This is a genomic window from Saccharothrix violaceirubra (assembly GCF_014203755.1).
GTDB lineage: Bacteria > Actinomycetota > Actinomycetes > Mycobacteriales > Pseudonocardiaceae > Actinosynnema > Actinosynnema violaceirubrum.
The window spans coordinates 5717794-5833136 of the sequence record NZ_JACHJS010000001.1; the positions used below are offsets into that span (position 1 = coordinate 5717794).

Genomic DNA, 115343 nt, shown 5'->3' on the forward strand with positions numbered 1-115343 from the left:
TACCCGACCGGACCACCCGTGCACGCGGTCGCGCACGCCTCCCGTTCGGCAGCGGCCACCATGCCGGCGATCATGGGCAGCAACGAACACGCGGCGGCCAGGAGCACGAGGATCCCGTTCGGGCCCGGATCGGCGGCGGGCCTGGGCACCGGTCGGCCGACGTCGTGCACCACCAGCACTTCGCGCCCGGACACCCGGCGGACCGTCGCGGACCGGCGCACGGCCTCCAGCGCGGCGGTCGTGGTGACCGCGTCGGGACGGCACAGCAGCAGCCGGTCGGGCACGGTCTCGTAGCGGTCGCCGAGGTGGTCGACCAGCGCGGTCGCGTCACGCAGCAGGGCGCCCACCGTGTCCGGGTCGGCGTGGCACAGCGCGATCGACCAGTGGTCGACGCGCAGCCCGTCGTCCATGCGCCGGCGGCGGTGGACCGGGCGCGGGCTCACCATGCGGACCAGGTCGGCGCCTTCACGGATCGCCATCAGCACCATGACGCCGGTGGCCCACAGCATGGTCACGACCACCAGCAGCAGGACAAGGACGTCAGGGGCACGGACAAGCGCGAGCGCCACCGCCGTCAGCCCGATCGCCAGCGGGGCGGTGAACCAGGAGACCAACGGCCACAACACGTTCACCACGTGCAGGCACGCGGTGACGACGTCGCGCCGGGTCCGCGCCGATCGCGGCGGACACACCATCAGCACCCGGTCCGGCGAGTGCCACAGCAGTCGGGCTTCCCGGTCGGCCACCAGCAGCTGCAACGTCAGCGGGCCGCGTCCCTCCAGGCCGCGCGGGCGCAACGCACGCCGGACGGCAGGCCCGTGTTCGGCCGACCGCACCGACCGCGTGGTGCGCCGTAACTCGGCCAACGAGGGCACGGTCAGCGTGGCGTCAGCGGAGTCCGGTCGTTGCGCACCCACTTGAGGACGGCGGGCCACGAGCCGTAGCCCGAGCCCACGTTCAGATGACCGCCACCGACGACCACGTCCACCTCGATCCGCACCGCCTCGGCCAGTGCCTTGCCCTGGGCGAGTGTGCAGTACGGGTCGCCCTCGCCGAGGACCAACCGCGTGGAAACGCCCGCTTGGCGCAACGCGGTCGGATCGAGCCGGGGGTGCAGGAACCCGGCGATGAGCGGCTCGCCGGCGAAGTCGGGCGCGGGCGGCGCGACCAGCAGCACGCGGTCCACCCGCAGCACCGGATCGACGCCGGACGCGGCGTGGTGCAGCCACAGCAGCCCGGCCAACGAATGTGCCACAACCACTCGTTCGAGTGACGTGGGCGCGGCGGCGAGGTGCCCGCGCAGCTCGTCGAGCCAGCGTTGCCGGTCGGGTGCGTCCGGCTCGCTGAACTCCGGCAGGTCGACCAGACCGCCGTGCCTGGCCAGCTCGCCGGCCAACCAGTTCTGCCAGTGCGTCGGACCGGACCCGTTCAGGCCGTGCAGCACGAGCACGTACGGCAGCGACAACCCGTCCACCTCCCCGGACACGCCACCGGCCGCCCCGCGGGTGCGGGACGGCCGGTGCGCGTGCGAAACCTCAGGCCGACTTCTCCCGGCGCTCCCGCCTCGAGGGCTGGCGCGCGACGATCGTCGGGTTCACGTTCTCCTTGACGGTCTGCTCGGTGATCACGACCTTGGCGACGTCCGTGCGGCTCGGGATGTCGTACATCACCGGCAGCAGGACCTCTTCCATGATCGCCCGCAGGCCGCGGGCACCGGTGCCGCGCAGGATCGCCTGGTCGGCGACGGCCTCCATGGCGGTCCGGGTGAACTCCAGCTCGACCCCGTCCATCTCGAACAGCTTCTGGTACTGCTTGACCAGGGCGTTCTTGGGCTCGGTCAGGATGCGGACGAGCGATTCCTTGTCCAGGTTCGTGACACTGGCCACCATGGGCAGACGACCGATGAACTCGGGGATCAGCCCGAACTTGATCAGGTCCTCGGGCATCGACTCGGCGAAGTAGTCCGCCGACTCGACCTCGGCGCGGGTGCGGACCTCGGCGCCGAAGCCGAGCCCGCGCTTGCCGATCCGGTCCTGGATGATCTTCTCCAGGCCGGCGAACGCGCCCGCCACGATGAACAGCACGTTCGTCGTGTCGATCTGGATGAACTCCTGGTGCGGGTGCTTGCGCCCACCCTGCGGCGGCACCGACGCGGTGGTGCCCTCCAGGATCTTCAGCAGCGCCTGCTGGACGCCCTCACCCGACACGTCCCGGGTGATCGACGGATTTTCACTCTTCCGGGCGATCTTGTCGACCTCGTCGATGTAGATGATCCCGGTCTCGGCCCGCTTGACGTCGTAGTCGGCGGCCTGGATGAGCTTGAGCAGTATGTTCTCGACGTCCTCGCCCACGTAGCCCGCCTCGGTCAGCGCCGTGGCGTCCGCGATCGCGAACGGCACGTTCAGCATCTTGGCGAGGGTCTGGGCCAGGTAGGTCTTGCCGCAGCCGGTCGGGCCGAGCATGAGGATGTTCGACTTGGCGAGTTCCACGCCGTCGTCGCGCCCCTCGCGCCCGCGGTCGCCCGCCTGGATGCGCTTGTAGTGGTTGTAGACCGCCACCGAGAGTGTCCGCTTGGCCTCGTTCTGGCCGATCACGTACTGGTCGAGGAACTCGTGGATCTCCGCGGGCTTGGGCAGCTCGTCGAGCTTGACGTCGCCCGCCTCCGCGAGTTCTTCCTCGATGATCTCGTTGCAGAGGTCGATGCACTCATCGCAGATGTAGACACCGGGGCCGGCGATGAGTTTTTTCACCTGCTTCTGGCTCTTCCCGCAGAAAGAGCACTTCAGCAGGTCGCCGCCGTCACCGATACGCGCCATGACCGCTGACCTCTGTTCCCCTCCGGCGCACGTCCTGGTGACATGTGCCTGACTGCTGACGTGGCGGGCGCCCGTGGAGTGCGACCCCGCCGGTGTTCCCCTCGACGGTACCTGGCCCACAGCCCTGTGTGGGAGGACCAGCGTGCCCCCGACACGTCGTGCCCCGCCTGAACCCCAGGTGGGCACGGCGTGTCGGGCGACACGCCGAGGTCACTTCGCCGACAGCTTCCTGTACGGCAGGACGCTGTCGACGATGCCGTAGTCCTTCGCCTCTTCGGCGGTGAGGATCTTGTCGCGCTCGATGTCGGCCCGGACCTGCTCCGGCGAGCGGGACGTGTGCCGGGCGAGCGTGGTCTCCAGCAGGCGCCGCACCCGCTGGATCTCGTCCGACTGGATCTGCAGGTCGGAGACCTGGCCGTACACGCCCTCGGTCGCCGGCTGGTGGATGAGCACCCGCGCGTTGGGCAGCGCGTGCCGCTTGCCGGGCGTGCCCGCCGCGAGCAGCACGGCCGCGGCCGAGGCGGCCTGGCCCAGGCAGTACGTCTGGATGTCGGGCCGCACGAACTGCATCGTGTCGTAGATGGCCATCAGCGAGGTGAACGAGCCACCCGGCGAGTTGATGTACATCAGGATGTCGCGGTCCGGGTCCTCGGACTCCAGCACGAGCAGCTGGGCCATGACGTCGTTCGCCGAGGCGTCGTCGACCTGCACCCCGAGGAAGATGATCCGTTCCTCGAAGAGCTTGTTGTACGGGTTGGTCTCCTTGATGCCCAGGCTCGTGCGCTCGATGAACGACGGGAGCACGTACCGGGACTGCGGCGCGTGGAACTGGCTCACTTGGCTTCTCCTGGTGGTGTGCTCGCCCGGTCAGTTGGTCGACACTTGACTGGCCCGCGTGACGACTTTGTCCACGAATCCGTATTCCAGCGCCTCCTGGGCGGTGAACCAGCGGTCGCGGTCCGAGTCGGCGACGATGCGCTCGACCGGCTGACCGGTGTGCTGGGCGATCAGCTCGGCCATCTCCTGCTTGGTCCGGGCGAGCATGTCGGCCTGGATCGCGATGTCGGCCGCGGTGCCGCCGACGCCCGCCGAGGGCTGGTGCATCAGGATGCGGGCGTGCGGGAGGGCGTGCCGCTTGCCGGGCGTGCCGGCGGAGAGCAGGAACTGACCCATCGAGGCCGCGAGACCCATGGCGTAGGTCGCCACGTCCGGCTCGATGAGCTGCATCGTGTCGAAGATCGCCATGCCCGCGGTCACCGAGCCGCCGGGGGAGTTGATGTAGAGCGTGATGTCCTTCTCGGGGTCTTCGGCCGCGAGGAGGAGCAGCTGGGCGGTGATCTGGTTGGCGATGCCCTCTTCGACCTGGGAGCCGAGCACGATGATCCGCTCGCGGAGCAGACGCTCGTAGACCGAGTCGTTGAGGTTCATCCCCGAACCCGAACGCATCTCGGGCGTCGGGAAGAAGTGCTGCGTCACGTCTGCCTGCCTTCTTACTTTGCCGAAAAGAGTCTCGTGTCGACGACCTTAACGAAGGCGGGCGGCGTCGCCTTCCCGACACCGCCCGCGTTCGCTCAGGGCTTCACTCTTCCGTCGCCGATTCCTCAGTGGACGACGCCTCGCCGAAAAGCTCGTCGAGGTCGAGCCGGGTGCCTGACTCGTCGGTGACGGTCGCCTGTCGGACAACGGTCGCCAGCGCCTTGCCGCGGCGCAAGTCGGCGAAGATCGCGCCGAGCTGGCCGGACTGCTGGGCGCGCTTGACGTACTCGTCCGGGCCGATGCCGAAGCGCTGGGCCTGGTAGATGATCTGGTTGGTCAGCTCCGCGTCGGAGACGGTGACCTTCTCGACGTCCGCGATCTGGTCGAGGACGAGCTGCGTCTTCACGGTCTGCTCGGCCGTGGTGCGCGTCTCGGCGTCGAACTCCTCGCGGGTCTTGCCCTGCTCCTCGAGCCACGCGGCGAAGCGCGTCTCGTCGTGGTCGAACGCGTGCACGGCGTCGTGCAGCCGGGCGTCGACCTCGAGCTGGACGACGGCGTCGGGCAGCGGCACCTCGATGCGCTCGAGCAGCGCCTCCAACACCTTGTCCCGGGCCTCGACGCCCTGCTGCATCTTCTTCACCTGGCCCAGGCGCGTGCGCAGGTCGGCCTCCAGCTCGGCGAGCGTGTCGAACTCACTGGCGAGCTGGGCGAACTCGTCGTCGAGCTCGGGGAGCTGCCGCTCCTTGACCGAGGTGAGCACGACGCTGACCTCGGCCTCGCGGCCGTCGTGCTCACCGGCGACGAGCGTGGTGGTGAAGGTCTTGGTCTCGCCCGTGGACGCGCCGATCAGGGCGTCGTCGATGCCCTCGACGAGCTGGCCGGAGCCGATCTCGTAGGACAGGCCGGCGGTCTTGGCGTCCTCGACCTCCTCGCCGTCCACCGTGGCGGACAGGTCGACGACGACGAAATCACCCTCTTGGGCGGCGCGCTGGACACCGGTCAGCGTGCCGAAGCGGGCGCGCAGTTCGTCGAGCTGGGTCGCCACGTCCTCGTCGGTCACCGGCTGGTCGGCCACGCCGACGGACAGCTCGTCGAACGCGGGCACGGTGATCTCGGGGCGGACGTCGACCTCGGCGGTGAACGCGAGCGCGTCGCCGTCGTCGATGCGGGTCACCTCGAACTCGGGGCGGCCCAGGGTGCGCAGCTCGCCGGAGTTCACCGCCTCCAGGTACTTCGCCGGCACGGCCTCCTGCACGACCTCGTCCAGGACGGGCGCGCGGCCGATGCGGCTCTCCAGCACGCGGGCCGGGGCCTTGCCGGGGCGGAAGCCGGGGATGCGGACCTGCTTGGCCAGCTTGCGGTACGCGCGGTCGAAGTCCGACTTGAGCTCGTCGAACGGCACCTCGACGTTGATCCGGACCCGCGTCGGGCTCAGGTGCTCGACGGTGCTCTTCAACGTGGTCTCCTCGTAACGGGCAGGACGTGCGGAACACCCCGGAGGACGCCTGGCACGTGCCTGGGCGGGCGTCCGGGATTCCGGACGAGTCTAGGCGGTCGGCACCCGGGTCGGGTCCGGCACCCCGGGGCCGGCGGGCGGGGCGCCGACCGACCGGGTGGCCGTCGCACGGCCGATCGCCGTCCGTGACGGGCGGTCGGGATTCGTCGCGGCGGAATCCCCGAACGGTCGCGCGGGGTGCGAACCGAAACATTCCGATGCATTTCCGTGAGGGTTCCCCCGCGAAAATTCCCCGTTCGGGTGACGCCGATCGTCGGGTACCGAACCGACCGGCGCAGCAGTCGACCCCTGCCCGTGGGAGGTTGGGATGTCCACACGTCACGTCGGGCGCGGAGTCGTTGGGCACGAAATCGTCGCGCGTCAACGGTGTCGCACCGATTCGGCGGCATTTACACGACCGTTCGGGCCAACATCGGGAGTCGCCGTTGGGCCTTTCGAGTGACACCACGGTGATGTGACAGTGCGCGATCGTCAGTCACTCACCGGAGTCGCGAAGTGAGTCGGTAACACGTCCGCCGTAGCAGCGACTTACGTTGCGCGACCAACATCCACCACGGATTAGACAGTAAGAGTGAAACGCGGCCGTTCGGAGCAGCGGTCGACCGAAAACTTTCACGTGCCGAGAAGACTCCAACCGCCGTAGTCCATTAGTGTGTGTTTCAGGTAGCGTGACGCCCGAACCCGCATCGTCGATCCGGGAAATAGTCGAAAAGTCGCCAGGCGCTCTGGGGGAAGTGCAGCGGACGCCGTGGCGACGAAGACCGAGGAACGAGCGAGACGATGTCATCGAGCTTCTTTCACCGCCGACCAGACAAGGTGCCGATGACCCGATGAGTGCCATTCCGCCGCCGCCGGACACCCACCGCCCGACGACCGCGCACGGCGACCGCCGGACGCGTCCTCCTTGGCGGACACCACCCAACGAGACCGCACGACGATGTTGACCACCGGACCAAGCGCCTTCACGTCGGCCGGGTAGTCGACGAGGCCGTCCGGGAACGGCCACTCGTGGATCACTTTCACGCACCGTTGGGGATTTCCATGGAGACACGACAGCTTTTGGCGTTCACCACCGTGGTTCAAACCGGTAGTTTCACCAAGGCCGCCGCCACACTGAATTGTTCGCAACCCACCATCACCACCCGGATCAAGGCGCTCGAGGAAACTCTGGGCGTACCGTTGTTCCGCCGACTGCCGCGCGGCATCCAGATGACCTCGGCCGGTGTCGAACTCCTCCCGTTCGCCCGGAACATCATCACCCTGACGGACAAGGCCAGGAAAGCGATCACGATGAACGGCGAGCCACACGGCAAGCTGGTCATCGGCAGCGCGCAAAGCCTGACCGACTACCGTCTGCTACCGCTGATCGAATACATGTGCTGGCGCTACCCGAGCGTCCAGATCTCGCTGCACTCGTGGAACACCAGGACCAACCTGACGTCGGTGCGCGACGGCCGGCTCGACTGCACGTTCTTCATCGGCTCCGTCGAACCCCACGAGGGTCTGGAGACGACCGTGCTGTGCCCGGAGCCGCTGGTCATGGTGGCCGGGCCGACGCACGCGCTGACCAGGCGTTCGGTGATCACCGAGGACGAGCTGCGCGGCAGCACCCTGATCCGCGCGGAGAACGGCGCGAGCTACTACGAGCAGTTCGAGCAGGCGTTGGGGCTGGGCGAGACGGAGACCAGGGCACCGGTGCTGGCGCTGGACTCGATCGACGCGGCGAAGCGCGCGGTGGCGTCGGGGCTCGGGATCTCGCTGGTGCCGGAGGTGACCGTGGCGGCGGAGCTGGCGGACGGCAGGCTGTGCCGGCTGCCGTGGGTGCCGCCGTTCCGGGTGTACACGCAGTTCGCGTGGCGTCAGGACAACGCCACGAACCCGTCCGTGACGGCACTCGTGTCGGCCGCGGCGCAGGTGGTGAGCGAACAGGTCGCGACGCCGGTGTGAGAGAGGACCAGGTGGCCCCGCCGAAGGGGCCACCCGAAGACCGTCGGGGCGACAGGATTTGAACCTGCGACCCCCCGCTCCCAAAGCGGGTGCGCTACCAAGCTGCGCCACGCCCCGGTCTCCACCACCCTACCGCGACCCGCTAAGCTGTTCCCGTGCCCACCCCAAGGGCGGCACACGCGGGTGTAGCTCAATGGTAGAGCCCCAGCCTTCCAAGCTGGTCATGCGGGTTCGATTCCCGTCACCCGCTCTCTCGCTTCCCTTGCAGGTCAACGGGGATGCAACCCCTCTGGGGACCACATCCCCGCTTCCCTGCCGGAACCCGTCGTGCGATTAACGTGCGATCAGGACTTCTTACGCTTTCGCACGGCTTTGACGCGCTTGCTCAACCGATCGGCGATCTCCCGATCCGCTCGCTCGTGGCGTGTTGGTAGATCAGCGCGGCCCGCATGCTCCCGTGCCCCATGCGATGCATCAGCTCCCGCGTACTCGCACCGGCCGCAGCGGCGAGGGGCAGGTTCAGGCGGTCGTAGCATCTGATCTTGATGTTCGGTGGGGAAGGATTCCCTGTCGTGCGCAGGATGTTGACCTTGGCCGAGCGGGAGGAGATCTGGCCGAGCGGGAGGAGATCTCTCGTGGTCCGGCCGAGTCGTTGGAGTACAAGGAGATCGCCGTTCTGATCGGGCATGGTCCCTCGGTCGTCTCGCGGGAGGTGGCCCGGCACGGCGGACGTGAGGGGTACCGGGCGGCGGTGGCCGAACGGGCGGCGGCGGAGTCGCGGGCCCGGCCGAAGGTCCTGGCGGTCGACCGGGACCCCGTGGTACGTGCGCGGATACTCGGGTTGTTGCGGATCGGCTGGTCACCGGCCTCGATCGCGGGCCGGTCGGCACGTGATCACGGTCGAGGGCAGGCTGGTCGGGTGAGCCACGAGGCCATCTACCGGTGGGTCTACGCCCAGCCGGTCGCGACGCTGCGCCGGGAGTTGGCGCGCTGCGGACCGGGCGCACCCGCAGGAGCGGGCCGCGTCCGGCACCGGCACCGCGCATCCGCGAGCCCCGCCACCTCGACCGACGCCCCGCCGAGGCGGACGGCAGGGCGGTGCCCGGTCATCGGGAGGGCGACATCGTCGTGGGCAAGGGCGGCAGGAGCGCCGTGGCCACCCTGGTCGAGCGGACCGGCCGGTTCCTCGTCCTGGTCCCGCCGACCGGGCGCGACTCCTCGACGGTGACCCAGGCGATCATCTCCGCGGTCGGCCCGCTGCCGGCCTCGATCAAACGCTCCCTGACCTGGGACTGCGGCTCGGAGATGGCCCTGCACAAGGATGTCGCCGCCACCGGGCCGCCGGTGTTCTTCGCCCACCCGCACTCCCCGTGGGAACGCGGCAGCAACGAGAACCTCAACCGGATCGTCCGCGAGTACCTGCCCAAGGGCGTCGGGATCACCAGCGACCCGCACTACCCGGCCGCCATCGCCGCCGAGATCAACGACCGACCCCGTAAGATCCACGACTGGCGCAAACCCGGCGAGGTATTCACCGAACTCCTCGAACCGGATGCTTCCACCGCCTGAACTCGCCGTTGCGGGTAAGACGCTTCGTCGCGTTACCGGCTCTCATCCAGGCCATGTTGTGCGCCCAAGTCCCACGGTCGTCCATCTGGGTGAGATCATCGATGGCGACCTGGAAGCAGTAACGGAAGCAGCTCAGCTGACGACATGATCACAAAGATTCATCTCTGAGCTATAATCGCTTCCAAAGGACGCACTGCGATGACACGATTCTCCAGCGCATATAGGCTCCTCGGTACTGAGTTCTCCGTTGCCGACGGGGACTTCAGCAACCTTGAGATTCGTCGCAGTGAAAACGATGACAACTTCCACTTCTTTTTCGACACTAGAGCGAACCGCCTGATTACCGACTTCGTTCTTGATGATCGACCGCGAGTAGCGACCCTGTGCCAGGTAACGCTCATCAAGAAAGATGGCACGTACTCACCTCGGCTGCGATTCTGGAAGAAGGATAAGTCAAGTCCCCAGAGGAGGGCGCTCGAATACACGGTAACCGAGGACGAAGTTACAAAGATAATCAAGGCGACGGTTGATACCAGCGACGGCCACCAAAACGTGTGGAAGTTGATCCACTTCCTGCAAAGCTTCACCGAGGTGGACATCCCTGACGATAACTTCCGAGCAGTAACGGAGGACAGCACGCAGCTTGCCGGACTGCTCGAATCGAGCGACAGGCAGACGGTGCTTGAAGCAGTCCGTATCGCACTGGGCGGAGGTCTGACCGAAGAGGACTTACTAATCGTCAGCAACCGCAAGGCCCAACTTGCTGTATTCAAGAGACTGTTGAACGACCCTGACTTTTTTGAAGCCGAGCGCGTACGGCGGGAGAAGAGAGGGCCGGAAGCAGTCTGGCAAGACTTCTTCGAGGAAAACACCTGGATATTTGGGTACGGCCTTAAGCTCGTAGCTTGCGAACCGCTCGACCCGGAGAAACTTGAGCGAATTACCACAGGTGCGAACATCTTCACGGGTGCGGGCAAGCGTGCGGATGCAGTCATGCGCTCGAAGGGGTACGTCAGCAGTCTGCTGTTCTGCGAGATTAAAACGCATCTAAAGCCGCTGCTGGAAAAGATTCCCTATCGACAGCCAGACGTATACCAAGTGTCGACAGAGGTCAGTGGTGGAGTATCGCAAGTCCAGAAGACTGCCAGCAAGGCCCTGATGGGCATCTCACAGGTGTTGCACGATTTGTACGAAGACGACGGCACACCGACAGGAATCCAGTTCTCAGCGATCCGGCCCCGACAAGCTCTGGTAATCGGCAGCCTTGACGAGTTCAAGACTGGCGGCGGCGTGAACCCGGAGAAACTGTCGTCGTTTGACCTATTTAGGCACTCTGTTCAGGACGTTGAGATTATCACCTTTGACGAGCTTTACGAACGGGCCAGCTTCATCGTCCACGACACGTAGGACAGGTCATCAGCTGTTACAAAGAGAAAGACCCCGCCCGGACGATACCGAGCGGGGCGATACTGGCCGATCTGATGATCAGTCGTGGTTGAGGGGTTGCCCCCAGCGGTTGCGGATAAGGCGCTTCGTCGCGTTACCAGCTCTCATCCAGGCCATGTGATGCGCCCGGTTCACAAAGGTACGACTTGGGCGGACAGGTTCACCGCAGCCACAAGCACAGATATTTTCAGGTTCATTTTCGGCCAGCGGCCGGACGTAGTGAAGCTTTTGCAGGAGCTTCTTAGCGCCACCCTCACGCTACCAATAGACCCGATGCTCTTGGTTGACGAACTTGCGATTGGGGGCGACGGGCGTAGCGCAGCCGCAGGCGCAGACTTTTTGATTTTGGTTCGCGCTGTCCGGGGCAACCGGGCGGGCCCGTAGGCTGGGGAGCCTGGTCAGCCGGGCGGCCTGCCGGGCGTTGTGAGGGTTGTGGAAAATTTGTCGAAGGCGTTCTTCTTCTCCCTCGCTGGTAGACCTCTCGACGACCGTCCCTTGTGGATGGTCGCCTTGCTTTCACGGATCTTCCGCGCCCTCCGCGTGCCCCATCGCCGCCGTGATCATGGCGCCCATGCCCCGCACATGGAACCGTGCAAACCCGGCCAGGGTGTTCCCGGTGCGATGGTCGCCCGGACGACGGCCCCGGATCGGACTTCGAGACTTTCATCCTTTGTGGACACCCAGACCGCCACCCCCGTCGTCGACCCGGATCCGGGCATCCATGTTGCGCGAACGCACAACTTGACGTGAGCACACCACAACCCGCTAGGCTGCGTCGCGTACTCCTGCGAACCGTACGAAGGAGAGGCATTACCCGGTGTGGCGAACGGGAAGGCGGGTCATGCCGCCAAACGCGGCCCGACTTCCCGTTCGCGTCCGGAGATCGTCCTTTATGTACAGTCAGCGCCCCACGGACGACACGGCACGCCACAGCGCCTCACCGAAGCGCACTGCCAGCAGGACCAGCAGCACACCCAGTCCGCAGGTCACCAGGCACCGCACGAGCGACCTCAGCTTCGTCACCGCACCAGTGTCCTGGCCTCGCCTCGGCTGTCGACCCCGATGACCCGTTCGCCGCAGCACGACACCGGATAGCGTGGATATTTCCCGGGGCGTAGGAATACACGCATGTCGTTCACCGTGCGCACCCTCACCGAAGACGAACTCCTCCCCCACGCGCGCCTGACGGTCGCCGCCTTCATGCTCGACACCCCCGAGGAACGGATCGGACGGTGGACCGGGCTCCACGAGCCGGACCGGACGCATGGCGTGTTCGAGGACGGTGCGCTGCTCGGCGCCGCCGGCGTCCAGACGCGCCACCTCACCCTGCCCGGCACCGGACCCCGACCGTTCGCCGCCGTGACGACCGTCGTCGTCGATCCCGGCCACCGGCGTCGCGGCGTGCTGCGGCGGCTCATGACCGAACAGCTCACCGCCCTGCACGACGGCGGCGAACCCGTCGCGGCGCTCTGGGCCTCCGAAGCCGCCATCTACGGCCGCTTCGGCTACGCCATGGCCTCCGAGGTCGTCCGACTGGAAATCCCGCAGCGGGCCGCCTTCCGCCCCCGCGTCGACATCGGCACCGACCGGGTGCGCCTTGTCGCACGCGACGAGGCGTTGCCGCTCGTCAAGGACCTCTACGAACGCGTCCGCCCCACCCGCACCGGCTGGATCAGCCGCAACGACGTGCAGTGGGCCTACTTCCTGTCCGACGACGAGTGGGACCGCCACGGCCAGAGCGCCTACCGCTACGCCCTGCACCCCGACGGCTACGTGGTCTACCGGCTCAAAGCAGACTGGCAGGACCGGGGACCACGCGGCGAACTCCACGTCCGCGAGTTCGTCGCCGCGACACCCGAGGCCACGGCCGCGCTCTACCGGCACGTGCTCGACGCCGACCTCATCGGGGAGATCAAGTACTCGGTGGCGGCCACCGACGACCCGATCGTGCACCTGCTCGCCGACTCCCGGCTGATCCGCCGCCGCCGGTCCGACTCGCTGTGGGTGCGGATCGTGGACGTCGACCGCGCGCTGGCATCGCGGACCTACTCGTCCGACGTGGACCTCGTGCTCGAGGTCGCCGACGACCTCTGCCCGTGGAACACCGACCGTTGGCGCCTGACCGTCCGCGACGGTGTCGCCGAGGTCACCCGCACGCCGGACGAGGCCGACGTGGTGCTCGACGTGCGGGCACTGGGGTCCGCCTTCCTCGGCGGCCAGCGGCTCACCTCGCTCACCGGCGCCCAACTCGTGGCCGAGGTCACGCCCGGCTCGCTGCGTGCCCTGTCATCCGCGTTCCTGGGCGACCACGACCCGCACTGCCACGAGATCTTCTAGGCCGATCGGGAACCGGTCGGACCCGTTTGGGCGTTGACCGGGCATCGAGGACGGGAGGGTCCCCATGGGCACCTTGGTCTGGCTCTTGCTGCTCGTCGTCGCCGCGGGCGGCCTCTGGTACTTCGCCACGACGCGTGCGGCGGCCCGACGTCGGGAGCTGGAGGACGCGCGGGCCGAGGCACGGCGCTGGGTCGAGCGCCTCGGCGGCCAGGTGATGAACCTGATCGGCACGGACGAAGCGTCCAAGCAGGCGCTCGCGGACGCGTCGGAACGGTTCACGGCCGCCGGCGGGCAGATGGAGTCCGCGCGCACGCTCGAGCAGTGCCGGCTGGTGACCCGGACCGCGATGGAGGGCCTGTACTACGTGCGCGCGGCCCGGACCGCGATGGGCCTCGACCCCGGTCCCGAGCTGCCGGACCTGAGCGGGCAGAGCCGGGCCGGTCGGGTGTCCGAGGACCGGGACGTCACGGTCGAGGGGCGCGGCTACGCGGCGTCCCCGCGTCCGGGTGCGCGCACGCCGCACTACTACCCCGGCGGCATGGTCGCCGGGCGGCCCGTGCCGCAGGGCTGGTACAGCGAGCCGTGGTGGAAGCCCGCGCTGGTCGCCGGCGCCTGGGGCGTGGGTACGTTCCTGCTGTTCGACGCCATGTTCTCGGGCATGGCCGGTGTCTCGCCGGACGCGTTGGACGCCGCCTACGCGGACGGGTTCGCCGACGGTTCGGCCGACGGGGGCGACTTCGGCGGTGACGCGGGCGGGGATGTCGGCGGTGACGTGGGCGGCGACTTCGGCGGGGATTTCGGGGGCGACTTCGGCGGTTTCGACTTCTGACGGCTCGCGTGCCGAAGGCCCGGACCCCCAGCTTGGGTTCTAGGAGTCGTTGCATCACTCCAGTTCAGGGGATGCGATGGACTTTCAGATCCGGGCGGTGCGGAAGCCTCAGGGGCCTCGGAAGTTGGCTGCGGAGCGGGCCGAATACTTGCGGCTCGTGCAGCGGGGAATGACCAACAAGCAGGCGTGCGGGCTCGTCGGGGTCAACCCGAAGACCGGCAGGCGCTGGCGTAACGGGCGTAACGCGTCTGGCAAGAACAAGGCGGCGTCACCGATCCAGTCGGTGGCGTCGCCTTCCGCACCGTCCCGCTATCCATGCGAGGACGACCGAATCCACATCGCCGACCGGCTGCGTGAGAGGGCCACGATCCGACAGATCGCTGCCGAGCCGGGCCGGAGCCCGTCCACGGTCAGCCGGGAGATCCGTCGTAACCGTCACCCCGGCAACGGTCAGTACCGGCCACATGCCGCGCAGGCCCGCGCCGACGCCCGGCGTCCCCGCCCGAAAGAGCGCAAGTTGGCGGCCAACGCCGAGCTGCACCGGGCTGTGCGGGACCATCTGGGTCGCAGGCTCAGCCCCGAGCAGATCGCCGCCGTGCTGCGACGGGACTTTCCCGACCGGCCGGAGATGCACGTGACCCACGAGACGATCTACCAGGCCCTCTACGTGCAAGGACGTGGCGAGCTGCGTCGCGAGCTGGCTCGGGCGCTGCGCACCGGCCGCACCGTGCGCAAACCCCGTCGCCGCCCCGGACAACGACAGCCGCGGTTCATCAACCCGATGATCATGATCAGTGGGCGTCCCGCCGAGGCCGAGGACCGGGCGGTGCCCGGCCACTGGGAAGGCGACCTGATCATCGGCAAGGACAACGCCTCCGCGATCGGCACCCTGGTCGAACGCGCCACCCGCTACGTGATGCTCGTTCATCTGCCTCACGGCCGCTCCGCCGAAGCCGTCCACGACGCTCTGATCGATACCCTCCAGGCCCTGCCCGCCCACCTCACCCGATCTCTGACCTGGGACCAAGGCGCCGAGATGGCCAACCACGCCGCGTTCAGCCTGGCCACCGACATCCCCGTCTACTTCTGCGACCCCGCCAGCCCCTGGCAACGCGGCTCCAACGAGAACACAAACGGTCTGTTGCGCCAGTACTTTCCCAAGGGCAGCGACCTATCGGGGCACACACCGGAGGACCTGGTCGCGGTCGCGGCCGAACTCAACGGCCGTCCACGCAAAACGCTCGGCTGGGACACCCCAGCCGAGCGCTTGGCTAAGCTCCTGGCCGAAGCCAGTTGATCACTTGTGTTGCTACGACCCCTGGAATCCGCCCCAGGGGTCCGGGCCTTCGGCACGGGGTGTCCGAGTGCGTGTTTCAGGGTGCCTGAATGCGTATCTCAGGGTGCCTGGGTGGAGGACTCGCGGGCGCGGCGGGCTAGGGCGTCGGACAGGGCGCAGCGGACCTCGTCGTTCGCGACGGACGCGAGGTAGTCGGCGTAGCGCAGGCTCACCGGGCCGGTGCCGCGGGCGACGATCGCGACCAGCCGCAGGAGCACGGACGGGGACGTGTCCACGCGCATCAGGTCACCGCCCAGGGCGACGGCGAGGCGTTCGTCGTACGGTGTCACGGCGGCGGCGAGGTCGGCCGACTGGGCGGCCAGGTCGAACGACGGGCGCGGGCCCTCGGTCAGGGTGTGGATGCCCTGCCGGACGGCGGACGCGACGTCGTCCGCCACGAAAGGCAGCACGCGGGCGTCCAGCGCGTGGGCCAACCGCCAGTCGAAGTACTCGGTGTCGCTCACGCGCAACAACGCCCGCAGCGCGGTCAGCCGCGCCGGTTCGGTGCCTTTCGCGACGGCGAAGTCCTCGGATGCCCCGACGGCGTGCGCGAGGTGCGCGAACGTCTCGTCGACCGAGTACTTGCGGTCGATCAGCTCGTCCCGCCACACGACCTCCCCCGGCGACGCGGCGGCGTCCACCACGGCCTGGTAGCCGGCGGGCTCGCCCCACGTCGTCAGCGCGCAGCACGCCAGGAAGCGGTCGTACGCCGACGCCTCGGGGGCGGCGAGCAGGTCGGTCAGCGGTGCGACCCGAGCCACGTAGCGTCCGTCGTCGAACGCCGCGTTGATCACCTCGTCCGGGTCGTCGACCGACTGCCCGTCGAAGTCCGTGTACAGCAACTCCCGCACGGAGTCCCCCCAGGGATCAGACATCGTAAGGACCGTGGACGTACTCGGCCGGCACCACGCCCTTGATCAACCACTCGCCGTCGCGGCGTGAGTTGAGGATGCCCTGGACGCGGCCCGTGAACGAGTCGAGCTTGCCCTTGGACAGGCCGAGTCCTTCCGCGAACGCGCGCACCTGGTCGGGCGTGGCGTCGTTCGGCAGGGTGATCTCGACCGGGCGACCGGCGATGCGGTCCACCTCGCCCTGCAACGACGCCTCGACCTTGGCCGGGGGCAGGATCTCCACGCCCTTCAGCTTGCCGGAGTCGATGTCGGCCTGGAGCCGCTCGTGGTCGAGGTGGATCTCCTTGTTGCCGTACAGCTTGGCGTCGGCACCTTGGACGCTGAACGACGTGTAAGGGCTGTTCTCCTTGGCCACCTTGTTCTTGCCGCCCAACACGTGCTGCCACGGCTTGGTGTCGCCCTTGGGGTTGGCGGGCACGAGGTTGCCGTGCTCGTCGAGGTGCGACTTGCGCAGGCCCTTGGGGCTGATGGGGTTCGGGAAGTCGTCGTCCCGCCGGATGATCTTGGGGCCGGAGCCGCCGCTCGACACGGGAGTGGTGGGCGGCGTGGTGGCGCCTGACGGGGTGGTGGTGCCGCTGTGCACGGTGGGAGGTGGGGTGACCGGCGTTCCGGACGGGGTGGTCGTGCCGGATGGAGTGGTCGTGCCGGACCCGTGCACTACGGGCGGTGTGGACACCGGCGACCCCGACGGGACGGTCGCACCGGACGGCGTGGTCGTGCCGGTGCCGTGCACGGTCGGCGGTGTGGACACTGGCGCACCGCCGGTGGGTGCGGCGGACGGCGTGGTGGTCGTGCCGCCGTGCGGCGTGACCGGAGTCGTCGACGGCGTGCGCACGGGGGCCGGCGGGGCGTGCGGCGTGGCGGACGAGGGGCGGCGCAGGTTCCGCACGCCCTGCTTGATCAGGTTCCACAGCTCGTCCAGGCGGCCGAGCAGCGGGCGCAGCTTCGCGATCGAGCGCAGCAGCAGCGTGATCTTGTCCGCGATCTTCGCGACCCACGACGAGATGATCGCCACGACCGACGCGACCACGTGCGGCGTCGCGAACCCGAGCGTGACCGCCTCCTCGGCCAGCCACTGCGGGATGCGTGCGACCAACGTGGCCACGCACGCGGCGATCAGGTCCCGCACCAGTCCGCGCACCATGCCGACCAACGCGCCGCTGGTCTGCACGATCGTCCCGACGATACCGGAGCACCGGGCGGCACCCGCCAGGTGCTCGGCCTGCGCGGACGCGGAGGCCCGGTACGCGTCCGCGGTCGACCCCGTCCAGCCCGCCGTGCCATTGGCGACCTCGGTGACGAAGTCCTGGCGGGCCCGGTCGACGGCCTGTGCCACGTTGCGCCACGTGCCCGCGTACGCCGCGATCTGGTCGGCGTCGCCCGCCAGCCAGTTCAACGCGTCCCGTAGCGGTGCGACGTGCTCGATGATCCACGAGATCGCGTACTGGACCAGCGTGCCCAACGGGTCCAGCGCGGCCGACAGCGTCTCCAGCCCGTAGGCCGCGCCGCCGATGGCCTGCTCGACCCACGTGCCGCCGTTGAGCGCGCGGTCGAGGTCGACGGCGGCCTCGACGATCCCGATGCCGGTGTAGTCGGTGGTGGAGTCCTGCCGGGCGACGACGAGCGGGTTGCTCATTCGGCACCGCCGCGGAAGACGGCCCGGTTGGCCTGCTCGACGCCTTCGTAGTCGGTCGCGGTGACGCGGACGCCGGTGACCGTGGCGTCGACCGCGTTCGCGCACTCGGCGATGGACGACACTCCCGCCGACCCGATCAAGGTCATCATCGGCGGCAGCATCATGCAGATCTTCCCGTACGCCGCACCGGACAGGCCCACCTGACCGGCGGCGTCCAGCGCCTGGTCGAGCGTGTCCTTGATGCCGCGCAGGCGGTCGGCGTGACCTCGTAATTCCTCGACGAGGACCTCGTACCCCTCGCTCATGGCACCTACCCCCTCACTCGGTGACCGACGGGCCGTCCCAGTCCTCGTCGTCGGGCGCGGTCCTCCGGGACGGCGGCGGCGCCGACGGGCGGACCTGGTCGGCCCACGGCGGCACGTCCGCCTTCGGTTCCGGAAAACGGCGCTCGTACGACGAGACCAGGGCCTGCGCGGTTCCCGGCTCGACGATGCCGGCCTCGGCCACCGCTTCGGCCACCGCGCCGGAGATCCGCGACTGGGCGCGGCGCATCGTGGCCATGATCGACGCGGCCAGCGAGGCGCCGCCCACCTCGCGGGACTTGTCGGAGATCTCCAACTCGCGCAACGCGCCCGTGGCGTCCACGGTCAGCCGGACGAGCCCGTCGCGCGACACCTCGCGGATCGTCACGTCCGCGACCCGGCGGTTGAGGTCCTGGTACCGCTCGGCCTTCTTCGCCACGCCTTCGGCCCAGCGTGCGATCTCCTGCTCAGTGCGCACCTCGTCGGTGCCGAACACCGGATCGGTCACGTGCCAACGCCCCCTATCGTCTTCACGAGCAGTCGTTCGACGGGCGCGTTCCGTTAGCCCGATTGGCAGGACGGGCACCAGAAGAGGTTGCGCCCGGCGAGTTCGGCGGTGGCCACGGGTGTCGAGCACACCAGGCACGGCAGGCCCGCACGCCGGTACACGTAGACCTCGCCGCCGTGCCGGTCCTGCCGGGGCGCGCGGCCGGTGACCTCGGGCAGGTGCTCGGGCCGGACCGTGTCGATGCGGCCGACGCGCACGCCCGCGCGCATGAGCACGACCAGGTCCTGCCACAGCGCGTCCCACTGCTTCGAGGTGATCTTCCGGCCCTCGGTGGTCGGCGGAACGCCGTGGCGGAACAGGACTTCGGCCCGATATACGTTCCCGACGCCGGCGAGCACTTTCTGGTCCATCAGCAGCACGGCGATCGACTGGCGGGACTTCGCGATCCGCGCGTACGCCTCGGCGGGCTTGGCGTCGCGGCGCAGCGGATCCGGGCCGAGTCGGGACTTGAGGGCGCGCACCTCGTCGGCGGTGAGGACCTCGCACGCGGTCGGGCCGCGCAGGTCCGTCCAGTGCGTGGGGCCGACGAGCCGCATGCGCACCTGGCCGACGGGGTCGGTGGTCGGCAATTCGTGTTCGGCGAACGTGCCGTAGAGGCCGAGGTGGACGTGCACGGTCGCGTCCGGGCCGTAGACGTGGAACAGGTGCTTGCCGTGGGCTTCGGCGCGGACGAGCACGCGACCGTCGACCAAGTCGGCGGCGAACCGCTCCTGCGGGCTGGCCACGCGCACGACCGAGCCCGCGTACCGGCGCTGGTGCAGCCGCGCGAGGCGGTGCAGGGTGTGGCCTTCAGGCACGGAACGGCACCACCGGGGACAGGTGCGTGCGCACGATCATGCGCCGGTCGGTGGCCAGCAGGCGCTCGGCGAGGTCCACGGCGCGTTCGCGGTCGTAACCGGCCAGAACGGTGATCAGGTCGGCGAGCTGGAGTTCGACGTCGAAGTCGGTGCGCTCGACGCCGATCGCCGCGCCGACCGCGTCCGCCAGCGCGTCGGCGACCAGCGGGTCGTCCGCCGCGTACCGCAGCTGCCAGCCGAAGTACAGGTCGCCGGCCCGGGCGAGCAGCGCGCGGACGGCGTCGAGCCGGTGGTTCTCCCCACCCGCGACGACCGCGAACGTGCGGCCCTCGGCCACGGCACCGGCGATCGTGGGGAACGTGGTGTCCCGGCCTTCGACGTCCTTGAACATGCCGAACCACTCGGTGTCCCGGCCCTCGCGTGCGACCCGCTCCACGATCGGGTACGCCTCGGGTTCGCCCCACGTGGCGAGCGCCACCACCGCGAGGTAGCGGTGGTAGCGCTCGGTGGACTCGGCGAGCACCCGCTTGAGCGCGGGGACCCGTTCGAGGTAGCGCGGCTCGGTCGCCGCGCCGTCGATGACCGTGTCCGGCTCGGTCGAGTACTCGCCGTCGACGTCGCGGAACAGCAGGTCGCGGATCGTCAGGTCCGGGGTCATCAGGGCAGCTTCGGCGCCTCGCCGCTGCTCTCGTACGCGGTGAGCAGGCCGATGCGACGGGCGTGGCGCGGCTCGGTCGAGAACGGGGTGGCCAGGAACGCCTCGACGATCGCCGTGGCCTCCTCGGTGCTGTGCATCCGGGCACCGAGACCGATCAGCTGGGCGTTGTTGTGCTCGCGGGCCAGGCGGGCGATCTCGACGCTGTACGCGAGCGCGGCACGGGCGCCCGGCACCTTGTTCGCGGCGATCTGCTCGCCGTTGCCGGAACCGCCGATCACCACGCCGAGGCTGCCCTCGTCGGCGACCACCCGGCGGGCGGCCTCGATGCAGAACGGCGGGTAGTCGTCCTCGGCGTCGTAGACCGCCGGGCCGACGTCGACCACGTCGTGTCCGGAGGCGGCCAGGTGGTCGGCGAGGTGGGCCTTCAACTCGAAGCCCGCATGGTCGGATGCCAGGTAAACACGCACGTCGGGGGAGTCTGCCATCCTTGGTCCGGTGTTCGGACAAGAGGGTTCCCTGGTGCGGTTGGAGTGGGGCGGCGAGGGCGTCGCCGCGCTGGGCGGGCTGTGTGCCGTCCTCGTGGTCGTGGACGTGTTGTCGTTCAGCACGTCGGTGGACATCGCGGTCGGGCGGGGTGCGTCCGTGCGGCCGGTGCGGTGGGCGGATCGGGAGCAGGCCGCGTCGTACCCCTCCTGGTCCTTGCGGCCGTCCTCGCTGGTCGACCTGCCCCGCGGCACCGAACTCGATCTCGCCTCGCCCAACGGGGCGACGTTGTCGGCTTTGGCGGCGGGGACCGGGTCGCACGTACTCGTGGGGTGCCTGCGCAACGCGGGGGCGGTGGCGCGGGCGGCACGGACGTTGGCGGCCGGCGGGCCGATCGGGGTGATCGCGGCGGGCGAGCGGTGGGGGGTGGACGTCAACAGTCCGGGTACGGCGTACCTCGGGCCGTTGCGGCCGGCGGTGGAGGACCAGTTGGGGGCCGGGGCCGTGGTGGCCGGGTTGCTGGGGTACGGGTCGGCTTCGGTGGAGGCGGCTTTGGCCGCGGATCTCTATTCGCGGTCTTCGGTGGTGGATGTGTTGCATGGGTGTGTGTCGGGGCGTGAGTTGATCACGGCTGGGCATGCGGGGGATGTGGAGTTGGCTGCCGCGGTGGACGTGAGTGCCGCTGTTCCCCGCCTGGTGGACGGGCTCCTCCGCTCCTGAGTTTCGCGAGTTATGCGTTCAGACACCGTGAGTTGTGCGTTGGGGCACTGCCGTCGGGTGAGCGGGTCCGGGGTTCGGGTCAGAGTTGGATCGACTTGAGTTCGGTGAACTCGGTCAGGCCGTGGTGGCCGAACTCCCGGCCGTTGCCGGACTGGCGGTAGCCGCCGAAGGGGGCTGCCGTGTTGAACGCGGCGCCGTTGATGTCGACCTGGCCGGTGCGCAGGCGTTTTGCCACGGTCACCGCGTGGTCGACGTCGGCCGAGAACACCGCGCCTGCCAAGCCGTACACGGTCGAGTTGGCGATGCGGACGGCGTCGTCCTCGTCGGTGTACGGCATCACGGACAGGACTGGGCCGAAGATCTCCTCCTGGGCGATCGTCATGTCGGCTCGCACGTCGGCGAACACGGTCGGGGTGACGTAGTGGCCGCGTTCACGTGGTGCCTCCGGGCCGCCGAGGGCCAGGCGGGCGCCTTCGGCGACGCCCTTGCGGATGTACGAGGTCACCCGGTCGCGTTGTGCCGCCGACACCAGTGGGCCGAGGCGGGTCGTGGGCAGGGTCGGGTCGTCGGGGCGGTGGCGGGCGGCTGCCGCCACGGCGATCCCGACCGCTTCGTCGTGTTTCGACGCGGGGACGAGGAGCCTGGTCAGTGCGCTGCACGCCTGGCCGTTGTTCAGGAATGCGCCTGCCACGCCGAATTTCACCGCGCGCGTCAGGTCCGCGTCGGCCAGGACGATGTTCGCGGACTTGCCGCCCAGTTCCAGGGTCACCCGCTTGACGGTCTCGGCGGCGAGGGCCGACACCCTGCGTCCTGCTCGCGTCGATCCGGTGAACGACACCATGTCCACCAACGGGTGGGATGCCAGTGCTTCGCCTACGACCGGTCCTGTGCCGTGGATGATCTCGACCACGCCCGAAGGCACGCCGGCCGCCGACAGGACCTCGCCCAGCAACACCGCTGTCAGCGGTGCGAGTTCGCTGGGTTTGAGCACGACCACGGCGCCGGCGGCGAGGGCGGGTGCGATCTTGGCCACCATCTGCTGCAACGGGAAGTTCCACGGCGTGATGGCGGCCACCACGCCGACGGGTTCCCGTAGTACCAGGGAGTTGCGGACCTTTTCCGCGGCGAAGAAGTCCGCCGACGCCGCCGCGACGACATCGCGCACGATGGCCACCGGGTTGGGCACCTGGACCTTGGCGGCGAACGTCGCGGGCGTGCCCATCTCCGCCGTCATCGTCGTGGCGAACGCGTCCGCGCGGCCGGTGATCAGGTCGGCCACGCGTCCGAGCACGGCGAGCCGTTCCTCGACGGGAGTGGTCGACCACGTCGGGAACGCCGTCGCCGCACGGGTCACGGCCGCGTCCACCAAGCCGGGCGTCCCGGCCGGCACGGTGCCGATCACCTCTTCGGTGGCCGGGTTGACGACCTCGATCATGACCACTCCCGCCGACGGTTTGTGACACCTGATGGGCAATTCCTATCAGAAGTGTCACAAACGTGCCGAGTACCGGCAACGGTCAAGATTCACCGTTCACGCACGGCGGCGGCAGGGCCGCGACCGCCGCCGTGCGGTCGGACGGAGCCGGCGCTCAGTCGAAGTGGAGGTCACCCGTCCGGGTGCGCTTCAGCTCGAAGAACTCCGGGAACGACGCCAACGCGCGGGCGCCGTCGAACACCTTCACCGCGTCCTCGCCGCGGGGAATCCGGGTCAGGACCGGTCCGAAGAACGCCACGCCCTCGATGTGGATGGTGGGCGTGCCGACGTCCTCGCCGACCGGGTCCATGCCGCGGTGGTGACTGGCCTTCAGGTCCTCGTCGTACTCCGTGCCGTCGGCCGCGGCGGCCAGTTCGGCCGGGAGTCCCACTTCCTCCAGCGCCAGCTTGATGACCTCGGCGTAGTTCTTGTTGCCCTCGTTGTGGATGCGCGTGCCGAGCGCGGTGTAGAAGTCGCGCAGCACCTCGTTGCCGTGGTGCTTCTCGGCGGCGATCGCCACCCGCACCGGCTTCCACGCGTTCTCCAGGCCCTTGCGGTACTCCGGGTTCAGATCGCGGCCCGCGTTCAGCACCGCGAGGCTCATCACGCGGAACTTCAGGTCGAGATCGCGGTGCTTCTCGACCTCCAGAATCCACCGGGAGGTGATCCAGGCGAACGGGCAGATCGGGTCGAAGTAGAAGTCGACCTTCGTCGCGGCCTCTGCCGACATGGTGCGTTTCTCCTCATGAGCCGTCGTTCGTCGGTGGTCCGCCGAACCGGCGTCCCGTCGTGCACAACCCGCCGAACCCGCTGTGTCTTCCCCCCGACGGGGTCCACCAATCCCCGTTCCACGTGATTGGATGCGACTGTCGTGTTCACCGACACGACACCTTCCCCGTTCCTACGACGTCGGCGCCGGTTCCGCTCCGGTCGTCGGCAGACGAGGTGACCAGTGGCGGCACCCAACCTCACCCGTGACCAGGCGCAGCAGCGTGCGCAGCTGCTGGAAGTCGACTCCTACCGGATCGAGCTCGACCTGACCGACGGTGGCGGCAAGCCCGGTTCGGAGACGTTCCGCTCCACCACCACCGTGGTGTTCCGGAGCCGGACCCCGGGTGCCTCGACGTGGATCGACCTCGTCGCGGCGACCGTGCACCGGGCCGTGCTCAACGGCGTCGAACTGGACGTGTCGGGGTACCGCGAGGAGGACGGGATCGCGCTGGCCGACCTCGCGGAGGTCAACGAACTGACCGTCGAGGCCGACTGCCGGTACATGAACACCGGCGAGGGCCTGCACCGGTTCGTCGACCCGGTCGACGGCGGCGTCTACCTGTACTCGCAGTTCGAGACCGCCGACGCCAAGCGCATGTTCACGTGCTTCGACCAGCCCGACCTCAAGTCCGTGTACGACATCGCGGTCACGGCGCCGCACGACTGGAAGGTCGTCTCCAACGCGGCGATCACCTCGACCGGCGACGGCGTGGGCGGGGCGGACCGCCACGTGTTCGCCACCACCAAGCCGATGTCCACCTATCTGGTGGCGCTGGTCGCCGGCCCCTACGCGGAGTGGCGGGACGAGTTCGTCGACGGCGACGTCACGATCCCGCTGGGCATCTACTGCCGCGCGTCGCTGGCCGAGCACATGGACCACGAGCGGCTGTTCACCGAGACCAAGCAGGGTTTCGGCTTCTACCACAAGGCTTTCGGCGTCACCTACCCGTTCGGCAAGTACGACCAGTGCTTCGTGCCGGAGTTCAACGCGGGCGCCATGGAGAACGCGGGCTGCGTCACCTTCCTGGAGGACTACGTCTTCCGCAGCCGCGTCACGCGCTACCTGTACGAGCGACGCGCCGAGACCGTGCTGCACGAGATGGCGCACATGTGGTTCGGCGACCTGGTCACCATGCGCTGGTGGGACGACCTGTGGCTGAACGAGTCGTTCGCCACGTGGGCGTCCGTGCTCGCGCAGGCCGAGGCGACCGAGTACCGCCAGGCGTGGACCACGTTCGCCAAGATCGAGAAGTCCTGGGCGTACCGCCAGGACCAGCTCCCCTCCACGCACCCGGTGGCCGCTGACATCGTCGACCTCCAGGCCGTCGAGGTGAACTTCGACGGCATCACGTACGCCAAGGGCGCCAGCGTCCTCAAGCAGCTCGTCGCCTACGTGGGCCTGGACAACTTCCTCGCGGGCCTGCGGGTCTACTTCGCCAAGCACGCCTGGGGCAACGCCACGCTGGCCGACCTGTTGGGCGCGCTGGAGGAGGCGTCCGGCCGCGACCTGTCGTGGTGGAGCGCCCAGTGGCTGGAGACCACCGGCCTGAACCTGTTGCGCCCCAAGTACTCCGTGGACGCCGACGGGAAGTTCACCGAGTTCGCCGTGCTCCAGGGCGGTGCCCGGCCGGGCGCGGGCGAGCTGCGCACGCACCGGCTCGCGATCGGCGTGTACGACGCCGACGAGAGCGGCAAGCTGGTGCGCACGCACCGCGTCGAACTCGACGTGTCCGGCGAGCGCACCGAGGTGCCCGAGCTGGTCGGCGTGGCGCGCGGCAAGATCGTGCTGGTCAACGACGACGACCTCACGTACTGCACGATGCGACTGGACCCGGACTCGCTGGCCGCGCTGGTCGACCACATCTCCGACATCGCCGAGCCGCTGCCGCGCACGCTGTGCTGGTCGGCCGCGTGGGAGATGACCCGCGAGGCCGAGCTGAAGGCGCGCGACTTCGTGAACCTGGTGCTGGGCGGCCTGCACTCGGAGACCGAGGTCGGTGTCGTGCAGCGGCTGCTGCTCCAGGCGCAGACCGCGCTGTCCTCCTACGCCGACGCGTCGTGGCGTGACGAGGGCTGGCGCCGGTTCACCGCGAAGACCCTGGAGCTGGCCCGGGTCGCCGAGCACGGCTCGGACCACCAGCTCGCGTTCGTCAACGCGCTCGCCGGTTCCGTGCTGGACGACGAGGCCGTCGGCGTGCTGAAGGGCTGGCTGTCGGGCACCGACGTGCTGCCGGGGCTGGACGTGGACACCGACCTGCGCTGGCGGCTGCTGCACGCCCTGGTCGCGCACGGTGCGGCGGACCTGCCCGAGATCGCGGCCGAGGAGGAGCGCGACCCGACGGCCACCGGTCGGCGGCGGGCCGAGTCGGCGCGGGCGCTGCGGCCGACCGTGGCGGCCAAGGAAGAGGCGTGGGACCGGGCGGTCAACGACGACGAGCTGCCCAACGCGGTGAGCGAGGCCGTCGTCGGCGGCATCCAGCACCCGTCGCAGAAGGCGCTGCTCCAGCCGTTCGTGGCGCGGTACTTCGCCGACGTCGCCGAGGTCTGGGAGCGCCGGTCCAGCGAGCGGGCCCAGTCCGTGGTGGTCGGCCTGTTCCCGTCGTGGTCGATCTCGCGGGAGACCGTGGGCGCGGCCGACGCGTGGCTCGCCGAGGAGCGCCCGCCGGCCCTGCGCCGCCTGGTGTCCGAGGGACGGGCGGGAATCGTGCGCGCGTTGGCGGCCCAGGAGTTCGACCGTTCCTGACCCCGGTACGACGAGAAGCCCCGGAGATTCTCCGGGGCTTCTCGTCTTGGCGTGTCAGGACTTGGGTGCGTGGCCCGCCTGGTCGGTGAGCATGCGCAGGGCGCCGACGAGGCCGCCCACGAGGTCGCCCTCCTTGAAGGAGGCCACCATGCTCATCACGGCGAGCTTCGCGCCGCGGTCGGGCAGCCGGCGGTGCGACTCCTCGCCGGTGACGATCTCGACCGCGCGTTCGCCGGGCGACACCGCGATGACGACGGCGTGTGCGGGACGCGCCGTGGCGGCGTGCAGCTCCTTGGCCTTGGCGCGACTGTCCGGGCCGAGAGCGCCCAGGTAGACGCTGAAGTCCAGGCCGGTCGTGCGCCCGGCCACGGTCAGCACCTCGTCCAGGGTCGCGAGCTGCACGGCCGTGAACGGCAGGCTCGGCGCGGACGGCGTGTACATGCGTGCGGCGGACACGCGACCGCTGTTGGTCACGACCTCGCCGACGCCCAGCGTCGCCGGGTCGACCGGCTTGACGAGTTCACCACTTGCCACTTGCGCCTCCCTTGGCCGTCGCGCCCGTCGCGGTCGCGGACTCGGGGATCGCGGCGTGGCGGTCGGCACCGAGACCCGCGGGGTTGGCGCTCCACCACACGGGCGCGTAGCCCCAGTCCTGGCCCGGGCGGTACCGCGTGATGCGGGTGGCCTTCTGCCTCAGCGTCAGTAGCGTGATCACGCCGTAGATGGCCAGCGGGATCAGCGCGAAGACGAGCACGGTCTCCACGATGGTCACGGCGGTACGGTAACCGATCGGCCGCGGCGGGTCCGGGCGAGGGTGCGGACCGGGGGCCTTTCCGCACTGATGAGGGCCGCTCGCGTCCGAGCCGGTCGCCGGGACCGATCCGTCCGTGAAAATCCGACCCCTCGGGACGCCGGGCCGGACGGGTGGCCGGGACCTGCGCATTCAGTGCGTGTCATGAGCGCTACACGCGGTGTCAATATCCACCGAACGCGCGGGGACATTGCACCGTAAGAAGCCGCGTATTACGCCGAACGGACTGCGACCGGACGGAGTCGAATGGCGGCCGATTTGGCGTCTTGCCCTCCGGCCAGTCGGCTTCTAACTTTTCACCTGTACGGGTCTTGCGCGCCCAACAATGGATAGCAATTCCCACCGATCGAGCCTCGGAGGACACGGCATGTGCACCCACCACCGCGACCAGGCCGGTTCGGTCACCCGTTTGTCGCATTCCACCGATTCGGTCCGCATCACTGCGGTCTCGCCGCGGGCGACCGCGGACGAGTCGGTGCGCATCACGCTGCACGACGACTCCGTGCGGATCACCGCGCACGGCTGGAACCCGGCGGTGCACGCCGGGTTCGGGAGGTGACGCGTCAGGCCGCGGGCTCGCCCAGGTAGGGCAGCCACTGCGGATCGGCCTCGGCGACGCCCGCGAGCAGGCGCCAGTGCGGGCCGCGCGGCGCACTCGGCACGACGCGCAGTCGCCACCCGAGTTCGGACAGCAGCCGGTCCGCCTTGCGGTGGTTGCACCTCGCGCAGCACGCGACGCAGTTCGTCCACGTGTGCGGGCCGCCGCGACTGCGCGGGATCACGTGGTCGATCGTCTCGGCCCGCCCGCCGCAGTACGCGCAGCGGTACCGGTCCCGGTGCATGAGCCCGGCCCGGGTCAGCGGGACCCGCCCGCGGTAGGGCACGCGGACGTAGTTGCTCAGGCGGATCACCGACGGCACCAGCACCTGGGACGTCGACGAATGGACCACGGCGCCGTCCGGGTCGCCGTGCACCACCTCCGCCTTGCCGCACACGACAAGGACGACCGCGCGACGCAGGGGCAACGCGGTCAGCGGTTCGAAGGTGGCGTTGAGCAGCAGGACCTTGCGTCTACCCCAGGGCAGGACCAGCGCCTGACCGGGCCCACCCCCGTCGACCACAGCGTGCACACCGTGCTGTTTTTGGCCGGACGGGACCATCGGCGCGAGCCCGGCGTTCGCCAGGGCGCCGATCGGGGTGGGTTGTCGGTCTGGCACGCGACCACCTCCGCCGGTTCAGCCCTAGCAGACCACAAGTCACCTCCAAAATCACCTGTGATATGCGACGTGTCATGGTGTTGACGCGGAAAACTCGGTGAACAACCGCCTATCGGACATCGTTTTCATGTGGCGCTACGCTCGGGCGGGTGACCCAGGCTTACCGCGCGGCACTCCCCGCGACCACCACCTACCCCGCCGCCCAACGCCTCGACCTGGTCGAACAGCTCCACGACCACCGGGTCGCCGACCCCTACCGGTGGCTGGAGGACCCCGCCGACGAGCGCACCCGAACGTGGTCCGAACAGCAGGACGCGCTCGCCCGGACGTGGCTCGACGTGCTCCCCGGCCGTGACGCGCTGGAGCGGCGACTGGCCGAACTGACGGGCACCGGATCGGTCGGCACACCCGTCTGGCGGGCCGACCGCGCGTTCTACACCCGACGCGGACCGGACGAGGACTTCCCGGTGCTGTACGTGCGCGAGGCCGACGGCACCGAACGCGTCCTGCTCGACCCGACCGCCCTCGACGAGACCGGGAAGACCACCCTCGACCGGTGGACGCCCTCGCGCGAAGGTCGGCTGCTGGCCTACCAGGTGTCGGTCGGCGGCGACGAGCACTCGCTGCTGCACGTGCTCGACGTGGACACCGGCGAGATCGTCGAAGGCCCGATCGACCGGTGCCGCTACTCGCCCGTGGCGTGGCTGCCCGGCGGCGAGGAGTTCTTCTACGTCCGGCGCGTCGACCCGGAGCTGGTGCCCGAGGACGAGCGCCAGTTCCACCGCCGGGTGTGGCGGCACCGCGTCGGCACCGATCCCGCGACCGACGTGAACGTGCACGGGGACGGCCTCGACCACACCTACTACTACGGCGTCACGCTCTCCCCCGACGGCCGGTGGCTGCTGGTCAACGGCGCGCCCGGCACCGTCCGCCGGGACTCGGTGTGGATCGCGGACCTGGCCGGCGACGGCGTGCTGCGACCGGTCGTCACCTCCGACGCGGGCGTGCAGTGCTCGGCGTTCGTCGGCCACGACGGTCGGCTGTACCTGCGCACCAGCCTGGACGCGCCCCGGTTCCGGCTGTGCGTGGCCGATCCCGCCCGGCCCACCGAGTGGGCCGAACTCGTGCCCGAGGCGCCGGACTCCGTGCTCGACGGCGCGTTGCTGCTGGAAGACCGGCTCGTGGTCCTGCGCACCGAGCACGCGGTGTCGCGCGTCGACCTGCACGCGCACGACGGCACGCACCTGGCCGCCGTGCCGCTGCCGGGTACCGGCTCGATCCACGGACTGGTCACCGTCGACCCGCTGACGTCCCATGACCGCGACACGCTCTGGTTCGGGTGGTCGGACTTCGTCACGCCGCTGTCGGTGTACCGGTACTCGCGGTCGACCGGCGAGACCGTGCTCGACCGGGCCGCGCCGGGCGCGGTCGCGTTGCCCTCGGTCACCACGCGGCAGGTGGCGTACGAGTCCGCGGACGGGACCGTGGTGCGGATGTTCGTCGTCGCCGGCGCCGAGGGGCCCGACCTGCCCCGGCCGGCGCTGCTGACCGGGTACGGCGGCTTCGCGGTCGGCCGCGGGCCCGGGTACAGCGCGTCGACGCTGGCCTGGGTCGAGGCCGGCGGCGTGTGGGTACACGCGTCGTTGCGCGGCGGCGACGAGGAAGGCGAGGAGTGGCACCGGGCCGGGATGCGCGACCGCAAGCAGAACGTGTTCGACGACTTCCACGCCGCGGCCGAACGCCTGATCGCGGACGGGTGGACCACACCCGAGCAGTTGGCGATCAGCGGCGGGTCCAACGGCGGGCTGCTCGTCGGTGCCGCGTTGACGCAACGTCCGGAGCTGTACGCGGCGGTCGTGTGCTCGGCGCCGTTGCTGGACATGGTGCGGTACGAGAACTTCCTGCTCGGACGGCTGTGGGCCGAGGAGTACGGGAGCGCGGCCGTGCCGGAGGAACTGGGCTGGCTTTTGTCGTACTCCCCGTACCACCGGGTGCGTGAAGGCGTTGAGTACCCTTCGGTCCTGTTCACGGTCTTCGAGTCGGACAGCCGCGTGGACCCCAACCACGCCCGGAAGATGTGCGCCGCGCTGCAACACGCGACGGCGAGCGACTCGACGAAGCACCCCGTGCTGCTGCGCCGCGAGACCGAGGTCGGTCACGGCGGGCGGTCGGTCAAGAGGGCGGTGCGCCTGGCCGTGGACCAGTTGACGTTCCTGGCCTGGGCGACCGGCCTGGAGATCGCGAGGAGTTGATCTGGTGGACGTGAAGTCGACGCTCGCCGTCGAGTGGTGGGTGGCGAACGGGCCGAAGATCGCGGGCGGACTGCTGAGGATCATCCTCATCATCGTCATCGCGGTCGTCGTCCGATTCCTGCTGCGACGGCTGATCGACCGACTGACCAAGGGCTCGGAGAAGGGCAAGAAGCCCTCGCTGCTCAAGCCGTTGCGCGAACGGGCGCCGCAGGCGCTGGGCGCACTGGTGTCCGAGCGGCGCGAGCAGCGGGCCAGGACCATCGGCTCGGTGCTCAAGTCCGTGGTCACGTTCATCGTCTACGGCGTCGCGTTCGTCCAGGTGCTGGCCGAACTGGGGATGAACGTGACGCCGATCATCACGTCGGCGGGCATCCTGGGCGTCGCGCTCGGCTTCGGCGCCCAGAACCTGGTCAAGGACTTCCTGTCCGGCATGTTCATGATGCTGGAGGACCAGTACGGGGTCGGCGACGTCGTCGACCTCGGCCCGGCGACGGGCACCGTGGAGGCCGTCGGGCTGCGGATCACCACGATCCGCGACGGCAACGGCACGGTCTGGTACGTGCGCAACGGCGAGATCCTGCGCGTGGGCAACTCGTCGCAGGGCTTCGCCGTGGCCGTGGTCGACCTGCCGCTGGCGTACGGGGCGAACCTGGCCGAGGCGTCGTCGGTGCTGACCGAGACCGTCGGCACGGCGGTGGCCGAGGAGGCGCTGGCCGAGGACGTGATCGACAAGCCGCAGGTGCTCGGCGTGGAGAAGGTGACGCCCGAGGGGATCACCATGCGCGTGACCGTGAAGGTGCGTCCGGGCCGGCAGTGGGCCGTGCAGCGCGCCCTGCGTGCCAAGCTCATGCCCGCCCTGGAGGAGAACGGCATCAGCCTCAAGTCCTGACGATCACGCGAGTTATGCGTTCGGACACCGCGAGTTGTGCGTTCGGGCACGACTCACGGTGTCCGAGTGCATATTTCGCGGTGTCCGAACGCATAACTCGCGGAGTCCCGGGGGGTGGGGCGAGAGGGTGCGGGGGTCGAGGGGGAGGATGGTGGGGTGACCAGTCCGGAGAACTTCTACGAAGCCGTGGGCGGATACGAGACGTTCCACAGGATCGTCGCCCGCTTCTACGAAGAGGTCGCCGACGACGCGATCCTCCGGCCGCTGTACCCGGAGGAGGACCTCGGCCCGGCCGAGGAGCGGTTCCGGCTGTTCCTCATGCAGTACTGGGGCGGCCCGCACACGTACTCCGAGCAGCGCGGACACCCCCGCCTGCGGATGCGGCACGCGCCCTTCGTCATCGGCCCGGTCGAGCGGGACGCCTGGCTGCGCTGCATGCGCGTCGCCGTCGACTCCGTCGACCTCACACCCGAACACCGCGACCAGCTGTGGGCGTACCTGGAGATGGCCGCGCACAGCCTGATGAACGCCTGGGCATGATCGACAGATCACGGCCGGCACCCCCCGGCGGATGGCAGGATGGCTTCCCGTGCGACGTTCCTCCGACATCGGTCCCGGGATCGGCGACGAGTCCGCCTGGTGGCGTGACGCCGTCTTCTACCAGGTCTACGTAAGGTCCTTCGCCGACGCGAGCGGCGACGGCGTCGGCGACCTCGACGGCATCCGCTCCCGGCTCGGCTACCTCGAACTGCTCGGGGTCGACGCGTTGTGGCTCACCCCGTTCTACCGCTCGCCCATGGCCGACCACGGCTACGACGTCGCCGACCCGCGCGACGTCGACCCGCTGTTCGGCGACCTGGCCGCGTTCGACCGGCTGGTCGCCGACGCCCACGAGCACAACATCAAGATCACCGTCGACCTGGTCCCCAACCACAGCAGCGACCGGCACGCGTGGTTCCAGGCCGCCCTGCGCGCCGCGCCCGGCAGCCCCGAACGCGCCCGCTACCACTTCCGCGACGGCCTGGGCCACGACGGTTCGCGTCCGCCCAACAACTGGCCGAGCGTGTTCGGCGGCCCGGCGTGGACACGGGTCCCGGACGGCCAGTGGTACCTGCACCTGTTCGCGCCCGAACAGCCCGACCTGGACTGGGACAACCCCGAGGTGCCCGCGGACCTGATCCGCACCCTGCGGTTCTGGTTGGACCGGGGCGTCGACGGGTTCCGCGTGGACGTGGCGCACGGCATGGCCAAGCCGCGCGACCTGCCCGACCTGGACCCGCGCGCGGAAATCGGTTCGCAGGTACGGCACGACAACACCCTCGACCCCAGGTTCGACGACGACGGTGTGCACGACGTGCACCGGCTGATCCGCAAGGTCGTCGACGAGTACCCGAGCCGGGTGACCATCGGCGAGATCTGGGTGAAGGAGGACGAGCGCTTCTCCCGCTACCTGCGTCCCGACGAGCTGCACCTGGGCTTCAACTTCCGGATGGTCGAGGCGCCGTTCGACGCCGACGCCGTGCGCTCGGCGATCGAGCACTCGCTGGCCGCCGTGGCGTCCCAGAGCGCGCCCGCGACGTGGACGCTGTCCAACCACGACGTGGTCCGGCACGTGACCCGGTACGGCGGCGGTGAGTTGGGCGTGCGAAGGGCACGCGCGATGGCCCTGGTGCAGTTGGCGTTGCCGGGCGTGGTGTTCCTCTACAACGGCGAGGAACTCGGCCTGCCCAACGTCGAGCTGCCCGACTGGGCCCTCCAGGACCCGATCTGGGTGCGGTCCGGCCACACCGAGCGCGGCCGTGACGGCTGCCGCGTCCCGTTCCCGTGGGAGGGCTCCGCGCCGCCGTTCGGGTTCTCCGAGCACCCGGGGACGTGGCTGCCCCAGCCCAACGAGTGGGTGGCGCTGACCGCCGAGTCGCAGCTCGAGGACCCCGGCTCGATGCTCTCGCTGCACCGGCACGCCCTGGAGCTGCGCAAGACCCACCCGGCGATCTCCGGCGACGAACTGGAGTGGTACGGCGCACCGCCGGGCTGCTTCGCGTTCCGCCGCAAGGGCGGCGGCCTGATCTGCGCGCTGAACACGTCCGGCGGCCCGGTGCCGTTGCCGCCCGGCGAGGTCCTGCTCTCCAGCGGGCCGATGGACGGCGACCGGCTGCCACCGGACACGGCGGTCTGGCTGGTCTGACCCGACGAGGGCGGCACCTTCCGGTGCCGCCCTCCGTCCGTCAGACCAGCAGTGGCAGCATCGAGTGGCGGCGGCGGACCACGGCGCCGTAGCGGGCGTCGATCCGCAGCCACGAGTCGGTCGCGGTGACACGCACGTCGTCGCCCGCCAGGAAACCCATGCCGGACAACGCGAACAGGCAGCGCAACGGCACCTTCACGTCCAGGCCCGAGCCGCTGACCGTGAGCACGGTCTGGTCCAGCAGCGACGCGGGCGGGGTGCCGTGGGGGCCGGTGTTCTCCCGGGCCACGGCCACGCCCTGTTCGGCCAGCTCGGCGACGACGTCGCCGGGCAGCCGGTCGACCGGCAGCCAGCCCTGCGTCGGCGGCAGCGCCGAGCGCCACAGCAGGTCGCGGGCCGGGCCCGGGTCGACCTTCTCGCTGCGCACCACGGCCAGGCCGGTGAGCAGGTCCGAGCCGGACACGGTCACGTCGCCCGGCTCGACGCGGCCGGCGACCGTGCGGGTCGCCAGCGTGTCGAACGGGGTCGCGACCCAGGCGTCGAGCAGGCCACCCGACTCCCTGTTGCGCAGCCGCACCACAGCGCCGGCCTCCAGGCGCACCGCGCGCGCGACGAACGCGCCCAGGTCGTCCCGTTCGGCGGGATCGGCCAGAACCAGTTCAGGCACCGTTACCTCCGGCACGCCAACCCGCGAGGAAGTCGCGCTCGGCATCGAGAAGACGGCGCGGTCGCCCGGCCGTCAGGTTGTAGGGCACCATCAGCGTCTCCGCGGTCGCCACCACCGGGCTGCCCTCGCGCCGCCCGTTGCGCACCGTGTACACCAGTGTGAACGAAGCCGACTTCAGCTCGCGCACGGACATCTCGACGACGATCTCGTCACCGGTGAACACCAGCGGGCTGAGGTAGTCCACGACCAGCCTCGCCACCACGACGCCGTGCGCCATGTCCGCGACCCCGTGCCGGGCGGCCTCGGTGAACAGCAGGTCGACCCGTGCCTCCTCCAGCAGGGTGACCGTGTTCGCGTGGTTGACGTGACCGAACGCGTCCATGTCCGACCAACGCGGACGCACCTCCGTGACGAACACACCCACCTTGTCAGCGCCTCCTGCGGTCGATTCCGGTGGCACCGACCCTATCCGCGTGCTAACGGCCGGTTAAGTCGGCCCACTTCGGGCGTTGAGCCGGGCGGCCTGGCGGGTCAGGTGGTCACGCTCGGCGAGCGTGGGCGCACGACCCGCCGCCTCGGCGTACAGCCGGGCCGCCTTCGTGCCGTCGCCGTCGCGTTCGTGCAGGTAGGCGGCCACGGCCGGGTACCGGGGCAACGCCGGGTCGAGGTCCGCCAGCGCGGCGAGACCCGCCCGCGGCCCGTCGGCCTCGCCGACGGCGACCACGCGGTTGAGCCGCACGACCGGGCTGTCGGTCAGGCGCACGAGTTCGTCGTACCACTCCACGATCTGCACCCAGTCGGTCTCCTCGGCCCGGGGCGCGTCGGCGTGCAGGGCCGCGACGGCGGCCTGCGCCTGGAACTCGCCCAGCCGGTCACGGGCCAGCGCCGCCTGGAGGATCACGACGCCCTCGGCGATCATGACGGTGTCCCACCGGCCGCGGTCCTGGTCGGCCAGGGTGACCAGGCTGCCGTCGGACGCCGTGCGGGCGTCGCGCCGGGCGTGGTGCAGCAGCATGAGGGCGAGCAGCCCGGCCACCTCAGGGTGGTCGACGACCGCCGCGAGCTGCCGGGTCAGCCGGATCGCCTCGGCGGCCAGGTCGACGTCGCCCGAGTACCCCTCGTTGAAGACCAGGTAGAGCACGCGCAGCACGGTGGCGACATCGGCGGGCCGGTCGAAGCGCACACCCGAGACCGTGCGCTTGGCCCGGCTGATGCGCTGCGCCATGGTCGCCTCGGGCACCAGGTACGCCCGCGCGATCTGCCGGGTGGTCAGCCCGCCGACGGCCCGCAACGTGAGCGCGACCGCCGACGACGGCGTCAACGACGGGTGGGCGCACAGGAAGTAGAGCCGCAACGTGTCGTCCACGTCGGGCACGGGTCCGGGTTCCTCGTCCACGAGGTCCTCGCGCCGACGCCGGGCGACGTCCGCCCGCGTGGCGTCGAGGAACCGGCGCCACGCCACCGTGACCAGCCAGCCCTTCGGGTCGCGCGGCGGGTCGGCCGGCCAGACCCGCAGCGCCTCGACCAACGCGTCCTGCACGGCGTCCTCGGCCGCCGCGAAGTCGGCTCCGCGGCGGACGAGGACGGCCAGGACCTGCGGGGTGAGGACGCGGACCAGCGCCTCGTCCACGCTCACTCCGTGATCGTGGGCGGCACGCCGTAGAACGGGCGCAGCTCCAGCCACTCGTGGATGGGCTTGCCGCCCGCGCCCGGCGCGGCCGACAGCTCGCCGGCCAGTTCGATCGCGCGGTCACGGGTGTCCACGTCGATCACCATCCAGCCCGCGATGAGGTCCTTGGTCTCGGCGAACGGCCCGTCGGTGACCGGCGGGCGGCCCTCGCCGTCGTACCGGACGAACAGGCCCTCGGGCGCGAGCGCCTGGCTGTCGACGTACTCGCCGGTCTCCCGCAGGCGGTCGGCGAAGTCCTCCATGTAGCGGATGTGGGCCGAGATCTCCTCGGGCGTCCACTGGTCCATGGGCACGCAGTTGACGGCTTCCGGCGCACCCCGGTAGTGCTTGAGCAGCAGGTACTTGGCCATCGTCGGTCTCCTCGGTGCTCGGTGCGGCCGGTGCCCCGGTCGCTCTCACCACGGGGACGGAGCCGGTGACCGGTTCTCGACATCCCGGCCGGAAAAAGTTTCCGGCGGGTCGGGGACGGCGTCGTCCCCGACCCGCCGGGGTTCAGCGGATCATGCTGCGGACCTGCCGGGCGGCCACCGAGAGGGTGGCCAGGTCGAGCTTGTTCGCCCGGTTGATCTCGGCCAGCGCGGCACGGGCGCGGGCCAGGCGGGAGGCGTTGGTCTGCTCCCAGTGCGCGATCTTCACGGCGGGCGGGTCGCCCGGGTCGCTCGACCGCAGCACGTCGATCGTGATCGACCGCAGCGACGAGTAGAAGTCGTCGCGCAGCGCCAGCCGGGCCAGGGCGTGCCAGCGGTTGCCCCGTTCCAGGCCCGACACCGAGCTGAGCATCCGGTCGATGTCGAGGTGCTCGGACAGCGCGAAGTACAGCTCGGCGGTCTCCTCGTGCGTGCGCTCCAGGCCGGTACCGTCGCGTTCGGCCAGCTCCGCGACCTCGGTCACGTCGAGCAGGCCGTAGGTGAACAGCAGTGCGCCGATGCGTTCGGCCAGGTCGGCGGGCACGCCGAACGACGTCAGCCGCCCGATGTGCGCGTCGACCGACTCCCGCTCGCGGCCCTGGAGCATCTCCCGGGTCCGGGGCAGGAGGGTCTCGATCGCCGTGGCGAACCGGCTGATCGTGGCGCCGACCGCGAGCGGCTGCGGACGGTTGGTCAGCAGCCACCGCGACACGCGGTCGAGCAGGCGCCTGGTCTCCAGCACCATGTCGTCCTGCACGTGGGTGGGGATCTTCGTGTCCAGCTCGCGGATGCGCCGCCACAGCGCGGGCAGCTCGAAGATCGTCGTCACGACGGCGTACGCACGCACCGCGTCGGTCGCCGAGGCGCTGATCTCCTCGGCCAACCGGAACGCGTACGACACTCCGCCGCCGTCCACGACCTCGTTGACCAGCACCGTCGTGATGATCTCGCGGGACAGCGGGTGCCCGGCGACCGCGTCGGCGAACCGGGCGCGCAGCTCGCTGGGGAAGTACTCGGGCAGCTTGCGCGCGATCACGTCGATCGTGGGCAGGTCGCTGGCCAGCACCTCCTCCTTGAGCGCGAGCTTGACGTGCGCGAGCAGCGTGGCCAGCTCCGGCGAGGTGAGGCCGGCGTCGTTCTTCTCCAGCACCTTGAACTCGGCGGCGCTGGGCAACGCCTCCAGCTTGCGGTCGAGCACGCCGCGCTGTTCCAGGTCGGCGACCAGGCGGGCGTGCACCGACAGCATCGGCGCCGCGTGCGCGCGGGACACCCCGAGCACGAAGTTCTGCGAGTAGTTGTCGTCGAGGACCAGCTCGCCGACCTCGTCGGTCATCTGCCCGAGCAGCTCGTCGCGCTGCCCCCGGTCGAGCCGGCCGTCGCGGACCAGCTCGTCGAGCAGGATCTTGATGTTGACCTCGTGGTCGGAGCAGTCGACACCGGCCGAGTTGTCCAGCGCGTCGGTGTTGACCTTGCCGCCGGCGCGGGCGAACTCGATCCGGCCGCGCTGGGTCAGGCCCAGGTTGCCGCCCTCGCCGACCACCTTCACGCGCAGGTCGGCACCGTTCACGCGGATCGCGTCGTTGGCCTTGTCGCCGACCTCGGCGTGGGTCTCGACACCGGCCTTGACGTAGGTGCCGATGCCGCCGTTCCACAGCAGGTCGACGGGCGCGAGCAGCACCGCGCGCATCAGCTCCGACGGCGACAGCTTCACCACGTCGTCGGGCAGGCCGAGCACGGCCCGCACCTGCGGGCTGACCGGGATCGACTTGGCCGAACGCGGCCACACGCCGCCGCCCTCGGAGATCAGGGCGCGGTCGTAGTCGTCCCACGACGAACGCGGCAGCTCGAACAGTCGCTTGCGCTCGGCGTAGCCGCTCGCCGCGTCCGGCGCCGGGTCGATGAAGACGTGCCGGTGGTCGAACGCGGCCACGAGCCGGATGTGCCGGGACAGCAGCATGCCGTTGCCGAACACGTCGCCGGACATGTCGCCGACGCCGACGACCGTGAACTCCTGGCTCTGCGTGTCCACGCCCAGTTCGCGGAAGTGCCGCTTCACGCTCTCCCACGCGCCCTTGGCCGTGATGCCCATGGCCTTGTGGTCGTAGCCGACCGAACCGCCGGAGGCGAACGCGTCGCCGAGCCAGAACCCGTACGACTTCGACACCTCGTTGGCGATGTCCGAGAACGACGCGGTGCCCTTGTCGGCCGCGACCACCAGGTACGAGTCGTCGCCGTCGTGCCGCACGACCTGCGGCGCCGGGACGACCGCGCCCGAGTTGAGGTTGTCGGTCAGGTCGAGCAGGCCGGAGATGAACTGGCGGTAGCAGGCGATGCCCTCGGCCAGGAACGCCTCGCGGTCCAGGGTCGGGTCACCGGTCGGCGCCGGCGGGCGCTTGACGACGAAGCCGCCCTTCGCGCCGACCGGCACGATCACCGCGTTCTTCACCGCCTGCGCCTTGACCAGGCCCAGGACCTCGGTGCGGAAGTCCTCGCGCCGGTCGGACCAGCGCAGGCCACCGCGGGCGACCGGACCGAACCGCAGGTGCACGCCCTCCAGCCGCGGCGAGTACACGAAGATCTCGAACCGGGGCCGGGGCTGCGGCAGGTCGGGGATCTCGCGAGGGTTGAGCTTGACCGCCAGGTACGGGCGCGGGGCGCCGTGCTCGTCGCGCACGAAGTAGTTGGTGCGCAACGTGGCCTGCACGAGCGTGAGCAGGCTGCGCAGGATGCGGTCGGCGTCGAGGCTGGTGACGTCGTCGATCAACCCGGTGATCGACTCGACCAGCGCGTCCACCCGGGCCGGCCTGCTCGTGTCGACGTCGGCCGGGTCGAACCGGGCCTCGAACAGGCGGACCAGGGCCTGCGCGACCTCGGTGTGCCCGAGGACGGCGTCCTCGATGTAGTCCTGGCTGTACGGCGTGCGGGCCTGGCGCAGGTACTTGGCGTACGCCCGCAGCATGCCCGCCTGCTGCCAGGTCAGGCCCGCGCGCAGCACCAGCGTGTTGAACCCGTCGATCTCGGCCTCGCCGCGCCACGCCGCCGCGAACGCGTCCTGGAAGCGGGTGCGCACGGATTCGAGGTCGTCGGTCGACAACCGGTCCAGCGTGGCCTGGTCGATGCGCAGGCCGAAGTCGTAGACCCAGCACTCCGCGCCGTCCTCGCGGGTCAGCTCGTACGGCCGCTCGTCCACGACTACGACGCCCATGCGTTGCAGCATCGGCAGCACGTCCGACAGCGTGATCCGGGCGCCGACCAGGAACAGCTTGAACCGCCGCTCCCCCGGCTCGGCCTCGCGCGGCACGTAGAACTGCATGTCGAGGTCGCCGACGGCCAACGCCTCGATGCGGCGGTAGTCCGCGAGACCCTCGGCGGCGGTGAAGTCCTCCTTGTACGCCTCCGGGAACGCGGCGGCGAAGCGCAGGCCCTGCTCGGACGAGGACTCGCCGCCGAGCACGGGCGCACCGGCGTGCTCGCCGAGGACCGCCTCGACCATGCGGTCGTCCCAGCTGCGCACGGCCTCGGCCAGGAGGTTCTGGATGGCCGCGGTGTCCGGCTCGGCGACGCGCGTGGGGTCGGTGTGCACGGTGAAGTGCACGCGGGCCAGCGACGACTCGCCGATGCGCGCGCTGTACTCCAGGCTCGTGCCGCCCAGCTCGGCCAGCAGGATCTCCTGCATGGCCAGGCGCGAGGTCGTCGTGTAGCGGTCGCGCGGCAGGTAGACCAGGCACGAGAAGAACCGGCCGTAGGGGTCGCGGCGCAGGAACAGCCGCAACCGGCGGCGTTCGGCCAGCGCGATCACGCCGGTGACCGTGGCGTAGAGCGTGTCCGCGTCGACGGAGAACAGTTCCGTGCGCGGGTAGTTCTGGATCACTTCGAGCATCCGCTGGCCGGAGTAGGCGTGCAGCGGGAAGCCGGCGCGGTGGATGACCTCGCGCACCCGACGGGCGATGACCGGGATGTCCAGCACGTCCTCGTGCAGGGCGGAGGTGGAGAACACGCCGAGGAAGCGGTGCTCGCCGGTGACCGCGCCCTGCCCGTCGAACGTCTTCACGCCGACGTAGAAGGGGTAGACCGTGCGGTGCACGCTCGACTGCGCGCTGGCCTGGGTGAGGACGAGCAGGTCGGACGACAGGGCCTGGGCGCCCGCGTCGGGACCGGCGGTCAGGCTGCGCGCGGCGAGGCTGTCCTGGCGCAGCACGCCGAGGCCGCTGGCGAGGACGGCGCGCAGAGCGGGCTCGCCGTCGGTGGCCGGGTCGTCGCGGACCAGTTCGTAGCGGCGGTAGCCGAGGAACGTGAAGTGGTCGTCGGCCAGCCACTCCAGCAGGCGGGCACCGTCCTCGACCTCGTCGCTCGGGGCGGGGGCCGCGCGCAGGTCGCGGGCCAGGTCGACGGCCGTGCCGATCATGCGGGAGGTGTCCTCGACGACCTCGCGGACGTCGTTGAGCACCGTGTGCAGGCGGGTCTCCAGCTCACGCGCGCGGTCGGCGTCGGTGATCAGGTCGACCTCGACGTACATCCACGACTCGGCCAGGGCGTCGCCCGGGTCGGCGGGATCGGCGTCGGCGAGGACCTCCTGGAGGGCACCGGTGACCGGGTCGCGGCGGACCACGACGATCGGGTGCACGACGCGCTGCACCTGGACCCCGCCGCGGGTCAGCTCGGAGGCGACCGAGTCGACCAGGTAGGGCATGTCGTCGGTGACGACCTGGACGACGGTCGCCGGACAGGTCCAGCCGTCGTGCGCGCGTGTGGGGTTGAGGATGCGCACCACGGGGCGTCCGGGCACCCGCGTCTCGGCGAGCTGGTGGTTCGAGCGCACCGCGCCGACCAGGTCCACCGGGTCGTCGTCGTTGACTTCCTCGGCGGGGACGTGGCGGTAGTAGAGGCGAATCAGGTCGGCCAGCTCGGGGGCATTGGCCGTGGCCTGCTCGATCAATTCGTCTCGTGCTTGTTCGGGACTGGCCGGTCTGGCCGCGCCCGCATCGGTGCGGGAGGCGGTCTCGGATCGGTTCGGGACTCCAGTCGAGGTCATGTTCAGGCGACTCCACACTATCCGGTACCTCTGTGTACCGGGTCCGCGCACCACTTAACCAGACTCGCCGCCGGCCGCCGGCGCAACCCGCGCTCTGGATCGAAAAACTTTCGTCAAGCCGCGAATTCCGCATCCCGGCGGACATTTTCCCGAGGCTTCCCGCCGTCACCGGCGGGAAACCTCGGTTAATTCCGGAATCGCGTTCTCACGTTTCAGGCAAAGTCCAGGTGTCGACCCGGGGTCGCACCGCGGCGACCGGCTGGATGGGCGCCGTCGTCTCGGCGTCGGACGGGGGTGGGACGGCCGACTCGGGCACCGGTGCGGTGATCGGCCCGGTCGTCTCGGCCTCCGTTCCGGTGAGCGCCGCCGCCTCGTCCTCCCGCCGCCCGGTCTCGTAGGCGACCAGGGCCTCGGCGAGCAGTTCGGCCAGGCTCAGGTCGCTCTTGGGCCGCCGGGCGGCCCGTGCCGCGCTGGGCGACATGGTCGGGGAGGGGGGCAGTTCGACCACCCGGCCCCCGACGACGACGGAGGTGACTAAAGGCTCGGCGTCCCCGCCCTCGGAGTCGCCTGGCTCCGGACTTCCGGACACGGGGTTCCCCGGCTCGGAGCCGACCGGATCAGGACTTCCCGGGACGAAGCCCTCCGGCCCGGGTCCGGCAGGCTCGGGACCGCCCGGGGCGAAGTCTCCCGACTCACGTCCGGCGGGCACAGGACCTGCCGACGCGGGACCTCCCGACTCGGAACCGGCAGGCTCAGGGCTTCCCGACCCGAAGCTCGCCGGGTCGGGACCGACCGGAACAGGACCTCCCGACGTGAAGTCCCCCAGCCGGAGACCGGCCGGTTCGGTACTCGTCGGCTCCGGGTTCGTCGGCTCCGGATTGGTCGGCCCTGGATTGGTCAGCTCTGGGGTCGTCGGCTCCGGGCGGCCCGGCGCGGCGTACCCCGGCTCGCGATCAGCCGGCCCGGGACTGCCCGGGGTGGGATCCGTCGGCCGGGGCTCGGTGCTCGGCACGCCGGGACCGCCCAGGGCGGTGCGCCCCGGCTCGGCGTCGACGGGCACCGGACCGGTGGATTCACGGCCGTCCGCCTGTTCGAACTCGCCCGACGACGGTCCGCCGGGCTCGACCTCCGGCCACCGCGCGACGGCTCCGGCGTCGACCTCCACCCCGGTCCGCGCACGCGTGGCCGGGTCCGCCGACCCCACCGGCAACCCGAAGGGCGAGCCCTCCGGCGGCTCCGGCGCGACGGGCGGTTCAGGCACCCGGGCCGTGGGGATGACCGGCCCCTTGACGAACGCGGCCCCCAGCCCGACCGGCACGGAATCGTCATCCGAAGGCTCGACCATCCGAGCGGACCGGAACAGGTCGATCCCACCGGGGCCGAAATCATCCACAGTGGACTGATCGGTCCGACTCGGACGCCGGGGAAGCTCCGCACCGGTTTCGACCTGGTCCGTGTTCACCGCTCCGGCGCCCGTCACGGCGGACCTGTCGAACCGGACCGTACCCGGGTCGGGAACGGGCGAACCGGAGTGCCCGAAGTCGACACCCCCCAGGTCCGAGAAGGTCGCAGCGCCGAAGCCTGGCGGCTCGTGGGTGGCCGGCCCCTGCCCGGTCGACGGAGCCCAGGCCGGTCCGGGATCGACCCGTGGCGCTTCCGTCGGCGAGAAGCCGGCCGGGCCGGTGTCGGCGGGCCGGACGTCGAACCGGGAGGCGGTCGAGAACGGGTCGACGGGATCGGTACTCGGCACACCGCGCCCGGTCGGATGAGCCTGAGCGCGATGGGCCCCGACCTGACCGGTGTCGGGCGTCGCGACCGCCGGGCCGTACTCCGGGAAACCGGCCGGCGGCCCCTCGACCGAGTGGGTGGCCACCGAAGCGGCCTCGGCCGGGTGGGTGCCGACCTGACCGGGCACCACGAGGTCGGGCACGGCAACGGTGGGCGCGGCGGGGCCGGGCAGTGCGGGGGTGGACCCCGCGTGGCCGGGCACGACAGGGCTGGGCGCCACGGGGAAGGGCGCTACGGAGTCGGGTACGGCGGGGGCGGGTACCGCTGGGGTGGACACCTCGAAGTCGGGCGCGGCAGGGGTGGGCACCGCGGTATCTGTCGCGGGGACAGCGGGCGCGGTGTAAGCGGTCGGGTGCACGTCGGCCCCGGCCGGTGTGGCGGTATCCGGCGGGTGCGGAGTCCAGGGGTCGGCAGTGCCGACGCGGGCCGGTTCCCCGGCGGCATCGGGCGCGGTCGATTCCCCGCCCTGGGTCGGGGGGTCGGAGTCGGGGGCCCGACGGCGACCGCCCTGGCGGGTGGGTGCCAGGAGACCGGCGGCCTTGAGGGATTCCAGGACGCCGCTGTTGCCCTCGGTCGACCGGTCCGCCGCGGCGAGTTCCTCGGCGGCTTCGCGGGCGGCTCGGCGACGGCCGCTGCGGACGGCGCCCGCCGCCGCGATCAGACCGGACGCGGGCACGCGGAGGTCGAGGCTCGACGAACCCGCCGACCCCCGCAGGCCCGACTCCCGCTCACCGGCGGCGGTGCTGTCGGATGCGGTCGACGCGTGGAGTCCGGACCGCTCCCCGGTCGACGGAGTCGTCGGGTCGGACGTGATTCGGTCGGGCCCGGCCGGCCGCGGTCGGGCGGGGTCCGCCGCGAATGCCGGAGACGGGGCCTCGCGCCAGGACACGTCCATTTCCGAGGAGTGCGCACCCAAAGCAGGGGTGCTCCGACCTGAAGTGGCTGGCTCGGCCTGCACCGGGACGGGCCACGTGGTCGAAGCGAATTCCGGGTCGGGAGGTGGGAGCGCCTCGGAATTCGCGGTTCCGGTGTCCGCGTGTCGGGTTCGACGATTTCGCGGTTCGGTGTTCGTTGAGCGGACGTCGGAAGAGAACGCGAAATGCGGACGCGAGGGTTCTTCCCCGTCTTCCGGCTCCGGGGCCCGGCGACGGCCGCCTTGACGGGCCGCCGGTGCCTCCGGGTCCGGAGTCGCCCGGGGGAAGTCCGGGGTGGGTGCGACCGGTGCCTCCGCACTCGGGGAAGTGGAGGCGGTGGGAGATGGCGAATGAACGGGAACGTGCGTCGCCGGGTCCGCGGATGCGGGCGAAGCGGGCAGGACCGGGGCGTGCGTCGACGGCCCGACGGGCTCAGCAGACGACGTGGGCTCGACGGACGGTGGCGTTGCCGCATGGGCGGACGACGCGGCCGAGGCATTCGTGACCGGACCGCCGGACTCCCCCGACCGGACGGCCGACGCCTCGGGAAGGACGGCGGCGCTCGGCGACGGGTCGACGAGATCGACCGGGGTATGCGGAAGTACCGCCGCGCGGGCAGTCGGCGGCCCGGAGGCGTGCGCCGACAGGTCGACGGAATCGGTCCGGGTACGCGGGGGTGCCGCTGCCCGGTCGGTCGGCATCGCCGGAGGCGCGGAGACCCGCATCGCCGCAGCGGCGGGCTCCGACGAGCCGTGCGGAGTCGCCGCCGCCCAGGCGGTCGAAGGTGCCGGGGCCTGTGCCGACGGGCCGATGGGCTCGGCCGCGGTGTACGGAGTCGCCGCCGTCCAGGCGGGCTGTGCTGTCGGAGACGCGGCAGCGCCCGTCGCCGGACCGGCGGACTCGGTCGGGACGCCCGGAGGCGCTACTGCCCATGCAGGCAGCACCGCCGGAGGCGGCGAGCCGGACGGCGACGTGCCGACCGACTCACGCGAAGCATCCGAGGGCGCCGCTGCCGGAGGCGTGGAGCCGGATGCCGACGCACCGGCGGACTCGAACGGGCCGTCCACAGGCGCCGTCGGCCGGGCGGGCGGGGGCGGGGAGGCGGGTTCGGGCGTGCCGACCGACTCCTCCGAGGTGTGCGGGGGCGCTACCGCCCAGGTGGGCATCGCCGTCGAAGGTACGGAGGCGGGTGCCGGCGTGCCGAAGGGCTCCGCCGGAGTGCCGGTCTGGGTGGCGGGGAGTGCTGCCGCCTGGTCGGCGGGGGTGGATGGGGGCGAGGTGGGCGTCGGCGTGCCGGCGGGGTGGCCGGGCGTCGGCGTGGCGGCCTCGGGGGTGCCGGCTTCGGCGGCCGGGTCCGGCGGGGTCGGTGCGGGGTCGGTGCCGAACGGGCTCACCAGACGCCAGCGGTCTGCGGCGTGGGCTCGGGCCGCGGAGATGCCTTCCACCGTCATGTCTTCGGCGGCTCGGCGGGTGCGCTTGACCCGCAGTCCTTCACCCCGGTGAACCTGCACCGGGCGCCACTGGCGCAGTTGCTGCTTGATCTCGGGCGTCAGGGTCGGCGGGTCCTGGCTCGCGGTGCCCGTCGTGGCGCCGCCCGCGGTGGCGGTGCCTCCGGTGGGGGCGGCGAGCAGGGCGGCCAACTGGTCGTGCAGGCCCACGGGTTGGCGGCGAACACCGGAGAACTCGGCGGCCAGGCGGGCGCGGACCGCGTACACGGCTCGGGCGCGGCGGCGTTCCGCCGCGTGCGCCGAGCGCAGGTCGGCCAACGCCTCGGTCAGGTCGCCGGACACCTCGTGCACGTGGGCCAGGGCCAGCAGGGTCTCGGCGAGCAGGGTGTCGAGCTGGTGGCGTTCGGCGCACGCCACCACGTCGCGCAGCATCTCGCGGGCCTGGTCGACGCGGCCCGCCGGCAGGTGCACCCGGGTCGCCAGGGCCAGTCCCAACCAGCCCGAGGTCGACGCGGACGGCGCGCGCACCGGCAGTTCCAGCAGCGGGGTGCCCACCTCGGACGCCTCGGCCGGGCGGTCCGCGTCCAGCAGGGCGCAGACCAGCTCCAACGTCAGCCGGCCACGCACCTGGCCGTTGTCGGACGACGGGTCGGCCAGTCCCGCCAACAGTTCCAGTCCCTCGCGGCACGTCGCCACGGCCGCGTCCAGGTCGCCCCAGCGGCGGTGCTGGGCGGCGGTCGCGGCGCGGAGTTCCCCGCGCTGGAGGACGACCGCGTCGGGTTCGGTGCCGCGGTCGGCGGCATGAAGGCGGTCGGCCTCGGTCAACGCGGCCGTCAGGACCGCGCCGCGGCCGATGGTCACCAGGCACTCGCTGGCCTGCACCAGCGCCGCCGCCCGGATGCCCTCGGGTACGTCGGCCGCCTCCAGGACCGGCCGCACGGCCGCGAACCCGGTCAGCGGCGCGCCGACCGTCCGGGCGCACTCGGCCAGTTCGACCCGCAGCCGCCAGGCGGTCTCGTGCTCGCCTTCGGCCTCGGCCGCCTTGAGCGCGTCCATCGCCCGGTCTGCGATGCGCACGCCGCGGCCGGTCCGGTTGCCCGCGAAGACCACGAGGGCCTCCGCGCGCAACCGGTCCACCTCGTCACGACGGGCGGACGCGAGCGCCACCGCGCGCTCGCCCAGCACCAGAGCGAGTTCCGGTGCCTGCCAACGCAGTCGCCAGGCGGGCACGACCAGCGTGCTCACCTCGACGTCCGCCTGTGCCTCGCTCCGCGCCGCCACGCCGCCGCCCGGTCAGTCCCGCGTCAACTTGCGATAGGTGACGCGGTGCGGCCGGGCCGCGTCGGCGCCCAGGCGCTCGACCTTGTTCTTCTCGTAGCCCTCGAAGTTGCCCTCGAACCAGTACCACTGGGACGGGTTCTCCTCGGTGCCCTCCCACGCCAGGATGTGGGTGGCCACGCGGTCGAGGAACCACCGGTCGTGGGAGATCACCACGGCGCAGCCGGGGAACTGCTCCAGGGCGTTCTCCAACGAGCCCAGCGTCTCCACGTCGAGGTCGTTGGTCGGCTCGTCCAGCAGGATCAGGTTGCCACCCTGCTTGAGGGTCAGCGCCAGGTTGAGCCGGTTGCGCTCGCCGCCGGAGAGCACGCCCGCCGGCTTCTGCTGGTCGGGGCCCTTGAAGCCGAACGCGCTCACGTACGCCCGCGACGGCATCTCGACGTTGCCGACGTGGATGTAGTCGAGGCCGCCGGAGACGACCTCCCACACGTTCTTCTTCGGGTCGATGCCCGCGCGGTTCTGGTCGACGTAGGACAGCTTGACCGTCTCGCCGATCTTCACCGTGCCGGCGTCGGGCTGCTCCAGCCCGACGATGGTCTTGAACAGCGTGGTCTTGCCGACGCCGTTGGGACCGATCACGCCGACGATGCCGTTGCGCGGCAGGCTGAACGACAGCCCGTCGATCAGCACGCGCTCGCCGAAGCCCTTCTTGAGGTTCTCCGACTCGACCACGACGCTGCCCAGACGCGGGCCCGGCGGGATCTGGATCTCCTCGAAGTCGAGCTTGCGGGTCTTCTCGGCTTCGGCCGCCATCTCCTCGTAGCGGTCGAGACGCGCCTTGGACTTCGCCTGACGGGCCTTGGCACCGGACCGGACCCAGTCCAGCTCGTCCTTGAGCCGCTTCTGGAGCTTCTGGTCCTTCTTGCCCTGGACCGCGAGCCGCTCGGCCTTCTTCTCCAGGTAGGTGGAGTAGTTGCCCTCGTACGGATGGGCGCGTCCCCGGTCGAGTTCGAGGATCCACTCGGCGAGGTTGTCCAGGAAGTACCGGTCGTGGGTCACGGCGAGCACGGCGCCGGCGTACTGGGCGAGGTGCTGTTCGAGCCACAGGACGCTCTCCGCGTCCAGGTGGTTGGTCGGCTCGTCGAGCAGCAGGAGGTCCGGCTTGCTCAGCAGCAGCTTGCACAGTGCGACCCGGCGGCGTTCGCCACCGGAGAGGTTCTTCACCTCGGCGTCCGGCGGCGGGCAGCGGAGGGCGTCCATCGCCTGCTCGAGCTGGGAGTCGAGGTCCCACGCGTTCGCGTGGTCCAGCTCCTCCTGGAGCTGCCCCATCTCCTCCATCAGCTCGTCGGAGTAGTCGACGGCCATCTTCTCGGCGATCTCGTTGAAGCGGTCCAGCTTCACCTTGATCTCGCCGAGCCCCTCCTGGACGTTGCCCAGGACGGTCTTCTCCTCGTTGAGCGGAGGCTCCTGCTGGAGGATGCCGACCGTGTGACCGGGCGACAGGTACGCCTCACCGTTGCCCGGCGTGTCCAGGCCGGCCATGATCTTCAGCACGCTCGACTTGCCGGCGCCGTTGGGACCGACAACGCCGATCTTCGCACCGGGGAGGAACATGATGGTGACGTCATCGAGGATGACCTTGTCCCCGTGCGCCTTGCGCACCTTCTTCATGGTGTAGATGAACTCGGCCATGCCCGCGATCGTAGAGCGGTGCCGATCGGGTCAGAACCTCGGTCGTCGGCTGGCGTCCCGCGAGCGCCGCGTCGTTGACGCGATCGAGTGACGCTCGCTTTCCCGGCCGCGTCGCCCGGTGTCCCGGTGCGGTGCCGTGACCAGGTTCGTCCCGGTCGACGCGCACGTTCGCGGCGCTGTGAACCCCTCACCCGTCCGTGGCTCCCGACGGCGCCGGACCACGACCTCCCTCCCTCATGCCTCGTGATGTGCTGCCGACGACTGCGCTGTCGACCCGCGCCGCATTCTGCGCGACGGACCGACTCGTGAACCCTTTTCCGGTACGGGATGCCCCGATCGGCTCAGAACGGAACTTCGGCGTCCGCCTCCGGTGGTGACGCCCGGTCGACGGCCGCCGCCGATGCCGGGTCCGAACGCGGGACGTCCGCCTCCGTCCGGGGCAGGTCGGCTCCGGAGCGGTGCCGCTGCGCACGCACCTCGGCCGTGCACCAGGTCAGGTCGGGCCCGACCGAGTGCGCGTCGATGTCGACGAACTGCCGCGCGATCCCGTCGAGGTCGCGGTCGGCGATCCTGAGCACGCCGGTCACCACCACGGGATCGCCCTTGTTGAGGGACATGTGGACGTTGTCGGCGAGTTTGCGCCAACAGGTGACGTTGAGGAAGAGCTGCCGACCGTCTTCCCACACCTCGGTCTCCCGGTTGTACCGACGCTCCCGCGAGTACATCCGGAAGGAGGCGCGACTGAGCCCGGTGTCGGCCGTCGTGTGAGTGACCACGCTGGACACCTTGCCGACCAGTGTGACCCTCGTTTCGTTGTACGCCATGGGACAGAGCATCGCCGTCCCGTGACCCGGGTTCCAGTGACCCCTTCGAAACTGTGGACAACTCGACCCCCTGTGGACAACGAATGAGTGAGCCCTCACTCATTGACTGAGTGAGGGCTCACTCATACGCTTTCCCCATGCCCGAGGAGACCGTCAAACGCCGCAGAGCACCCGCGATGAGCACCGAAGACCGTCGTCAGGCGATCATCGACGCCACCGTCCCGCTCCTGTTCGAGCACGGCGCCAAAGTCACCACCAGCCAGATCGCCCGGGCGTCCGGCATCGCGGAAGGCACGGTCTTCCGGGCGTTCAAGGACAAGCAGGAACTGATCAAGGCGTGCGTCCGGGCCGCCCTGGGCGTCGAGGACGAACTCGGCAGGCTGCGCCAGGCCCGACTCGTCCCGACCCTCCATGCCCGCCTGGCCCTGGGCATCGCCGCGGTCGCCGACTACCTCGACCGCATGTGGCGGCTCATGGGCGCCCTCGGCGAATCCGGCTACGACGCCGGCGCCGACCGCAGGCACGACGACGGCCCGCCGAAGGAGATGCTCCGGATCTCCGCCCACCTGGCCGCCCTGTTCGAACCGGACGCCGACGCGCTGCGCGTCGACCCGGAACTCGCCGCCCGGCTGCTGCTCGGGCTGGTGTTCACCAACCGCATGCGGGGCGCGGGCTTCGGCGACACCGCCGCCGACGGCGACGGCCTGGTCGACGTGTTCCTGCACGGTGTACTGAGGGGAGCAGAGCGATGACCGACCTGATGATCGAGGCGCACGGCGTCGTCAAGGCGTTCGGTGCGCACAAAGCACTCGACGGCGTGGATCTCGCGGTGCCCAGAGGCACCGTGACGGGCCTGCTCGGCCACAACGGCGCGGGCAAGACCACGCTCGTCAACGTCCTCACGACCATGCTCCCGCCCGACGGCGGTCGGGCGCGGGTCGCCGGGTTCGACGTCGTCACCCAGGGCCACGACGTGCGCGGACGCATCGGCCTGACCGGCCAGTTCGCCTCGGTCGACGAGTCGATGTCCGGCCGGGACAACCTCGTCCTGATCGCCCGGCTGCTCGGCGCCGGCGTCCGCGAAGCGCGCGGGCGGGCCGCGGAGCTGCTGGAGCTGTTCGACCTGAGCGACGCGGCCAAGCGGGCCGCCCGCACCTACTCGGGCGGTATGCGCCGCCGTCTTGACCTGGCCGCGAGCCTGGTCGGCAGCCCCGAGGTGATCTTCCTGGACGAGCCGACCACGGGCCTGGACCCGGCCGGCCGGCTCGGGCTCTGGGAGATCGTCGAGGGCCTGGTCAAGGAGGGGTCCACGGTCCTGCTCACGACCCAGTACCTGGAGGAGGCCGACCGCCTGGCCGACTCGATCACCGTGCTCTCGCAGGGCCGCGTGGTCGCGTCCGGCACCAGCGCGGAACTGAAGGACCGGGTCGGCCGCCGCACGGTCACGGTCACGCTCGCCGACCACGCCGACGTGCCGGCCGCGTGCGGCGCCCTGGAACACGCGGGCCTCGAACCCGTCGCCGCCGACAACACGCTCACCGCGCCGGTCACGTCGTCCCGCGCGCTCGCCGTCGTCGTCCGCGCGCTCGACGAGGTCGGCCTGGAGGCGTCCGAACTCGCGTTGGGCGAACCGACCCTCGACGACGTCTACCTCACCCTTTCCCGGCACGCGGCCTGAACAGGAGCCACCCCATGACCACCTTCGCCGTGCGCCGCGACGGGGCCTCCCCCGTGACCCAGGTGCTCGTCCTCACCCAACGCTCGCTGCGCGCCCTCGTCGGCGACCCGCGCATGGTCGTCTTCAGCATCCTCCAGCCGCTGGTGATGCTGGTGCTGTTCAGCCAGATCTTCGCGAACATGGCCAACTCCCCCGGCTTCCCCGCCGGGGTGTCCTACATCGACTTCCTGATGCCCGCGATCCTGGTCAACACGGCCATGCAGGCGGCGTTGCAGCAGGGCGTCGGCCTGGTCACGGACATGAAGAACGGCGTGCTGGCCCGGTTCCGCTCGCTGCCGGTGCGGCCCGGGGCCGTGCTGGTCGCCCGCAGCCTGTCCGACCTGGTCCGCACCGCCGCGCAACTGGCGTTGATGGTCGTGCTCGCGCTGGCCGTGTTCGGGTTCCGGCCGGCGGGCGGCGTCGTGGGCGTGCTCGCCGCGTTCGGCCTCGCGCTGGCAGTGGGCTGGGGCCTGGGCTGGGTGTTCCTGGCCGTCGCCGCGTGGCTGCGCAACGCCGAGCTGATGCAGACGGTCGGGTTCCTGGCCATGTTCCCGTTGATGTTCGCGTCCAGCGCGTACGTGCCGATCAACACCCTGCCGGGGTGGCTCCAGGCGGTGGCGAACGTCAACCCGCTCACCCACGCGGTCGACGCGGCCCGCACGCTCGCGCTCGGCCAACCGGTCACCGGCGCGGTCGCGGCGCTGACCGGTGCCGCCGCGCTGGCGCTCGGCGGGTGGTTGCTCGCGGTGCGCGGCTTCCGGCGTCCGCTCTAATCCTGCTTGCCGGACATCTTGCGCAGCATCGCGTTGTACGCGGCAAGATCAGCGTCCCCGTCCGCATCGGCCCGTCGGTCCGCCCGGCGGGCCTCGCGGTCGTCGGAGCGGGCCCACTGGACCAGCAGCGCCACCATCACCACGATCAGCGGCACCTCGCCGGCCGCCCACGCGATGCCACCACCGAGCCGTTGGTCCTCCAGCAGTGGACCGACCCACGGCAACGACAGCCCGCGGTAGAAGTCGTCGCCGATGACCGTCTGCGAACTCATCAGCGTGATGCCGAAGAACGCGTGGAACGGAATCGACGCGAACAGCAACCCGAGACGGCCCAACGGAGGCAGCCGGTTGGGCGCCGGGTCCACGCCGATCACCGGCCAGTAGAAGACGTAGCCGGCCAGGAGGAAGTGCGCGTTCATGGCCAGGTGCGCCCAGTGGTGCTTCAACGCCACGTCGAACAGGCCCGAGAAGTACAGGCCGTAGAACGAGCCCACGAACAGCGCGAGCGCCACGAACGGGTTCGTCAGCAGCTTCGCCACCGGCGAGTGCACCAACGCGAGCAACCACTCGCGCGGACCCGGCGGGTTGTCCTTGCCCGCCGTCGGCAACGCCCGCAAGGCCAACGTCACCGGCCCGCCCAGCACCAGCAGCACGGGGACGAGCATGGACAGCAGCATGTGCGTTTCCATGTGCACGCTGAACATCGCGGGCGCGTACCGGCCCAGGCCCGACGACGTCGCGAACAGCAGCGTCAGGCAGCCCGCCACCCACGCCACGGTCCGTCCGACCGGCCACGCGTCGCCGCGCTTGCGCAACCGGCGCACGCCCAGCAGGTACAGGACGGCCAGCAGGAGCGCGGCCGTGCCGAAGACCAGGTCGAACCGCCAGTCGAAGAGCAGCCGTTCCAGCGTGGGCGCGCCGTTCAGGTCGTAGCCGATGCGCAGTTCGACGGTGCTCGGGAACGTGCGGCCCTCGGGCGGCGGCGCCGTCCGGCTCAGCCCGGCGGCGAGGCCGATCGTGAGGAACATGAGCAGCACCTCGACGCCGGCGAGCCGCAGCAACGCCCGTTTGGTGCCGTGCTCGACGACCGCGCGCACGCCCTTCTCACGCTGGAAGTACCCGAAGACGAACAACACCAGCAACGCGACCGTCTTGCCCACGACGAGCCAGCCGTAGTTGCTGCTGAAGAGCTTGTCGATCGGAAGGCGCACGTAGGCGTTGATCACGCCCGACAGGCCCATGACGATCCAGCACACCAGCGCGAGCCGCGAGAACCGCGTGGCGGCCAGGTCCAGCCGCACGCCACCGCGTCGCCCGTGCGCCAACAGCGCGATCAGGCCGCCGACCCACAGGGCCGCCGCGACCAGGTGGAACAGCAGGCTGTTCGTGGCGACGTCGTGCGAGCCGCCGCCCGACGAGTGCCCGGTCACCGCGACCGGGAACAGGGCGAACACCGACACGAGGAACAAGACCGCGGTCCAGCCCCACGAGAGCGTCAGCCGACAGCCCAGCGCGAGCAGCGCCACGACCACCGCGGTGATCATCCACGCCCGGGTCTGCTCGGCCAGACCCGCGAACTGGAAGATCAACTGGAGGTCGAGCAGTTCGGTGACCGGCTGGTTCAACGCCTCGGCCACGGTGAACGGCACGGCGAGCACGGCACCCAGCGTCCACACCAGCGCCGACCACGCCGCCGTACGCAACGCCGCGTAGCCGTCGGCCGCCAGCCGTCCGGACGGTTTGGGCGGGGTGAGGAACGCGGCCAGGAGCAGGGACCCGATCGTCACGACGGCGGCCGACTCGGTCAGCACGCGGACGACGATCAGCCCGGACTTGTCGCCCTCGGTGCCGGCCGCGATCGCCGCGGCCAGGGCAGCCGCGATCGTCGCGCCCACGGCCAGCAGGGGGACCAGACCGGTGCGCAGGGTGCGGGCTTGCGCTTCGGTGGACACACCTTGACTTTAGGCGGGACGGCAACGCCGACGATCGCACCCACTACCGTTGCGCCTCGTGAACCGCATTCGCATGTGGCTCGCGGTCGCCCTGGCCGCTTCGGCGCTCACCGGCTGCGCGTACAGCATCAACGGGACCCCGGTGCCGATGGCCGGTGGCGAGGCCGCCACGTCGGCGTCCACCACCTCGTCCTCGTCGGGCGGCGCGCCCAAGATCGCCAAGCAGCGCACGGTGGCCGGCGTCGACCCGTGCAAGCTGCTCACCGCCGACGACCTCAAGCCGATCGGGAAGCTGACCAAGGACCCCGCGCGCAAGGACGACGTGATCCAGGAGTCGTGCCAGTACGTCGTCGACGACGGCTCGGCGGGCGGGCGCAGCGTCGTGACCGCGCTCTACCAGCAGTACGAGCAGGTCAGGGCACGTCAGGGCAAGGGGCACGAAGAGGTCGTCGACGGGCACTCGGCATGGGTGTACTGCGATGCGGGCAGCGGCGACATGGCGTGCACGGCGACCATCGCGGTGAACAAGAACCGCAGCGTCCTCGTGGCGATGACCACCAAGACCGGGGTCGCCGATCAGGTGCTGGCGACCATGCAGCCGCTCATGAAGGCCGTACTGAGCCGGATGCCTCTGGCGTGAGTTCGCGGCGGCGCGCACGTGCCGCCAGCAGGGACGTGGGGATCATCAGGGCGATCACGACCGCCACGAAGGCGAGCGACACGCTCAGCGAACTCTGGTGGGCGATCGTGCCGACGAGCGGCGGCCCGGCCAGGAAGCCGGTGTAGGCCACGGTCGTGACCAGGCCGAGTTCGCGTTCGCCGCCGGTGCCGTCGGCCCGGCGGCCCGCCTCGCCGGCCAGTTCCATGACGACCGGGAAGCCGAACGCCAGGCCCAGGCCCGCGAGCGTGAACCCGACGAAACCGACCAGGGGCACGGGCACCGCGACCGCGAGCGTGACGCCCGCGGCGGCGAGGACCCCGCCGCCGGCGAGCAGGCGGTACGGGCCGACGCGGCGTTGCACGGGCTCGCCGACCAGGCGCGCGATGGCCATCGCGATCGAGAAACACGCGTAGACCGCGGCGGCCGTGCCCTCGGACACGGCGCGTTCGCGGACGAAGAAGAGGGCGGACCAGTCGGCGGACGCGCCTTCCGCGATCGCCGAGCACAACGCGATGCCCGCGAGCAGCCAGAGCACCGGGCGCTTGACGACGGAGCGTTGGTCGCCGTGCTCCTCGGTCCTGGGCGGCCGGCCGCCGGGCAGCGTGCGGGCCATGAGGACGACGGTGATCAGGCAGACGACCGTGGCGATCAGGAAGTGGCGTTCCGGCGACAGGCCGTTGGACGCGGCCACGGCGGCACCCACCGAGCCGAACAGGCCGCCGACGCTGAACCCGGCGTGGAACTGGGGCATGAGCGGGCGGTCGAGGCGGCGGATCACGGAGACCGCGGACAGGTTCATCGACACGTCCAGCGCGGCGATCGCGGAGCCGAGGCCGACCAGGGCGACGCCGAGCTGGACCGGGTCGGACACCAGGCCGAGCACGGGCAGCAGCAGGGCGCCGAGCGTGCCGCTGATCAGGACGACCAGCCGTGCGCCGATCATGGCGCACGCGCGGGCCGCGAACGGCGCGGTGGCCGCGAGGCCGATGCTGGCGCCGAGCAGGGACAGGCCGAGCGTGCCCTCGTCCGCGCCGACCTGGGCGGCGAGGGCGGGCACGCGGGACGCCCACGTGCCGAACACGGCGCCGTTGAGCAGGAAGGCGGCGAAGACGGCGGCACGGGGCGACAGCATGGGGCGAGTGTGACTAAAGCGCTTCAGAACGTCCAACCCGAATGGTCGTTACGCTGCTCACGTGGACCGTCCCCGGAAGCCGACGCTGGACACTGTCGCCAGTGCCGTCGGCGTGTCCCGGGCCACGGTCTCCAACGCCTACAACCGGCCCGACCAGCTTTCCGCCGCGTTGCGCGAACGCATCCTCGCCGCGGCGCAGGCCCTCGGCTACGCCGGGCCGGACCCGGTCGCGCGCAGCCTGGCGACCCGGCACAGCGCGGCCGTGGGGTTCATGCTCGGGCACCGGCTGTCGGCGTCCTTCTCCGACCAGGCGCTGTCCGTGGTGCTCGACGGACTGGCCTCCACCGTGGACGGGCACGACCACTGCCTCGTGCTGATGCCGGGCCACGACCGGGGCGGACCGCGGCCGTCGACGGTGTCGCGGGCGCAGGCGGATGTCGTGGTGGCGTACTCGTTGCCGGACGATGCACCGGCGTTGGCCGCCGTGCGGGCGCGCGGACTGCCGCTCGTGGTGATCGACCAGCCCGTGCTGCCGGACACGGCGCGCGTGGAGGTGGACGACTACGCGGGCGCGCGGATGGCCGCGGAGCACGTCGTGGCGCGGGGACATCGGCGGGTGGCGGTGTTGACGTTCGCGTTGCGGCCGGATGGGCGGAACGGCCTGGTGAGCCCGGTCCGCCGCGGCTCGGCCTCCTTCCGAGTGACCCGCGACAGGGTGAACGGGTATCTGGACGTGCTCGGCGACGTGCCCGTGTGGGAGTGCGCCGACAGCACGCGCGAACTGGCGCGGACCGGGGCGCGCGAACTGCTGTCCCCGTCGCCCACCCGGCCGACGGCCGTGGTCTGCACGTCCGACGAGCTGGCGTTCGGTGCGATCCAGGCGGCGCGGGACCTGGGACTGCGCGTGCCGGAGGACGTGTCGGTGGTGGGCTTCGACGACATTCCCGCCGCCCAGCACGCCGACCCACCACTGACTACGATCCGTCAACCCCTGGCCGAAAAAGGGCGCCGAGCGGGTGAACTAGCCTTGCGTCTGCTCGACGGAGGCAGACCCGGCGAGCCGAGCAGAGTGGCACTGGGCCTCGTGGAGCGCGAGTCGACCACCGCCGTGAAGTGATACACGTCACTTTCGGCCCGTCATGAAGACTTCTCGCCTCCGAACCGGAAACGACGAACGCCTTCCGGACGATGTGTCCGATGGGGCGGCTACCCCGCTACAGCGCGTGGTCACCGTCCGCATGCCTCCGTAGCTCAGTGGAGAGAGCGAGGGACTTCTAATCCCGAGGTCGCAGGTTCGAATCCTGCCGGGGGCGCTCTGCCTACGAGCCCCTGACCTGCATGTACAGGTCAGGGGCTTTGTGCTGTTCCGAGCCTCCAGCGTTGCCCCCGACCGCCATGCGGATCATGTAGACATCCCGGGTCATGCCGATCCGGTCATGTCCGAGGTAGTCCGTGATCTCCCTGGCCGACAGGCCCGCCTCGTCCAGCGCGGTCGCGACGACGTGAGGCAGGCGTGCGGGTGGAGCCCCTCCCCACTCTGTTCCCGCGAGGTTTCGCAGGTTCCTCCGCGTGCTGTCGGGGTCCCGCGACTACCGACGGGAACGCCCACTCCGGGGTCGCCAACCCTGTACGCCGGGCCGCCCTTCGATCCGAAGATCGCCGGGCCGTCGGCCCCTCGGCCCGGTCTCCGGTCAGGTGGTCGAGCTGCGGTGTTGTCGCTGAACACGCCCACCCGTCGGATGTCTATTCCGCATCCAAGTGCGTCACCCGGACCGACACCCGGCCGTACGATCATCCGCGTGGTGGATGGGCTGGACGGTCTTCGTTGGCAGGTTCACGAAAAGCGCAGGGTCTACGAAAGCGACTGGGTCAATGTCGACCTGGTGAAGGTCGAGCCGCCCAAGACAGAGCCTTTCGAACACCATGTCATCAAGCTCCATCACGTGGCGGTCGCGCTGCTGATCAACGAGAACGAAGAAGTCCTCACCCTGTGGCGGTACCGATTCGCGGTCGACCAGTGGGGCTACGAGTTGATCGGTGGGTTGGTCGAGGAAGGCGAGGACCCCGCCGAGACCGCAGCACGTGAAGCTGTGGAGGAAACCGGGTGGCGTCCGGTCGGCGAGCCTGAACATCTGGGGACCTTCCAGCCGTTGCCGGGCATCGTGGACGCACCGGTGAACGCCTACATCTGGCGGCACGCGGACAAGGTCGGCGAGCCCACCGACGGTGAGGAGGCCGCGCGGATCGAGTGGATTCCGGTCGATCGGATTCTCGAACTGGTCATGCGCGGCGAGGTGCTGGGTTCGGGAGCGATCGTGCCGGTGTTGTTCTACCTGGCGTCACGGGGTGCGGGGAGCCGGTAGTTCCAGGTTCGTGAGGCGTTGTTCGCGGCGTCCTGGGCATCCGACCGATGGACCGGCAGGTCCCGGTTCAGTGCCGCACCCGGCCGGTGTCGTGGGCCCACATCGCGATCTCGACCCTGTTCCTGGCGCCGATTTTGGTCAGCAGGCTGGCGACGTGGGTCTTGGCGGTCGTCAAGCCGATGAACAGCTCGTCGGCGATCTCGGCGTTCGTTCGACCACGGGCGACCAGTGCCAGCACCTGCTCCTCGCGTTCGGTGAGCGGCTCGACCGGTTGGGGTTGTCGGCTCGGCGGTTGCGCGGCGGCGAGGGTGGCCAGCAGTCGCCGGGTGATGTTCGGAGCGATCAGGGCATCGCCGACGGCGGCGGCGTGGACCGCCTGGACGAGCAGCTCGGGCCCGGCGTCCTTGAGCAGAAAGCCCCGGGCACCGGCCCGGAGCGCGCCGTGGACGTACTCGTCGAGGTCGAATGTCGTGATCACCACCACCGCGATCGGGTCCGGGACGCCTCGGCCCGCGAGGAGCCGGGTCACCTCGATGCCGTCGAGCCCGGGCATCCGGATGTCGACCAGGCACACGTCGGGACGGAGCCGATGCGCCAGCTCTACGGCGGCGTGGCCGTCGGCGGCCTGGCCGACGACCTCGATGTCGGGCCGCGCGTCGAGGATCATCGACAGGCCGGTGCGCACCAGGTCCTGATCATCGGCCACCAGCACGCGCACCCTCATCGGCCCACCTTGGTCGGCAGTTCGGCCTCGACCGTCCACCCGCCCTCGGGCACCGGCCCGGCACGCAGTGTGCCGCCGAGAAGCTGCACGCGCTCGGTCATCCCCAGCAGCCCGAAGCCGTGGTCCACCGACCTTCCCGGGTCGATCTGTCCGTCGTCGGTCACGCGTAGTCGCAGTCTTCCCGCGCGCTCGACGACCCGGATCTCCACGCGCGAGGCGTTGCGGGCGTGCCGCAGGGCGTTGGTCAGCGCTTCTTGCGCCAGCCGGTAGACCGCCGTGTCGACCTGGAGCGGAAGGTCGCCCAGGTCGTCCGGCAACTCCACGTCGACGACCGGCGTCGGGTCGCGACGGGCGAGGGCCCCCAGGTCGGCGACGCCGGGTCGGCTCGCGTACTCCGCCGGCGCACCGTCTCGCAGCACCCGGACCATCGCCCGCATCTCCGCGAGCGTCCGCGCCGCTTCCCCTTCGATGACCGCCAACGTCTCGAGCGCCGCTTCGGGTCGCCGGCCGGCGATCGCCCGGCCCGCTTGCGCCTGCACGACGATCGCCGAGACGTGGTGGGCGACGATGTCGTGCAACTCGCGCGCGAGGCCGACCCGCTCCTGGCCGCGGATCTGGTCCACCGCCCGGCGCCGGCTCTCGGCGCGGTAGCGGAACGCCGCTCCGCCCGTCGCCGCCGCCGCCAGTACGGCCAACCCGCCGAAGAGCTCGGTCGGCCCGGTGTAGTCGGTCACGATGCCGAACACCGCGGCGACCGCCACGATCGCCAGCCCGATCGTGATCTCACGCCCCGAGCCCCAACGGACCAGCGCGTAGACGAACACCAGGAGGTAGACCATCGTGTCCAGGCCCACGCTCTGGACCCCGCTCAGCAGGCTCGCCAGTCCCAAGGCCGTCGCGGTGCCGAAGGCCACCACGACACAGGTCAACGGGTGGGTACGCCGCCACAGCAGCACCGGGGCGAGTCCGGCCGCCACGATCGTCGCGAACGGCCGCCAGGCGACGTCGTCCCGCAGGACTCCCTCGAACAGCGCGGTCACCATCAACACCCCGACCAAGACCCAGTCGCGCGACACCCGTTCGGGAGCGTCCGTGGCGCGGGGCTCGGCCCACAACGAACTCAGGGCGTTGGTGATCACGCGCCCAGCCTAGGGACCGCCAAGGCGTTGGGGACCGATCGAAAGAACGAGACGCCTCTCCTCCCGACGGCCGGGCGGTCCGGCCTCGACGCCGATGTGCACGCCGCCGGGCCCGGTGATCGTGGACCCACCGATCCGCACCACGAACGGAGTCCACGATGAGAACGACCCTGGAGGACCAGCGCGTGCCGGTGAGAGCCAAGCTCGCCGCGGCGTGGACGAGCTTCATGTTCCTGTACGCCTACGTGGACATCATCGCCTTCTTCAAGCCCGGTGTCGTCGACGACATCCTGGTCGGCGTCGTCTGGGAGTTCGACGTCAGCCAGGGGTTGTTGATCGTCTTCCTCTCGCTCATGGCGATCCCGATCGCCATGGTCGTGCTGTCGATGACGCTGCCCGCCCGGGCGAACCGCATCACGAACCTCGTCGTGGCCTCGGTACAGGTCCCCTACGCGGCATTCAACCTGGTGGGCGAATCCTGGACGTACTTCTACGGCCTCGGCTTCGCACTGGAAGTGATCGTTCTCGCCCTCATCCTGCGGTACGCCTGGACCTGGCCCCGCACCGCGCCGTCGGCGACCGTGGCAACCAGTCCGGACCGTGACACCGTTCGCGCCCGGTAGTGAACGTGAATTCAGGGCGCCGGTAGTTCGGGGCGCCGGCGGGACGATCGCAAGACATCGGTGGACGGCGCACAGACCGACTCGAGACTGCCCGACGACGTCCCGACGCGGCAACGCGACGAGGTCGTCGACCTGGTCGTGGACGAGGAGCGGTCAGGCGCCGAACGCGGTGGCGGAGGCGTGCTGGTGCGCCAGCAGGCGCAGGGAGTTGAGCACGACGCCGCCGAGCGCGGTGCCGACGACGGCGGCCTCCACGACGTCCTGGTCCTCCCGACCCACCACCGCGCCGACTTCGGCCTCGGCGACGCGTTGTCCGGCGTCGGCCAGGGTGTCCAGGATCGTGGCGTAGTCGTGGTGCCCCAGCCGGTCGAGGGTGGCCAGGGCGTCGACCAGCACGGTGGCCGGCGGCGAGTCGAGGTCGACGTGCCAGCCGCGCCCGGCGACCAGGGTCCGCACGCGGTCGCGGGCCTTGTCCGCGACCGTCTCGGCGGACTGCTCGACGGGCGTCACGAGGTGGTTCTGCATGGTGGCGAGCACGGTGAACAGCGCTTCGCGGGAGTCGAGCGACCGGAGCACCTCGCGCGCGGCGGCGATGCTCAGGCCGCCGACCTCGATCAGCGCGCGGACCAGTGTCAGCCGTCGGACGTGGGTTTCGTCGTAGCTGGTCTGGTTGACGCTCAGGCGTTCGCCGGGGTGGGCCAGCCCCTCCCGGAGGTAGTACTTGATCGTGGGCATGGGCATGCCGGTACGCCGGCTCAGTTCCGCGATCCGCATCGGACTCCTCTCGGCCGGACGGGAAAACCGGGCTTGATCGTGGGACCTCCATCAGTGATAGTACAACTATCGATAGTTGAACTAACACTCGCGGAGGAACCGTCCCATGGCCGTGCTCGACGCACCACCCGCCGCGACTACCGGTGTGCGCGCCGCGGTGGTCCGGTGGCACCGACCCCTGATCGTCTACACCGCGTCGATGGTGCTCGTGGCCGTCGCCTCGGCGGTCGGCATCCTGGTCGACGACCGCCAACTGCTCGGCGAATCCGTCTGGTTCAAGCCGTTCAAGTTCGGCGTCTCGCTGGCCGTCTACGGCCCGACGCTGGCCTGGTTGATCTCTCTGGCGACCCGGGGCGGACGGGTGCTCTGGTGGATGGGCACGGTCACCGCCGCCATGGGCGTCGGCGAGACGGTGCTGCTGCTGGTGCAGGTCGTGCGCGGCGTACCCAGCCACTTCAACGCCGCCACGCCGTTCGACACCGCGGTGTTCGCCGTGATGGGCCTCATGATCACGGTGTTCTGGAGCGCCAACCTGGTCGTGGCCGTCGTCGTGCTGCGGCAGCGCTTCGCCGACCGCCCGGTCCGCTGGGCCCTGCGACTCGGCCTGCTCATCGCCCTGGCGGGCATGGCGGCGGCCTTCTTCATGACGACCCCCACCCCCGACCAGATGGAGGCGTTGCGCGCCGGGGAGTCGGTGCGCATGATCGGCGCGCATTCCGTCGGCACCTCGGACGGATCGCCCGGAATGCCCCTCACCCACTGGAGCACCGTGGGCGGGGACCTGCGCGTCCCGCACTTCTTCGGCATCCACGCGCTCCAGGTGGTGCCGGCGGTGGCGCTGGCGCCGGCCTGGTTCGCCCGACGCACGGGTCGGCTCGCCACTGGACGCACGAGTCGGCTCGCCTCCGAAACAACACGCACCCGGCTCACCGTGGTCGCCGCACTGTCGTACGCGGGCGTGTTCGTCCTGGTGCTCTGGCAGGCGCTGCGCGGACAACCGCTCGTCCACCCGGACACGACGACGCTGGTCGCAGCCGGGGCACTGGCCGCCGTCACCGGCATCGGCATCGGCATCGCACTGCGGACCACCGCGCACGACTGAGGTGCCGGAAACGGGACTTGCCGGAGCGCGGATGCCTGTGCCCCGGCAAGTCCCCCGATGCCCCTTGCCACTCCCCTCACCCGGAACTCCCCCTGGCACACCTGCGTCGCGTCAACAGGCCCGACCCGCCGCGTGCGGTGGACAACGGTTCCGACATCGTCGTGACCGGATCCGCCAAGGCGGCGCCCCCGCATCAACACCCGGAACACCAGGAGGTCCGACGCCCAGCGCGGCCTGCCGGGCAGGTCGGCGGCGCGCGACACCGCGGACGCCACCGCGACGGGATCGGACACGTCGCGTACACCGGGCAACGACGGCCACGGCGGCCATGTGGCGCGCAGGTGGAGTTCGATCAGGGTGCGCATCGGCGCGCCGAGTTCGGCGAGACGTGCGCCGTCTGCCCGCCTCGCGCGCAGAAACCCTTGTCCGGAAAGAAAGTCAGCAGTAGACGGAGGACAGGTCCTCGAACACCGCGCGGTTGAGCCGGAAGGCCACGTTGGCCTCCTCGACCAGCTCGTCCCGCTCGCCCTCGCGCCACGGCGCGGCGTCGAGCAGGGCGCGGTAGTGGTCGCGGAACGGCTTGGGCTTGGCGACCTGGTCGAAGACGTAGAAGCGGACGCCGTCGTCCTCGAAGCCGTAGATGTCGCGCATCCTGCGGTGGATGACCTGACCGCCGGAGAGGTCGCCCAGGTAGCGGGTGTAGTGGTGGGCGACGAACGCGCCCCGACTGGTGAAGCACACCTCGTGGAGCCGGTCCATGTAGGCCCGCGTCGCGGGCAACGGCTCGACCCGCCAGTCCGCGCCGAGCAGGTACGCGAGGTCCCGCGCCAGGGCGTCACGGCGCAGCAGGCCGTCGATCACGAACGCGCCGACGACCGGGTCGTCCCGCCACGTCTCACCGGCGTTCTCCAGCACGTCGTAAAAGAGGTAGGTCTGGCCGAGCAGCCCGGCGTACGCCTCGCGCCCCAGCCGTCCGCCCAACAGCGCCTCGACGAACACGGACCGTTCGGCCCGCTCGTGCTCGTCCCGCGTGCCTGACCGCAGCCGCGCCGCGAAGCCCTCGTCCACCGCAGTCATCGCCCACCATTCTTAAGGGTTGCCTAACCTAAACCTAAGTCAGACTTACGGGCGAAACCAGCGCGATTTTCCGGACGGATCCGGCACGGTGTGTGACAAAGAATGATCTTCTTGCCCCGTCACGGGCATCATCGGCCGCCTCTTAGGCTGACACGCATGATTTTCTACACGGATGCCGAGAGCCGGACCCTGCGCACGGCGGTCTTCGGCGTGATGCTGCTGGTCTCCCACGCCGACCCCGGTCCCGTGATCGAGGAACGCCACGCCGGGCTGCGGGCGCTGACCAACCTCTCCGCGGAGCTGCGCGGCGTCCTGCACGCGTCGCGCGTGGACCTCTCCGGCGTCGCCGAGGCCGACCTGGAGACCCTGGTCCTGGATGCGCTCCGTGACGCGGTGAAGATCCTCGCCGCGAAGGCGCCCACCGAGGCGGCGACCTTCCCCGCCGCCGTCGAGGCGATCTGCCACGAGGTCGCCGCGGCCGACGGCGTGGTGGCCGAGGTCGAGACCGCCGTCATCGCGAAGGTCAGAGCCGCCCTGGCCGGGTGACGGTACCGTTCGGGCATGCCCAAGGTCGTGGTCGTCGTACCCACGTACAACGAGCGTGAGAACCTGCCCGTGCTCGTCGGGCAGCTCCTCGCGCTCGACGTGCACGTGCTGGTCGTGGACGACAACTCACCCGACGGCACCGGCGAGGTGGCGGACAAACTGGTCGCCGACGCGCCGGGCCGCGTCGGCGTCCTGCACCGGACCGCGAAGGACGGGTTGGGGCGGGCTTACGTGGCAGGGATGACCCGGGCGTTGGACGAGGGCGCGGACGTGGTGATCCAGATGGACGCGGATCTGTCGCACCCCGTTTCCGTCATTCCGCTGATGGTGTCCACGGTGCTCGAATCGGACGTGGTGCTGGGGTCCCGATATGTCACCGGCGGGTCCACGGCGGCCGAATGGCCCTGGCATCGGAAGGCTTTGTCCGCCTGGGCGAATTTCTACGTCAACGCGGTGCTGCGGTTGGGGGTTCGGGACGCGACCGCGGGGTTCAAGGCCTGGCGGGCTTCCGCGTTGCGGGCCATCGATCTCGGGTCGGTGCGGAGCAACGGGTACTCGTTCCAGGTGGAGATGAACCACCGGGCGGTCCGGGCGGGGCTGCGGATCGCGGAGGTGCCGATCCGGTTCGAGGAGCGGACGGAGGGGGCGTCGAAGATGAGCCTGGGGGTGCAGGTGGAGTCGGCGCTCACGCCGTGGAAGTTGTTGCTTGGACGCGGCAAGTCGAAGTGACTTTTGGTGATGTTCGGGCAGCCGGGAGTCTGCGGCGGAGAGCTTTGAAGCGGCGCTCGCCGCTGGGCAGGCCGCCAAGGGGAAGGCAAGTGCTCGTGTTCTCCCCGCATGGCCTGCCAGAGGCAACCACACGCGGAGAACACGGGCTCTCGGTGTGGGCCGGCGCCCCCGGCTTGGGCGGTGGGCGGGACCCGACTTGAGCGGTGCGGGGCCTCTGGCCGGGTGGCTGTGAGCGCGCCTGGGTGCGTGGTCCTGCTTGGGCGGCCGTGGTTCCACCGTGGAGGTAGCCTCCGAACGTTGCTCACGTTCAGGAGGCTTTGCGGTGGCGGTTGGTGGCAAGGGTGTCGATGCGGAGCGGCTTGATCGTGAAGCGCGGGAGTTGTTCCGGCAGTTGACGCCGGCGCCGGTGACCGGGCACGACAAGGACGGGCGGCCGTTGAGCATTCCGCCGGGTGAACGTCTCGCGGAGATCGGGCGGCGGGCGCGGTTCATCGCGGTGAGTGACGCGTTGGCGCGTGCGGTGGTGGTGATTCTGGGGCGGGAAGGCGTGCCCGCTGCTGTCGGGCATGTGCAGGTCGACCCCGCGGCTTCCGGGGACGAGCAGGTTTTGGGACTGTTGCTCGATGTCGGCGGGGTTGCCTCGGTGGTTCCGTTGCGGCCCGGTGATCCGTTGTTGCGGGGGTATGCGGCGGTCGACGGGGTGATCGATCTGGTCGGGCGCGAGCTTGCCTTTTCCGTCGATCTCGTGGCCGAGGACGACGGGTGGGTGGGTGCCGAGGCGGTGGCGGCGGGGTTGTTGCGTGCACGCACAGGTTGATGCGGTAACGCAACTGATTCGCTAAGGTGCGGTGTGCCGCGCGGGTCCGGAGCGGGCCTGCCCGACGATCACCGAGGGGTGGATCTGTCGATGTCGTACACGCTGGTTCTCCGCACTGCCGAGTTCGACCGGGCGGTTGTCGCGGCCGGGTACTCGTCGGTCGACGACTTCGCCGGCCGGGTCGGACTGCCGGTCGAGGAGGTCGGTGTCGTCCGGGGTGGTGGTGAACCCTCCACGGAGTTCATCGCGGAGGCCCTGGTCGCGTTGGCTCCGGTGACGTTCGCGAATCTGTTCGAGATCGTGGATCGACCTTTGTAGTGTCGGGGCGATGGGCCGATTGCACGATGACGAGTTCGCTGTCGACGCCGCACTTGTGCGAAGCCTTGTGCGGCACCGTTTTCCCGGGTTCGCCGACGTCGAGCCGGTGCCCGTGTCGTCCTCGGGTACCGACAACTTCCTGTTCCGGCTCGGGGACGGACTGGTGGTCCGGGTGCCTCGGACGCCGGCCGCGGCCCGGCTGATCGACCTGGAGAACCGGTGGTTGCCGGTGCTCGCGGCGCGGCTTCCCGTCCCCTTGCCCGTTCCGGTGGGGGTCGGGGAGCCGTCCGACGACTTTCCCTGGCCCTGGGCGGTGTCGCGGTGGATCGACGGGGTCAATCCGGTCGACGACCTCGACGATCCGGCGGGACTCGGGCGGGATCTCGCCCGGTTCGTGGCGGCGTTGCGGCGGGTTCCGGTCGACGGTGGGCCGCGCGGGATGCGGTCCGGGGCGTTGAGCGGTCGTGACGGTGACGTGCGGGCGGCGATCGCGCGGCTTCGCGGCGATGACGGGGTCGACGTGTCCGCCGTGTCCGCCGTGTCCGCTTTGTGGGACAAGGCGATGTCGTTGCCCGTGTGGGACGGGCCGGACATGTGGGCACACGGGGACCTTTCGCCCGGCAACGTGCTGGTGCGGGACGGGCGGTTGGCGGCCGTGCTCGACTTCGGGCTCATGGGGATCGGGGACCCGACCGTCGACCTCGTCGTGGCGTGGAACCTGCTTCCCGCGCCGGGGCGTGCCGCCTTCCGGGACGTGCTGGGTGTCGGCGACGACGACTGGGCGCGTGGGCGGGCGTGGGCGTTGTCCATCGCGTTGATCCAGTTGCCCTATTACCGGGACACCAATCCGGTTCTCGTCGCGAACTCGCGGCACGTGATCCGCCAGGTCCTCGCGGAGGGATGAATTCGACCCCTGTATATATTCCATGCCGCTCGTCCGGTGAACGTGACCCGAACGGCCCCGTTGTGGGCCGGTCGGGGCGCGGAGGATGGACTCATGTCCACCGCCGCCGGAATACGGCGCCCATGACGGCACTCGTCGACGGCGCCGATTACGCGAGATTGCTGACCATCGTCGAACAACGGGCCGGCCGGTACGCCGAGGACCTCGAGAGCGTCCTCGCGCGGGCCGGGTTGCGCGGCGAGGAATCGCGACTGCTCGACGAATTCGAGCAGTGCGTGTCCGGTGTGCTCGACCACTACCCGGCGCGGCGCCGGCGGGCGTCGCACGAACTGCTCTTCCGGCCGTTCTACGAAACCCGCCAGGAATCCGTCGACAGCGAACGCCGCCGCACGCTGCTCGTCGCGCTGATGGCCGCCGAGGTCGAGGCCCAGGGGCCGCTGCGGCTGACCATGGCACAGAACAAGGACCTGGCCGAGATCCTCGAACGGCTGGGTGTCGACTGCGCGGCCGAAGGGCTGTGGCTGCACGCCGCCGAGGCGTTCGAACGCGCCGCCGAGACCCACCTGCTCACCAACGACCACGCCGCCCGCGACCGGTGCCTCTTCCTCCAGACGCGGGCACGACACCGGATCGAGCAGCGGCCCGCACGCCGCGCCTTCCTCGCGTTCTCGGCCGTCACCTGCGGCTACGGCTACCGGCCCTACCGGCTGCTGTGGTGGGTGCTCGTCCAACTCGTCGCGTTCTGGCTCACGCTCTGGCTGGTCACCGACGCCCTCACGCCGTACAACCTCTACCTCGCGGCCGTGAACTACCTCAACCCGGCGGGCACCGAACAGGCGTCCGGTGCGGTCAAGGCCGTGCTCGTGGTGGAGAGCTACTCGGGTGCCTTGTCGCTCAACGTGTTCTTCGCCCTGCTCGTCCGCCGCTGGTTCCGCTAGACCAGCCGGGACTCCTGCCACGCGGACAACGTCGTGATCGACACCTGGTCCCGCATCCACGCCACGTTCTGGTGCCACGCCGTGCTGAAACCCGGCTCGCGCTCCAGGTCGTCCCACAGCGGCCGGAGCACCGGGTCGACGTGCTTGCCGGGCAACCACAACCGCACCAGCAGGCTCAACGCCGCCCCGAGCACGCGCATCGGGTCGGCACCCACATCCACGTCCCGTTCGGCTTCCTCGACCACCGCACCCAACGTCGTGTACAGCCAGTCGTGCAACGCCAGGTCCTCGCAGAACACCACCGCGGCGGACGCGGCCTCCGGCGGCACGACCAGGTCCACGGTGCGCTGCACGTCGTCGTCGATGTGCAGGTGCACCGACGGCCGCACGTCCGGTTCGACGACGGCGTTCCACCGCAGCCGCGTCGGCCGGGCGCGCAGTCGGGTCCGGTGGTCGAGCTGCGGCCGGCCCTGCACCGCGGCCAGCAGCCGCTGGCACACCGAGCCGAGGTCCAACGTCTCCGGCACGCGCACCGCCCGCTTGCTGCCGCGCACCACCTGCTCGGGCACCGAGTTGCCGAGCACGTCGAGCACGCCGCGCCGGCGCGCGTAGTGCGACCACGCCCGGCGTTCGCGGTACTCGACCCACTCGCAGCTCGTGCGCGCGGACGCCTGGAGCACCATGCCGCCGACCACCACGGCGTGCGAGGCGACCGTGCCGATGCCCCGTGCCCGCGCCTGCGGTTCGGTGGCCAACGCGCAGTCCACGCCCACCACCGAGTCCGGGGACACGGTCCGGTTGATCGGCCGGTCGGTCGCCACGACCTGGCGTCCCGGCCGCAACGACAGCAGGTCGACCACGGACTTGCGGGGCAACGGCAGCGAGGTGTGCAGCAGGCTTGTGCGCACCTCGCCGAGGATCACCACCCCAGGACTCACCACCCCGGGACTCACCATCTCGGCCCGGCCACGGGCGCGTCGATGAACACGTGCGACAACCGGGCGCCGAGCTGCGCGGGCACGAACACGCCCTCGCGTTGCGCCCGGTCCACGGTCTGCGCGATCACCGCCTCGTCCACGTCGAGGTGGTTGAGGATCACGTTGGTCGCGTGCTCGATGCCCAGGTAGCTCTGCGGCAGGATCGACGTCGTCCGGTACGCGGCGAACGGTGCCGGGTGCTCGGTCAACTGGATCACCGCGGGCAGGTCGGCCCACCGCTTGGGCCACGGGCCCGACCAGCGGCGCGGCTGCGCGACCGGCTCACCCTCGTGCCGCAACGCGCCCAGTCGCATCAACTGCCACACCGCCGCCAGGAACGGGCACGACCACAGCCGCCGCTGACCGGGCGTGCCGTCGACGACCTCGGTGCGGTCCCGCCACAGCTCGACGTCGAGGAAGATCGAGTGGTTGCGCTTGCCGAACTCCACGGCGGGACGCCACTCCTCGCGCGGCATCATCGCCTGGCGGCCGGTGTGGTCGGCCGGCGAGCGCTCGCCGTTGCACAGCCACCCCGAGTCCTGCACCGGCGGGCGCGACCCGTTCGAGCCGACGGGCGGCTCGGGCAGCAGCATCGCGGCGGTCAGCTCGGCCAGCGGCACCCGGTCGGCCTCGGAGCAGCCCGCCTCCCGGGCCAGGTAGTCGATGCGCACGCCGTACTCCTCGGCGATCGACAGCACCCGGTCGACCACCTCCTCGGGCGCGGTGTCGGACCGGAAGTAGTCGTCGACCAGGAAGCACGTGCTCAGCCGCGGCCGGACGCCGTCGAGGTCGGCGGCCAGCGCCGACCGCGTCGCCTCCAGCCACGGCGCCACCTTGCGGAACTGGGTGCGGACGCGGTCGTCGCCCCCGGCCAGGTCCTCCATGTAGAAGTGCCCCACCTCGACCGAGAGGTGGGCCAGGGCCAGGTGCCGCGGCTCCGGCCGCGAACTCGCCTCGCTGTACACGGGGGTCGACGTCACATCCCCTCCCACACCGCGTCGTCGGTCAGCCGGGTCGCCAGGTCGCGGAACGCCTCGACGGTCCCCGGGTTCGCGATCCGGGCCGAGACGTCGGACTCGGCGATGAGCTGCTCACGCCATTGCAGCACCGGTTCGACCGGCGTGGTGCCCAGGATCCGGCTGCGGCCGAGTTTGTTGTCCACGGCGAGCTTGCGCAGCTCCTCGTCGCACGCGTGCAGCCACGTGGCCTGGGCGGCGGTCTGGCCGGGGTTGTACTCCTTGAGGTTGGGCACGGCCACGCGCACGAACCGGGTCGCGTCCAGCAGCGCCTCCGGGTCGTGGCCGGCGCTGCGGCCGACCGACAGCAGGCCGCGGTCGCCGTAGACCAGGCCGTTGGCGGCCACGATGTGCTGCCGCGTCCAGCGGTGGAACACCAGCCAGCGGGCGGTGATCGCGCGCAACGCCGGGTGCGCGGTCGCAATCAGCGCCATGGTCAGCGCGTGCGAGCGGCCCGCGCTCAGGTCGACGACGCACACGTCGAACTCGCTGTCCAACCGCGTGAACAGCTCGACGCAGCGCTGTTCGATCTCGTCGGAGGTGGCGAACTCGGCGCCGCCCCGGTCGCCGGGGAACAGCACCAGGCGGCCGGACCGGGCGTTGGCGCCGCGCAGGTCCGCGCGCGAGGTGTGGTGCCACACGTCGATGCCGCGCGGTTCGGAGATGCCGTCGGTGAAGTACGAGTGCAGGCCGTCGTGCTCGACGCCGCGTTCGGCGCGCGGGATCTCGAACACCGCGCCGGAGGTCGGCGAGCCGAAGTCGAAGTCCAGGTAGGCCACGTGCGAGCGTTGCGCGAGGTGGAACGCGATGTTGCAACTGGTCACCGAACGACCGGTGCCGCCCTTGTCGGACGAGGCGAAGACGAGCACTAGACACCCCTCGACGCGTCGTTCTGGGCCACGTCCATCTCGTCCAGGCTCAGCAGCGCGGCCAGCGCCAGCGCGTTGGCCGTGCCGGGCCGTTCGGTGACGACCTCGCGGGCCCGGCTGAGCCGGCGCTCGATCATGGTCAGCTCGGCGCTGCGCGCGGACGTGTCGTCCGAGTCGGAGTTGAGCAGCAGCCGGTTGAGCAGGTGTTCGGCCTCGTGCAGGGCGTCCTCGGCGCGGGCGCGCATGGACGCGCTGCGCAGCGGGCGTTCCTCGAACGTGCGGGCGCCGGTGATCAACGCCTCGACCACGCGCTCGGTCATGTACCAGGACGGGCGCCGCTCGACCGCCTCGGCACCGTCCCCGAACAGCACCGCGGCCGGGTTGTCCCACAGTCCGGGGGCGTCGCCGTCGCGGATGCGCCGCCGTTCCAGGTGGTCCATGGTCGTCTCGGCCAGGCGCATCAGCCGGTCGCGGGCGTTGCGGTTGACCGACAGCGCGGCGGCCTGGAGGCACCGCTTGAGCAGCAGCGGCGCGAAGTCGCGGGCGTACCAGTAGAGCTGCGGGCCGATGTCGGCCGAGCCGCCCAACGTCATCCGCACGCCGGGCACGTGCATCGCCACCGACGGGTCGTCCTGGGTGACGCGGCGGGTGATGCGACCGCGTTGGGCCAGCGCTTCGAAGACGGCGACCGCGCGGTTGAGGTCGTCGTCGGTGGCCTGGCGGGCCTCGAGGTCCTGCACCAGCACGGCGGAGACCAGCAGCGAGTAGTAGTCCGACTCCTCGCCGTCGGACGTGCGCCACGGGATGTCCTCCAGCGGCCAGGTCTTGCCGAACCGCGCGATCGTGGACCAGTAGCGCTGGGTCAGGTCCCAGCGGATCTGCAACGCCTCGGTGAGCCGGCGCTGCTCGTCGTCGAGCAGGTTCAGCTCGCGGGTGCGTGCCGACCTGAGGTCGTTGATGCCGTCGAGCGCGACCACGGTGGAGTACAGGTAGGGCCGCGAGTGGGCGACGCCCTGGACGGAGCCGATCGTGGGCTGTCGGTCGAAGGCGCTGCGTTCGAGGTCGAGTTCGACCGGGGTGGCGTCGCGGACGATGCTCCAGCCCCAGCCGATCTCGAACAGCCGGCTCTCCTCCTCCAGGGTGCGGTCCGTGCTCACACCCACGCGTACGTCGTCGAGCAGTCGGGTGCGCACGCGCTGCAGGCGTTCGCGCAGCCGGTTGACCACGACCGGGTCCGGGTCGTCGCCCTGGTTGACCATGGCGAGCATCGCGCTGCGCACAGGCGCGTCGCGGTCGTCGAGACCGACGGTGTTGACCACGAACGACCGCAGCAGACCGATCTGGGCCGCGGTCAGCCGGCGGCTCAGCGCGGCCTGGATGGTCTCGATCCGGCTCACCAGCGCGGGCCGGCGTGCGGCGTGCGGCTTGTAGACGTTCAGGAAGCCCAGTGCGGCAAGGCAGAGCGTGAGCGACAACGAGTACGAGTCGACCAGGCCGAGCGCGAGTTGTCGCTCGGTCGGCGGTTCGTCGCCGTCGGTGCCCAGATACCCACCGCCGCCGAAGTACGGCTCGCCGTCGCGGGTGTGCCGTTCCAGGTACTCCTCGACCAGTTCGACGACGCGGAACGGGACGACCCGCGGCTCGCCGAGGCGTTCGAGGGCCTTGGCCGCGTCCTCGGCGATCACGTCGGGTTGTTCCAGCGCGAGCGCCGACACCTCGGTGGCCGGGTAGAGCAGGCAGATGAGCTGCTCGGCGTCGCTGAGCGAATTCGAGTCCTCCCGGCCGCCCCACTGCCAGGCACCGTCGCGATAGGAGGACTTGACGACCGACCGCCAGATGTCCAGGATCTGCCGCCTCGGCTGAATTCTCATGGCCGCCATCCCGAAGGTCGCAACCCGCGCGAATGCGTCACGCGGCGTGGCGAACCGTAGCACGGCGGACGGCTTTCCGGGCCGCCATTCCAGCCGGTACGGCATGGTTTGTCCACGCGGGTCGCACCCCATGTCGAGCATTCCGCACAATTGCCGACAAGGGACTCCCGAATGGAATTCCCAGTGAAAAGGAATAGGGCCGTTCAACAGCGACAACTCCACGGTTCCGACACGCCCGAACGACCTATGGTCACCAGTGCGGCGTGGGTGAGGAACGCCTCGCGCTTGCGCCGCTCGTCGACGACCCCGCACCGGCAGGCGACCGCGGCCGACGGCGGTTCGTCGTAGGCCATGCCCATGTAGCCGGGCGGGATGCCGAGGCCCTTCGCGATGTGGGCGAGCGTGTCGTACGCGTCGACCCGGCGGCCGTCGAGGACCTGCTCGACCTCGCCGCCGGTCTGGCCGGTCAACGCGGCGATGCGGGTGACCGGCACGCCGTGGTGGCGCAGCAGCCGGTACACCGTGCCGATGTCGCGGGACGCGAGCGCGTCGCGCATGTCGTCGTGCTCCCACACGTCCGGGAGGTCCACTTCGGACTCCGGCCGCACCGCCCGCTCCGGCACCGCCGGGCCGGGCGCGGTGCTCGCGACCCACTGCGTCCACGCCCACTCCGGTTCGCCGTGGCACGGCGTGCCGTCGGTGGACAACGCCATGGCACGCACGGTTTCGCGGTAGCCGTGCGCCACGGCCGTCGCACCGGGGATCGCGCACACCGAGCCCGTCAGGATGGCCGCGATCGACTCGCCCGGCGGACCGCCGCGCCAGTACAGCTCGAGTGCGTTCCCGGCGGGAACGCAGTGCAACCACAAGGCGCCGCGCCACAACGGCAACCGGCGCAGCACACCGCTCATCAACGCGACCGGCCCGCCGGGCGCCGTGGTCACCTCGCGCTCGTCGAGGTCCTCGCTCAACGCGAGGTCGACCCGCACCCCGGCGGCGACGGCCTGCCGCCACCGTTCCCGCGTCACGCCGAGCAACCGCACCTGCCCGTGCGCGGAACGCAGGTCGAGGTGATCACGGCCGGGAAAGGCCCGCAGCCCGGCCACCCCGCGCACCCGCCCGCCCACGATCGTCGGCAGGGCTTCGGCGAGCAGCCCGTCGAGCCCCGCGTCGTGGACATGCAGACCCGTCGCCCGCGGATCCGGCTGGACCCGGTGCACCAGGGCGGTGGGGCGCAACGGGTGGCCGCGTCGACGCAGACCCGCCATCGCCCGGTTCACCGCGAGCAGCAACGCGGCCTCCAGCCGATCCTGCCCCGCCGCCGCGGCGGCGGGCACGAGCGGACCGACGTCGGCGATACCACCACTGCCCCGTTGTCTGCGCACCATGTTCGGGGTCTCGCCGGTGCACCGACAGCGTTTCTCCAAGATGCTGGACACCAATCCGGCCCTCCGGTCGACGTCGCCCGGACCGACGCCACCGCGTTCACGGACCGAAACGCGGAAGAGGCAGTGACAGCGGTGCGCGAACCGCGCTCTGGAGGCACCCGCTCCGTCCGGGTCAGGAGGAGCCTCGGCGGCAGCCGCAACTGCCGGTGCCGAAGCTACCGAAACAGCGCTGCGGATCGCGATCACACGAACGTGGGATTCAGCGCCACCAACCCGGACACCGGACACCGACCCCACCGCCCCCTTGCCCCTCGCACACGCCTCCGACCTGCACCTTCGGCACCCTTCGCCCCGGTCGCACCGGCGACACGAAGGCCACCCCCGGCTCGACCCGGCCACCGACCACCCGACCACCCGCCCACACCGCCCCGGCCGGACCGAAAAATCCGAAGATTCCCAGGTCAGAACCCGTTCGGGGGCCGGAAACTGTCGGCGTGCGCCGGTAGAATTCGAACAGAGGTTCGACAAGCGGAGGGGAGCCCGTCGTGGAGCCGATCAGCGTCACCGCACTGTCCTTCACCGAGTACGCGATGAGCGGTCAGCGGGGCCGGATCAGCATCGTCACCGAGCAGCGGAGCATCTACCTGGCCACCGACCCGTGGCCGTGCGGGTTCTACAACCCGATGCGCAACGCGATGCGCCGTGCCGCCAACTCGACCGACCCGGACGCCGAACTGGACCGGGCCGTGGAGTCGGCGCACCTCAACGGCCAGGAACGGGCGTTCCTGGAGCTGCGCGAGGGCTTCATGCCCTGGCTGAGGACGACCCGGGCCACCGGCGTACCGGTCGCCCCGACCCGCTGGCGGGCGGGCGACCTGGTGCTGAAGGTCCGCCCCCACCTGGGCCTGCGGCTGCCGGACGGTTCACTGGGCGCGGTCCTGGTGTACATGAAGGAGGCCCCGATGTCGCAGGAGGCGGCGAACGTCGGGCTGCGCATCCTGGAGCAGACGATGACCGACACCCTGCCGGGCGCCACGGCTTTGGTGCTGGACGCCCGCCGAGGCCGCGCGTTCCGGATGGCCAAGCGCACCAACCGCACGAAGCTGGACGCCCTGATCGCGGCCGAGGCCGCCGGATACGTGGTGCACTGGCGCATGAGCGCCTGACGTCGAAAGAGCCAACGGCCGGACGCGCAGTGGGGACCGCGCCCGCCGACAGGGGCCTGAACGAGCCACAAACCAGCGGTACCTGGGGGCTGGACACACCGGCTTCCGGCCGCGGGACCAGTCCCGCGGCCGGAAGCCGGAAGCCGGGCAAGCGACCGCACACGACGGCGAAGGCCAAGACCCGGCGGTTCGGCGACCGGGCCAACAAGGCAGCGCGGTCAACGGTGCCCGAGTGCACATTTCGCAGTGTCCGAACACACAACTCGCGGTGCCGAGTGCGTGCTTACGACACATCCCCAAAGAAAAAGAGTCAACCAAAAAGACCGTGAGGATCGAAAACGGCCCGACCCCCCACCACGGTGGCCAAAACCGGCACATCAGCAATCCGCCCGGCAGTCCGCGGATCATCCCCCAACACCACAAAGTCCCCCAACTTCCCCGAAACCAGACTCCCCAACTCACCCTCCATGTGACACGCATACGCACCACGCGTCGTATAGGACAGCAGAGCCTCCGCCACGGAAACCCCTTCCCCCACCCCGATCACCCGCCCCGAAGACGAAGCCCGATCGACCATGAACTGGATCCCCCGCAACGGATTCCCATCAGCCACCGGCCGATCCGAACTACCCACCAACGTCAACCCGTGATCGAGGAACGACCGTCCCCGATACAGCCAGTCCTCCCGATCCGCCCCCATGATCGCGGCATAGTCGTCGCCGTACGCATACAAGAACGCAGGCTGCACCACCGGAATCACGCCCAACTCCGCCATCGACACCAACTGATCCGGCCGCGTGAGACCGGCGTGCTCGATGCGATGCCGGGCATCCGGCCGAGGACACACGGCCTGAGCCTCCGCCAACGCCGCCAAAGCGAAGTCCACGGCCCGATCACCGATGGCGTGCACGGCCAACTGCCACCCCGCACGGTGCCCGTCGACGATCGCGTCCCGCAGGTCGTCCTCGGTGTCGGCCAACATCCCCGACCCGGCCATCCCCACATAGGGCCTGGTCAACGCCGCGGTCCTGGCCATCATCCCGCCATCGGTCCACACCTTGAGCGCACCGATCGACAACCGGGAATCGCCCAGACCCGTCCGCAACCCCAGCGGCAACGCCCGGCGCACGAGATCGGACGGATGCGCCCGGACGACAGCCAACTCCGTCGCGGAGACCATCAACTGCACCCGGATCGGCAGGTCCGCCCGCTGGTACGCGGCCACCTCCAACGGCGTGCTCCCGATCAGCCCACCCCCGACCCCCGCCTCGGCGGCCAGCACGATCCCTTGGCGCAGACACTCCCGCACGCCCGCCTCGATGTCCGCCGTCACCTCGTCCAACGGGTACGGCAGCCGCAAGGCCCGCACCGCGTTGTGCCCGGCTTCGGCCAGAAACCCGGTAAGTCCGTCGGCATCGCGCTGCGCCTGGGCGAGGACCGCCTCGGGCAGTCCGACCAGCAGGTCGCCGCTCACGACGCAGGCGTGGCCCGACAGGTCCTGGACGAACACCTTGGTGCCCACCGTGTCCAGGTCGCGCGCGGTCAGCGGCCGGTCCAGGGTCCGGTGGTCGTAGCCGGCGGCCTCGAGCCAGCCGGCCTTCCTGGGCACGGTGCGCAGGAGGTCGAGGATCTCGGCGACGGTCGCGCAGTGCGTGACCGACACGGTCCGCGCCGCGCGGCCCGCCCAGGCGAGGTGGTTGTGCGGGTCCACGAAGCCGGGCAGGACGGTGGCGCCGTCCAGTCCGACCACCCGGCGGGCCGGGAGATCCGTGTCCAGTTCGACGATTCGGCCCTGCCACACGCCGATCGACCGTGCCGACGGGGTGTTCGGGTCCATGGTCAGTACTTGGGCGTCGACCAGCTTCAGGTCCAGGATCACCCTGCCCAGGCTAGCCAGGACGAGTCTGGGTTAGGGTTGGGTAACTTAGGCAAGCCTATGCAAGGAGGGGTCCGGGGATGCGGGTCGTCATGTTCGGCTACCAGACGTGGGGGCACCGCACGCTCCAAGCGCTGCTGGACTCCGAGCACGAAGTGGTCATGGTGGTCACGCACCCCAAGAGCGACCACGCCTACGAGCGGATCTGGAGCGACTCCGTGGCCGACCTCGCGGCCGAGCACGGGGTCGAGACGCTGGTCCGCGAACGGCCCGACGACGAGGAACTGCTCCGGCGGCTCAAGGAGGTCGCACCGGACGTCATCGTCGCCACGAACTGGCGGACCTGGATCCCGCCGCACGTCTTCACGCTGCCCCGCTACGGCACGCTCAACGTGCACGACTCGCTCCTGCCCGCCTACGCCGGGTTCTCGCCGCTGATCTGGGCCTTGATCAACGACGAGAAGGAGGTCGGCGTCACCGCGCACATGATGGACGAGACGCTCGACGCCGGTGACATCGTGCTCCAGCGCGCCGTCCCGGTCGGCCCGCGCGACACGACCGCCGACCTGTTCGCCAAGACCCTCGCGCTGTTCGGGCCGATCACGGTCGACGGCCTGGCCGAGATCGCCAAGGGTCGTACGGACTTCGTCAAGCAGGACCGGTCCAAGGCGAGCTTCTTCCACAAGCGCTCCGAGACCGACCTGCTCATCGACTGGACGTGGGAGGCCGACGAACTCGACCGGCTGGTGCGGGCGCAGTGCGCGCCGTACCCGCACGCGTTCACATTCCACCGGGGACGGCGGCTGGAGATCGTCGAAGCCGAGGTGTCCCAGGCGAAGTACGGCGGCACGCCCGGCCGCATCTTCTACCGCGAGGGCGACGGCGTGGCGATCGTCGCGGGCGCATCGGCCCGGCGCGGGCGGAACCCCGGGTTGCTGGTGAAGAAGGTGCGCACGGACGACGGCACCGAACTGGGCGCCGCCGAGTACTTCACGCACATGGGCGGGTACCTCACGGGCCGGCCGTGAGCCGGACCTTCCGGCCGCACACCACGAGCAGCACGAGGAAGAGCACGACCAGCACGCCGTGGGCGAGCAGGAACGGTGGCGCGGGGACCACCAGGAACCAGCCCAGCCAGGCGTAGGTGAGCAGGGCGCCGGCCGCCGTACCGAAGCGGTGGCCGGCACGCCACCTCGTGCTGTTGGCGAACCACACCAGCGCGGACGCGATCACCACGATCATGACGACGTCGACGGCGAACGCGGTCCACGAGTCCTCCATGCCGGAGAACACGCTCGTCGCCACGAACGACCCGATGCCCAGGAGCACCGGGTGCGGCACCCACCGGTCGCGCCGGGATCCGGTGCGCGGCAGGCGGAACGCGATCGTGGTGAGCAGGGCCGCGACCAGGATCGCGCTGCCGAGTTGAGCGGGTGACGCGAGGAAACCCTCCTTCCGGTACATGAACCGGAACACCGCCGCGGAACCGGCCACGAACACCACGCCCACCGCGATCAGACCGCGCACGCCCAGCCACGGCGTGGTGCGCCGACTCCACGCCGACGACTCGACCAGGACGATGGGCGTGCCGATGCTCCACACGGCATGGCCGACCGGGAAGGACAACGCCTTCAGGGCGCTGATACCCAGCGCGGGGATCGGTGTCGTGGCCTGGAAGTCGTGACCCTCGAAGTCCGGGTTGAACATCGACTGGTCGATCACGCCCGCCAGCAGCACACCGAACGCCGCGCCCAGCAGGAGCATCGTGGGCAGGCCGCGTCCGGTGCGGCGGGCCAGTTCGCGGCAGAGCAGGGCGGCGCCGCCGTACATCGGGACCAGGAAGACCAGCGCGGGCAACGCCACGATCGGGACGTTGCCGAGCAGGAACTCCCCCACCAGCGGTGCGAGGAACATCAGGGCGAGACAGGCGCGCAGGTCGCGGAACACGGTGGGAACGTTAGGAATCCCGTGTTCCCGGCACATCCGTCACGGGACCTGGATCGGGTCTCCTCCTTGCGGAGGATCCCGCCCGGTCTCAGGAGGATCTCGGCCGGACCAACCCCACGTCGTAGGCGAACACCACGGCCTGGACCCGGTCGCGCAGACCCAACTTGCGCAGCAGGGCCGAGACGTGGGACTTGACCGTGGTCTCGGACAGGAACAGCCGGTCGGCGATCTCGGCGTTGGACAGGGCGAGCGCGACCAGGCGCAGCACCTCGGTCTCGCGTCCGGTCAGCACGTCCAGGGCTTGCGGCGACGGCGGCGGCAGGGCACCCACGAAGCGGTCCAGCAACCGGCGGGTGACCTGCGGTGCCAGCAGGGCGTCGCCGCGTGCCACGACCCGGACCGCGTCGACCAGCTCGGCCGGGCGGACGTCCTTGAGCAGGAAACCGCTCGCGCCGGCACGCAACGCGGCGTAGACGGAGTCGTCGACGTCGTAGGTCGTGAGGACGAGCACGCGGGCGTCGGTCTCGGCCACGATCCGGGCGGTCGCCTCCAGCCCGTCCATCACCGGCATGCGGACGTCCATCAGCACGACGTCGGGGCGGGTCGCGCGGGCCAGGGCCACGGCCTCCCGGCCGTCCGCCGCCTCGCCGACCACCTCGATGTCGTCCCGGCTCTCCAGGATCATGCGGAAACCGCCGCGCACCAACGCCTGGTCGTCGGCCGGCAGGACCCTGATCACGACGCCGCCAGCGGAAGCCGGGCCGTCACGTGGAACCCGCCCGAGGTGCCGGGACCGGCGGTGACCGTGCCGCCGAGCAGCCCGGCCCGCTCCTTCATGCCGGTGATGCCGCGCCCCAGGCCGACGCCGCCCCGGCCGTCGTCGCGGACCTCGATCACGAGTTCGGCCGCGTCGCCGGACACGGTCACGTCCACCGCGGTCGCGTCGGCGTGCCGGAGCGTGTTGGTCAGGGCCTCCTGGACGATCCGGTAGGCGGTCGCGTCCACGTCGGCGGGGAGGTGGGGGTGCCGGGCGGTGACGGAGACCCGGAGGCCGGCGGTGCGCAGCGGGTCCACCAGGTCGGTCAGGCGGGACAGGCCGCGGGGGTCGGGCCGCACGTCGGCGAGCAGGGTGCGCAGGTCGTCGAGCGTGGCGCGGGCCGCGGAGTCGATGGCGCGCAACGCTTCCCGGGCGCGGGCGGGGTCGTGGTCGAAGACGTCGTCGGCGGCCAATGCCTGGACGACCACCACGGCGAGACTGTGGGCGATCACGTCGTGCAGGTCTCTCGCGATGCGTGCCTGTTCCTCGCTCACGGCTCGTTTCGCGGCTTCTTCCATGGCGGTGCGGCGGTTTCTCGCCACTTCGCCGAAGGTCCAGGGGAGTACGGCCACGACCATGAGGAAGACGGTTTCCTCCGTGGTCATCGTGAGGCGGTTCAGGGCGATGACGGCTTCTGTCGCCGCCAGGGCCGGGAGCGACACCCACGGGGGTTTTCGTGCGGTGAGGGTGGCTACGGCGATGAGGGCGGCGTAGGGGAGGGCGGTTCTCGGTGCCAGGAGTTGGATTCCGGCGCCGAGGAACAGGGTGGCGGCGGTGACCGCGATCGGGTGGTTCCGGCGGTAGTACAGGGTGAGGGCGGCGGCCAGGGCCAGGGGTGGGGCCGCGGGGTGGGTGGCGGCGACGCCTGCCGTCAGGAGTCCCAGGGTCGGGGGGAGGGACAGGTCGGCGTAGCGGGGCAACCGGCGCACGTCCGGATTATGTCCTGTGCGGGCTCATGCGTTCCCGAACACGCGAGTTGTGCGTTCAGACACTGCGAAATATGCACTCAGGCACCCTCGACCGGGTGGTCTTGGGTGCCTGTCGCCGGATGGAGTGCCGTTACGGGCGGAGGGCGGCGAGTTGGGCGTTCAGGTCCGTGTACGTGTTGTAGCGCCGCACCCACGCGGACGAGCCCGAGGCCGGCGAAGGGGGGTCTCCGAGCGGGGTCACGGGTGAGCGCACGCCGTATTCCAGTCGGTACGCGACGAGGCCGATCGCGGCGCGCAGCCACGGGGTCGGGTCGGGGGTCGAGACTTCGCCCAGGCCGATCGTGAACCACACCGGCGGGCGGCGGTAGGAGCCCAGGGTGTACTCCACGCGGCGGCGGGCGGCGTCGCGGATTTCCTGGCGGGCCTTCTCGCCGGCGATGACGGCTTCCCGTCGCCAGCTCTCCTCGCCGGCGATGGCGTCCGACTGCAGGCGCGCGGCGGCCTGGGCGGCCGACGGGGTGCGGACCTCGATCTGCCACTCCAGGTTGTTGACCTCGTGGTCGATCGTGTCGCGCTCGAAGCGGGTGATGCGGCCGGCGGCCAGTTTGCGCTGGCCGGCCTCCTGGCGTTCGCGCAGCGAGTCGAACTCGGCGACCTCTTGGCGCAGTTCCACGCGCACCGAGTCGGCGAGCAGTTCCTGCTCGGCGTCCCACGCCGAGCGCAACGCGGCCACGGTGTCGCGGACCTGGTCGTCGATCTCGTCGAGGTCCTCGTCGCCCGACCAGCCGGTGCCGGAGAGGCGTCGTTCGAGCACCAGGACACGCTCGCTCACCCGGTGCAGTTCCAGGGTGAGGCGCTCCGTGGTCGCGAGGAGTTCCGCGACCTTGGGCTCGACTACGTCGAGCCGCTCCTTCTCCGTTGGGTCGGCCACGGCTACCAAGCAGAACCGTTCCGAAAGGTTCAGTCCAGTGGTAGCACCGCAACACCACGCCATTGGCCGGGAACAACCGCCCGGCAGGGGCAATCACCGGATCACCCAAAGTCACCTAGTGTGAACGGCAGGCCAACAGTGTATGCCTGAAAGATGTCCACCCCGAAGACCGCCACCTCCGCGCACGAAACCGAACGCAAGTACGAGGCCCCGGACGGCACCTCCCTCCCGGAACTGGCCGACCTGCCCGGCGTGGCCGCCGCGGCGGGTCCCGAGCAGCAGCGACTCGAAGCCGTCTACTACGACACGACAGACCTCCGCCTCGCCCGCGCCGGGCTGACACTGCGCCGCCGAACAGGCGGCGACGACGCCGGCTGGCACCTCAAGCTGCCGATCGGCGTGGACACCCGCGAGGAGGTCCGACTACCACCGGGCCGGGCCGCCAAGCACCCGCCCCGGCAGCTCGGTTCGCTGGTCCAGGTGCACGCCCGCGGCTCGGCGCTGGCGCCGGTCGCCCGCATCCGCACGACCCGGCGCCGCTGGCAACTCGTCGACGAGCGCGGCCGGTTGCTCGCCGAGGTCGTCGAGGACCTGGTGTCGGCGCAGTCCGCGCTGGACGGGTCGGCGGTCGACTCGTGGCGCGAGGTCGAGGTCGAGTTGGGCGAACGCGGCGACACGGCACTGCTGGACCGGGTCGAGGAGCGACTGCGGGAGGCGGGCATCCTGCGGTCGACGTCGTCGGCCAAGCTGACCCGGCTGCTGGCCGACCGGATCGCGCCCGCGCCCCGGGCCGGGTCCGGGTCGTCGGCCGGCGACCTGATCGTGTCCTACCTGCGCGAACAGGCCGACGCGATCAAGCACTGGGACCCGCGCGTGCGGCGGTCCGAGGACGACGCCGTGCACCAGCTCCGGGTGGCCACGCGGCGGGCGCGCAGCGCGCTCCAGGCGTACGGCGAGGTCGTGGACCGGGAGCGCACACGGGCGTTGACCGACGAGCTGAAGTGGCTGGCCGGGGTGCTCGGCGAGGCCCGCGACCTGGAGGTCCTCCAGGCCCGGTTCGCGGGCGCGGTCGCCGAACTGGACGACGCGTTGGTGCTCGGCCCGGTGTCGGCCCAACTGACCCGGCACTTCGCCCCGTTGGAGACGGCCGCGCACGAGGCCTCGGTCGCCGCGTTGGACAGCCCGCGCTACTTCGCCCTGCTGGACGCCATCGACGCGGTGATCGCGGACCCGCCGACGACCGCCCTGGCCCGGAAGAAGGCGGCCAAGGTGCTGCCGGAGTCGATCAAGGCGACGCACCGCCGGCTGGCCCGGCGGGTCGCCGCCGCGCACGACGACGAAGGTCTGCACGAGGCGCGCAAGGCGGCCAAGCGGCTGCGGTACACGATCGAGGTGGCGGAACCGCTGCTGGGCAAACGGGCCAGGAAGTACCGCACGCTGGTCAAGCACGTGCAGACGCTGCTGGGCGACCACCAGGACGCCTGCGTCGCCCGGCCGGTGCTGCGCGAACTCGGCGCCAAGGCGCACCTCGACGGCGAGAACGGCTTCACGTTCGGCCTGCTGCACGGTCTGGAGGCCTACCGGGCCCACCGGTACGAGACGGCGTTCCGGGCGCTGTGGCCGAAGCTGGCGAAGTTCCGGTAATTGGTCCAGACCTTGACACCCCCCGGTGCGGCTGAAACGGTGATCGGACCGCCGCCCGGAAGCGTCGTCGGGCGGCACGGACGCCGTCCCACCAGCACCGGAGATGCCGTGCAGCACATCGTGCCCGCCCCAGTCACCGTCAAACCGCGCCCCGGCACGACCTTCACCCTCGGCGCCGACACCACCGTCCACACCCACCCCGGCTCACCCGAGGCGCGGCGGGTGGGCGAGTACCTCGCGGGCGTGCTGCGCCCGTCGACCGGGTACCGGCTGCCGGTCGTGCCCGGCGCGTCCGGTCGGGACATCTCGCTGGTGCTGACCGGCGCCGACCCGGCCGTCGGCGAGGAGGGCTACCAGCTCGACGTGACCACGCGAGGCGTGATCATCCGGGCGCGCACGGCCGCCGGGCTGTTCGCGGGCGTGCAGACGTTCCGCCAGCTCCTGCCCGCCAAGGCCGAGTCGGGCACGAAGCAGGACGGGCCGTGGACCGTGCCCGGCGGCAGCGTCGTCGACCACCCGCGTTACGCGCACCGGGGCGCGATGCTCGACGTGGCCCGGCACTTCTTCCCGCCGGACGAGGTCAAGCGGTACATCGACCGGATCGCCGCGTACAAGATCAACAAGCTGCACCTGCACCTGACCGACGACCAGGGCTGGCGACTGGAGATCAAGAGCCGGCCGAACCTCACGGCGGCCGGGTCCACGACCCAGGTCGGCGGCGGCACGGGCGGCTTCTACACCCAGGACGAGTACCGGGACCTCGTCGAGTACGCGGCCGAGCGGTTCATCACGGTGATCCCCGAGATCGACCTGCCCGGCCACACCAACGCCGCGCTCGTGGCGTACCCGGAGCTGAACGAGGACGGCATCGCCCGCGAGCCCTACACCGGCATCGACGTGGGCTTCAGCTCGGTGGCGATCCACAAGGACGAGACCTACGAGTTCCTCGACGACGTGCTGCGCGAGGTCGCCGCGCTCACGCCGGGCGAGTTCATCCACATCGGCGGTGACGAGGCCCTCAAGACCACCGACGAGGACTACCTGGCGTTCATGGGCCGACTGCTGCCCCTGGTCGCCAAGTACGGCAAGAAGGCGTTGGGCTGGCACGAGTTCCTCAAGGCCACGCCGGACGCCTCGGCCGTGGCGCAGTGGTGGGGCACCGAGCCCAAGGCGCCGGAACTGGTCGAGGCGGCCAAGCGCGGCAACAAGGTGATCCTCTCCCCCGCCACCAAGTCCTACCTGGACATGAAGTACCGGGAGGACACCGAACTCGGCCTCAAGTGGGCCGGTTTCGTCGAGGTCGAGCAGTCCTACAGCTGGGACCCGGGCGCCTTCGTCGCCGACCTGCCGGCGGACGCGGTCCTCGGCGTCGAAGCTCCACTGTGGACGGAGACGGTCGAGGACCGCGCGGCGTTGGAGTACCTGGTGTACCCGCGCCTGGCGGGCATCGCGGAACTGGCGTGGTCGCCCGCGTCCGCGTTGGGCTGGGACGGCTACAAGGAACGCCTCGCCGCACAGGCACCGCGCTGGCGTGCCCAGGGCATCGCGTTCTACGAATCACCCCAGGTCGCCTGGAAGCGTTAGTTCCTCGTCGGTCAGCAGTCGGGAGCGGGTCAGGAACCGGACGCCCGACGGGGCCTCCAGCGAGAAACCCGCTCCCCGGCCCGGCACCACGTCGATCGTGAGGTGGGTGTGCCGCCAGTACTCGAACTGCGCGGCCGACATCCACACCGGCACCGGCCTGCCGTCCACGACCAGGTCGCCCAGGTGCACGTCGGACGCCCCGGTCCGGAACTCGCCGACCGGGAAGCACATCGGCGCGCTGCCGTCGCAGCAGCCGCCGGACTGGTGGAACATCACGTCGCCGTGCTCGGCCCGCAGGCCGCGGATCACCTCCGCGGCCTCGGGCGTCACGTCCACCCTCGGCATCAGAAGAATCCTTGGGCGTTCTCGGTGTAGCTGACCAGCAGGTTCTTGGTCTGCTGGTAGTGGTCGAGCATCATCCGGTGGTTCTCCCGGCCGATGCCGGACTGCTTGTAGCCGCCGAACGCCGCCGCGGCCGGGTACGCGTGGTAGTTGTTCACCCACACCCGTCCGGCCTGGATGTCTCGGCCCGCGCGGTACGCCGTGCGCCCGTCCCGTGCCCACACGCCCGCGCCCAGCCCGTACAGGGTGTCGTTGGCGGTCTTGATCGCGTCGTCGTAGTCGGCGAACCGGGTCACCGCGACCACCGGGCCGAAGATCTCCTCCTGGAAGATCCGCATCTTGTTGTCGCCCTCGAAGATCGTCGGCGTCACGTAGTACCCGCCGGACAGCTCGCCGCCGAGGTCGGCGCGTTCGCCGCCGGTCACCACGCGGGCACCCTCACGGCGGCCGATGTCCAGGTAGGCCAGGATCTTCTCCAGCTGGTCGTTGCTCGCCTGCGCGCCGATCATGGTCTCGGTGTCGAGCGGATGACCCTGCCGCACGGCCTCGGTGCGCGTGGTGGCGTCGGCGAGGAAGTCGTCGTAGATCGTGCTCTGGATCAACGCCCGCGACGGGCACGTGCAGACCTCGCCCTGGTTGAGGGCGAACATCGTGAAGCCTTCGAGCGCCTTGTCGTAGAACGCGTCGCGCTGCGCGGCCACGTCGGCGAAGAACAGGTTCGGACTCTTGCCGCCCAGTTCCAGGGTGACCGGGATGATGTTCTCGCTCGCGTACTGCATGATCAGCCGCCCGGTCGTGGTCTCGCCGGTGAACGCCACCTTCGCCACGCGGGGGCTCGACGCCAACGGCTTGCCCGCCTCGACGCCGAACCCGTTGACGACGTTCAGCACGCCCGGCGGCAGCAGGTCGGCGATCAGGTCCAGCAGCACGTGGATCGACGCGGGCGTCTGCTCGGCGGGCTTGAGCACGACCGCGTTGCCCGCCGCCAGCGCGGGCGCGAGCTTCCACGTGGCCATGAGCAGCGGGAAGTTCCACGGGATGATCTGGGCGACCACGCCCAGCGGCTCGTGGAAGTGGTAGGCGACCAGGTCGTCGGAGATCTGCGAGATGCCGCCCTCCCGCGCCCGGATCACGCCCGCGAAGTAGCGGAAGTGGTCGACGGCCAGCGGCAGGTCGGCGGCCAGGGTCTCCCGGATCGGCTTGCCGTTGTCCCAGGTCTCGGCCACGGCCAGGGCTTCGAGGTTCGCCTCGATCCGGTCCGCGATCCGGTGCAGCACGAGTGCGCGTTCGGCGGGCGACGTGCGGCCCCACGCGGGCGCGGCGCCGTGCGCGGCGTCCAACGCCCGCTCCACGTCCTCGGCGGTGCCCCGGGCGATCTCGGTGAAGACCGCGCCGGTGACCGGGGTCGGGTTCGCGAAGTAGCCGCCCTTCGCGGGCGGCACGTACTCGCCGCCGATGAAGTGGTCGTACCGGTCCCGGTACCGGACCAGGCCTTCGGGCTGTCCGGGTGCCGCATAGCGGGCCATGTCACGCCTCCGCGTCGTCGCTTCGCCGGCGCCCATGGTGGCGCGGGTCACGTTGCACGGACGTTGCACCCGATCGGACGAACGATGTGCTTGCCGTCACATGGCGGACTTGACCATCCTGGGGTCCATGCCCCCACAACCGCGCCCGGTGATCGCCGAGTCCTGGCGGCGGTCCCTGGCCGCGCGGGTCGACCCGGACCGGCCCGAGGCACCGGTCGTGCTCGCGCCCGACGAGGTGGCCCACGTCCGGCACGCGCACCCGCTGGCGGCCGTGCTGCCGGTGCTGCGGGAGACGCTGGCCGAGGCGATCACGCAGTCCGCGCACGTGATGATCGTGACCGACGCCGACGGCCGGGTGCTCTGGTGCGAGGGCGCGTCGGCAATGCGCGACCTGGCCGAACGCGCCCGGCTCACCGAGGGCGCCCGGTGGAGCGAGGACGTCGTGGGCACGAACGCCATGGGCACCGCGCTCGCTCTGGGCCGACCCGTGACCGTGCACTCGGCCGAGCACCTGGTGCGCGCCTATCACGGCTGGACGTGCACGGCGAGTCCCGTGCGCGACCCCGACGGCCACGTGCTCGGCGCGGTCGACGTGAGCGGCCCGCTGACCAGCCTGCACCCGGCCATGGCCGCGCTGGTGTCGGCGTCCGCCCGGCTGGCCGAACACGGACTGCGGCTGCGCCGGGACGCCGCCGACGAACGCCTGCGCGCGGCCAACCTGCACCACCTGCTGAGCCTGCGCGGCGAGCCCGGCGCCCTGCTCGGCCCGACCGGTCGCGTGCTGGCCGCCGAACCGCACGGCCTGTTCGGCGACCGCCTCGACCCGTCCGGTCCGGTGGTGACGCGCGACGGGCGCGAGGCCGTCGTGGAGAGGTTGGCCGAGGGCTATCTGGTGCGCCTGCCCCGGCCGGCCAGGACCCGTCCGGTGCTGACGTTGCGGCTGCTCGGCGACCCCGAGGGCGACCTCGACGGCTACCCGCTCGTGCTCTCGCCCCGGCACGCCGATGTGCTCGCCGCGCTGTGCCTACGCCCGCACGGGGCGACGGCCGAACGCCTCGCGCTCCTGCTCTACGGCGAACGCGGCAACCCCACGACCGTCCGCGCCGAGCTGCACCGGCTGCGCGCCCAGCTCGGCGGCGTGCTGTCGGCCCGGCCGTACCGGCTGCACGCGCGGGTGCGCGCCGACTTCCTGACCGTGCGCGACGCGGTGCGCGCGGGCGACGTCGACCGGGTCGCCGGGGTGTACCGGGCCCCGCTGCTGCCCGCCTCCGAGGCGCCGGTCGTGGTCGCCGAACGCGAGGACCTCGCCGCCGCCGTGCGCCGGACCGTGCTCGACCGGGGCGGTGCCGAGGCGGTGTGGGCGTTGGCCGCCACCACCGAGGACGACGTCGAACTGCTCGACCGGCTGGTGCGCGTGCTGGACCGGGACGATCCGCGCCGGGACGTCGTCGCCGCCCGCCTGCGGCGAGCCCTTCGGGACTGAGAGCCCGAAATCCGTAGGCACGACACCGTCGTCCGGCACTACCGTGCCGGCGGATCGAGTCGTCCCACCGAAAGCGGGCCGTTGTACACCGCGTGAGAACTCCCAGGCACTGAAAGCGCCGCGCCGAGTGCGCCGCGCTCGCTTCCCGCTGCGGATTTCCCACGGAACCGGGGTGTACTCACCGTGCTCGAAAACTGGGTGGTCCTGCCCACCCGCCTGCCGCTGATCGTCCGCCGTTGCCACCTGTGCGCCGCCGAGCGCTTCCGGGCCGACGGCAAGTTCCGGGTCAACGCCAACCACAAACTCCTCGACGCCTGGCTCCTCGCGCTGTGCACCGGGTGCGGGGACACCGTGAAGCTCACGGTCGTGGAACGGACGAACGTGCGTTCGCTGCGTCCCGGACTGCTGGAACGGTTGCACGACAACGATCCCGGCCTCGCGGCCGAACTGCTCCAGGACCCGGGCTTCCGGCACCGCAACCACGTCGCCGCCGACTGGGACGGCGCCTGGCGGCTCGACACCGGCGACGCGGACCGCGCCGACCGGGAGGTGCTCGACGTGTCCGTCCACTTCGCCGCCCGGATACCGGTGCGGCCGGTCCGGCTGATCGCCGAAGGTCTCGGCCTGTCGCGGACCGAGGTGAAGCGGCTGATCGAGGGCGGCGAACTGTTCTCGGCGGTCCGGTTGAGCGGCTCGCTCTCCGGTGACTTCGCCTTCACTCTCAAGCGCTGAATCCCGCCGGTGCCCGTCCGCCGGGCGGGCACCGGCGACTAGCCTTGATCGTATGGGGTTCTTCGCACCGGGTGACGTGGCGCTGCGCCGTGAGGTCCTGCACGGCAAACCGTGGTTGGTGACGCCGACGCGGGTGATCGTCGACGAGCCCGACCTGCTCGTCGTGTTCGTCGTGCCCGGCACGCACTTCGGCTTCCCGACCCACCACCGGCCGCACCCGTGGCAGGTCAAGGGCAGCACGCACTGGCGTGGCAACGGCAAGCTCCAACTGCACCGCCCCGGCGACGCGTACTCCGTCGACCTGTTCTGGGGCGGCGAGGAGCGCCGGTTCGAAGGCTGGTACCTCAACCTCCAGGACCCGTTCCGGCGCACGCCGTTCGGGTTCGACACGCTCGACCACGAACTCGACTACTGGGTCCTGCCCGACGGCGCGTGGGAGGACAAGGACCGGGTCGAGTTCGAGGCCCAGGTCGTCGACGGCAAGTACACCGCCGAGCAGGGCGCCGAGATCCGCGCGGTCGGCGTGGCCATCGAGGAGATGCTGAACGCCCGCACGCAGTGGTGGGCCCCGGAGTGGGCGGAGTTCGAACCCGACCCGTCCTGGCCCGTCCCGGTGCTGCCCGCGGGCTGGCAGGACCTGCCGCTGCCGTGAACGTCCGGTCGCTGACCCCGGCCGGGCTGGTCGCCGACCTGGTCGGCCGGATCGACGCGCTGCCCCGCGACGGGTTCGCGCGGGCGCTGGTGGACGGTGCCACCGCCGCCCGGCCCGACCACCTCGCCGACGCCCTGGTCGAGCCGCTGCGCGCGCTGGGCCGCCCGGTGCTGAGGGTGTCGACGGGCGACTTCCTGCGGCCGGCGTCGCTGCGGTTCGAGCACGGCCGCGAGGACCCCGACTCGTTCCGCGACGGGTGGCTGGACGTGGACGGGCTGGTCCGCGAGGCGTTGGCACCGCTGGACCCCGGCGGGAACGGACGCGTGCTGCCGTCGTTGTGGAACGCGGCCACGGACCGGGCCACGCGCGCGGACTACCTGACACTGCCGCCCGGCGGCGTGCTCGTCGTGGCCGGCCCGCTGCTGCTGGACAAGTGGCTGCCCGCGGAGCTGACCGTGCACCTGTGGCTGTCCCCCGCCGCGTTGGCCCGCCGCACGCCCGACGACGAACGGTGGACATTGCCCGCCTACGCCGACTACACGCCCGAAGCCGACGTGACAGTGCGGTACGACCACCCCGACCGGCCCGCGCTCGTGGGTACAGTGTGAGCATGGCCCGGTTGCAGCTGTTCCTCGCGCTGTACCTGCCTGTGCTGTTCACGCTCACCCTCGTCGACCAGCCGGCCGGCCTGATCGTCGCCGCGACGGCCGTGTTGTTGCTGTTGGTCGTCGCCGCACCGGTCGTGCGGTCCGCGCCCGCGTGGGTGCGTTCGCTTTCCTTGCGCGGCAAGTCCTTGCGCACGGCGTTCCTCAGGCTGCGCGATCCCGACGCGGCCGGTCGTCCCCGTCCCCGAGCACCCGGACAGCGGTTCGCCACCGCTTAGTCCCGTTCGCTCGACTCCGACGGAGTACACCCTTGTTCGAGAGTTTCGGTTCCCTGCTGTCCTCGTTCGCCCCGCCCGCCCTCGCCATCGTGGGTCTGGTCGTGGTCGTCCGCCTCCTCATGCACCCGCTGTCCCGGGCGGCGGTGCGCGCCGAGAAGGCCCGCGCCGCGCTCGCACCCGACGTCCGCGCCCTCCAGGAGAAGTACGGGAAGGACCCGGTCGAGCTCCAGAAGAAGACGATGGAGCTGTACAAGGAGAACGGCACGTCGCTGTTCGCCGGGTGCCTGCCCATGCTCGTGCAGGCACCGTTCTTCTTCTTCATGTACCGCCTGGTCACGACGCCCAGCCCGCTGCTGCACGACACGCTGCTCGGCGTGCCGCTCGACTCGCACTGGCTGGGCACGTGGGCGCACACGCCCGTGTTCCTGGGCCTGTTCGCCCTGCTCACCGCCGTCGCGTTCGGTACCTCGCGGTGGCAGGCCGCGATGGCCGCGCGTTCCGGTGGACCCCGGCCGCCGTTCGCCAAGGTGCTGCGGCTGCTGCCGTTCGGCACCGTGGTGATGGCCGCGTTCCTGCCGCTGGCGGCCGGGATCTACCTGCTCACGACGACTACCTGGACGGTGACGGAGCGAGCTTGGCTGTACCGCGCAATTCCGACCCCGCCTCGTGCAGGTGCTCCAGCACGTAGCGGTAAGAGGTGAACAGGCCGCACTCGGCGTAGGAGATCGAGTAGCGGTCGCAGTAGTCGCGGACCAGCACCTGCGCCCGGCGCAGGTGCGGGCGCGGCATGTTCGGGAACAGGTGGTGCTCGATCTGGTAGTTGAGCCCGCCGAGGAGGAAGTCGGTGAACCACCCGCCGGTCACGTTGCGCGACGTCAGCACCTGCTTGCGCAGGAAGTCGAGCCCGTGGCCGGCGGACAGCACGGGCATGCCCTTGTGGTTGGGCGCGAACGAGCAGCCCATGTACACGCCGAACAGGCCCTGGTGCACGGCGATGAACGCGAGCGCCTTGCCCGGCGACATGACCGTGAAGACGATGCCGAAGTACGCGACGAAGTGGACGGCGAGCAACGCCAGCTCCAGCCGCCAGCCCTTGACCTCGCGGCGCGCGGCGGCGGCCGTGCTGATCACGTGCAGGCTGAAGCCTTCGAGCAGCAGCAGCGGGAAGAACAGTGCGGCCTGGTGGCTCACGACCCAGCGGAAGAACCCGCGCTTGCGCTGCGCCTGCTCGGCGCTGAACGCCAGCACGGCGATGTCGACGTCCGGGTCCTCGTCCTCGTGGTTGGGGTTGGCGTGGTGCCGGTTGTGCTTGCCGATCCACCAGCCGTAGCCGACGCCGATCAGCAGGTTGCCCAGCAGCACGCCGGCGGTGTCGTTGGCCCGTCGGCCCGCGAACGCCTGGCGGTGGCCGGAGTCGTGGCCCAGGAACGCGATCTGCGTGTAGACCACGGCGAGTACGGCCGCGAGCCCGAGCTGCCACCACGAGTCGCCGACCAGCACGACCGCGGCGACCGACAGCGCGAGCGCACCGACGGCCGCGACCAGGCACATCACGTAGAAACGCACCCGCCGATCGAGCAGTCCCTCCGCTTTGACCATGCGGGACAACTCGGCGAAATCACTACCGCGTCGGCCGGACGCTTCGAGGTTCACGCGGCGCAGCTTAAAGTGCGCCGGATGTCCGAATCAGGGCAGTCTGAGTTGTAGTTGGGCGAACAGCCGGAACAACGGGTCGTCGAGGTCGAATCCGCCGACCTCCCCGGCCCGCCGGACCCGGTACCGCAGCGTGTTCGGGTGGACGTGCAGCACGGCCGCCGCCGCCCGCACGTCGCCGAACGCGTCCAGGTAGGCCAGCAGCGACCGGGCCAGTTCGGGTTCCAGCCCGGCCAGGCGTGGATCGCGCACGCGCGGGTGCGCGGCCAGCAGCGCGAGCGTCTCGCCGACGAGCACGCGCGACCGCACGTCGGCGAGCGTGGCGACCTCGACGTCCAGGTCGCGGGCCATGGCGTCGAGCACCCGGTCGGCCTCGTCGCGGGAGATCGTCACGTCGTCCACGGTGGGCACGGTCGACCCGATCGCGCCCTGCACCCGCAGGCCGGTGTGGCGGCGGGCGGCCGTGACGATCTCGGTGGTGAGCGCGTGCAGCGGCGCGGTCGGGGGCAGGTCGGGCAGCAGCACGTAGGTGCGCCCGCCGGAGCGGCTGACCAGGGCGCTGCGCCGGTACGCGGCGGCGTGCACGGAGATCAGCCCGGTCATCTCGGCCCGCAGCAGCTCGTGCTCGGACCGGTCGGCGCCCTCGTGGCCGCGCAGCGCGAACACGACGACCGCGGCGGGTTTTCCCGGGTCGGCGCCGATCTGGCCGGCCACGGTCGCCGCGTCGGTGCGACCGTCGAGCAGCGCGGCGAGCAGGTTCTCCCGGAACACCGCGGTGGGCTCGCGCTGCTGTACCAGCGTGAGCGCGGTGACGCGGGCGGCACCGAGCAGGGCGCGTTCGGCCTGTTCGGCGAGCGGCGCGGCGCCCTCCTGCACCCAGATCGCGCCGAGCGGCCGGTCGCCCGCGTGCACGCCGACCGCGAGCCGGCGGCGGATGCCCAGGTCGGGGCGTTCGTCGATGCGCACGACCTCCTCGCCGGCGCGCAGCCGCCGGTACACGCCCCACTCGCGCAGCATCTCCAGGTACGGCTCGGGCCCCTGGCGGCCCAGGATGGACAGCCGGCGCAGCTCGTCGACGTCGTCGCTGGACCGGGAGTAGGCGAGCACGCGGGACGCGGTGTCCTCGATGCTGACGATGCCGCCGGTGAGCGCGGCAATCGTTTGCGCCAACGCGAACAGGTCGCCGAGCACCTCGCCCGATCCGGGGTCGCCGCCCAGCCCGTCACGGGCCAGCACGCCCCGGGCGAGCGCCTCGACGTGGTCCCAGCGGGCCTGCGGCCGGACGGCCAGCAGCGCCACCCCGACGTCGGCCGCGACCTGGCGCAGCATCGGGTTCGGACTGTCCACTTTGACCGCGACCGCCGCCGCACCCGCCGCACCCGCCGCCCTGACCAGCGGCAACGCCGCCCGCCCGCGCGCGCCGATGATCAGCACCAGGTCGCCGGGCCGCACGTCCGGCGGGTCGTCCGGGTCCAGGATGACCACGTCGCCGACGTGCGCCTCCAGACCGTGCGGCGCGACCTGCACCTCGGCCAGCGGGTCGCCCAACGCGATCAGAACCTGGCGCAGGCTCATCTTTTGTCCATTCTCACAACGGCGGACGCGCAAGCCTAGACGCGTGCACAACAGGTCGCACCGTGGGTAGTCCTACGGTTATCTGAACAAAACCTGTGGCGAAGGAGCCTGATTGTGGACGCCGTGACCACGGTCCCCGCACCGGCCAACGAGCCCGTGCTCGGCTACGCCCCCGGCACCCCGGAACGGGCGCAGCTCCAGGCGAAACTGGCCGAACTGGCCAAGGAGCCCCTCGAACTCACCCTCACCATCGGCGGCGAGCAGCGCGTCGGCGGCGGCGAGCGCTACGACGTCGTGCAGCCGCACAACCACCGTGCCGTCCTGGGCACCCTCCACGGTGCCACGCAGCAGGACACGCGTGACGCGATCAAGGCCGCCAAGGAGGCCGCGCCCGCGTGGCGCGCACTGTCCTACGACGACCGTGCCGCGATCCTGCTGCGCGCCGCCGACCTGCTCGCCGGACCGTGGCGGCAGACGCTCAACGCGGCCACGATGCTCGGCCAGTCCAAGACCGCGATCCAGGCCGAGATCGACGCCGCGTGCGAGCTGATCGACTTCTGGCGCTTCAACGTCTCCTTCGGCCGGCAGCTGCTGGCCGAGCAGCCGGTGTCCTCGCCCGGGGTGTGGAACCGCTCGGACCACCGCCCGCTGGAGGGCTTCGTCTACGCGGTCACGCCGTTCAACTTCACGGCCATCGCCGCGAACCTGCCCACCGCGCCCGCCCTCATGGGCAACGTGGTGCTGTGGAAGCCCTCGCCGACGCAGAGCTTCTCCGCACACCTGACGCTGCGGCTGCTCGAAGAGGCCGGCCTGCCACCGGGCGTGATCAACCTGCTGCCCGGCGACGGCCTGGCCGTGTCCGAGGTGGCCCTGGCCGACCCGGACCTGGCGGGCATCCACTTCACCGGGTCCACGCGCACGTTCCAGCACCTGTGGGGCCAGGTCGGCGCGAACATCGCGAACTACCGGTCGTACCCGCGCATCGTCGGCGAGACCGGCGGCAAGGACTTCGTGCTCGCCCACCCGTCGGCCGACATCGACGTCCTGCGCACGGCGCTGGTGCGCGGCGCGTTCGAGTACCAGGGCCAGAAGTGCTCGGCCGCGTCCCGCGCCTACGTGCCGCGTTCGGTGTGGAACCGGGTCAAGGACGCGTTCCTGGCCGACGTCGAGTCGCTGACCCAGGGCGACGTCACCGACTTCTCCCACTTCCTCGGCGCCGTGATCGACAAGCGCTCGTTCGACAAGCTGTCCGGCGTGCTCGACCGCGCCCGGCAGGACGACACGCTGGAGATCGCGGCCGGCGGCACGGCCGACGACAGCGAGGGCTACTTCGTGCGCCCGACCGTGCTGCTGGGCTCCGACCCGGAGAACGCCGTGTTCTGCGAGGAGTACTTCGGCCCGGTGCTGTCCGTGCACGTGTTCGACGACGCCGACTACGAGACCGTGCTGCGCCAGCTCGAGAGCGTGTCGCCGTACGCGCTGACCGGGTCGATCATCGCCCGCGACCGGGCCGCGATCGCCCACGCGCAGCAGGAGCTGCGGTTCGCCGCGGGCAACTTCTACGTCAACGACAAGCCGACCGGCGCGGTCGTCGGGCAGCAGCCCTTCGGCGGCGGTCGGGCGTCGGGCACCAACGACAAGGCGGGCTCGGTGCACAACCTGCTCCGGTGGGTCAGCCCGCGGTCCATCAAGGAGACCTTCGCGGCTCCCACCTCGTACCACTACCCGCACCAGGGGTGACCATGCTCCGCTCGACCCTGCTCGCCGCGTCGAGATCCGGCGCCGTCCGCGGACTCGTCGAACGCACGCCGCTGACCCGGCCGGTCGTCAAGCGCTTCATCTCCGGCGACGACACGGCCGCGGCCGTCGCCACCACCGGCGAGGTGCTGGCCGACGGCCGGTACGTGACGCTGGACCACCTCGGCGAGGACACCCGCGACGCCGAGCAGGCGTCGGGGACCGTCGAGGCGTACGAGGTGCTGCTGCGCCGCCTCGCCGAGGTCGGGTACGCCGACCGCGCCGAGGTGTCGGTCAAGCTGTCGGCCGTCGGCCAGTTCCTGCCCAAGGACGGCGAGAAGATCGCGCTGGAGAACGCCCGGCGCATCTGCGTCGCGGCGGACGCGGCGGGCACCACGGTCACCCTGGACATGGAGGACCACACCACCACGGACTCGACGCTGGACATCCTGCGCGAGCTGCGGGTGGACTTCCCCCGGGTGGGCGCCGTGCTCCAGGCGTACCTCAAGCGCACCGAGCAGGACTGCCGCGACCTGGCGCACGCCGGGTCGCGGGTCCGGCTGTGCAAGGGCGCGTACAAGGAGCCCGCCGCGGTCGCGTTCCAGGACAAGACCGAGGTGGACCGGTCGTACGTGCGGTGCCTGAAGGTGCTCATGGCCGGCGCGGGCTACCCGATGGTGGCCTCGCACGACCCGCGCCTGATCGCCATCGCGCACGACCTGGCCGCGCACCGGGCGCCGGACACCTACGAGTACCAGATGCTGTTCGGCATCCGGCCCGAGGAGCAGCGCCGGCTGGCCGCCGAGGGCAACCGGATGCGCGTCTACGTCCCGTACGGCGACGAGTGGTACGGCTACTTCATGCGCCGGCTCGCCGAACGCCCGGCCAACGTGGCGTTCTTCCTGCGGGCGCTGATCACCCGGGGCTAGCCGGCCCACCCCGGGGCCGACTCACTCGGCGGGCCAGTCCCGCACGACCAACGCCTGCATCCGGGCGCGCGCCGACTCCTGGTCGGGGTGCGCCCGGATGACCGTCTCGGCGGCGTGCACCGCGTCCTCGAACCGGTCCCGCGAGGCGTTGGCCGCGCGCAGCACCATGACCGCCCGGTGCGCCACCTCCATGGCGCCGTCGAGCCGGCCGCCGTGCCGGGCGCACAGCCGGGCGTAGCAGGACAGCGCGTCGGCGTACCGGGGCTCGGTGGTCAACTCGTCGGCGGTGCGCATCCCGTGCCACAGCAGCACGGCCATCCGCGCGGCGGCCAGCCCCTCGGGTGTGGCGCCGCGCAGCATGGCCGTGCGCAGGACCGCCTCGGCGTAGGCCGGACCGTCGTCGAGTTCCCGACGCACGTCCACCTCCAGGTCGGCCAGTTCCGACGCCCGGCGCGGGTCGACCGGCACCAGTTCGACGGACTGGTCGCGCAACGCGTCGGCGAGGTCGGCGTTGAGCGCCTCGCGCGGGAAGTCCAACTCCCGCAACAGGTCCACGGCGTCCTCGGCGGCCAGGTAGCGGTCGGGTCCGGTCAGGACGGTCACCAGCTCCACCAGCGCGGCGGCCAGCGCCGGGCGGCCGGCCGGGTCCTCGGCGGCGAGCTTGCGGCGCAGCAGCACGACCTCGTCGGCGGCCTTGCGCGCCTCGTCCGACCGGTCCGCGCGCAGCAGCAGCACGGACGCGGCGGCGAGCGCCGACGCCAGCTCGGTCTCGAACACGCGCGGGTTCGCGTCGGCCAGCCGGCGCAGCACGCCGGACGCCTCCTCCAGCACCACGATCGCGTCGTCGGGCCGGCCGTGCTCGGCCAGCGCCGCGGCGATCGCGACCAGCGTGCGGGCGAACTCCGGTTCATAGCGCGGATCGGACTCGGCCGACGATCGCCAGTGCACCATCGCCAGGTGCGCGGCGTGCGTGGCGTCGCGGTCGCGGTCCAGGTCGAACAGCCGGATCGCCAGGTGGTGCGCCGCCTTGGCGAAGTCGATGCGGAACAGCGCGCCGTTGGCGTCGACCAGGTCCTCGTAGAGGTGCGCGGCCTCGTCGACGGCGTGCAGCGCGTCCTCCCGGCGGCCGGTGGCGGCGTAGCGGACGCCCACCTGCTCCAACGCGGCGGCCAGTCGGGGCAGGTAGTCGGGGTCGCCGTCGGTCAGGTCGCGGTAGATCTCGACGGCCTCCTCGGCGGTGGCCAGCGCGCGTCCGGTCGCCTTGACCGCGACCAGCCGCAGCCCCAGGTCGCCCAACGCGTCGGCGAGACCGCCCCGGTGCTCGGCCGGGTCGGCCTCGGCGAGTTCGCGGTAGAGCGCGACCTCCTCGGTCGCGGCCTCCAGCGCCTCCTCCTTGAGCGACGCGAGCGCGGCGCGGGCGCTGAGCATCCCGTACAGCTCGGCCAGTTCCGGTGTCTCGGCGGTGCGCGCGCCCTCGTGCAGCAGGGTGCGGGTGAGCATCGCGGGCAGCGGGTCGCGGTGGAAGCGCGGATCGTCGAACACGTGCCGGGCCACGGCCCGCGCGGGGGCGGGCGAGTCGGCGACCACGCGCAGGGCCGCGCTCGACGCCGTGGCCGCGAGCGCGGGTTCGGCGGTGAACAGCTCCTCGGCTCTTCGCAGCACGTGCGGCCACCGCCGGGCGGCGCGGGCCAGGGTCTCCAGCGCGGCGGGCGAGCGCTCCGGCGCGATCCGGTCGTCGAGCAGCGTCACGGCCAGCGCGTCCTCGGCCTGGCGGCGGGTCGCGGGCGGCATCGGGTCGACGCTGCCCAGCCAGCGGACCAGCTCGACCCGGTCGGTCTCGGCGCGGCCGTGCACGGCGGCGAGCGCGGCCAGGTGCAGGTCGTGGAACGTCTCGGCCGCGGGCGTCGGCGCGTCCGGCACCGGCAGGGCGAAGCGGTGCGCGAACCGCAGGCAGGCATCGGTGTACGACGCCTCGTGCTCGCGCGGACACGGAGTGAGTTCGAGGTCGGCCGTGTCGAAGCCCAGGTCCTCGGCGCGCTGCCGGATCGCCGACCACCACCAGCCCGCCGTGCGGGCCAGCAGGACCACGGCGCCGTCGGTGAACCTGGCCAGGAGGTCGTGCCAGGGCAGGAGATCCGCGTCGTCGAGCACGGTGACGTCGTCGAGGCGGGCGACCAGTCGGGTCTTGCCGACGCCCGCGCGACCGTGCAGCAGCATCAGGCGTCGCCCGCCGTGCTCGTCGCGCCAGCCGCGCAGGGCGGCCAGTTCCGCCGATCGACCGCGCAGGGGCACGACCTCGTGCCGCGGGTCGAGCAGTTGTCCCGGGGAAAACCGTTCCACGCGCACATAGTGCACGTTTGACCGTGCCACGAACGGGTGTCCCCGCCTGTTTTCCGCCCGGGACCGCCGGAACTGTCGGACCCCCGGAGCACAATCGGCCCCGTGCTCGTCGCCCTGGTACCCGGGACGGAGAACGCCGGCGCGTTCCGGACGCTCTCCGACGCCGGCGTGCCCGAGGGCGATCCGGTGTGGACGTCCGACCTGGCGGGTGCGGTCGCCGGGCTGGAACGGGAGCACTCGCCGCGGTGGGTGTGGGCGTCGACCGCGCGGGTGTACCCGGACCTGCTGGCGCGTGGCGTGCGGGTGGGGCGCTGCCACGACCTGGAGCACGCCGAGGGGTTGCTGCTGGCGTTCACGGGCCGGCACGCGCAGCCGCGCGGGCTGGGCGCGGCCGTGGCCCGGCTCGACGGTCTGCCCGTGCCCGCCGACCAGGGTCCGCCGCGCAAGGAGGCGCAACCGACCCTGTTCGAGCCGGAACCCGAACCGCTGCCCGGCGGGGTGTCCGGGATCGACGCGGTGGTGCGGGTGCACGCGGCGCAGCAGGCGGACCGGCACGCCGAGCGGTTGCGGCTGCTGACGGCGGCCGAGTCGGCGAGCGCGTTGACGGCGGCCGAGATGACGTTCCACGGGCTGCCGTGGCGTGCCGACGTGCACGTGGAGCTGCTGGAGCGGTTACTGGGTCCGCGCCCGGTGCCGGGTGCGCGGCCGGAGAAGCTCGCGGTGCTGGCGGACCGGATCACGGCGGCGTTCGGCGGGCGCGCGGTGAACCCGGACCACCCGCCGGGGGTGGTCCGGGCGTTCGCGCGCGAGGGCGTGGAGATCCCGTCGACCCGAGCGTGGGTGCTCAAGCAGGTCGACCACCCGGCCGTGGAGCCGTTGCTGGCGTACAAGGAGCTGTCCCGGCTGTGGGTGGCGCACGGCTGGTCCTGGCTGGACGCGTGGGTGTCGGACGGGCGGTTCCGGCCGGACTACGTGGTGGGCGGCGTGGTGTCCGGGCGGTGGGCGACGCGGGGCGGTGCGGCGTTGCAGATCCCGCGCGTGCTGCGGACGGCCGTGCGGGCGGATCCGGGCTGGAAGCTCGTGGCCGCCGACGCGGCGCAGCTCGAGCCGCGCGTGCTGGCGGCGTTGTCGGGCGACCGGCGCCTGGTGGAGGTGTCGGGCGCGGGCGACCTGTACACCGGGTTGGCGGTGGACGCGTTCGACGGCGACCGGGACCGGGCGAAGATCGCCATGCTGTCGGCGATGTACGGCGGCACGAGCGGCGAGGCCGGTCCGCTGCTGGCCGTGCTGCGCCGGCGTTTCCCCGAGGCCGTCGGCTACGTGGAGGCGGCGGCGCTGTCCGGCGAGCAGGGGCGTGCCGTGCGGTCGCGGTTGGGCCGGACGTCGCCGCCGCCGTCGGAGGCGTGGCGCGACGCGGTCGGCAACGCGGACGGGACCGAGGAGTCGGCGCGCAGGTCGCGTCGGGTGTCCCGGGAGTGGGGTCGCTTCACGCGCAACTTCGTCGTGCAGGCCAGCGCGGCGGATTGGACGGCGGTCCTGCTGGGCACCCTGCGGCGGCGGCTGCACGACGTGGCACCGGCGGCGCACCTGGTGTTCTTCCAGCACGACGAGGTCCTGGTCCACAGCCCGGAGGCCGACGCCGAGGCGGTGTGCCGACTGGTGACCGAGTCCGCCGCCGAGGCGACGGCGCTGGTGTTCGGCGACACCGGGGTCGTGTTCCCGATCGAGGCGACGGCGGTCGACGGCTACGCGGAGGCGAAATGAGCTACGCCGAGCGGCCGTTGGCGGGCTTCGCGTGCGCGTGGCACCGCACCACGACCACACCCGGTTCGAGCCTGGTCCTCCCCGACGGCCACACCGACGTCATCTACTCGACCGCCACCGGCGAGGTCTTCGTGGCGGGTCCGGACACCGTCGCCCAGGTGACGCCGACGTCCCCGGGAACCCTGTACGGCCTGCGCTTCCCGCCGGGGGTGGGGCCGGCGGCGTTCGGCGTGCCCGCGTCGGAACTGCTGAACCTACGCGTGCCGCTGGACCTCCTGTGGCCGGACGCGGAACGCCTGGCGGACGCACTGGGTCGGGCCGAGGACCCGGCCCTCGTCCTGGCCGCGGCGGCGACCCGCCGGTTGCGTGCGTCCCCACCGGACCCGTTGGTAGCGGCGATCGCGGCGGCCACCTCCGTGGCGGACCTGGTGGCGTCGACCGGGGTCGGTGAGCGCCAACTGCGCCGCCGCGCCGTGACCGCGTTCGGCTACCCGCCGAAGACGCTGCACCGCATCCTGCGCTTCCACCGGGCGGTACGACTCGCGTGGCAGGGCCGGCCGTTCGCCGAGATCGCGGCGACCGCCGGCTACGCCGACCAACCCCACCTGTCCAGGGAGGTCAGGGAGTTCGCGGGCGTGACGCTGGGCGGCCTGCTGCGTCAGACCCGACCGTAGGCGCGCAGGGTGGCCAGCGCGTCGACCGTCACGATGCCCCGCCACTCGAACTCGGTGATCGGCGTCCACACCGCCCAGGGAAAGGTCCAACCGCCGTCGTCCTGCCGCGCGGCGACCAGCCGATCGAGCGCGGCACCCATCTCCCCGTCGGAGAACCACTGCCGCGCGAGACAATCGGGCCGCGGCGCGTAATGGGTGGCGGTGTGCGTCTCCCCCACCGCGTACCCGTCGTGCACGGCACCGTCACCGAGATCCACCAGGCCCCGCTGCCGCACCAACTCCCCCAACCTCGCCGAAGCCACCCCGGCCCGGGGCCGGTCGGGAACGTGGTCGAGGAACCGGGCGCACGCGTTGACCTCGTACGGATGGGATTCGTCAAGCGCCTCGATGCGTTCCCAGCAGAATTCGGTGGCGAGGTCCAACCACCGACCACGCGCACCCACACGGTGGAAAAAGCTGGAGAGCAAAGCGGTCATCAACAGATCACCCTCCTCACCCACGACCCACCAGGGCGCACGAGGATGGTCGAGCGACGAGGGCAGCGCATTGGGCACCCCACCGTCACCGCAGGCAACAGAGGAGACAAACGCCAACGCCCCGTCGACAGCCCCCAGGTGACCGACATCGGCCAACAAACTCAGCGCGGTATAGGTGGGCAACGGCTGGCTGGAGGGCCCCCGCCCATCAGGCTCGAGCCCGTGGCCGAAACCCCCGTCGGGATTACGATAAACGGAAACCCCGTCCACGACGGCCCCCGCGTCACCCCCGAAGAACAACCATTGAAACCTCCGAACCTCCAAAACACGAGCACGAACCCACAGGAATTCCCAGGCATCTCCAATCACCTCCCGACCCTAACCCCGCCCGGCCCCCGAGGTCTTGAACAAATCGGCCACACCACCCGACGGCACCTCATCACCGACCCCGGAAGGAAAACGATCACCGGCCGTGCCCACACCGCGGAGCGTCCGTCATCGGGACCGAAGGTCCCCCGCGCTCGCGTCTTCACCTCCAGGACCTGCACCAACCCCTGCCCCGAGGTGCCGACCTGGACGAAGATGACCGAACGCCGTAACTCGATCGTGTCGTTATGCCATCATCGTGGCGCAGTCGTGACGGTCGAGGGGAGCAGCGCTGTGTACGAGGCGGACGGCGGTGGAGGCAAGGTCGACTTCGTGGCCGAGACGGTGACCGGCGGCGCCGGCGGCAGCTCGCTCGTCGGGTCCCAGACGAAGTTCAGCGTCGACCCCACCCAAGCGCACAAGTTGATCGACGGACTGAGGAAGGCGTTGGACAAGCTCACGCAGCTCGACGCCCACCGTGAACAACTTGAAACTACCAATGCCCCCGGCAAGGACATCTACAGCGGTTTCGCAGCCATGGCGATCCGCAAGGCGGCCGGAACCGATGTCGGCGGATACGCGTGGGCCAACGCGCAGGCACGTGCCGCGCTCACCAAGACGATCGAGAACATCGAGGCGGCATTGAAGCAGTACCAGGGCACGGAAGAGAACGCAGAGCAGGGACTGAAGGGCTGACTCACGTGAACCGGACGTTCAAGGTCGCACTCGCCGCAGGTGCAGCGACCGTCGCGCTCGCCGCGTGCACGAACTCTTCGACAGACGGCACCCCGACTCCCGCCACGAACGGCGTCGCCTCTCAGACGAAGTCGTCCTCCACCACGAGTGGAAAGCCCTCGAACGGCGACGACCTGAATATTTCTCGATTCGCGGACAAGCCCTGCGATCTCATCAAACCCGACCAGTTGACCGCCCTGGGAAATTTCCGGCCCGGAGAATCAAGCTCGGCCCCCCTGGGCCCAGGATGTTCCTGGTTCGGGGTGGACGCCTTGAAAGACACCACATTCTTCGTGACCCTTGTAACCAAGGGCGACAACCTGGAATCCATGGCGGAGAACGCCAAGTCCTTTCCGATCTTCAAAAGGACGACGATCGCGGGTCGCGAGGCGTACAGCGCCGATCGCACCGACGGCAAGGCATCGTGCAGCACCGCCGTGAGCACCTCGGCCAAGGACGCGATCTTCGTCCAGGGACGGCCGCCCGCCAACGGCACCGGGACCGCGGACAAGTCCTGCCAGGCATCGGAAAAGGTGGCGGCGATCGTCATCGGGAACTTGAAGGGGTGACGACCAGTGGCGCCTAACGGCTCCGGTGTGGATATGGACATGTCGGGGTTCGCGCTGATCACCATGGGGATCGGGGCGGACAAGATCTACGGGTGGTTCAAGGACGGGCGGGGGCCGGAGAGCACCACCGATCCCGGTTACGAGGCTTGGGGCACGATCGCTTCCGGGCACGGCGAGGTCGGCGATCTGATCAACCAGGCCGTCCGGGATTCGGGCGCTTCCTGGGAGGGCACGGCGGCCGACCAGGCACGTGCCAACACCACGCCGCTCGCCAGCTGGTCCGACACCGCCTCCGACAGCGCGCAGAAGGCGTCCTTCAGCACGGCCAAGATCAGCGGCTCGTTCCGGCACGCCCGCGACTCCGTGGAACAGCCCGTCGACGTTCCGGACAAGCCCTGGTACAACGACGCGGTCCCGTGGGACACCGACTACGACGACGCGGTCGACCAGAGCAAAGAGGTCAACAACCGCAACATGCAGGTGCTGAGCAGCTACGGCTCCGAGGCCAACAACGCCAGCTCCGAACTGCCGACCTTCCAGTCCCCCACCGAGGTCGGCGCCAACGTCGACCAGGACGACTCCAAGGTCGACAAGCCCAACGACTGGAACGGCCACGACTCCAGCGTCGGCACGGGCGACACCGGCACGGGACGCAACGGCAACAGCTCGACCGGCACGACGGGCACCTCGTGGTCCCCGCCCCCGACCCCCACCGGAACGGGCACGGGCACCGGAACGGGCACGGGGATCGACGGCGGCGGGTCCACGACCAACCCCAGCAACGACGGCGGTGACGGCACCCGTCGTCCCTGGACGCCCGACCCGACCCCGATCCCGCCGCCGAACGACCCGCGCAACCCCAACAACCCGAACCTGCCCGGCGGCTACGACCCGAGGCAGCCGTACGACCCGCGCAACCCCAACGACCCGCGCAACCCGAACAACCCCAACAACCGCCCGCCCGGCGTGCGGCCCCCCGGCACGGGCGGCCTCAACCCGCTCACGGGACGCGGTGGCGGTCCGGGCGGTGGCCCTGGCGGCGGACCCGGCGGGCTCGGCGGCCTGAAGGCACCCGGTCTCGGCGGCGGGCCCGGCGGCTTCGGCCCCGGCGCGGGCGGTCTGGGTCCCGGTGGCGCGGCGGGTTCGCTCTCGCCCGGCGACCGCTCCGGCGTCGGCGGCTTCGGCTCGAACGCGGGTGGCGGCGCCTACGGCGGTGCGGCCGGCGGTCGTGGCGCGGCGGGTGCCGCGGGCATGGGCGGCATGGGCGGTGGCGCCGGACAGGGTCAGGGCGAGGAGGACAAGGAGCACAAGTCCGCGTCCTACCTCCAGGAGACCGAGGACATCTTCGGCGACGGCACCATGGTGGCCCCGCCCGTCATCGGCGAATAGCAGCAGGGAGAAAAAGTGCTCCGGACCAGGGTCGCGATCCCGGTCGTCGCGCTCTACAACGCTTGGCAGTCGGTCGGTCTCGGCTCGCCGCACAACGCGCTCGTGACGGCGGTCGAGTTCGACGAGGACCGCCTCGCCGAGGGTGACGTCGGCGGCCTCGCCGACCTCGCCCGTGACGGCTGGGCCGACCTGGAACGCCTCGGCCTCGCCCGGGGCCGCCAGGTGCACGCCGACCTCGCGCGGTCGCTGCGGCTGATCGCCGAGGCCGGCACGGAGTACTACGCCTTCTTCAACGCGGGCGAGGACGACACCCGCAGCGCCCTGGTCGTCCAGTCGGGCGACGACGCGCTGCGGGTCGTCCTGCGCCAGGACAAGCACTTCGTCGTCGAGCCGGTGCGTCCCGAGGACGCCGCGCAGTCGCTGGTCTCCGCGCTGCCCGAGGTCCGACCGGGACGGGGCGGCGTGATCTCGCTGCCCGAGGACGCGCTCAGCGGCAGGCAGCCGCGACGCGACGCGGACGAGGGCGGCGGGTCGTTCCTCCAGCAGAGCCGACCGACCGGCGGTCACACGCAGGAGACGCAACTGGTCCGCAAGCTGCTGGCCGAGCAGCGCACGGGCGGCGGTCAGCTCTACGCCGCCCGGCGCGACCGGCAGGGCCGCAAGCAGCGTTGCGCGACGCCGTTGACCTACTTCGACACGGTCACCGGCCGCTACCTGTCGGCGAAGACGCGCGGCGGCGACGGCACGCCGTGGATCACGGTGCAGCCGGCGGACTTCACCACGCTCCAGAACCGCCTGCGCCAGCTCGCCTGAGCGCGTCACGGGACAGTTCGGCCGGGCTGCGGTGGCCGGACAGCCCGAGCGTGAGGTCGAAGTCGGCGAGGAGGCCGCGCAGCACGTGGCGCACGCCCACCTGCCCGTCGTGCGCGAGGCCGTAGGCGAACGGCCGTCCGATCAGGACGGCCTTGGCACCGAGCGCGAGCGCCTTCACGACGTCCGCGCCGGTGCGCACGCCCGAGTCGAACAGCACCTCGACGTGGTCGCCGACCGCGTCGGCGATGTCGGGCAGCACGTCCAGGGACGCGACCGCGCCGTCGACCTGGCGTCCGCCGTGGTTGGACACGACGATGCCGGACACGCCGGCGTCCACGGCCTTGCGCGCGTCGTCGACGTGCTGGATTCCTTTGAGGACGATCGGGCCGTCCCAGTGCTCGCGCAGGAAGTCCAGTCGGTCCCACGACCGGTCGGTGCCGGTGAACAGCCGCACCCACCGGGAGATCGCCACCGGCAGGTCGTCCTCGGGCGCGCGGTCGAGGCCGGCGCGGAACGCCGGGTCGGAGAACGGGATCGCGGTGCCGACACCGCGCAGGAACGGCAGGTAGGCGCGGTCGAGGTCGTGTGGTCGCCACGCCAACGTCCACGCGTCCAGCGTGACCACGAGCACGCCGTACCCCGCCGCGCGGGCCCGGGACAGCAGGCTCACGCACACGTCCGGGTCGTCGGGCCAGTAGAGCTGGAACCACCGCGCACCGTCACCGGCCGCCTCGGCGACCTCCTCGATCGTGTGGGACGCGGCCGTGGACAGCACGAACGGCACGCCCAGTTCCGCGGCGGCCCGAGCCGTGGCCAACTCCCCGTCCGGGTGCAGGATCGACTGCACCCCGATCGGGGCGAGCAGCACGGGCGCGGGCATCTCGGTGCCCAGCACGGTCACGCCGAGGTGGCGCGTGGTGGCGTCGGTGAGCATCCGCGGCACGATCCGCCAGTCGTCGAACGCCGCCCGGTTGGCCCGGTCGGTGGCGCCCGACCCGGCCGCACCCGCCACGTACCAGTAGGGCCCCGGTCCCAGGAGTTCCCTGGCCGACGCCGCCAGCCCCGCCGGGTCGGTGGTGAACGGCGGCACGACGCCCGAGAGACCCTGGAGGTAGATCTCGCTCTGGTACGCGGCGAACTCCGTCATCGGTCACCCTCCGGCTAGATCACCTGGTCATGCTCACCCAGGGCCGCACACGCCGCAAGCTGCTGGTCCACCTCCGCGCGGACCCGGACGAGGTCCAGGCCGCGCGGGTCGAGGCGGAGCAGGCCCAGCAGCAGGTGACCGGTGCCGATGCGGTCGAACGCCTCGGCCCTGGCGTGCGACAGGACGGTCTGCGCGGCGGCCGACAGGGGACGCGCGAGCAGGGTCCGCCACTCGCGGACGACCGCCTCCACCGACAGCCCGTCGGTGGGGCGGCGGGCTTCGGGCAGCGACGCGCCGATGTCCAGGCGCACCTGTTCGAGGTCGACGCCCAGACTGACCAACGTCCGGTAGGCGGACCCCTCGCCTTCGGCGAGCAGGCCGAGCCAGAGGTGTCCCAGCTCGACCTCCGCACCGCCGTGGTCGCGCGCGGAGGTCAGCGCGAACGCCAAGGCGGTGGTCAACCGCGACGAGAAACGCTCGTCCCACTGCAACTGCATGCCCCCACTCTGCTCTACCCGGTCGAACCGCGCGGCAGCAGCCAGGCCAGTCTCCTCGACCGGAGGACGGCCGGCGGTCCGATCACGGCCAGGAGCAGCACGTATCCGGCCACGAACGGGGCCACCCGCGAGTCGAGCCCGGCGGCCACGGCCATGGCGGCGAGCACGAGCGAGAACTCGCCCCGGGTCAGCACGGTCAGCCCGATGTCCACGGCCTGCTGCCGGTCGTACGAGTGCAGCCGCGCGGCGACCAGCCCGGCGCCGAGGTTGAGCACGATCGTGACGACGACGGCGGCGAGGATCGGCAGCCACACCGTGCCCACGGCGCCGAGGTCGATGCTCAACCCGAAGATGAAGAAGAACAGCGCTCCGAACGCGTCGCGCAACGGCAGCACGAGCTTGTGCACCCGCTTGGCCACGCCGGACCCGCCGAGCACGGTGCCGACCATGAACGCGCCGATCGCGTCGGACACGCCCAGTTCGTGCGCCACGGCCGCGCCGGTCACCGCCACGCCGACGAAGCACACCACCAGCAGTTCGTCGTCGGCGGAGGAGAAGAACCGGGTCACGATCCGGCCGCCCCACCGGGCGATCGAGCCGAGGACCAGCAGGAACGCGAACGCCTTGCCGAAGTCCAGCAGCGCCTGGACGCCGGACGTGCCGCCGAGCACGGGCTGGAGCACGGCCAGGTACAGCGCCAGGAACACGTCCTCGATCACGATGATCCCCATGACCAGCCGTGATTCCGGGTCGCGCAGGCGGTTCGCCTCGACCAGGAGCTTGGTCACGATCGCCGAGGACGAGATCCCGATGGCGCCCGCGATCACCAGTGCTTCGCGCGTGCCCCAGTCCAACGCGAACCCGAACGCGAGCCCGCCACCGATGTTGAGCACGAGGTAGGCGCCGCCCGCCAGTGCCAGCCGTCGACCGCCGGACACCAGGTCGTCCAGGGAGAACTCGAGTCCGAGGTAGAACAGCAGGAACACCAGGCCGAGACCGGCGAGCACGCCCATCTCCCCCGGGTCGTCGACCAGAGCGATGCCGGGGGTGTTGGGCCCGAACACGATGCCCGCGACCATGAACAGCGGGATGGTGGGCAGTCCGATGCGGACGCCGGCGCGGGCGATGACGCCGGCGGCCAGGAACGCGCCGCCGACGGCGAGCAGGGCGTGACCGGTGCTCATCGGCGGCTCCCCAGGGCGATGGCGACGGGCGCGGCGGTGACCACGGTGGACACCGTGCCCGCGATCAGGCCCACGAGCAGGGCGGTGGCGAAGTCGGCCAGCGACCCGTCACCGAGGACCAGCAGGGCGGCGAGGACGAAGAGCACGCCGATGCCCGTGTTCACGGTGCGCGGCACGGTCTGCAACACCGCCGTGCCGACCACGGACGCGTAGGTCCGCCCCTTCCCGGCGGGCCGGGTCAGTTCGCGCACCCGGTCGAACACCACCACCGAGTCGTTGACCGAGTACCCGATCACGGTGAGCAGCGCGGCCAGGAACACGCCGTCGGCGGTCTTGCCCAACCACGCGAACACGCCGAGCAGCACGACCACGTCGGACACGAGCGCGGCGACCGTGGCCACGCCGAGCCGCCAGTCGAACCGCACGGCCAGGTACGCCAACTGCGCCAGGACCGCGATCAGCAACGCGATCACCGCGTCCCGCCGCAGTTCCGAGCCGAGGCTCGGTCCGATCAGCTCGTCGCGGACCTGCTCGGCGCCGCCACTGGCCCGCGCCACCACGTCGTCGACACGGGCCGCGGCGGCTTCGTCGACCGGCCCGAGTCGCACGGACACCCCGTCGTCGCCGGACGCGGCCACGACCGCGTCGCCGAAGCCCGCCTCGGCCAGGCCGGTCCGCACGGCGCCGACGTCGACGCGGGTCACGGTGTAGTCGAGCATCCGCCCGCCGGTGAACTCCACGCCGAGGTCGAGTCCGCGCACCACGAGCCCGCCCAGCGCGATCACGACGACGGCCGCCGCGACCACGAGCCAGTGCGAAGGCCGGCGGTACAGCTCGATGCCGCGCGCGGTCAGCCACGTGCGCACCCGGCCCAACGAGTGCAGGCCGCTCCACGCGGGCTTGCGCTCCAGCACCGGCATGATCAACGTAAGCAGTACCCGCGTGAGCACCAACGCGCTGAACAACGACGCCAGCACGCCGATCGACAGCGTCACGCCGAAGCCCTTGACCGGTCCGACCGCGAGCCAGAACAGCAGGCCGGCCGCGAGCAGCGTGGTGATGTTGGAGTCGGCGACCGCGCTCACCGCGCCCTTGAAGCCCTGGTCGACCGAACGCCCGAGCCGTCGACGACGGGCGAACTCCTCCCTGGCCCGTTCGAACACCAGCACGTTCGCGTCCACGGCCATGCCGATGGCCAGCACGAACCCGGCCAGGCCGGGCAGGGTCAGAGTCGCGCCGATCAGCAGCAGCGCCGCGTAGGACACGGCCGCGTACCCGGCCAGGGCCAGAACCGCGACGAGTCCGGCCAGCCGGTAGGCGAACACCAGGAACGCGCCGGTGAGCAGGACGCCGATCACGGCCGCGCGGCTCGACGCCTCGATCGCCTCGGCACCGAGCGTCGGGCCGACGGTCCGCTGCTCGACGACCTCGACCGGCACGGGCAGCGCGCCGGAGCGGATGACCAGGGCGAGTTCGGCGGCCTCGGCCTGCCCGAACCGGCCGGTGATCCGGGTCGAGTCGCCGATCATGCCGGTGCCGCAGCCCACCGACGGGTCGACCTGGGGTGCGGAGACCACCTTGTCGTCGAGCACGAACGCGACCCGCCGACGTGGATCGCCGGGCTGGTGGCAGGCGGCGGCACCGGTCACCTGCTGCCACTGGCCGGGCGCGTCGCCCTGGAAGTCCACGCCGACCTGGCGGCCGACGCCGTCGGGGTTGGGCGACTCGCGGGCGTCCTTGATCCCGTCGCCGGTCAGCACGGCCTCGCCCAGTGCCACGCCGTCGCCCTCGGGCGTGGGCACGTCGCCCGGCCCGGTCACCGGGCGGACGGTGAGCTGGGCGGTGCGGCCGAGGACGGCGATCGCCTCGGCCGGGTCCTGCACGCCGGGCAGTTCGACGACGATCCGGTGGTCGCCGGACCGGGCGAGCACGGGTTCGGCCACGCCGAGTTCGTCGACGCGTCTGCGCAACACCTCCAGGGCCCGGTCGGTGGCGTCGGACGAGGCTTCGGTAGGTGTTTCGAGCACGAGTCGGGTGCCGCCACGCAGGTCTAGGCCCAGGCGTGGCGTGCTGGTCAGAAGCAGGAAGGCGGACGCGGCGAGCACGCCCAGGGACAGCAGTCCCCGGACGACGAGTTCTCGCCGCGCGGAAGAGCGCGGCATGGTGAAGGGACCCTCCGGTCAGAAGGACGGGCGTGGTGTCAGGAACCGGAGGTCGGGGGTGGTGCGCGATCGCCGAAGGTGGACCGCGCGGCCTCGTCGGGCGCGGCGTGGGCGGGGTCGACGACGTCCGCGCGCACCGGCCGGTCGGGCGTGACGTGGACCGGGGGGTGGACGCCGTCGAGCGGCCGGCCGAGGTCGGGGTGCCGCTGCTGGAGGGGGTGGGCGGTGGTCCGGGTCGTGGTGCCCGGCACGTGCGCGACCTCGACGGCCGCGGAGACGCCGACCGCGTCGACGTGGGCGGTGGCGGCGGTTCCGGGCACGACGAAAGTCGCGATCAGCACCACGATCGCGAGCAGTGCGCGCCAGGCCATCCAGCCTCCTTCCCGGACCAGTTTACCGGCCGAGCAGGACGACCACCCCGCCCGCGACCGCGCACAGCCACCCCACGACCAGCGGTTGCATGGTCGTGGCGCCCAGGAACAGGGCCGCGGCCCAGCCGGAGAACGCCGCGATCGAGATGCCCGCGGCGACCAGCGCGGCGAGCACGATGGGCCGCCGGCGCAGCAGCCTGACCAGCGCCCGGCGGCCGACGGCGCGTGCGCGCAACAACGTCAGCGCGGTCACCAGGAGCGCGGCCACCACGACCCCGACGGCGACCCAGGCCAGCGGCGGTGTCGGTCGGGGCAGGCCGGCGAGCAGCAGCAGCAGGCCGCCCGCGACGAGCAGCCCGGTGACGCGGGAGAGCACGGGCCACGCGCGCTTCTCGGCTTCGGCGAGCACGGCACCGGTCGGGACGGCCAGGCCGCGCCGCCGCCGCACGAGCGCGAGGTCGGCGTGCGCGCCCTGGTCGGCCGGGTCGAGGCGCACCGCCGCGTGGTAGGCCCGTTCGGCGGTCCCCCAATCGTGCACACGCGACGCGGCGTCACCAAGAACCTGGAAGGCCCGGGGCTGGGCCGGCGCCAGCCTGGTCGCCTCGCGGGCCGCGTCGAGCGCCTCCGGCCGACCCGACGCGGTGAGCACCTCGGCGAGCACGACCCGACACCGCCAGTCGTCCGGCGAACGGCCCACGCACGCACGGGCCGCGACCGCCGCCTCCGCGTGCCGGCCCAGGTCGCTCAGCGCCAGCGCGGCCAGCCGCTGGGCCCATGCCGGGTGGCCGCCGAGCGTGAGCGCACGGCGTGCGGCGGCCAGCGCGGAGTCGGCTTCGCCCACGTCCAGGTGGGCGGCGGCGAGCCGGCACCAGCCCTCGGCGTACTGCGGATCGCGGACGAGGGCGGGCCGCAGCAGGCCGATCGCCCGGCGGGCGTGCCCGCGTGCGGCGAGGTCGGCGGCACGAACCACGACGGCGTCGATCGAATCGGACATGACACCCTCCGTGCGGTAACCCGCGCACAGTGTGACAGCGCCCCGCCGGTCCGCCGGCCGAGCGCCGGACGACCATGATCAACGAAATGGTCACAATCACCTGAGAATTTGCCCGCTCTCACCCGCTCAGGTGACTAGCTGGGCACGGAGCGTGCGACGCTAGCGTCCGCTCGGACACGGGTCGTCCGACGTTTCGGCGTCATGACCGCCCGCCGGCCGCGTCGCACCACCGCGCACGCGTCCGGAATCGGGTCCGGGTACCGCGTCGACGCCGCCGGAGAGGTAGGGGTTCGTGGCCCAAAGCAAGGAATGGCAGATCTCCTGCCGCGACATCGCGTCCCGCCGCAGGGACATGACCGTGTTCGTCAGCCAGGGTCACGTGGTCGTGACCGTGCCGCCGGGCGAGGCGGCCGTGCTGACGCCGCTGGAAGTCGGCCGACTGCGGGCCGCGTTGCGCGACGCGGTGGTCACCGCGTCCGACGCGGCCGAGGTCTGACCGCACCCCTGCCGTGTCATGACGGTCCAGCGAACGGCCGAGCCACGCGTTGCCGCGGTGTCGAACCTGCGCGACGCGCGGTTGGCGCTCGACGAGGGTCGGCTCGGCGACGCGTTGGAGTACGCCGAGAAGGCCGTGTCCGCGTTCTCCTGGCTGGACGACGCCGAGGGTGTCGCGCACGGACTGCTCGTGCAGTCCGTCGCACTCGGCAAGCGCGGCCTGTTACCGGGCGCGCTCGACACCATCGACCGCATCCAGGTCATCGCCGCCGCCAACCGGCACCTCGGGCTGGAGGCGTGGTGCACCTACTCGCGGGCCGTCGTCGAACTGCGCCTGGACTCGCGTGAGCGGTCCATGCACTCGCTGGCACGGGCGCTCGGGCTCGCCGAGCTGACCGGCGACCCCGAACTGCTCGGCGCGATCCTGTACGAACAGGCGCGGGTCATGCGCGACCAGTACCACGAGCACTGCATGATCCGCGGCGAAACCGGCCGGTGCAGCCCGGACGGCGAACCGTGCCAGCGCAAACTCCGGCGGGCCGAGGCGTTGTGCGCGCAGGTGCGGGACAAGTGGAAGCAGCTCGACGAACCGGTCCGGTTGGCCCGACTCAACCTGCTGCTCGCGCACGTCCGGCTCGACCTCGGCGAGATCGACCGCGCGCAACGCTCGTGCCAGCGTGTCGACCGGTTGCTGGCCGGCGTGCACCGGCCCGTGCTGCACGCCGAACTGCTCATCGCACGCGCCCGCATCAGCGGTGCGCGCGACCGCGTGGCCGAGCAGATCGGCCAGCTCACCCGCGCCGCCGAACTGGCCATGACGTACCTGGCCCGCGAAGTGGCCGTACGCGCGCACGGCGACCTGAGCCTCGCGCACGAGCGTGCGGGCAACCTCGAACCGGCGCTGCGGCACGCCCGCGCCCAGTTGGACCAGTACCGGATCTGGGAGTTGCAGCAGGGACGGGACCTGTTGCGGATGCGTGAGCACGACCTGTCCGCCCGGCTGGTCGAGCAACTGGCCGACCGCCGGTTCGAACCACGCCGGGAGGATTCGGTCGCCCGGCCGCTGCGCACCCACCAGTTGCGGTCGAGCACCACCGCCGAGGAGATCAACCGGCGGATCGCCCGAGCGGTGCAGGCGGGGTTGACCCGGCGTGGGATCGAGGTGCTGCGGCGCGTGGCCAACGGCATGACCACGGGCGCGGTCGCCGAGGAACTCGGCCTGTCGCCCAAGACCGTGCAGAACCACCTGCAACGGGTCTACGCGACGATCGGGGTGCGCGACCGGGCGGGCGCCGCCGTCTGGTGGGTCGACCTGGATTCGCCGCTCGACTGAAGCGACCTACCGGTGTTCCGCTCGTTGGGTGTTCACAGACCACCGCCGACCCCGACCCGGGTGTTCTACCCACCGCAGTGCGGTGGAACTGGGCGGTGATGCGGAGGTCACCTGTGTGCCATGCTCCGGTCGGACGCTTCTCCCCGCGTCCCTGGCGAAGCGGCGGTGGCGCGATGCGGGTGGTCGACCGGTGCCCTCGCTCGCCCGGTGGCATACCGAGGCGAGGCTCACGATCACGGGCCGGCCCTCCGGGGCACCATGGACGTTCCTGGCACACAACCGAACGGAGCCCCAGCATGTCCTCCCTCTCCCCCCTGCGCAGGCTTATGGCCGTGCTGTCCGTCTGCGCGGCCTTCGGCGTCCTTGTCACCGTCCCCGCGAGCGCTGTGACGCACACCCGTAGCACGCAGTCCGAGGGTTATACGCCGCCTTACGTGCAGCCGTGACGCACCCGCTCCTCAAGGCCGGGTCGGACCCGGGATCGACCCGGCCTTGAGGCAGAGTGGGCAGGGTGAGCACACAGCCCCGCCTGCGCGCGCCCCGCAACCGGGTGAGCCGCCGGTCGATCACGCTCTGGACCCTGCACGCCGTGATCGGCTGGGTCGTCCTGCTCGTGCCGCAGGCCGTCGTCTGGATCTTCACGCGGACGACGTGGCAACTCGGCTTCGTGATCGGCACGCTCGTCGTCGGCATCGCGCACACCCTGGTCATGCCGCGCTGGCGGTACCGCGTGCACCGGTGGGAGACCACCGCCGAGGCGGTGTACACGCTGGCCGGCTGGTTCACCCAGGAATGGCGGGTCGCGCCGATCTCGCGCATCCAGACCGTGGACTCGAAACGCGGTCCCCTGCAACAGCTTCTCGGGTTGTCGACGGTCACCGTGACCACGGCGTCGGCCGCCGGGCCCGTGCACATCGAAGGCCTCGACCACGAGGATGCCGTCCGACTGGTCGACGAATTGACCGCGACGACCCAGGCCACGCCGGGTGACGCGACATGACCGACCCGAACCTGCCCGCCGCGCCGGAGTACCGCGAGGACGACGACCGGGCCGGGTGGCACCGGCTCGACGTCCGGATGCTGGTCGTCCGGCCGCTCAACGAACTGCTCGGCCTGATCCCGTTGCTGGTCGGCCTCCTGGTGCTGGGCAACGGCGACGTGTGGCGCACGGTCGTCAGCGGTGTGGTGATCGCGGCCGTGGTGCTGTTCGGCCTGCTGCACTGGCTGACCACCCGGTACCGGATCACCGACGAGCAGGTCGAACTGCGCACCGGGTTGCTGGTGCGCAAACGCCTGGCGGTGCCCAGGGACCGGATCAGGTCGGTCGACCTGACCGCCAAACCCGGTCACCGGCTCTTCGGCCTGTCCGCGATCAAGGTGGGCACCGGGCGTCAGGACAAGCCCGGCGAGGACGGCCTGACCCTGGACGCGGTGACCTCGGCGGAAGCCGAACGCCTGCGGCTGTTGTTGCTGGAACGCCGCGCCCCGGACACGACCGCCGACACCGCCGTCGCGGGCACCACTTTGTCCACTTTGGACAAGCGGTGGCTCCGCTTCGCCCCGCTGACCCTGTCCGGTCTGGTGGCGGTCGGCGCCCTGGCCGGCGTGGTCTTCAACGCGGCGCGTGACGTCGACGTCGACCTGATGAAGCCGCTGACCGATGCCGCGATCCGCCTGGCCCACGAGCCGGCGACCACGTCGGTGCCGTTGATCGCGGGCGCGGTCGTGACCCTGTCGACGATCGGCTCGCTGGTGTTCTACGTCGTGCAGTACTGGAACTTCAGACTCA

The 115343-nt window shown here is 71.1% G+C and carries 105 protein-coding genes, 3 tRNA genes and 1 pseudogene (2 of these 109 only partly in view); 51 read left to right on the forward strand and 58 right to left on the reverse strand.

All coding sequences use genetic code 11. The features are described 5' to 3' along the window. The 7 genes from F4559_RS36565 to F4559_RS26290 all read right to left on the reverse strand — a co-directional run. Positions 1-917, reverse strand: the 5' portion of a protein-coding gene (locus F4559_RS36565) for a 5'-methylthioadenosine/S-adenosylhomocysteine nucleosidase family protein (RefSeq protein ID WP_184673068.1). Its footprint begins 916 nt before the window's first position; 917 of the gene's 1833 nt are visible here — the first part of the coding sequence; it begins with the start codon at positions 915-917; the stop codon falls past the left edge of the window. After that, entirely contained in the window at positions 878-1486 is a 609-nt protein-coding gene (locus F4559_RS26265; RefSeq protein ID WP_312865828.1) for an RBBP9/YdeN family alpha/beta hydrolase, read from the reverse strand. The genes F4559_RS36565 and F4559_RS26265 overlap by 40 nt, the downstream gene beginning before the upstream one ends. A gap of 49 nt (positions 1487-1535) precedes the next feature. After that, a complete protein-coding gene (gene clpX / locus F4559_RS26270; RefSeq protein WP_184673070.1) occupies positions 1536-2816 on the reverse strand; it encodes an ATP-dependent Clp protease ATP-binding subunit ClpX in 1281 nt (426 codons plus the stop codon). A gap of 210 nt (positions 2817-3026) precedes the next feature. Next, complete coding sequence (locus F4559_RS26275) at positions 3027-3653, reverse strand: ATP-dependent Clp protease proteolytic subunit (RefSeq protein ID WP_184673073.1); 627 nt, start codon at positions 3651-3653, stop codon at positions 3027-3029. A 30-nt stretch (positions 3654-3683) separates the two neighbouring features. Beyond that, on the reverse strand, positions 3684-4292 hold the full coding sequence (locus F4559_RS26280) for an ATP-dependent Clp protease proteolytic subunit (protein ID WP_312865829.1): 609 nt from the start codon (positions 4290-4292) through the stop codon (positions 3684-3686). Positions 4293-4395: 103 nt separating this feature from the next. Next, positions 4396-5748 (reverse strand): trigger factor, encoded by a 1353-nt coding sequence (gene tig / locus F4559_RS26285; RefSeq protein WP_184673075.1) that lies wholly within the window; start codon positions 5746-5748, stop codon positions 4396-4398. Positions 5749-6591: 843 nt separating this feature from the next. Beyond that, complete coding sequence (locus F4559_RS26290) at positions 6592-6825, reverse strand: hypothetical protein (protein ID WP_184673077.1); 234 nt, start codon at positions 6823-6825, stop codon at positions 6592-6594. A gap of 24 nt (positions 6826-6849) precedes the next feature. Between F4559_RS26290 and F4559_RS26295 the strand changes: the two genes are divergently transcribed. Further along, complete coding sequence (locus tag F4559_RS26295) at positions 6850-7755, forward strand: LysR family transcriptional regulator (RefSeq protein WP_184673079.1); 906 nt, start codon at positions 6850-6852, stop codon at positions 7753-7755. A 43-nt stretch (positions 7756-7798) separates the two neighbouring features. Here the strand turns inward: F4559_RS26295 and F4559_RS26300 are convergent. Further along, a tRNA-Pro gene (locus F4559_RS26300) sits at positions 7799-7872 on the reverse strand. A 62-nt stretch (positions 7873-7934) separates the two neighbouring features. On the opposite strand from F4559_RS26300, the gene F4559_RS26305 reads away from it, so the two are divergent. Continuing rightward, positions 7935-8005 (forward strand) — tRNA-Gly (locus F4559_RS26305). A 135-nt stretch (positions 8006-8140) separates the two neighbouring features. Here the strand turns inward: F4559_RS26305 and F4559_RS35530 are convergent. Then, the gene (locus tag F4559_RS35530) at positions 8141-8443 is read right to left on the reverse strand and encodes a hypothetical protein (protein WP_246445332.1); all 303 of its coding nucleotides are present in this window, start codon (positions 8441-8443) and stop codon (positions 8141-8143) included. On the opposite strand from F4559_RS35530, the pseudogene F4559_RS26315 reads away from it, so the two are divergent. Beyond that, positions 8366-9324: pseudogene (locus tag F4559_RS26315) on the forward strand (IS30 family transposase). The gene F4559_RS35530 and the pseudogene F4559_RS26315 sit on opposite strands and share 78 nt — an antisense overlap. 198 nt (positions 9325-9522) lie before the next feature. Beyond that, complete coding sequence (locus F4559_RS26320) at positions 9523-10731, forward strand: Shedu immune nuclease family protein (RefSeq protein ID WP_184673083.1); 1209 nt, start codon at positions 9523-9525, stop codon at positions 10729-10731. 939 nt (positions 10732-11670) lie between these two features. On the opposite strand, the gene F4559_RS36120 is transcribed toward F4559_RS26320, so the two are convergent. Further along, a complete protein-coding gene (locus F4559_RS36120; RefSeq protein ID WP_281386366.1) occupies positions 11671-11793 on the reverse strand; it encodes a hypothetical protein in 123 nt (40 codons plus the stop codon). A 105-nt stretch (positions 11794-11898) separates the two neighbouring features. On the opposite strand from F4559_RS36120, the gene F4559_RS26325 reads away from it, so the two are divergent. The 3 genes from F4559_RS26325 to F4559_RS26335 all read left to right on the forward strand — a co-directional run bounded on the left by F4559_RS26325 (position 11899) and on the right by F4559_RS26335 (position 15233). Beyond that, complete coding sequence (locus tag F4559_RS26325) at positions 11899-13107, forward strand: GNAT family N-acetyltransferase (RefSeq protein ID WP_184673085.1); 1209 nt, start codon at positions 11899-11901, stop codon at positions 13105-13107. Between the two features lie 64 nt (positions 13108-13171). Continuing rightward, positions 13172-13936: a hypothetical protein gene (locus tag F4559_RS26330; protein WP_184673087.1), complete on the forward strand. Its 765-nt coding sequence runs from the start codon at positions 13172-13174 to the stop codon at positions 13934-13936. A gap of 76 nt (positions 13937-14012) precedes the next feature. Next, positions 14013-15233, forward strand: a complete 1221-nt coding sequence (locus F4559_RS26335; RefSeq protein ID WP_446689144.1) for an IS30 family transposase — start codon at positions 14013-14015, stop codon at positions 15231-15233. 98 nt (positions 15234-15331) lie between these two features. On the opposite strand, the gene F4559_RS26340 is transcribed toward F4559_RS26335, so the two are convergent. Genes F4559_RS26340 through F4559_RS26370 form a run of 7 tightly spaced genes read right to left on the reverse strand, consistent with a single transcriptional unit; the run spans position 15332 to position 20611 of the window. Further along, entirely contained in the window at positions 15332-16147 is an 816-nt protein-coding gene (locus F4559_RS26340; protein ID WP_184673091.1) for a hypothetical protein, read from the reverse strand. Beyond that, the gene (locus tag F4559_RS26345; protein WP_184673093.1) at positions 16140-17819 is read right to left on the reverse strand and encodes a WXG100 family type VII secretion target; all 1680 of its coding nucleotides are present in this window, start codon (positions 17817-17819) and stop codon (positions 16140-16142) included. Before F4559_RS26345 ends, F4559_RS26340 begins: the two co-directional genes overlap by 8 nt. Beyond that, positions 17816-18124 carry a type VII secretion target gene (locus F4559_RS26350; protein ID WP_184673095.1) on the reverse strand — a complete coding sequence of 103 codons (309 nt, stop codon included), beginning with the start codon at positions 18122-18124 and terminating at the stop codon, positions 17816-17818. Before F4559_RS26350 ends, F4559_RS26345 begins: the two co-directional genes overlap by 4 nt. A gap of 13 nt (positions 18125-18137) precedes the next feature. Beyond that, complete coding sequence (locus F4559_RS26355) at positions 18138-18629, reverse strand: YbaB/EbfC family nucleoid-associated protein (RefSeq protein ID WP_184673097.1); 492 nt, start codon at positions 18627-18629, stop codon at positions 18138-18140. 53 nt (positions 18630-18682) lie between these two features. Beyond that, positions 18683-19486 (reverse strand): Fpg/Nei family DNA glycosylase, encoded by an 804-nt coding sequence (locus F4559_RS26360; protein ID WP_184673099.1) that lies wholly within the window; start codon positions 19484-19486, stop codon positions 18683-18685. Next, positions 19479-20144: a hypothetical protein gene (locus F4559_RS26365; RefSeq protein WP_184673101.1), complete on the reverse strand. Its 666-nt coding sequence runs from the start codon at positions 20142-20144 to the stop codon at positions 19479-19481. The genes F4559_RS26360 and F4559_RS26365 overlap by 8 nt, the downstream gene beginning before the upstream one ends. Continuing rightward, complete coding sequence (locus F4559_RS26370) at positions 20144-20611, reverse strand: ribose-5-phosphate isomerase (protein WP_184673109.1); 468 nt, start codon at positions 20609-20611, stop codon at positions 20144-20146. The genes F4559_RS26365 and F4559_RS26370 overlap by 1 nt, the downstream gene beginning before the upstream one ends. Positions 20612-20639: 28 nt before the next feature. Between F4559_RS26370 and F4559_RS26375 the strand changes: the two genes are divergently transcribed. Then, positions 20640-21347: a 2-phosphosulfolactate phosphatase gene (locus tag F4559_RS26375; RefSeq protein ID WP_312865830.1), complete on the forward strand. Its 708-nt coding sequence runs from the start codon at positions 20640-20642 to the stop codon at positions 21345-21347. A 79-nt stretch (positions 21348-21426) separates the two neighbouring features. On the opposite strand, the gene F4559_RS26380 is transcribed toward F4559_RS26375, so the two are convergent. Next, positions 21427-22782, reverse strand: coding sequence for an aldehyde dehydrogenase family protein (locus F4559_RS26380; RefSeq protein ID WP_184673111.1), 1356 nt, complete (start codon positions 22780-22782; stop codon positions 21427-21429). 154 nt (positions 22783-22936) lie between these two features. Next, positions 22937-23551, reverse strand: coding sequence for a mycothiol-dependent nitroreductase Rv2466c family protein (locus tag F4559_RS26385; protein WP_184673119.1), 615 nt, complete (start codon positions 23549-23551; stop codon positions 22937-22939). Between the two features lie 222 nt (positions 23552-23773). Between F4559_RS26385 and pepN the strand changes: the two genes are divergently transcribed. Beyond that, positions 23774-26335, forward strand: coding sequence for an aminopeptidase N (gene pepN, locus F4559_RS26390; RefSeq protein ID WP_184673121.1), 2562 nt, complete (start codon positions 23774-23776; stop codon positions 26333-26335). 54 nt (positions 26336-26389) lie between these two features. Here pepN and F4559_RS26395 read toward each other — a convergent pair whose 3' ends face one another. Both F4559_RS26395 and ctaJ read right to left on the reverse strand, forming a co-directional pair. Further along, complete coding sequence (locus tag F4559_RS26395; protein ID WP_184673123.1) at positions 26390-26869, reverse strand: DUF5130 family protein; 480 nt, start codon at positions 26867-26869, stop codon at positions 26390-26392. After that, the gene (gene ctaJ / locus F4559_RS26400; RefSeq protein ID WP_184673125.1) at positions 26856-27107 is read right to left on the reverse strand and encodes an aa3-type cytochrome oxidase subunit CtaJ; all 252 of its coding nucleotides are present in this window, start codon (positions 27105-27107) and stop codon (positions 26856-26858) included. Before ctaJ ends, F4559_RS26395 begins: the two co-directional genes overlap by 14 nt. Positions 27108-27513: 406 nt before the next feature. On the opposite strand from ctaJ, the gene F4559_RS26405 reads away from it, so the two are divergent. Beyond that, complete coding sequence (locus F4559_RS26405; protein WP_184673127.1) at positions 27514-27705, forward strand: hypothetical protein; 192 nt, start codon at positions 27514-27516, stop codon at positions 27703-27705. 4 nt (positions 27706-27709) lie between these two features. Here F4559_RS26405 and F4559_RS26410 read toward each other — a convergent pair whose 3' ends face one another. Beyond that, positions 27710-28363, reverse strand: a complete 654-nt coding sequence (locus tag F4559_RS26410; protein WP_312865831.1) for an HNH endonuclease — start codon at positions 28361-28363, stop codon at positions 27710-27712. Between the two features lie 149 nt (positions 28364-28512). Here F4559_RS26410 and F4559_RS26415 point away from each other — a divergent pair, with 149 nt between their 5' ends. From F4559_RS26415 to F4559_RS26430, 4 genes are all read left to right on the forward strand, one after another. Continuing rightward, the gene (locus tag F4559_RS26415) at positions 28513-30615 is read left to right on the forward strand and encodes a prolyl oligopeptidase family serine peptidase (RefSeq protein WP_184673129.1); all 2103 of its coding nucleotides are present in this window, start codon (positions 28513-28515) and stop codon (positions 30613-30615) included. A 4-nt stretch (positions 30616-30619) separates the two neighbouring features. Beyond that, positions 30620-31504: a mechanosensitive ion channel family protein gene (locus tag F4559_RS26420; protein WP_184673131.1), complete on the forward strand. Its 885-nt coding sequence runs from the start codon at positions 30620-30622 to the stop codon at positions 31502-31504. Positions 31505-31660: 156 nt separating this feature from the next. Further along, positions 31661-32044, forward strand: coding sequence for a globin (locus F4559_RS26425; protein ID WP_184673133.1), 384 nt, complete (start codon positions 31661-31663; stop codon positions 32042-32044). Positions 32045-32075: 31 nt separating this feature from the next. Next, on the forward strand, positions 32076-33689 hold the full coding sequence (locus tag F4559_RS26430) for a glycoside hydrolase family 13 protein (RefSeq protein WP_184673136.1): 1614 nt from the start codon (positions 32076-32078) through the stop codon (positions 33687-33689). A gap of 40 nt (positions 33690-33729) precedes the next feature. On the opposite strand, the gene F4559_RS26435 is transcribed toward F4559_RS26430, so the two are convergent. From F4559_RS26435 to F4559_RS26470, 8 genes are all read right to left on the reverse strand, one after another. After that, entirely contained in the window at positions 33730-34356 is a 627-nt protein-coding gene (locus F4559_RS26435; protein WP_184673138.1) for a DUF8010 domain-containing protein, read from the reverse strand. After that, positions 34349-34780, reverse strand: a complete 432-nt coding sequence (locus tag F4559_RS26440) for an acyl-CoA thioesterase (RefSeq protein WP_184673140.1) — start codon at positions 34778-34780, stop codon at positions 34349-34351. Before F4559_RS26440 ends, F4559_RS26435 begins: the two co-directional genes overlap by 8 nt. A gap of 63 nt (positions 34781-34843) precedes the next feature. Continuing rightward, on the reverse strand, positions 34844-35986 hold the full coding sequence (locus F4559_RS26445) for an RNA polymerase sigma factor (protein ID WP_184676237.1): 1143 nt from the start codon (positions 35984-35986) through the stop codon (positions 34844-34846). 2 nt (positions 35987-35988) lie between these two features. Beyond that, entirely contained in the window at positions 35989-36396 is a 408-nt protein-coding gene (locus tag F4559_RS26450; protein WP_184673142.1) for a YciI family protein, read from the reverse strand. 142 nt (positions 36397-36538) lie between these two features. Then, positions 36539-41485 carry an NAD-glutamate dehydrogenase gene (locus tag F4559_RS26455; protein ID WP_184673144.1) on the reverse strand — a complete coding sequence of 1649 codons (4947 nt, stop codon included), beginning with the start codon at positions 41483-41485 and terminating at the stop codon, positions 36539-36541. Between the two features lie 205 nt (positions 41486-41690). Beyond that, positions 41691-46916, reverse strand: coding sequence for a hypothetical protein (locus F4559_RS26460; protein WP_184673146.1), 5226 nt, complete (start codon positions 46914-46916; stop codon positions 41691-41693). Positions 46917-46928: 12 nt separating this feature from the next. Further along, positions 46929-48605 (reverse strand): energy-dependent translational throttle protein EttA, encoded by a 1677-nt coding sequence (gene ettA, locus F4559_RS26465; RefSeq protein WP_184673148.1) that lies wholly within the window; start codon positions 48603-48605, stop codon positions 46929-46931. A gap of 341 nt (positions 48606-48946) precedes the next feature. Beyond that, positions 48947-49441 carry a single-stranded DNA-binding protein gene (locus F4559_RS26470; RefSeq protein WP_312865833.1) on the reverse strand — a complete coding sequence of 165 codons (495 nt, stop codon included), beginning with the start codon at positions 49439-49441 and terminating at the stop codon, positions 48947-48949. Positions 49442-49566: 125 nt separating this feature from the next. On the opposite strand from F4559_RS26470, the gene F4559_RS26475 reads away from it, so the two are divergent. The 3 genes from F4559_RS26475 to F4559_RS26485 are packed head-to-tail and all read left to right on the forward strand — an operon-like array spanning position 49567 to position 51919. After that, positions 49567-50181 carry a TetR/AcrR family transcriptional regulator gene (locus tag F4559_RS26475; protein WP_184673152.1) on the forward strand — a complete coding sequence of 205 codons (615 nt, stop codon included), beginning with the start codon at positions 49567-49569 and terminating at the stop codon, positions 50179-50181. Continuing rightward, a complete protein-coding gene (locus F4559_RS26480) occupies positions 50178-51107 on the forward strand; it encodes an efflux ABC transporter ATPase subunit, DrrA-related (RefSeq protein ID WP_184673154.1) in 930 nt (309 codons plus the stop codon). The genes F4559_RS26475 and F4559_RS26480 overlap by 4 nt, the downstream gene beginning before the upstream one ends. A 14-nt stretch (positions 51108-51121) precedes the next feature. Further along, positions 51122-51919: an ABC transporter permease gene (locus F4559_RS26485; RefSeq protein WP_184673156.1), complete on the forward strand. Its 798-nt coding sequence runs from the start codon at positions 51122-51124 to the stop codon at positions 51917-51919. On the opposite strand, the gene F4559_RS26490 is transcribed toward F4559_RS26485, so the two are convergent. Next, a complete protein-coding gene (locus F4559_RS26490) occupies positions 51916-53871 on the reverse strand; it encodes a bifunctional copper resistance protein CopD/cytochrome c oxidase assembly protein (protein ID WP_312865834.1) in 1956 nt (651 codons plus the stop codon). The genes F4559_RS26485 and F4559_RS26490 overlap by 4 nt on opposite strands. A 58-nt stretch (positions 53872-53929) precedes the next feature. Here F4559_RS26490 and F4559_RS26495 point away from each other — a divergent pair, with 58 nt between their 5' ends. Further along, positions 53930-54511: a DUF3558 family protein gene (locus tag F4559_RS26495; protein WP_184673158.1), complete on the forward strand. Its 582-nt coding sequence runs from the start codon at positions 53930-53932 to the stop codon at positions 54509-54511. Here F4559_RS26495 and F4559_RS26500 read toward each other — a convergent pair. Continuing rightward, the gene (locus F4559_RS26500; RefSeq protein WP_184673160.1) at positions 54474-55664 is read right to left on the reverse strand and encodes an MFS transporter; all 1191 of its coding nucleotides are present in this window, start codon (positions 55662-55664) and stop codon (positions 54474-54476) included. The two genes, F4559_RS26495 and F4559_RS26500, sit on opposite strands and share 38 nt — an antisense overlap. A 61-nt stretch (positions 55665-55725) precedes the next feature. On the opposite strand from F4559_RS26500, the gene F4559_RS26505 reads away from it, so the two are divergent. The 3 genes from F4559_RS26505 (at position 55726) to F4559_RS26515 (ending at position 58027) form a co-directional block, all read left to right on the forward strand. After that, a complete protein-coding gene (locus F4559_RS26505; protein WP_312865835.1) occupies positions 55726-56781 on the forward strand; it encodes a LacI family DNA-binding transcriptional regulator in 1056 nt (351 codons plus the stop codon). Between the two features lie 123 nt (positions 56782-56904). Further along, positions 56905-56977, forward strand: a tRNA-Arg gene (locus tag F4559_RS26510). Positions 56978-57463: 486 nt separating this feature from the next. Then, positions 57464-58027: an NUDIX hydrolase gene (locus F4559_RS26515; RefSeq protein ID WP_312865836.1), complete on the forward strand. Its 564-nt coding sequence runs from the start codon at positions 57464-57466 to the stop codon at positions 58025-58027. A gap of 67 nt (positions 58028-58094) precedes the next feature. Here F4559_RS26515 and F4559_RS26520 read toward each other — a convergent pair whose 3' ends face one another. Both F4559_RS26520 and F4559_RS26525 read right to left on the reverse strand, forming a co-directional pair. Further along, positions 58095-58751, reverse strand: coding sequence for a response regulator (locus F4559_RS26520; protein ID WP_184673161.1), 657 nt, complete (start codon positions 58749-58751; stop codon positions 58095-58097). Further along, entirely contained in the window at positions 58748-59890 is a 1143-nt protein-coding gene (locus F4559_RS26525; RefSeq protein WP_184673163.1) for a sensor histidine kinase, read from the reverse strand. The genes F4559_RS26520 and F4559_RS26525 overlap by 4 nt, the downstream gene beginning before the upstream one ends. Before the next feature lie 158 nt (positions 59891-60048). On the opposite strand from F4559_RS26525, the gene F4559_RS26530 reads away from it, so the two are divergent. Continuing rightward, complete coding sequence (locus F4559_RS26530; protein WP_184673165.1) at positions 60049-60513, forward strand: DUF6326 family protein; 465 nt, start codon at positions 60049-60051, stop codon at positions 60511-60513. Between the two features lie 153 nt (positions 60514-60666). Here F4559_RS26530 and F4559_RS26535 read toward each other — a convergent pair whose 3' ends face one another. Next, the gene (locus tag F4559_RS26535; RefSeq protein ID WP_184673167.1) at positions 60667-61287 is read right to left on the reverse strand and encodes a MerR family transcriptional regulator; all 621 of its coding nucleotides are present in this window, start codon (positions 61285-61287) and stop codon (positions 60667-60669) included. Between the two features lie 106 nt (positions 61288-61393). Here F4559_RS26535 and F4559_RS26540 point away from each other — a divergent pair, with 106 nt between their 5' ends. Then, positions 61394-62389 (forward strand): hypothetical protein, encoded by a 996-nt coding sequence (locus F4559_RS26540; RefSeq protein ID WP_221447383.1) that lies wholly within the window; start codon positions 61394-61396, stop codon positions 62387-62389. Between the two features lie 438 nt (positions 62390-62827). Here F4559_RS26540 and F4559_RS26545 read toward each other — a convergent pair whose 3' ends face one another. Then, a complete protein-coding gene (locus F4559_RS26545; RefSeq protein WP_184673169.1) occupies positions 62828-63466 on the reverse strand; it encodes a biliverdin-producing heme oxygenase in 639 nt (212 codons plus the stop codon). Between the two features lie 156 nt (positions 63467-63622). Here F4559_RS26545 and F4559_RS26550 point away from each other — a divergent pair, with 156 nt between their 5' ends. From F4559_RS26550 to F4559_RS26575, 6 genes are all read left to right on the forward strand, one after another. Next, positions 63623-64012: a tellurite resistance TerB family protein gene (locus tag F4559_RS26550; protein WP_184673171.1), complete on the forward strand. Its 390-nt coding sequence runs from the start codon at positions 63623-63625 to the stop codon at positions 64010-64012. Positions 64013-64027: 15 nt separating this feature from the next. Beyond that, a complete protein-coding gene (locus F4559_RS26555; RefSeq protein ID WP_184673173.1) occupies positions 64028-64741 on the forward strand; it encodes a polyprenol monophosphomannose synthase in 714 nt (237 codons plus the stop codon). Positions 64742-65063: 322 nt separating this feature from the next. Continuing rightward, positions 65064-65558 (forward strand): hypothetical protein, encoded by a 495-nt coding sequence (locus F4559_RS26560; protein WP_184673175.1) that lies wholly within the window; start codon positions 65064-65066, stop codon positions 65556-65558. Positions 65559-65648: 90 nt separating this feature from the next. Beyond that, positions 65649-65876 carry a transcriptional regulator gene (locus F4559_RS26565; RefSeq protein ID WP_184673177.1) on the forward strand — a complete coding sequence of 76 codons (228 nt, stop codon included), beginning with the start codon at positions 65649-65651 and terminating at the stop codon, positions 65874-65876. 10 nt (positions 65877-65886) lie between these two features. Next, positions 65887-66780, forward strand: coding sequence for an aminoglycoside phosphotransferase family protein (locus tag F4559_RS26570; RefSeq protein WP_184673179.1), 894 nt, complete (start codon positions 65887-65889; stop codon positions 66778-66780). A gap of 122 nt (positions 66781-66902) precedes the next feature. Beyond that, the gene (locus tag F4559_RS26575) at positions 66903-67718 is read left to right on the forward strand and encodes a hypothetical protein (RefSeq protein WP_184673181.1); all 816 of its coding nucleotides are present in this window, start codon (positions 66903-66905) and stop codon (positions 67716-67718) included. On the opposite strand, the gene F4559_RS26580 is transcribed toward F4559_RS26575, so the two are convergent. The 5 genes from F4559_RS26580 to F4559_RS26600 form a co-directional block, all read right to left on the reverse strand. Then, a complete protein-coding gene (locus F4559_RS26580) occupies positions 67715-68659 on the reverse strand; it encodes an SCO2521 family protein (protein WP_184673183.1) in 945 nt (314 codons plus the stop codon). The two genes, F4559_RS26575 and F4559_RS26580, sit on opposite strands and share 4 nt — an antisense overlap. An 8-nt stretch (positions 68660-68667) precedes the next feature. Further along, positions 68668-69675, reverse strand: a complete 1008-nt coding sequence (locus F4559_RS26585; RefSeq protein WP_312865837.1) for an SCO2522 family protein — start codon at positions 69673-69675, stop codon at positions 68668-68670. After that, positions 69672-70580 carry an SCO2523 family variant P-loop protein gene (locus tag F4559_RS26590; RefSeq protein WP_184673185.1) on the reverse strand — a complete coding sequence of 303 codons (909 nt, stop codon included), beginning with the start codon at positions 70578-70580 and terminating at the stop codon, positions 69672-69674. Before F4559_RS26590 ends, F4559_RS26585 begins: the two co-directional genes overlap by 4 nt. Continuing rightward, positions 70580-72451, reverse strand: a complete 1872-nt coding sequence (locus tag F4559_RS26595) for an SCO2524 family protein (RefSeq protein WP_184673186.1) — start codon at positions 72449-72451, stop codon at positions 70580-70582. Before F4559_RS26595 ends, F4559_RS26590 begins: the two co-directional genes overlap by 1 nt. Positions 72452-72654: 203 nt before the next feature. Next, positions 72655-73890, reverse strand: coding sequence for a hypothetical protein (locus F4559_RS26600; protein WP_184673188.1), 1236 nt, complete (start codon positions 73888-73890; stop codon positions 72655-72657). 494 nt (positions 73891-74384) lie between these two features. Here F4559_RS26600 and F4559_RS26605 point away from each other — a divergent pair, with 494 nt between their 5' ends. Then, positions 74385-75005 (forward strand): hypothetical protein, encoded by a 621-nt coding sequence (locus F4559_RS26605; RefSeq protein WP_312865838.1) that lies wholly within the window; start codon positions 74385-74387, stop codon positions 75003-75005. Positions 75006-75315: 310 nt separating this feature from the next. Here the strand turns inward: F4559_RS26605 and F4559_RS26610 are convergent, their stop codons facing one another. Beyond that, entirely contained in the window at positions 75316-76884 is a 1569-nt protein-coding gene (locus F4559_RS26610) for an amidohydrolase (protein WP_312865839.1), read from the reverse strand. A 77-nt stretch (positions 76885-76961) separates the two neighbouring features. On the opposite strand from F4559_RS26610, the gene F4559_RS26615 reads away from it, so the two are divergent. Further along, positions 76962-77909, forward strand: coding sequence for a methionyl-tRNA formyltransferase (locus F4559_RS26615; RefSeq protein ID WP_184673190.1), 948 nt, complete (start codon positions 76962-76964; stop codon positions 77907-77909). Here the strand turns inward: F4559_RS26615 and F4559_RS26620 are convergent. From F4559_RS26620 to F4559_RS26635, 4 genes are all read right to left on the reverse strand, one after another. After that, positions 77893-78828, reverse strand: coding sequence for a hypothetical protein (locus tag F4559_RS26620; RefSeq protein ID WP_184673192.1), 936 nt, complete (start codon positions 78826-78828; stop codon positions 77893-77895). The two genes, F4559_RS26615 and F4559_RS26620, sit on opposite strands and share 17 nt — an antisense overlap. A gap of 88 nt (positions 78829-78916) precedes the next feature. After that, the gene (locus tag F4559_RS26625) at positions 78917-79567 is read right to left on the reverse strand and encodes a response regulator (RefSeq protein ID WP_184673194.1); all 651 of its coding nucleotides are present in this window, start codon (positions 79565-79567) and stop codon (positions 78917-78919) included. Then, on the reverse strand, positions 79564-80574 hold the full coding sequence (locus F4559_RS26630) for a sensor histidine kinase (protein WP_184673196.1): 1011 nt from the start codon (positions 80572-80574) through the stop codon (positions 79564-79566). Before F4559_RS26630 ends, F4559_RS26625 begins: the two co-directional genes overlap by 4 nt. 130 nt (positions 80575-80704) lie before the next feature. Continuing rightward, positions 80705-81505, reverse strand: a complete 801-nt coding sequence (locus tag F4559_RS26635) for a hypothetical protein (protein WP_184673198.1) — start codon at positions 81503-81505, stop codon at positions 80705-80707. 153 nt (positions 81506-81658) lie between these two features. Between F4559_RS26635 and F4559_RS26640 the strand changes: the two genes are divergently transcribed. Next, entirely contained in the window at positions 81659-83149 is a 1491-nt protein-coding gene (locus tag F4559_RS26640; protein WP_184673200.1) for a CYTH and CHAD domain-containing protein, read from the forward strand. 120 nt (positions 83150-83269) lie between these two features. Continuing rightward, entirely contained in the window at positions 83270-84733 is a 1464-nt protein-coding gene (locus F4559_RS26645; RefSeq protein ID WP_312865840.1) for a beta-N-acetylhexosaminidase, read from the forward strand. On the opposite strand, the gene F4559_RS26650 is transcribed toward F4559_RS26645, so the two are convergent. Together F4559_RS26650 and adh are read right to left on the reverse strand one after the other, a co-directional pair. Then, positions 84707-85078, reverse strand: coding sequence for a DUF779 domain-containing protein (locus F4559_RS26650; RefSeq protein WP_184673204.1), 372 nt, complete (start codon positions 85076-85078; stop codon positions 84707-84709). The two genes, F4559_RS26645 and F4559_RS26650, sit on opposite strands and share 27 nt — an antisense overlap. Then, entirely contained in the window at positions 85078-86601 is a 1524-nt protein-coding gene (adh, locus tag F4559_RS26655) for an aldehyde dehydrogenase (RefSeq protein ID WP_184673206.1), read from the reverse strand. The genes F4559_RS26650 and adh overlap by 1 nt, the downstream gene beginning before the upstream one ends. Before the next feature lie 127 nt (positions 86602-86728). On the opposite strand from adh, the gene F4559_RS26660 reads away from it, so the two are divergent. The 6 genes from F4559_RS26660 (at position 86729) to F4559_RS26685 (ending at position 91052) form a co-directional block, all read left to right on the forward strand. Then, on the forward strand, positions 86729-88084 hold the full coding sequence (locus tag F4559_RS26660; RefSeq protein ID WP_246445336.1) for a GAF domain-containing protein: 1356 nt from the start codon (positions 86729-86731) through the stop codon (positions 88082-88084). A gap of 183 nt (positions 88085-88267) precedes the next feature. Next, positions 88268-88816 carry a DUF1062 domain-containing protein gene (locus F4559_RS26665; protein ID WP_184673210.1) on the forward strand — a complete coding sequence of 183 codons (549 nt, stop codon included), beginning with the start codon at positions 88268-88270 and terminating at the stop codon, positions 88814-88816. 52 nt (positions 88817-88868) lie between these two features. Then, the gene (locus tag F4559_RS26670) at positions 88869-89468 is read left to right on the forward strand and encodes a ribonuclease FAU-1 family protein (RefSeq protein ID WP_184673212.1); all 600 of its coding nucleotides are present in this window, start codon (positions 88869-88871) and stop codon (positions 89466-89468) included. Next, positions 89465-90076 carry a nucleoside/nucleotide kinase family protein gene (locus tag F4559_RS26675; protein WP_184673214.1) on the forward strand — a complete coding sequence of 204 codons (612 nt, stop codon included), beginning with the start codon at positions 89465-89467 and terminating at the stop codon, positions 90074-90076. Before F4559_RS26670 ends, F4559_RS26675 begins: the two co-directional genes overlap by 4 nt. A 2-nt stretch (positions 90077-90078) precedes the next feature. Continuing rightward, positions 90079-90351: a DUF6412 domain-containing protein gene (locus tag F4559_RS26680; protein ID WP_184673217.1), complete on the forward strand. Its 273-nt coding sequence runs from the start codon at positions 90079-90081 to the stop codon at positions 90349-90351. Positions 90352-90383: 32 nt separating this feature from the next. Beyond that, positions 90384-91052: a YidC/Oxa1 family membrane protein insertase gene (locus F4559_RS26685; protein WP_184673219.1), complete on the forward strand. Its 669-nt coding sequence runs from the start codon at positions 90384-90386 to the stop codon at positions 91050-91052. On the opposite strand, the gene F4559_RS26690 is transcribed toward F4559_RS26685, so the two are convergent. Together F4559_RS26690 and F4559_RS26695 are read right to left on the reverse strand one after the other, a co-directional pair. Next, the gene (locus F4559_RS26690; RefSeq protein WP_184676253.1) at positions 90961-91950 is read right to left on the reverse strand and encodes a fatty acid desaturase family protein; all 990 of its coding nucleotides are present in this window, start codon (positions 91948-91950) and stop codon (positions 90961-90963) included. The genes F4559_RS26685 and F4559_RS26690 overlap by 92 nt on opposite strands. 87 nt (positions 91951-92037) lie before the next feature. Then, positions 92038-93579, reverse strand: a complete 1542-nt coding sequence (locus F4559_RS26695) for a PucR family transcriptional regulator (RefSeq protein WP_184673221.1) — start codon at positions 93577-93579, stop codon at positions 92038-92040. Positions 93580-93693: 114 nt separating this feature from the next. On the opposite strand from F4559_RS26695, the gene pruA reads away from it, so the two are divergent. Next, entirely contained in the window at positions 93694-95319 is a 1626-nt protein-coding gene (gene pruA, locus F4559_RS26700; protein WP_184673223.1) for an L-glutamate gamma-semialdehyde dehydrogenase, read from the forward strand. Between the two features lie 2 nt (positions 95320-95321). Continuing rightward, the gene (locus F4559_RS26705; RefSeq protein WP_184673226.1) at positions 95322-96245 is read left to right on the forward strand and encodes a proline dehydrogenase family protein; all 924 of its coding nucleotides are present in this window, start codon (positions 95322-95324) and stop codon (positions 96243-96245) included. 21 nt (positions 96246-96266) lie between these two features. Here the strand turns inward: F4559_RS26705 and F4559_RS26710 are convergent, their stop codons facing one another. Then, positions 96267-98585 (reverse strand): hypothetical protein, encoded by a 2319-nt coding sequence (locus F4559_RS26710; protein ID WP_184673228.1) that lies wholly within the window; start codon positions 98583-98585, stop codon positions 96267-96269. A 102-nt stretch (positions 98586-98687) separates the two neighbouring features. Here F4559_RS26710 and F4559_RS26715 point away from each other — a divergent pair, with 102 nt between their 5' ends. Both F4559_RS26715 and F4559_RS26720 read left to right on the forward strand, forming a co-directional pair. After that, entirely contained in the window at positions 98688-100349 is a 1662-nt protein-coding gene (locus F4559_RS26715; RefSeq protein WP_184673236.1) for a bifunctional 3'-5' exonuclease/DNA polymerase, read from the forward strand. Continuing rightward, entirely contained in the window at positions 100346-101023 is a 678-nt protein-coding gene (locus F4559_RS26720; protein ID WP_184673238.1) for an AraC family transcriptional regulator, read from the forward strand. Before F4559_RS26715 ends, F4559_RS26720 begins: the two co-directional genes overlap by 4 nt. On the opposite strand, the gene F4559_RS35535 is transcribed toward F4559_RS26720, so the two are convergent. Beyond that, positions 101008-101499, reverse strand: a complete 492-nt coding sequence (locus F4559_RS35535) for a hypothetical protein (protein ID WP_246445337.1) — start codon at positions 101497-101499, stop codon at positions 101008-101010. The two genes, F4559_RS26720 and F4559_RS35535, sit on opposite strands and share 16 nt — an antisense overlap. Before the next feature lie 222 nt (positions 101500-101721). On the opposite strand from F4559_RS35535, the gene F4559_RS35540 reads away from it, so the two are divergent. The 4 genes from F4559_RS35540 to F4559_RS26745 are packed head-to-tail and all read left to right on the forward strand — an operon-like array spanning position 101722 to position 105371. After that, positions 101722-102561, forward strand: a complete 840-nt coding sequence (locus F4559_RS35540; RefSeq protein WP_246445338.1) for a hypothetical protein — start codon at positions 101722-101724, stop codon at positions 102559-102561. Positions 102562-102566: 5 nt separating this feature from the next. Continuing rightward, complete coding sequence (locus F4559_RS26735) at positions 102567-103169, forward strand: DUF3558 domain-containing protein (RefSeq protein WP_184673245.1); 603 nt, start codon at positions 102567-102569, stop codon at positions 103167-103169. Positions 103170-103208: 39 nt separating this feature from the next. Continuing rightward, positions 103209-104558, forward strand: a complete 1350-nt coding sequence (locus tag F4559_RS26740) for a hypothetical protein (RefSeq protein ID WP_184673247.1) — start codon at positions 103209-103211, stop codon at positions 104556-104558. A 15-nt stretch (positions 104559-104573) separates the two neighbouring features. Then, the gene (locus F4559_RS26745) at positions 104574-105371 is read left to right on the forward strand and encodes an ESX secretion-associated protein EspG (protein WP_184673249.1); all 798 of its coding nucleotides are present in this window, start codon (positions 104574-104576) and stop codon (positions 105369-105371) included. Here the strand turns inward: F4559_RS26745 and F4559_RS26750 are convergent. Genes F4559_RS26750 through F4559_RS26775 form a run of 6 tightly spaced genes read right to left on the reverse strand, consistent with a single transcriptional unit; the run spans position 105334 to position 111726 of the window. Then, positions 105334-106518, reverse strand: coding sequence for a lactate 2-monooxygenase (locus F4559_RS26750; protein WP_184673251.1), 1185 nt, complete (start codon positions 106516-106518; stop codon positions 105334-105336). The two genes, F4559_RS26745 and F4559_RS26750, sit on opposite strands and share 38 nt — an antisense overlap. A gap of 14 nt (positions 106519-106532) precedes the next feature. Beyond that, on the reverse strand, positions 106533-107015 hold the full coding sequence (locus F4559_RS26755) for a Clp protease N-terminal domain-containing protein (RefSeq protein ID WP_184673253.1): 483 nt from the start codon (positions 107013-107015) through the stop codon (positions 106533-106535). 14 nt (positions 107016-107029) lie between these two features. Then, entirely contained in the window at positions 107030-108199 is a 1170-nt protein-coding gene (locus F4559_RS26760) for a cation:proton antiporter (protein WP_184673255.1), read from the reverse strand. Beyond that, on the reverse strand, positions 108196-110361 hold the full coding sequence (gene secD / locus F4559_RS26765; RefSeq protein ID WP_184673257.1) for a protein translocase subunit SecD: 2166 nt from the start codon (positions 110359-110361) through the stop codon (positions 108196-108198). Before secD ends, F4559_RS26760 begins: the two co-directional genes overlap by 4 nt. Positions 110362-110399: 38 nt before the next feature. After that, the gene (locus F4559_RS26770; RefSeq protein WP_184673259.1) at positions 110400-110732 is read right to left on the reverse strand and encodes a hypothetical protein; all 333 of its coding nucleotides are present in this window, start codon (positions 110730-110732) and stop codon (positions 110400-110402) included. A gap of 22 nt (positions 110733-110754) precedes the next feature. Next, positions 110755-111726 carry a tetratricopeptide repeat protein gene (locus F4559_RS26775; protein WP_184673261.1) on the reverse strand — a complete coding sequence of 324 codons (972 nt, stop codon included), beginning with the start codon at positions 111724-111726 and terminating at the stop codon, positions 110755-110757. A 292-nt stretch (positions 111727-112018) separates the two neighbouring features. Between F4559_RS26775 and F4559_RS26780 the strand changes: the two genes are divergently transcribed. From F4559_RS26780 to F4559_RS26795, 4 genes are all read left to right on the forward strand, one after another. Further along, positions 112019-112222, forward strand: a complete 204-nt coding sequence (locus F4559_RS26780) for a hypothetical protein (RefSeq protein WP_184673263.1) — start codon at positions 112019-112021, stop codon at positions 112220-112222. 18 nt (positions 112223-112240) lie between these two features. Then, positions 112241-113554, forward strand: a complete 1314-nt coding sequence (locus F4559_RS35545; protein ID WP_184673265.1) for a response regulator transcription factor — start codon at positions 112241-112243, stop codon at positions 113552-113554. Between the two features lie 511 nt (positions 113555-114065). After that, positions 114066-114554, forward strand: a complete 489-nt coding sequence (locus F4559_RS26790) for a PH domain-containing protein (protein WP_184673274.1) — start codon at positions 114066-114068, stop codon at positions 114552-114554. Beyond that, on the forward strand, positions 114551-115343 hold the 5' portion of the coding sequence (locus F4559_RS26795; RefSeq protein WP_184673282.1) for a PH domain-containing protein. The gene runs 728 nt beyond the window's last position; 793 of the gene's 1521 nt are visible here — the first part of the coding sequence; the start codon lies at positions 114551-114553; its stop codon lies off the right edge, out of view. The genes F4559_RS26790 and F4559_RS26795 overlap by 4 nt, the downstream gene beginning before the upstream one ends.

Bases quoted from the DNA above. Each gene is read 5' to 3' on its own strand.
- F4559_RS26770 (WP_184673259.1), bottom strand. From the start codon at position 110,732: ATGGCCTGGCGCGCACTGCTCGCGATCGTGGTGCTGATCGCGACTTTC.
- F4559_RS26530 (WP_184673165.1), top strand. From the start codon at position 60,049: ATGAGAACGACCCTGGAGGACCAGCGCGTGCCGGTGAGAGCCAAGCTC.
- F4559_RS26720 (WP_184673238.1), top strand. From the start codon at position 100,346: ATGAGCTACGCCGAGCGGCCGTTGGCGGGCTTCGCGTGCGCGTGGCAC.
- adh (WP_184673206.1), bottom strand. From the start codon at position 86,601: ATGGCCCGCTATGCGGCACCCGGACAGCCCGAAGGCCTGGTCCGGTAC.
- F4559_RS26615 (WP_184673190.1), top strand. From the start codon at position 76,962: ATGCGGGTCGTCATGTTCGGCTACCAGACGTGGGGGCACCGCACGCTC.
- secD (WP_184673257.1), bottom strand. From the start codon at position 110,361: ATGCCGCGCTCTTCCGCGCGGCGAGAACTCGTCGTCCGGGGACTGCTG.
- F4559_RS26650 (WP_184673204.1), bottom strand. From the start codon at position 85,078: ATGCCGAGGGTGGACGTGACGCCCGAGGCCGCGGAGGTGATCCGCGGC.
- F4559_RS26575 (WP_184673181.1), top strand. From the start codon at position 66,903: ATGACGGCACTCGTCGACGGCGCCGATTACGCGAGATTGCTGACCATC.
- F4559_RS26430 (WP_184673136.1), top strand. From the start codon at position 32,076: ATGGCAGGATGGCTTCCCGTGCGACGTTCCTCCGACATCGGTCCCGGG.
- F4559_RS26570 (WP_184673179.1), top strand. From the start codon at position 65,887: ATGGGCCGATTGCACGATGACGAGTTCGCTGTCGACGCCGCACTTGTG.
- F4559_RS26325 (WP_184673085.1), top strand. From the start codon at position 11,899: ATGTCGTTCACCGTGCGCACCCTCACCGAAGACGAACTCCTCCCCCAC.
- F4559_RS26705 (WP_184673226.1), top strand. From the start codon at position 95,322: ATGCTCCGCTCGACCCTGCTCGCCGCGTCGAGATCCGGCGCCGTCCGC.
- F4559_RS26545 (WP_184673169.1), bottom strand. From the start codon at position 63,466: ATGACTGCGGTGGACGAGGGCTTCGCGGCGCGGCTGCGGTCAGGCACG.
- F4559_RS26670 (WP_184673212.1), top strand. From the start codon at position 88,869: ATGGGGTTCTTCGCACCGGGTGACGTGGCGCTGCGCCGTGAGGTCCTG.
- F4559_RS26385 (WP_184673119.1), bottom strand. From the start codon at position 23,551: ATGTCGGCAGAGGCCGCGACGAAGGTCGACTTCTACTTCGACCCGATC.
- F4559_RS26740 (WP_184673247.1), top strand. From the start codon at position 103,209: ATGTCGGGGTTCGCGCTGATCACCATGGGGATCGGGGCGGACAAGATC.
- F4559_RS35535 (WP_246445337.1), bottom strand. From the start codon at position 101,499: ATGACCGCTTTGCTCTCCAGCTTTTTCCACCGTGTGGGTGCGCGTGGT.
- clpX (WP_184673070.1), bottom strand. From the start codon at position 2,816: ATGGCGCGTATCGGTGACGGCGGCGACCTGCTGAAGTGCTCTTTCTGC.
- F4559_RS26760 (WP_184673255.1), bottom strand. From the start codon at position 108,199: ATGAGCACCGGTCACGCCCTGCTCGCCGTCGGCGGCGCGTTCCTGGCC.
- F4559_RS26485 (WP_184673156.1), top strand. From the start codon at position 51,122: ATGACCACCTTCGCCGTGCGCCGCGACGGGGCCTCCCCCGTGACCCAG.
- F4559_RS26595 (WP_184673186.1), bottom strand. From the start codon at position 72,451: ATGAGAATTCAGCCGAGGCGGCAGATCCTGGACATCTGGCGGTCGGTC.
- F4559_RS26640 (WP_184673200.1), top strand. From the start codon at position 81,659: ATGTCCACCCCGAAGACCGCCACCTCCGCGCACGAAACCGAACGCAAG.
- F4559_RS35530 (WP_246445332.1), bottom strand. From the start codon at position 8,443: ATGCCCGATCAGAACGGCGATCTCCTTGTACTCCAACGACTCGGCCGG.
- F4559_RS26350 (WP_184673095.1), bottom strand. From the start codon at position 18,124: ATGAGCGAGGGGTACGAGGTCCTCGTCGAGGAATTACGAGGTCACGCC.
- F4559_RS26405 (WP_184673127.1), top strand. From the start codon at position 27,514: ATGTGCACCCACCACCGCGACCAGGCCGGTTCGGTCACCCGTTTGTCG.
- F4559_RS26475 (WP_184673152.1), top strand. From the start codon at position 49,567: ATGCCCGAGGAGACCGTCAAACGCCGCAGAGCACCCGCGATGAGCACC.
- F4559_RS26340 (WP_184673091.1), bottom strand. From the start codon at position 16,147: ATGTCTGATCCCTGGGGGGACTCCGTGCGGGAGTTGCTGTACACGGAC.
- F4559_RS26555 (WP_184673173.1), top strand. From the start codon at position 64,028: ATGCCCAAGGTCGTGGTCGTCGTACCCACGTACAACGAGCGTGAGAAC.
- F4559_RS26320 (WP_184673083.1), top strand. From the start codon at position 9,523: ATGACACGATTCTCCAGCGCATATAGGCTCCTCGGTACTGAGTTCTCC.
- F4559_RS26450 (WP_184673142.1), bottom strand. From the start codon at position 36,396: ATGGCCAAGTACCTGCTGCTCAAGCACTACCGGGGTGCGCCGGAAGCC.
- F4559_RS26330 (WP_184673087.1), top strand. From the start codon at position 13,172: ATGGGCACCTTGGTCTGGCTCTTGCTGCTCGTCGTCGCCGCGGGCGGC.
- F4559_RS26565 (WP_184673177.1), top strand. From the start codon at position 65,649: ATGTCGTACACGCTGGTTCTCCGCACTGCCGAGTTCGACCGGGCGGTT.
- F4559_RS26380 (WP_184673111.1), bottom strand. From the start codon at position 22,782: ATGATCGAGGTCGTCAACCCGGCCACCGAAGAGGTGATCGGCACCGTG.
- F4559_RS26680 (WP_184673217.1), top strand. From the start codon at position 90,079: ATGGCCCGGTTGCAGCTGTTCCTCGCGCTGTACCTGCCTGTGCTGTTC.
- F4559_RS26295 (WP_184673079.1), top strand. From the start codon at position 6,850: ATGGAGACACGACAGCTTTTGGCGTTCACCACCGTGGTTCAAACCGGT.
- F4559_RS26535 (WP_184673167.1), bottom strand. From the start codon at position 61,287: ATGCGGATCGCGGAACTGAGCCGGCGTACCGGCATGCCCATGCCCACG.
- F4559_RS26750 (WP_184673251.1), bottom strand. From the start codon at position 106,518: ATGACGGAGTTCGCCGCGTACCAGAGCGAGATCTACCTCCAGGGTCTC.
- F4559_RS26345 (WP_184673093.1), bottom strand. From the start codon at position 17,819: ATGAGCAACCCGCTCGTCGTCGCCCGGCAGGACTCCACCACCGACTAC.
- F4559_RS26520 (WP_184673161.1), bottom strand. From the start codon at position 58,751: ATGAGGGTGCGCGTGCTGGTGGCCGATGATCAGGACCTGGTGCGCACC.
- F4559_RS26695 (WP_184673221.1), bottom strand. From the start codon at position 93,579: ATGAGCCTGCGCCAGGTTCTGATCGCGTTGGGCGACCCGCTGGCCGAG.
- F4559_RS26540 (WP_221447383.1), top strand. From the start codon at position 61,394: ATGGCCGTGCTCGACGCACCACCCGCCGCGACTACCGGTGTGCGCGCC.
- F4559_RS26455 (WP_184673144.1), bottom strand. From the start codon at position 41,485: ATGACCTCGACTGGAGTCCCGAACCGATCCGAGACCGCCTCCCGCACC.
- F4559_RS26480 (WP_184673154.1), top strand. From the start codon at position 50,178: ATGACCGACCTGATGATCGAGGCGCACGGCGTCGTCAAGGCGTTCGGT.
- ettA (WP_184673148.1), bottom strand. From the start codon at position 48,605: ATGGCCGAGTTCATCTACACCATGAAGAAGGTGCGCAAGGCGCACGGG.
- F4559_RS26470 (WP_312865833.1), bottom strand. From the start codon at position 49,441: ATGCTCTGTCCCATGGCGTACAACGAAACGAGGGTCACACTGGTCGGC.
- F4559_RS26550 (WP_184673171.1), top strand. From the start codon at position 63,623: ATGATTTTCTACACGGATGCCGAGAGCCGGACCCTGCGCACGGCGGTC.
- F4559_RS35545 (WP_184673265.1), top strand. From the start codon at position 112,241: ATGACGGTCCAGCGAACGGCCGAGCCACGCGTTGCCGCGGTGTCGAAC.
- F4559_RS26500 (WP_184673160.1), bottom strand. From the start codon at position 55,664: ATGCTGTCGCCCCGTGCCGCCGTCTTCGCCGCCTTCCTGCTCAACGGC.
- F4559_RS26690 (WP_184676253.1), bottom strand. From the start codon at position 91,950: ATGGTCAAAGCGGAGGGACTGCTCGATCGGCGGGTGCGTTTCTACGTG.
- F4559_RS26335 (WP_446689144.1), top strand. From the start codon at position 14,013: ATGGACTTTCAGATCCGGGCGGTGCGGAAGCCTCAGGGGCCTCGGAAG.
- F4559_RS26365 (WP_184673101.1), bottom strand. From the start codon at position 20,144: ATGACCCCGGACCTGACGATCCGCGACCTGCTGTTCCGCGACGTCGAC.
- F4559_RS26755 (WP_184673253.1), bottom strand. From the start codon at position 107,015: ATGCAGTTGCAGTGGGACGAGCGTTTCTCGTCGCGGTTGACCACCGCC.
- F4559_RS26775 (WP_184673261.1), bottom strand. From the start codon at position 111,726: ATGTCCGATTCGATCGACGCCGTCGTGGTTCGTGCCGCCGACCTCGCC.
- F4559_RS26660 (WP_246445336.1), top strand. From the start codon at position 86,729: ATGCCCCCACAACCGCGCCCGGTGATCGCCGAGTCCTGGCGGCGGTCC.